Here is a 115,343-nt window from a genome sequence, read left to right on the forward strand (position 1 = left end):
CTGGAACGACATGTTCATCAGCCAGTAGATCGGCAACAGCACGAACAGCAGATACAACCCCAGCAGCAGCTTGGGCCGCAGGCGGCTCGGCACGGCGCGAGCCTTACGACGGCGCCGCTTGTCGTTGAGGGCCGCTCTGTTACGTACTTCGTCGGGAGTCGTGGGCTTTGACTGGCTCATCTCAGGCGCCCTCCTCTTTGTCTTTCTGCATGTTCATGATCGCCGTATAGAACACCCAGCTGACCAGCAGGATGATTAGGAAGTAGATCAGCGAGAAGGCGGCGGAGGGGCCGAGATCCTGTTGACCGATCGCCATGGTGGTCAACGACTGGCTGAGGAAGGTGGTCGAGCTGCCTGGCCCGCCACCGGTCAGCACGAAGGGCTCCGCGTAGATCATGAACGAATGCATGAAGCGTAGCAGTACCCCGATCACCAGCACGTTGGTCAGCTTGGGCAGCTGGATGAAGCGGAATACCGACCATTTTGATGCTCGGTCGATGCGCGCCGCCTGGTAATAGGCCTCGGGAATGGAGCGCAGGCCGCTGTAACACAGCAGCGCGATCAGCGGCGTCCAGTGCCAGACATCCATGATGATGATGGTGCCCCAGGCGTCCACGGCACTGCGGGTGATGTTGTACTCGTAGCCCAGCTCGCGCAGGCTCCAGCCCATCAGACCGATGTCGCCACGGGTGAAGATCTGCCAGATGCTGCCCACCACGTTCCAGGGAATCAGCAGTGGCAACGTCACCAGGATCAGCACCGCCGAGGCCTGCCAGCCCTTCTTGGGCATCAGCAGCGCGATGCCAATGCCCAGCGGCACCTGAATGGCGAGCACCGTCAGCGAGAAGGCGAACTGGCGCAGCAACGCCGACTGCAGGGTCGGATCATTGAGCATCTGCGCGAACCATTCCGTGCCGGTGAAGAAGCGGGTATTGGCATCGAAGACATCCTGCACCGAGTAGTTGACGACGGTCATCAACGGGATGATCGCCGAAAAGGCGACCAGCGCCAGCATCGGCAGGATCAGCAGCCAGGCCTTGTTGTCATAGACCTTATTCATGATCGGTCTCCACGCGGTATTCGTCGATATAGACGCCCAGACGCGCCGGGGGGAAGCGGACATGGGCCTTGCCCTGGGGCGTGACCTGATCCTCGTTGATGCGCGCCTTGAGGGTGATCTCCCCAAGCGCGAGGGTCAGAATCGAGTAGGTGCCCAGGTCCTGGGCATTCACGACCTCGACCGGAAGCGAATCCTCCTCGGGCGTCTCGAAGACCTCCACGAAATCGGGACGGATGCCGAGGCGGACGTTATCCGAGGAGCTGCGGGCGATGAGATCCCGCACCTGGGGCGCGACCGGGATCACCACCTCGCCGCTGTGTACCTGACCTTGGCGTACCGAGACGTCGAGCAGGTTCATGCCGGGGCTGCCGATGAAATAGCCCACGAAGGTATGGGCCGGGCGTTCATAGAGTTCGCGGGGCGTGCCGAACTGCACCACCTGCCCCTCATACATGACCGCGATCTTGTCGGCGAAGGTCGAGGCCTCCAGCTGATCGTGCGTCACATAGACCATGGTGATGTTGAAACGCCGGTGGATCTCCTTGAGCTTGCGGCGCAGCTTCCACTTGAGCTGCGGGTCGATCACGGTCAGCGGCTCATCGAACAGAATCGCCGAGACATCTTCCCGCACCAGGCCACGGCCCATGGAGACCTTCTGCTTCTCATCGGCGGTCAGGTTCTTGGCCTTGCGCTTGAGCTGGGGGGTCAGCTCCAGCACCTCGGCTACCTCGAGTACCTTCTCGCGGATCTGCGCTTCACTCATGCCGGCGTTGCGCAGCGGGAAGGCCAGGTTGTCGAAGACCGTCATGGTGTCGTACACCACGGGGAACTGAAAAACCTGAGCGATGTTGCGCTGCTCGGGAGGTAGCGAATTGACCCGCTCGCCATCGAACAGCACCTCGCCACTGGAGGGTTCCAGCAGCCCGGAGATGATGTTGAGCAGGGTCGACTTGCCGCAGCCCGATGGCCCCAGCAAGGCGTAGGCGCCGCCCTGATGCCAGACGTGATCCATCTCGCGAATCGCATAGTCTTCTGGCGCGGACGGCGACGGCAGATAGGAATGGGCAAGCTGCCGCAGGGTAATTTCCGCCATCTTATAGGCCTCCCAGGTGCGCCGGAATGTGTACCACGCCGCCCAGCCGATCGAAGGCATAGACCTTGTGCGTGGGCACGTAGAGGGTGACAGGGTCGTCGGGATCGTACTCGTGCACGCCTTCCAGCAGCACCGTCATCTGAAACTGCGCGTTATGTACGTGCAGGAAGGTTTCCGAGCCGCTGAGCTCGGCCAGATCGACGCGCATCTCCAGCGCCAGATCGTCCGCGGTCTGTGGGCTCAAGGCGATGTGCGAGGCACGAATACCGAATCGGTAATCCCCCGCGCCCAGCGGGCGGAGGTCATCATTGAGGGGGAAGCGGATGCCGCCCTCGAGCTGCACCTCGTTGCCGGCGATGCTGCCGTCGACGACATTGATCGGCGGCTCCGAGAACATCTCGGCGGCGAGAATATCCTTCGGGCGGTGATACACCTCCTCGGTGGGCCCGTACTGCAGCAGTCGTCCCTCATGCAATACGGCGGTGTTGCCGCCAAGGGCCAAGGCCTCGCCGGGCTCGGTGGTGGCATAGACCGCGATGCAATGGCGCTCGCTGAACAGGGTACGCAGCTCGTCACGCAGCTCCTCGCGCAGCTTGTAATCCAGGTTCACCAGCGGCTCATCGAAGAGGATGACATCGGCTTCCTTGACCAGTGCCCGCCCCATGGCGGTGCGCTGTTGCTGGCCGCCGGACAGCTCCAGCGGGAAGCGCTCCAGTAGATGATCGATGCGCAGCATCTCGGCGGTCTCACGCACGCGACGATCGATGTCGGCGCCGGCGACCTTGGCCAGCCTGAGTGGCGAGGCGATGTTTTCGTATACGCTCAGCGCCGGATAGTTGATGAACTGCTGGTACACCATCGAGACGTTGCGGCGCCGAACCGAGACGCCGGTCACGTCGCGACCATCCATCATGACGCGCCCACGGGTTGGCACCTCCAGCCCGGCCATCAAGCGCATCAGCGTCGTCTTGCCGGCCAGGGTGCGGCCCAGCAGCACATTGAACGACCCCGGGGCCAGCTCCATATTCACGCCATCGATATGGGTGGCGCCGTTGACCACGTGGTCGATGTTCTCGAGGATCAGGGACATGGCGTTCTCGCGGGCAGCAAGGATGAGACGGCACGGGACGTCAGGTAACCAGGCGTCACGCGGTATGGGAGTGGGGTGAGAATCAACACCAGGTGAGCTCCTGTTTAATTGTTGTAGGGAGCGAGTCAGAACACCAGGTTCGCGTCAGCGTCACATGATGTTCACTTACAAACAAACGAACATCACATGATGTTCGTTTCAGGGCTCAGACTAGTGCAGAGGGGGCCGGGCGACAATGCATTCCGAGCCTTTCCGACTTATACCTTGGTCTATAAAGCCAGTAAAATCAGCAGAATGCTTGATAGGTGGCGGCAAAAAGGGGTGTGAAAGCTAGCTTTCGTTTTCGATCACGCAGAGGCGCCATTAGCGAAGATCCGGCGGCACCGTGTCAGCACCGCCGATCGCCATGACCCGACAATCGACAGGGAAGGAGTAAGGCGGGGGGACTGGAGGACGCAAGGGGAAAACAGACGCCGATCGGGACAGAGAGAGAGCTAGCGCTTCCCGTCGTCGGTGGCGTCATCTTCGGCGCCTTTCTTGCCCTGGGCCGCCAACGCATCGCCATGCGCCCGGGGATCAATCTTCTGTTCGAGCTGCTCGGCGCCCTCGGCCAGAGACTCGTGATAACGCGACCAGTCTTCCCAATCATGCGGTGTGCCGCTGCGCGGGCGATGCTGTCCCGCCTCGAGCGCTCGGGACCAGGCCAGCTCCTCGAGGGTGTGCGGCTTCTCTTCTTCCTTGTCCAGCTCGATGCCTTTCTTGGCGAGATATTGACGTGCATCCATGGGGTTTCTCCTGTGTTGCTGTGAAGGACCGGTGCGGTAAAGGGCGGACGCTGAGAATGACGGTCGCCGGAAATGGTGACATTGGATGTGGCGACGGCCGAATCGAATGCTCCTACCCGGCAGACCCGGACCGACAGCGGGCGTTTCATCAGCGAAGGCTATCGAAAAGTTAAAATCAATTAAATTCCCCTCTTGCCGACGACCCCGGATACTCATTGGCGTTTTGCGGCCGGCAGCCTCCCTGGTCACACCCTCAAGCACAGGCGCGAGAGGGTCGGCTCAGGGCTCCGCCGCCGGCTTCATCCACCCTACAAGGATACCAGCCATGCAAGAACGTCAGGTCGATGTCGCCATCATCGGTGCCGGAACCGCCGGTCTCGGCGCCTACCGCGCCGCCAAGCAGCACACCGACGCCGTGGTCATGATCGAAGGCGGCCCCTACGGCACCACCTGTGCCCGGGTGGGTTGCATGCCCTCGAAGCTCCTGATTGCGGCGGCCGAGGCCGCGCATCAGGCCGCCGACACCGATGCCTTCGGCATCCGCGTCAAGGGCGACATCGAGGTCGATGGCGCCGCCGTGATGGATCGCGTCAAGCGTGAACGGGACCGCTTCGTGGGCTTCGTCCTGGAGTCGGTCGAGCGGATTCCCGACGCGGACCGGCTGCGCGGCTATGCCCGCTTCGAAGATGCCCATACGCTGCTGGTCGATGACCACACCCGCGTCCGCGCCAAGCGGATCGTCATCGCCAGCGGGTCCCGGCCCAGCTACCCCGGCGACTTCGAGGCCGCCGGCGATCGCCTGATCATCAACGACGACGTCTTCGAATGGGACACCCTGCCGGAATCGGTGGCGGTGTTCGGCCCCGGCGTCATCGGTCTCGAGCTCGGCCAGGCCCTGCATCGTCTCGGCGTGCGCCTGCGGGTATTCGGCGTCGGTGGCGCCCTTGGCCCGCTTCAGGACACGGCGGTGCGCCAGATGGCGGATAGCACCTTCAATCAGGAGTTCTACGTCGACCCCGATGCCCGGGTCGAGCGCATCGAACGCGACGGGGACAGCGTGGTCGTGACCTTCCTCGAGCGGGACAGCGGTGAGCGGCTGACCGAGCACTTCGACTACCTGCTGGCCGCCACCGGACGGCGCCCCAACGTCGATCGGCTCTCGATCGAGAATGCCGGCCTGACCCTCAACGAGCGCGGCGTGCCGACCTACAACAGTTTCACCCTGCAGTGTCGTAATGCCGACGGAGGCCCCAGCCATATCTTCATCGCCGGTGACGCCGACCAGGACCTCCCCCTGCTGCACGAAGCCAGCGACGAGGGCCGCATCGCAGGCGACAATGCCGGACGCTACCCGGAAATGCGCGCCGGCCAGCGCCGCACACCGTTGGCGGTGGTGTTTAGCGATCCGCAGATGGCAACGGTAGGCCTCAGCTATGCTGAACTGGAGAGGCGTTATGGCGGATGTGACTGCCTAGCCAGCGGCGAGGTGTGGTTCGAGGGCCAGGGACGCTCGAGGGTGATGCGGGTCAACAAGGGGCTGATGCGGGTCTATGCCGAACAGGGCAGCGGGCTCTTCCTGGGCGCCGAGATCTTCGGCCCTCGCGCCGAGCACCTGGCCCACCTGCTGGCCTGGGCACAGCAGCAGCGCATGACGGTTGGCCAGATGCTGGAGATGCCGTTCTATCACCCGGTCATCGAGGAAGGCTTGCGAACCGCCCTTCGCGACCTGAACGCCAATCTCAAGCTCGGCTCTCGGATCGTCGAGCGCTGCATGGAATGCGGACCGGGCGACTGACCCCACCCGGTGCCAAACGAAGTAATGGGTCACGGCGCTTGACGCAAGGAGACTGACGATGGCTCACACTGCTCCCAACATCGTGCGCGACATCATGTCCCGCGATTGCTACCGGGTGACCGGCAATACCTCGGTCACCAACCTGGTCAAGGGCCTGGCGTTACACCGCCTGCCCGGCGTGCCGGTGGTCGACGACCGGGATCACCTGATCGGTTTCATCTCGGAACAGGACGTCCTCGGCAAGCTGCTCGAGAGCGCCTACCTCAACGATGAGCCGCCGCTGGTCAGGGAACTGATGCGTCACGAGGTGCTGTCGGTGACGCCGGCCAAGAGCATCACCGACCTCGCCCAGGAGATGCTCGGCACCAAGCCCAAGGTCTACCCGGTGGTGGAGCAGGAACGTCTGGTGGGCATCGTCACCCGCCGCGACATCCTGAGCGCCATCCTGCAGATGCGCGGCGGGCGCCACTGACTCACATCGTTCACCCCCTGCCATGACTCGACGTTGCCCCTTCGCCGAACTGACGGCGAGGGGGCAACGTCGTTTGGCGGCTCACACCACCCGACAAGTCCGCTGCCCGACCTCCAGGCAAAAAAAACGCCATGTGCGGGCACATGGCGGTCAAGATCGAAACCAGAGTACGTACGCCTCATTGCGACTGCTATCGCCAAGGAATAGGTACTCAACCACTATGACCGCGCACACGCGAGAATTCTCCCTGGCAGCCGAAAAAAACTGCCCGACGATCATTTCTGGTCGTGGAGGCTAGACGCTATCTAACGCATTGGTTACAGTAACCTTTCGATCAGCGGGTGTAGCTCAATGGTAGAGCAGAAGCTTCCCAAGCTTAAGACGAGGGTTCGATTCCCTTCACCCGCTCCATCTTCGATCTCTTCCCGATCCCGCCTTTCCTTCGTCAGTGAGTCGCCTGCATGGCCATCTTCCTGCTGATCTTTGCCGTGTGCTTTCTGGTCATCGGCGGCATGGTCGGTGTCATGATGCTGACCCGCACGCCCCGCTATCGCACCGGCGCCCATGACCTGCTAACACTGTTTGACAAGGCGCTGGCCGGTACTCTCAGTGAAGCGGAGTGGCATACCGTCATCGGCTATCCAGTACGCCATGATGACTTCCTCGAGGGCGTCCGCCGACGAGCTCAGCATCTAATGGACGAACACGGTCGCCCCTGGCAGGCCGCTCAGGGCGGGTCGCTGTTTTCCCGCCGCGGCCGTGAAGATCTAAAGGCCCTGCGGGACCACCTCGCCTCGCGCACTGCGCTGCGCGAGACGCAAGAAGAGCACAGGTAAGGTTGCTATCTTTCACCTTACATCCGGGTACAATGTTCGCCTGACAGGCTTCATGTGCCGGGAGAGCCAAAGCGATGCCCAGCGCGATACATCTGGTCCCGCTCGATACCACCACCAAGCACCATGATCACGATCATCATCAGATCGTGATCGGGGTTGATGGTCATGCCGAGTTCGAGATCGAGGGCCTGGGAGGCTCCATTGCCCCGCTCTCGGGCTGTATCGTGCCAGCGAGCCATGTGCATTATTACGAAGGGGTAGGCGACAATCGCCACCTCATCCTGAACCTGCCGCCCACTTCCTTCCCCCTGGCAGGCGCGCAGCAGGAACTGTCCCGGCTGTTCGATGCCCCCCTCTTCTTCTCGCTAGACGAGGCCCTGACTCGCTACCTCGATTTCCTGGTCCAGGAACTTGCACGCCTGCAAGAGGGGGCGCCGCAACCCCTGATGCACCAGGACATGCTGGCGAGCACGTTTCTGTCCTGCCTGAACGTGCGCATGCAACCCTCACGACAGCACTCGAGCGGCCTTAAACGCATCGACCTCGATGCCCTGGATCGCTACATCCAGCGACACCTGTCGCAACGGCTCAACGTGGCTCACCTGGCGCGCCAGGCCTGCCTGAGCGAAGCCCATTTCAATGACTGCTTCCGTCGGCAAACAGGCATCACCCCCTACCAGTATCTGCTCACCAGACGCCTACGTGCCGCCCGACATCTGCTGCTTTCAACGCGTCTGCCATTATCAGAAATTGCTGATCAAACAGGCTTTTCTTCCCAAAGCGCCCTATCGCATGCCTTCCGCCGCAGCTTCGGCCACCCTCCCAGCGCCTTGCGCCGGCCAACACCCCCTACCATCCTGACTAGCGACGGCTAGTTAGCGGGGATTAGACAAAAGTCTAGGTGGCGACACCGGCAGGCCACGCTCCCCGCTTTTTGACAAATCAAGCCGGGGAATTCGCAAGACGCCGGCCGGCTGCAGCACTACATTCACTCAATCAAGAAACGCTCACGGGCAGTCTGCGCCTGCCCCATCGTTTCCTGGGCCACGCTTCACCAGCCGGGCGCCTGCTGTTCCTGCAGGACACCTGACGCTTGTCAGCCATCTCGCTCGGTCACGCATTGTCATGGGGTAGTCATAATGCTTAATGCTAACAACATGCTGGATAGCACCACTTGGAAGCAGGACCTGGATACGCTGTTTGCCCGCATCAGCGACCATTATGTCGTCGATGAAGAAACCTTCGTGGGTGAACTCGTCGACTTCCTGTCCGCCGACGAAGCCGACTTCAAGCGGACCGCCAATCAGGCGGCCGAGCTGGTGCGCGAAGTCCGGGAAATGGACACGGCCGTCGACTCCATCGATGAACTCCTCCAGCAATACAGCCTCGATACCAACGAGGGCCTGATGCTGATGTGCCTCGCCGAGGCCATGCTGCGCATCCCCGACAAGGAAACGGCCGACGCCCTGATCGAAGACAAGCTGGGGCCTGCTGACTGGAAGGCCCACGTCGGCAAGAGCGAGTCCTGGTTCGTCAATGCATCGACCTGGGGCCTGCTGATGACCGGCCGTGTCATCAATCTGGACAAGCCCAAGGAAGGTCGGCCCGCCCACTTCATCAACAAGCTCGTCAACCGCATGGGTGAGCCGGTGATTCGCCGCGCCATGTACGAAGCGATGAAGATCATGGGCAAGCAGTTCGTGCTCGGCCGCGACATCGAGGAGGCGCTCAAGCGCTCCAAGCCGCTGTTCGACAAGGGCTACACCTACTCCTACGACATGCTCGGCGAAGCGGCCCGCACCCGCGCCGACGCCAAGCGCTATTTCGATTCCTATGCCAACGCCATCAAGAGCGTCGGCAAGACCAGCAAGTCGCTGTCGTCCAAGACCCCCTCCCCGTCGATCTCCATCAAGCTCTCGGCGCTGCATCCCCGCTATGAGTTCGGTCGCCGCGAGCAGGTTCTCGAAGAGCTGGTCGGCACCGTGCGCGAGCTGGCCGCCATGGCTCGCGAGCGCGATGTCGCCATGACCATCGACGCCGAGGAGGTCGATCGCCTGGAGCTGTCGCTGGAAGTCTTCCGCGCGGTCTATGAGAGCGACACCTGCAAGGGCTGGGGCCACTTCGGGCTGGTCGTGCAGGCCTATTCCAAGCGGGCGCTGCCGGTGCTGCATTACCTCAACCGCCTGGCGGATGAGCAGGGCGACGAGATCCCGATGCGCCTGGTCAAGGGCGCCTACTGGGACACCGAGGTCAAGGAATGCCAACAGATCGGCGTCGATGGCTATCCGGTCTACACCCGCAAGGCCAGCACCGATGTGGCCTACCTGGTCTGCGCCAGCTTCCTGCTGTCGGAGAACACTCGCGGGCGCATCTTCCCGCAGTTCGCGACCCATAACGCGCACACCATCAGCACCATCCTGGAGCTGGCCAACGAGTCCAGTCGCCCCTTCGAGTTCCAGCGTCTGCACGGCATGGGCGAAGCCCTCTACGACGCCGCCCTCAAGCGTGCCCCGCAAGGCACCTACTGCCGCATCTACGCGCCGGTAGGCGCCCACAAGGACCTGCTGCCGTACCTGGTGCGTCGCCTGCTGGAAAACGGCGCCAACTCCTCCTTCGTGCACCAGCTGGTGGACCCGCGCGTGCCGGTGGAATCGCTTTGCGTGCACCCGGTGGAGACGCTCAAGCAGTACAAGACCTATGCCAATAACCGGATTCCTTTGCCCAAGGACATCTACGGCCCCAACCGCGTGAACTCGAAGGGAGTGAACTTGAACATCAATAGCCAGTACCAGCCCCTCATGGACGAGATGGCCAAATTCATGGATAAGGCGTACCACGCCAAGCCGCTCCTGGCCTTCGATGTCGCCGATGACAGCAGCGCGCGCCATGAGGTCCTGTGCCCGTTCGACCGCAAGGTCAAGGTCGGCAGCGTGCAGTGGACCAGCAAGGATCAGGCCTCCAAGGCCGTGGATGCCGCCTGGGCCGCCTTCCCGCGCTGGGAAAGCACCCCGGTCGCCGAGCGTGCCGCCATCATCCGTCGCCTGGGCGACCTGATGGAAGAGAACCTCGCCGAGCTGATGACCCTGTGCTCTCGCGAAGGCGGCAAGCTGCTGACCGACGGCGTCGACGAGATCCGCGAGGCGGTGGACTTCTGCCGCTACTACGCGACCCGTGCCGAAGAGCTGTTCGGTGGCGCCACTACCCTGCCGGGGCCGACCGGTGAGTCCAACGAGCTGATGCTGTCCGGCAAGGGCGTGTTCGCCGCCATCAGCCCCTGGAACTTCCCGATCGCCATCTTCTGCGGTCAGGTCGTCGCGGCGGCCGTTGCGGGCAACCCGGTACTGGCCAAGCCCGCCGAGCAGACCTCGCTGGCGGCCAACCGCGTCATCGAGCTGCTTCATGAGGCCGGCATGCCGCGTGACGTGGTTCAGCTGCTGCCCGGCGACGGCCCCACCGTGGGCAGCGTGCTCAGCGGCGACCCGCGCATCACCGGCGTGGTCTTCACCGGCGGCACCGACACCGCTCAGATCATCAACCGTGCCCTGGCGGCTCGCGAAGGCGCCGCCCTGCCGACGCTGATCGCCGAGACCGGCGGCATGAACGCCATGATCGTCGACTCCACCGCCCTGCCCGAGCAGGTCGTCGCCGACGTCGTGCAATCCGCCTTCCAGAGTGCCGGCCAGCGCTGCTCCGCTCTGCGCGTGCTCTACCTCCAGGAAGACGTCGCCGACCGGGTCATCGAGATCCTCAAGGGCGCCATGGATGAGCTGCACGTGGGCGATCCGCGCAACCTGGGCACCGACGTGGGCCCGGTGATCGACGAGGATGCCCGCAAGGGCCTGATGGCGCACATCGAGAAGCTCAAGGGCGAGGGCCGTCTGGTCGCCGAGACCCGTCTCGACCCGGCGCACACCGCCGAAGGCACCTTCGTCGCCCCGGTGGCCTTCGAGATCGATGGCATCGACGCCCTGGAGAGGGAACAGTTCGGCCCGATCCTGCACATCGTTCGCTACAAGGCCAGCGAGATCGACAAGGTCGTTCAGTCCATCAACGACCGTCGCTATGGCCTGACCTTCGGCGTGCACAGCCGCAATGAATCCTTCGCCGAGGAGATCGCGCAGAAAATTCGGGTAGGCAATGTATACGTAAATCGTAATATCATTGGCGCCGTCGTCGGCGTCCAGCCCTTCGGTGGTCAGGGTCTGTCGGGTACCGGCCCCAAGGCGGGTGGTCCGAACTATCTGTTGCGCTTCGCCACAGAGAAGACGCTGACCATCAATACGGCCGCGCTCGGCGGCAACGCGTCGCTGCTCGCGATGGGAGACGAATAACCCGGGCCGAGCAGCCTGCAGGACGGGGCAACCATGCCCCGTCCGGCGGGTGCGTACGAAAAGGCCTTGCTAGTCTGTCAGCGACAACGCAGGGCCCTTTCGGCGTTTGACAACAATAACTGCAGAAGGACGACTCAACATGGTTGAAAACAACCTGACCATCGGCTTTACCTTCGCGCTCTACCTGGTGGTGATGCTCGGCATCGGTGTTATCGCCTACAAGCGCACAACCAACCTTTCCGACTATATCCTCGGCGGTCGCTCCCTGGGTCCCTGGACCTCGGCCATCTCGGCCGGTGCCTCCGACATGTCCGGCTGGCTGCTGCTCGGCCTGCCCGGGGCGGCCTACGTCAGCGGCCTGTCGGCCGGCTGGATCGGTATCGGCCTGCTCATCGGCACCTGGTTGAACTGGCTGATCGTGGCCCGTCGCCTGCGCGTCTACAGCTTCAAGTCTGGCGACGCCCTGACCCTGCCGGAGTTCTTCGCCAACCGCTTCCGCGACAACACCCAGCTGCTGCGGGTGGTCTCGGCGATCTTCATCCTGATGTTCTTCATGTTCTACACGAGCTCAGGCCTGGTCGCCGGCGGCAAGCTGTTCGAGACCGTCTTCGGCTTCGACTACACCTTCGCGGTGACGGTCGGCACCCTGGCGATCATCTCCTACACCTTCTTCGGTGGCTTCCTGGCGGTCTCCTGGACCGACCTGATCCAGGGCCTGATGATGGCCGCGGCCCTGCTGATCGTGCCGGTGATCGCCCTGTCCGAGCTTGGCGGCTTCAGCGGCAGCAGCGCCCAGATCCTCGCCGAGAACGGCGACATGCTGAAGTGGTTCACCGATGCTTCCAACGGCGAGACCCTGACCGCTATCGGCATCGTCAGCTCCATGGCCTGGGGCCTCGGTTACTTCGGCCAGCCGCACATCCTCGCGCGCTTCGCCGCCATCCGCAGCCCGAACGACATCCCGGCCGCCCGCCGCATCGCCGTGTCCTGGTCCGCCCTCTGCCTGCTGTGCGCCATGGGCGTCGGCCTGCTGGGCACCGTCTACATGGCTCGCGATCTGGGTGACGGCGAGACCATCTTCATGGTCATGGTCAACGCCATCTTCCACCCGGTCATCGCCGGCGTGCTGCTGGCGGCGATTCTGGCAGCCGTGATGTCCACCGCCGACTCCCAGCTGCTGGTGTCGTCCTCCGCCCTGACCGATGACTTCTACAAGGCCATGCTGCGCAAGAACGCCTCGCAGAGCGAACTGGTCTGGGTGGGTCGCTTCGCGGTCATCGGCATCGCCGCCATCGCCTACCTGCTGGCCCTGAATCCGGACTCCACCGTACTCGGCCTGGTGTCCTACGCCTGGGCAGGCTTCGGTGCGGCCTTCGGTCCGGCGCTGATCATGGCCCTGTTCTGGCGTCGCATGAACACCTGGGGCGCCCTGGCCGGCATCGTGGTCGGTGGCGTCACCGTGGTGGCCTGGGCCCAGGCGTCCGGCGGCATCTTCGACCTCTACGAGATCGTGCCGGGCGTGATCTTCGCCTACATCGCCATCGTCGTGGTCTCTCTGGCCACCGGCGAGCCGACGTACGAGATCACCGAAGAGTTCGACTCCATGAAGGAAGAGTAAGTCTTCCGATCTCGCAAGACCCGCGGGGGCGCCACTTGGCGCCCCCGCTGCGTTTCGGCCCCACCCTGGCCAGGGCGCGAGGCCTGGACGCCTCTCCCTCACCAGGGCCTCACCCCAGTATCCAGCGCCCCGCCACGAACAGTGCAAAACCGGCGAGCCCCCACCAGCAAAGTGGCGCGGCCAACAGCCGACGTCCCCAGGGGCGAGTCACCACCAGTCCCAGCCCGTGCATGAAGCCTGCCCCCAGCGCCCAGCTACCCAGCACGACCAGAGGCAGACGCCAGCCCCAGGCCAAGTCGCTGAGCGTCTCCGGCCTCCACAGCAATGCGACCGCCAGAAGCGACGACAGCAGCAGGCCACCAAAGGGCAGCCAGACATCTTGGATCCGGTGCACAGTCATCTGTCCTCCCTGCCGGCGGCCGCCGGCCACGAATGCGAATCCTGCCAACGTTCTTCCTAGCATAGCCAGCCAAGGCCAGCTCACTCGCCCTGGCGTGCCGGCCACGGCCGCGCCCCGCCATTTCTTGACCATTACTTGTACACAAGATGCATGACAGGAGTGCCCGCTCACTCCAATACCACCATAAAAAGGGACAATCGTAACTATCAGCGTCATTGGAAAAATCATCAGGCAAAAAGAACACTGTTTTCTATAATGCTCTTGTCAAACTTGGAACTGACATCGGCCGCCGGCCGATCATCTCGATCCCCAGAAGCACTCAGGAGGCTTCCATGCGCAAGGCAACTCTCTTCTCCGCTGCCCTTATCGCCACCACCGGCCTGGCGGCCACGCAGACGGCCCTGGCCTATCAGGCCGGCGACGTCTTCGTCCGTGGCGGCATCGCCCAGGTGGAGCCCACCTCCGACAACGGCAATGTCGCCGGCAGCGAGCTGGATGTCTCCGACGAGAACGGCTTCACCTACGGGCTGGGCTACCTGTTCAGCGACAAGGTCGGCGTCGAGCTCAATGGCAGCGAAGCCTTCGAGCACGACCTGAGCCTCAATGGCTCGGGGATCGGCAGCGTCGATCGCATGCCGGTCAACCTCTATGCCAACTACTACCCGCTGGGCGGCACCGGCGGCAAGGTGCAGCCCTATGTCGGCGTCGGGGTCAACTACACCGACTACTCCAACGCCCCCAGCGGCCTCAGCATCGATGACTCCTGGGGGGCCACCGGTCAGATTGGTGTCGATCTCGCCCTCACCGACTACCTGCTGCTCAACGGCTCGGTGAGCTATGCCGATGTCGAGGCCGACGTGAGCTCAGGAAGCACAAGCCTGGGCACCGGTGACGTCGACCCCGTGACCATCGGGGGTGGCATCACCCTGCGCTTCTGATCACAGGCGATTGATCGGACGTGTCCAATCAGCCATAGCACGATGTCACGCCGGGCCTTGGGCCCGGCGTTTTTTTTGCTGCGAGCAGGCGGATCGACGATAATACCGCGCCGAAAACATCCCTATTCCGCCATCCGTTCCACCCTCAACTCGCAGGTATTCCCCGTGACAACGCGTCTTTCCGGTTTCGAGGTGCTCGCGCTGGGCTTCATGACCTTTGCCCTCTTCCTCGGGGCCGGCAACATCATCTTCCCGCCGCAGGTCGGCCAGGGCGCCGGCATGGCCTTCTGGCCCGCCGCTCTGGGCTTTCTGGCCACCGGTGTCGGCCTGCCACTGCTGGGTATCGTGGCCGTGGCCATGGTCGGCGGCGGCCTGGACCGGCTGACCTCCCCCCTGCCCAAGGCCGCCGCCATGCTCTTCGGCCTGGGGATCTATCTGTCGATCGGCCCGCTGTTCGCCCTGCCCCGCACCGGCACCGTGGCCTTCGAGATGGGCATGCGCCCCTTCATCGAGCTGACCGAGGGCACCGGCCTGGCCCTTCACTCGGTGCTGTTCTTCGGCCTCGCCACCCTGCTGGCACTGAGCCCCGGCCGCCTGGTCGACGTGATCGGCAAGTGGATCACACCCCTGCTGATCTTCCTGCTGATGGTCATCGCCGCCGCCACCCTGCTCTTTCCCCAAGGGCCGCTGGGCCCGGTCAGCGAGGCCTGGGTCGAGGCGCCCTTCGCCCAGGGCTTCGAGAACGGTTACCTGACCATGGATACCCTGGCCTCGCTGGTCTTCGGCATCCTGATCGTCAGTGCCATCCGCGAGCGCGGCATCGAGGATCGTGCTGCCTTGATGCGCTATACCCTGTTGACCGGAGTGATCGCCGCCACCTGCCTGGCCGCGGTCTACCTGCCGCTGGCCTACATGGGCGCCACCAGCCATGAGGTGGCCGCCGGGGCCGATAACGGCGCACTGATTCCGACCTATGTGCAGGCGCTGTTCGGCCCGACCGGCCCGGTGCTGCTGGCGGTGATCATTACCCTGGCCTGCCTGACCACGGCGGTAGGACTCCTGACGGCCTGCGGCGAGTACTTCCATCGCCTCTTCCCGCGCCTGCCCTACCGGTGGATGGTCATCATCATGGGCGCCTTCTCGGCGCTGGTGGCCAACCAGGGCCTGGACAGCCTGATCCGCGTGTCGGTGCCGGTACTGGTGGCGCTCTATCCGCCGGCCATCGCCCTGATCGCCCTGTCGATGCTGCGCCGCCGCCTGGCCGATGCGCCGCGAGTCTTCTCCTGCACCCTGGGCCTGACCTTCGCCGCCAGCCTGCTGGACGGCCTGGCCGCAAGCGGGGTCGAGGCCCTGGTCGCTCCGGCGAGTGCCCTGCAGGCCCTGCTGCCGCTGGGCGCGACCAGCTTCGGCTGGCTACTGCCCGCCGCCGCTGGCCTGCTGCTGGGCCTGGCGATCAGCCGGCGCAGCGAGGCCTCGCTGGACCCGGCTCTCGCCGACTGAGGCGGCCCTCGCGCCCTTTCACGCTGCCAGAACGCAAGACGCCCGCTTCCCAGGGGAAGCGGGCGTCTTGCACAGGAGCGGGCAGCATGGCGGCCGAAACAGACAGGCCGGGGGGCCTTGCCTCAGCGCGGGGTATGCCGATGCAGCCCCAGCGCCGCCAGGCTTTCGTCATCGAGTCCCTCGACGGCCTCGACCCGCGCCAGGGCCGCATGATACTCCGCCGACAGGAAGTCCTCTCCGGCCAGCAGATGGGCCAGGTATTCCCGCGCCGGTCTCAGCGCCTCGGCGATACGATCCGGCTGGGCGACATAGACCCAGGCCTCGATGCGGCCCTCGTCGGTATGCACCGACTCGCGCACCCGGCGGTAATCGTGCGGATGCCCCTCGAAGGGATCCATCAGCGTGATCTGGTCGGGATGCGTCAGCTCGAAGAGCGCCCCCTCGACCCGCTGCCCCCTGGCCCACTGGACGTTGGCATGGGCGATCCCGGGAACCCGGGACGCCTTGTCGAAACGCAGCCGATAATCGTTGAGCACGCCGGCCAGGGCACGCCGGGTCTCGCCGATCCGCGCATCGACTCGAGCCATGTTCATGTTGCTGCCGTAGGCAAAGTAGTAAGGCATGGGCAAACCTCGCCTTGCGTGAGCCTCAGGAGGCCTCGTTGATCACCTGATCGACTTCCTCGATGGCCTTGACCACCAGCAGCCGATCGCCGGCACGCGCCTGTTCCTGCTTGAGATACAGATCGGCCGCCGGTGCCACACTGCAGTTGGCAGGCAGTACCGCTTTTGCGGCAATCATGGCATCGAGGCGCGCGATGAAGACGAAGCGCAGCCACTGAGGCAGTGACATGGTATCGACACAGAACGGCTGCTGGCTGGCCAGCGCCTCGGCCGAGGGCTCTTCTACGCGCCACAGGTCCGAGGCCTTGAGGGTCGCTTCCAGACGGCGAACCGCCTCGTCGAGTTGCTGGTGAACGCTCATAGTCTCTCCCGGATCGAACCCAAAACTGCCCATTATCCCGACCAAGCCTCACCTTGGCCAGCCGTCGCTGGCTCAGTGCTCCAATGGCGGCTGATTCGCCAACACCTTGCGCAGGAAGTCCCGGGTGCGCGGGTCGCGAGGCGACGAGAACAGCTCGGAGGGTGGTCCCTGCTCGACGATGCGCCCGCCCTCCATGAAGATCACCCGGTCGGCCACATCCCGGGCGAAGGCCATCTCGTGGGTCACCACCAGCATGGTCTGTCTCTCGGCGGCCAGCTGCTTCATCAGCCCCAGCACCTCCTCGACCCACTCCGGGTCCAGCGACGAGGTCGGTTCATCGAACAGGATCACCTCGGCCTGAGCCGCCATGGCGCGCCCGATACCGACCCTCTGCTGCTGCCCTCCCGACAGCGAGGCCGGATAGGCATCGGCCTTGTCGGCAAGACCGATGCGCTCGAGGATCTCGCGGGCCCGGGCGTGCGCCTTGGCCTTGGGCCAGCGATTGACCACCACCAGGCCCTCGGCGATGTTCTCAAGCGCCGTCTTGTTGGCGAACAGCGCATAGTTCTGGAACACGAAGGCGGTGGCGCGACGCAGCGCCAGAATATCCGCCTTGCGAGGCCGGGTGACATCGACCTCGAGATCGCCGACGCGAATCCGCCCGGCATCCGGGCGCTCGAGGAAATTCAAACAGCGCAACAGTGTCGACTTGCCGGTCCCGGACGGGCCGATCACCACGATGATCTCGCCCCGTTCGATCTTCAGGTCGATGCCATCGAGCACCGCATTGCCCTGAAAGCGCTTGATCAGTCCTTCTACCGCGATCATCGTTGATAGGCCTCGTTGAATCTTGCCTCCAGGCGTCGCTGCAGCCAGGCCAGCAGCTCGACGATGCCCCAGTAAAGCACCGCGACCATGATGAAGGCCTCGAAGTAGAGGAAGCTGCCGGCGGCCTCCTTCTGGGTGGCCCCCATCAGCTCCGTGACGCCCAGGGTGAAGGCCAGCGACGTGGCCTTGATCATGTCGATGAAGTAGTTCATCAGGGTCGGCACCGCGACCCGGGTCGCCTGGGGCAGCACGATGCGGCGCATCAGCTGAGCGTTGGTCATGCCGATCGACAGCGCCGCCTCGGTCTGGCTGCGATCCACGCCGACGATGGCGGCGCGGATCGACTCCGCCATGTAGGCGGAGAAGTGCAGGGTCAGGCCGAGGATGGTGGCGGTGATGCCGTTGATCTCGGTCAGGGCACTGAACACCTGGGGCAGCCCGTAATAAAACAGGAACAGCTGCACCAGCAGCGGCGTGCCGCGGAAGAACGAGATGAACAGCACGGTGGCCGCATTCAGGCCTGGAATCGCCAGCACCCGGATCACGGCCAGCAGGCAGGCCAGCACCAGGGCCAGCGCCATGCCAGCCGCCGCCATCTCGAGCGTCAGGGGCAGATAGCGAAGCAGAACCGGCAGTAGCCCCAGCATGTAATCGAAATCGAGCACACTCATCATGGCCCCCGATTACGGGCGGGTGATGTCGTTGCCGAACCAGCGATTGGAGATCGCGCTCAGGGTGCCGTCTTCACGCAACGCCGCCAGCGCCGTGTCGACGCGGTCGCGCAGTTCGGCGTCGTCCTCGCGGAACGGCAGGGCATTACGGATCTGGGAGAAGGGCTGACCGGCCAGCTGAAGCGGCAGCGGCTTCTCCTTGATGACCTGGCTGGCACTGACCCGATCCATGACGAAGGCATCGACCCGGCCAAGCGCGGTGTCCTGCTCGATATTGCTCTCGTAGGTGCGAATATCGATCTCGTCGGCGTAGGGCAGCTCATTGATCAGCGATTCGTAATTGGAGCCCAGGTTGACCGCGACCGACTTGCCGCGCAGGTCCTCGACGCCCTGGATGCTGTCGTTGCCACGCTTGACCACCACCTGAGCGCCGTCATAGACATAGGGCTCGGTGAAGCGATACTTCGCCTCGCGCTCCTCGGTGATGGTGATCTGATTGGCGATGGTGTCGATGCGGCCGGACTCGAGCATGCCGAACAGGCCCGAGAAGTTGGCGGTGACGAACTTGACCTCGACCCCCATCTCGTCGGCGACGGCTTCCAGCACATCCACCTCGAAGCCCTGGAGCACATCCTGCTCGACGAAGGTGAAGGGGAAGTAGCCGCCGGACATGCCGACCTTGAGCGGCTCATCGGCCTGAGTCAGGCCCGTGGTGGCCAACGCGGCGGCGCCCAACAGGGACAGAGTGACGGAACGCAGCATGGTGCTCTCCTGAAATGGGTGAAAGAGATCATTAGGTAATAAGGCATTATAAAGCTTATTACCCTTTGGAACATAGGCTAACGATGCTGGGCCGCTGCGGCCAATCGAGCCTGACTATCTGCCTCACAACGCCCCTGCATCGCCATCGCTCCGCCCTGGCGAAAAAACGTCCATTTTTCTCACGACCGTCATGCACAGAAACACTGAAAAGAGCTGTGGATAACCACTGGACAAGCCTGGCTAACCGGGACGTCATGGGCGCTGACGATGACTGGGTGATTTTTACCCAACACCGGTCACCCCACCCGGCCGGGGCTGCCAAGGCAACCGGCAAAAGTGATACAGTGCCCGCTTGATTATGGGAAGGTGCCATGCAGCCAATTTTGACGCTTCACGACTTCTTCATGCGCAGCGGTGCTCGGGTGCGGCTCTATCACCTGGGCCGACGCCTGGCGCCCTGCTCGCTCGACGACCTGGCGGCCTTCGAGGCTCAGCGCCAGCCCTGGGCAGTGCCCTGGCAGGGGCAGGCGCGGCTGGCCTGCGTCTTCACCCTGGGCGATGTCGAGGAGCCGCTGATCTGGTTCCTGTCGCTGCCGCTGGACGAGCAGGGACACCTGGTGGCCGCCCCCCGGGATGCCTTCATCGAGCGCCTGCTCGAGACCCTGGGTCACAGCGTCGCGACGCTGGGCGAGGAGCACCGGGTCGACAACCTGATGAAGGACAACCCGCTGGCCTTCACGCCGCCCCTGCCGCTGCAGGCCATGCTGCATGCCCGCGCCAACCGGGATCTGGATCGTCCGGCCAGCGAGCACCTGGAGCTCGCCGAGGACTACCTGACCGGCGCCCAGGACGATCACCCGGCCAATCAGTGGCAGGCGCTGGGCCTGCAGGGCCTGGCGGACTTCGCGATTCGTCATGACACCGATCAGGCCCACGCCCTGGCCAAGCGGCTGCCCACGCTGCCCAACGAGGTGCTGCACTCGCTGTGCTACTGCCTCGAGCATGTGACCCTGGCACCGGCGCTGATTCAGGCCCTTCGGGCGCGCGGCGAACAGGCCGCCGGCGAGGGCGACATCGAAACCTTCTGCGCCTGCGTGAGGGCAGTGAGCGCAAGCCAGAAAGAGAGCGTCGCCACCTGGTACGGCGAGCTACTGGACGACCCAGCCGCCTGTGGTCCGGACCTGCTGGCCGCCATGGCCGCCCGCGGCTGGGAACACCTGGAAGACGCCCAGCGCCTGCCGCGCTATCTCGAGCGCCTGGCCGAGCAACCGTCGGTGGACTTCACCGCGGTGGTGCGCGACCTGGCGCTGATTCCGCGCCTGCGCCTGCCTCTGCTGATGCAGCTGCGCGATGCGCCGGCCGACTCCCCGGTCGGACAACGGCTCGCCCACCTCCACCGCTGACCCGGAGGGATCATGAAAGCACTGCCCTATCAGGCCAAGGCGGTCATCGGTCGCCGCGAGATGGTCACACTCCCCGAGCTGGGCCTGACCCTTTGCTGCAAGGCCGATACCGGTGCGCGCACCTCGGCCCTGCACGCCGAGGAGATCGAGACCTACGAGGAAGACGGCCATGTCTGGGTCAGCTTCGTGACCCGGGGAGGCGGGCCTGGCAGCCCGCCCCACCCGGTGCGCCTGCACCTGCATGACCGCCGACTGGTGACCAGCTCCAACGGCCAGTCCGAATGGCGCTTCGTGGTGCGCACCCGCCTGCAGATGGGTGAGCTCGACTTCCCGGCGGAGCTGAGCCTGACGCACCGGGGCGACATGCGTCACCCGATGCTGCTCGGCCGGCGCGCCATGCGCCGCCTACTGGTCGCGCCCGGCGCCGCCTTCCTTCACGGCGAGCCCTGACCCCCTTTACAAGGATCCGATGCATGCATATCGCCCTGCTTTCCCGCAATCGCCATCTCTATTCGACTCGCCGCCTGATCGAGGCGGCGGAGCAGCGCGGCCATAGCATCCGGGTCGTCGATACCCTGCGCTGCTACATGAACATCACCTCGCACCGGCCGTCGATCCACTACAAGGGCGAGGAGCTCGAGACCTTCGATGCGGTGATTCCCCGTATCGGTTCTTCGGTGACCTTCTACGGCTGTGCGGTACTGCGCCAGTTCGAGATGATGGGCACCTACGTGCTCAACGACAACGTGGCCATCACCCGTTCCCGGGACAAGCTGCGCTCCCTGCAGCTGTTGTCGCGCAAGGGCGTGGGGCTGCCGGTGACCGGCTTCGCCCACTCCCCCGACGACATCCCGGACCTGATCACCATGGTCAAGGGGGCGCCGCTGGTCATCAAGCTGCTGGAAGGCACCCAAGGCATCGGCGTCGTGCTGGCCGAGACCAACCAGGCGGCAGAGAGCGTGATCCAGGCCTTCATGGGCATGAAGGCCAACATCATGGTTCAGGAGTACATCAAGGAAGCCAAGGGCGCCGATATCCGCTGCCTGGTGATCGGTGACAAGGTGGTGGCCTCGATGAAGCGCCAGGCCGCCGAGGGCGAATTCCGCTCCAACCTGCATCGAGGCGGGAGCGCCAGCGTGATCCGCATCACCCCGGAGGAACGCTCCACCGCGATCCGCGCCGCCAAGGCCATGGGACTGCGGGTCGCCGGGGTCGACCTGTTGCGCTCGAACCATGGGCCGGTGATCATGGAGGTCAATTCATCGCCAGGGCTTCAGGGCATCGAGACCGCCACCGGCAAGGACATCGCCGGCCAGATCGTCGAGCACCTGGAAAAGTACGCCGCCCCGAAGTTCAAGGCCCCGCCGAAGCCCAAGGGCTGACGCGGCACTCCCGGGCCAGGAGCCCGGGAGTTTTTTCTCGCCCGGGGGTAGCAAAACACTGTTTCCCCACGCACAATCTGCGTCACCGGAGGAGGTGACTGCTCATGTTTCTCGATAATCGCCAAGTGGCGATGGACAGCCTGCTCGAAGCGCTGGCCGACAGCCTCGACTATTTCCAGGACAACATCGAACGCCTGCGTCCGTCGCTGCGCGAGGTGTTGAAGCCGCATTACGAAGCCCGCAACAAGGAAATGCAGACGTTGCAGACGCTGGCCAAGCGTCACCTCAAGCTGCTGCCCCGGGACGCGGATGTCGAGCGTGATGACTACATGTGGCTATGGAGCCGCCTGAAGAGCTTCGTCGGCAACGACAGCCTGGTGCTGATCGGCGAACTGCTGGAGCAGGAACGGGTGCTGATGCAGGCCCTGGCCACCCTGCATACCCATCCGCTCCCCGACTCCATCGAGCCAGTCATCGAGCGCTGCTGGAAGGGCTGCCGGACGCTGATTCGGGAACTGTATCGACTGCAGAAAGAGGCGCGCTGACCGCTTTCTTGCTGGCCGCCTTTTCACTGCCGGCGCCCGTCACGCCATCGCGTGCGCCCTTGGCACGCCCGCCGCGCACCTCCTGCCCTTCCCCCACCTCCTGCAGTCCAATGGCGGCCGCCACGGCACTCCTCGAGACCCGCGGCGGAGGCGCCACCTCCAACGGCTCCTCGGGGCCCAGGAAGTAGGCCTTCCGCCCCCAGAGATAGAGATCGCCCAGGGTCGCCAGTCGTGCGAGCCACTCCCGAGCCCGCAAGCGCCAGCCACCGTCCACCGCCTCGGGCTGTACCGCACAGCCCTCGACCTCGAGGCCCAGGGCATCGGCGATAAACATGGCCCGCGGCAAGTGCCAGTCCTGACTGATCAGCAGCGCCCGCTCGACGCCGAACACCGCCTGAGCCCGGACCAGAGTATCGAAGGTGCTGAAGCCGGCGTAATCCAGCGTCATGTCCACGTCCCGCACGCGACGGGCGCGCAGCTCACGCCACATGCTCACGGGCTCGTTGTAGTAGCGGGTGCGGTTGTCGCCGGACAGCAGGAGATGGTCGACGCGCCGCTCGCGCATCAGGGCGGCGGCGGCCTCGATACGCGCCGCGAAGTAGGGATTGCGCCCGCCCTGACGACTCCAGAGCGAGGTGCCGAAGACGATGCCGACCGGCGACTGGACACACTGCGAGAGCTGATGATCGATGCGCCCCCGGGTGCGCTCGACCATCCACAGGCTCGCCACCGCCCCGACCAGCGCCAGACATACCACCAGGGCACCCAGCAGCATCAGGACGACTCTCAGGGCCTTGGCCCATTTCAGGTACATGCGGCCTACCTTCTGCTATCAGGCACACCAGGGGGTGGGCGACGGGTGGCACGACGCCCGGCTCTTCGAAGAGAAAGCAACGGGCTCCCCACGGCCGGGCCAGCGGCTCAGAACATGCCCAGCTCGAGCCGGGCCTCCTCGCTCATCATCTCGCGACTCCAGGGCGGGTCGAAGACGATCTCGACATGCACCTTGCTGATCTGCGGGGCACCCAGGATCTTGTTGCGGGCATCGGCGGCGATCACGTCGCCCATGCCGCAGCCCGGCGCGGTAAGCGTCATGCGAATGGTCACGATACGCTCGCCGGTCAGCAGGCGCTCGACGCGACAGCCGTAGACCAGACCCAGCTCGACGATGTCTACCGGAATCTCCGGGTCGAAGCAGGTGCGCAACTGATCCCAGACGAACTGTTCGATCTGCTCCTCGCTGGCGCCCTCGGGCAGCGTCGGGCGCGGCAGCGCCTCGAGCCCCAAGGCGTCCAGGTTGGCGCCCTCGATCAGGAACAGGCGGCCCTCGAAGGCCACGCTGACGCTGCTGCCCTTGGCCTGCATCACCGAGACGAGGCTGTCCTCGGTGAGGGTCACCGTCTTGCCGAAGGGAATGGAGATGACCTCCACGTCCCGCTGCAGCGGCATTTCCTGGCCCTTGTAGAGCCCTTCGATTTGTTCCATGGCCGACATCTGGCTCCTCCGGGGGTTGGTTAACGCACCATGCCGATCACCCGCTCCAGGGACTCGACGAAGATGTCGATCTCCTCGGGGGTGTTGTAGGCGGCGAAGGAGGCGCGGCAGGTGGCATCGACGCCGAAGTGGGCGAGCAGCGGCTGCGCACAGTGATGGCCGGTGCGAATCGCCACGCCGAGCTGATCGATCAGCAGGCCGATGTCCTGACTGTGGGCTCCATCGACCACGAAGGACACCACGGCGGCCTTGCCCGGGGCGGTACCCAGGAGCCGCAAGCCGTCGATGCGCGAAAGCTCCTGAGTGGCATGCTCGGTGAGGCGCTGCTCCCAGGCGCGGATCAGCGGCAGGCCGATGCCGGACACCCAGTCCAGCGCCGCGCCCAGCGCGATCACCTCGGCGATCGCCGGGGTGCCGGCCTCGAACTTGTGGGGGATATCGGCGAAGGTGCTGCCGGCCTCGAAGGAGACCGTCTTGATCATCTCGCCCCCACCTTGCCAGGGCGGCATGGCCTCGAGCAACGCCGCCTTGCCATAGAGCACGCCGACGCCGGTGGGCCCGTAGACCTTGTGGCCGGAGAAGGCGTAGAAGTCGGCGTCCATGGCCACCACGTCGATCTGCTCGTGGGGCGCGGCCTGGGCGCCGTCGACCAGAATCAAGGCATCATGCTCGTGAGCCACCCGCGCCATCTCGGCGACCGGGTTGACGGTACCGAAGGCATTGGAGACGTGGTTCACCGCCACCAGACGCGTGCGCTCGGTGAAGAGATCACGGTAGGCGGCCTGATCCAGCACACCGCGCTCGTCGACCGGGATCACCTTGATGGTGAAGCCGATCTCGCCGGCCAGCAGCTGCCAGGGCACGATGTTGGAGTGATGCTCGAGCTGCGAGATCAGCACCTCGTCGCCGGCCTTGAGATTGGCACGTCCCCAGGCATTGGCCACCAGGTTGATGGCCTCGGTGGTACCCCGGGTGAAGATCACCTCGCGGATCTCGCGCGCATTGATGAAGGCTCGCACCTTGTCCCGACTGCGCTCGAAGGCCGCGGTGGCTTCATCGGACAGGGTATGCAGGCCGCGATGGATATTGGCGTTATAACGACGATAGTAGTCGTCGAAGACCTCAATCACCTGCCGCGGCGTCTGGCAGGTGGCGGCGTTGTCGAGATACACCAGCGGCTTGCCGTGGACCTCCCGATCGAGGATCGGGAAGTCGCTGCGGACCTTGGCCACGTCCAGCATCAGGTCACTGAAGTCGGTCATGCTCACTCCTCATCCAGGGCGGCGGCGACCTCGACCAGCCCGGCCAGATTGAAGCGCTCCGGCAGCTTGCCGGCCACCGTGCGCTCGACCCGCTCGGCCACGGCATCCAGCGCCACCCGATCCATCACCTCGCCGGCGAAGGCCAGGGTCAGCAGGCCGCGAGCCGTTTCCTCGTCGATGCCACGCGCCCGGAGGGCGAAGATCGCCTCTTCGTCGAGCTGGCCGGTGGTGGCCCCGTGGGAGCACTTGACGTCATCGGCGTAGATCTCGAGCTCGGGCTTGGTGTCGATCTCGGCCCGGTCGGAGAGCAGCAGGTTGGCGTTGTTCTGATGCGCCTCGATCTTCTGGCTATCGCGGCGCACCACAACCCGGCCGTTGAAGACGCCATGCGCCCGGTCGCCGAGGATGCCCTTGTAGTTCTCGTTGGAGAAGGTGTGGGGCGCATTGTGATGCACCAGGGTGTGGTTATCGACGTGCTGACGCCCCTGAGCGAAGAACAGGCCATAGTAATTGGCCTCGGCGCCCTGGGCATTGAGCTCGGCGACGATATCGTTGCGCACCAGGGCTCCGCCCAGGTTCAGGCTGAAGGAGGTGAAGCGGCTGTCGCGACCCTGATCGACATGCAGGCTCGAGACATGCAGGTCCTCGAGAGAGGCTTCCTGCAGCTTGTAGTGGGTAAGGATCGCCCCGCGCTCAAGCATCACCTCGGAGACCAGGTTAGAGAAGTTGGCGGCACCCGCCTCACCCACCTGATGCTCGATCACCGTGGCCTGACTGCGCGCACCGGCCTCGATCAGCACCCGTGGGTGGCTCATCACCGGCGCCTGGTTGGCGCGGGACAGGAACTGCACCAGGATCGGTGTCTTCACCACCGCGCCCGGCGCCAGGCGGATCACCGCGCCCTCCTCGGCGAAGGCGGTGTTGAGCGCCGTGAACGGCGAGAAATCGACGCCCGCGAGACGCCCGAGGGCGCCGCCCACGGCTTCGTGGTTGTCGGCCAGCGCCTGGGACAGCGGCTCGACGCTGATACCAGCCGGAAGGGCCGACAGGTCAGAGAGCTCCGGGGCGAAGAGGCCGTCGACGAAGGTCAGGCGCAGTGCCTCGATCGGCAGCGTCAGGGCCGCCGCGGTCGCCGGTGACAGCGGCGTCAGGTCCTTGGCGTCTTGGGCCAGGGTAAAGGTACCCCGGGCGATGGCGCGCACGTCGGTGTACTTGAAGGCCTCGTCACGGCGGGTCGGGAAGCCCAGTGCCTCGAAGCGTGCCGCCCCCGCCTGGCGACGGGCGGCGATCCAGGTCGGCTCGGCACCGCGGTTCGCGCCCCGCGCGCTCAGGGCATCGAGAAAGGTCTGTTCGTCGCTCATGCCGCGGATTCCTCCAGGACCCAGTCATAGCCGCGGGCCTCGAGTTCCAGCGCCAGCTCCTTGCCGCCGGTCTTGACGATTCGGCCATCGACCAGCACGTGCACCACGTCCGGCACGATGTGATCGAGCAGGCGCTGATAGTGGGTGACCATCAGGATGGCGCGGTTGGCATCGCGCAGGGAGTTGACGCCGTCGGCGACCACCTTCATGGCGTCGATGTCGAGGCCGGAGTCAATCTCGTCGAGCATCGCGAGCTTGGGCTGCAGTAAGAGCATCTGCAGGATCTCGTTGCGCTTCTTCTCGCCGCCGGAGAAGCCTTCGTTGACGGCGCGCTGCAGGAAGCTTGAGTCCATCTTCATGAACTGGATCTTCTCCCGCACCAGCTTCATGAACTCCGGCGCCGGGATCTCGTCCTCGCCTCGAGCCGCACGCTGGGCGTTCAGCGCCGCCTTGAGCAGATAGATGTTCTTCACCCCCGGGATCTCGACCGGATACTGGAAGCCCAGCAGCATGCCGGCGCAGGCACGCTCCTCGATGTCCATCTCCAGCACGTCCTTGCCTTCGAAGGTGATCGAGCCGCCGGTCACTTCATAGCCGTCCTTGCCGGCGATCACCGCCGACAGGGTCGATTTGCCGGCCCCGTTGGGGCCCATGATGGCATGCACCTCACCGGCATTGATCGTCAGCGAGAGGCCCTTGAGGATTTCCTTGCCTTCCACCGTGACGTGCAGGTCCTTGACTTCGAGCATGTTGACACCTTGATTCGGTTCGGGCCGCCGCGCGGCCTTGAAAGATTCGATGACTGATGACGTATACCAGGGCCGTGCGGGCTTAGCCGACGGCACCCTCCAATGTCACGTTCAGCAGCGCCTCGGCCTCGACGGCGAACTCCATCGGCAACTCCTGGAACACATCCTTGCAGAAGCCGTTGACGATCATGCTGACCGCATCCTCCTCGGAGATCCCGCGGCTCTGGCAGTAGAACAGCTGGTCTTCGCCGATCTTCGAGGTGGTCGCCTCGTGCTCGACGGTGGCGGTGCTGTTGCCGATCTCCTGATAGGGGAAGGTGTGAGCACCGCACTGATCGCCGATCAGCAGCGAGTCGCACTGGGTGAAGTTGCGTGCGCCCTTGGCCCGCGGGCCGATCTTGACCAGACCACGATAGGACTGGTTGCTGCGGCCGGCGGAGATGCCCTTGGAGATGATGCTGGAGCGGCTGCCCTCGCCAAGGTGGATCATCTTGGTGCCGGTATCGGCCTGTTGGCGACCGTTGGTCACCGCCACCGAATAGAACTCGCCGATGCTGTCCTTGCCGCGCAGGACGCAGGACGGGTACTTCCAGGTGATCGCCGAGCCGGTCTCGACCTGAGTCCAGCTGATCCGCGAGCGATCGCCGCGGCAGTCGCCGCGCTTGGTCACGAAGTTGTAGATGCCGCCCTTGCCATCCTCGTCGCCCGGGTACCAGTTCTGCACCGTGGAGTACTTGATGTAGGCATCCTCCAGTGCCACCAGCTCGACCACCGCCGCGTGCAGCTGGTTCTCGTCTCGCTGTGGCGCGGTGCAGCCCTCGAGGTAGGAGACCTGGGCCTGCTTCTCGCAGATGATCAGGGTCCGCTCGAACTGCCCGGTGTTGGCGGCGTTGATGCGGAAGTAGGTGGAGAGTTCCATCGGGCAGGTCACGCCCTCGGGGACGAAGACGAAGGAGCCGTCGGTGAACACCGCGGAATTCAGCGCCGCGAAATAGTTGTCGGCGGCCGGCACCACGGTGCCGAGATACTGCTTGATCAGCTCCGGGTAGTCGCGGATGGCCTCCGAGATCGAGCAGAAGATCACCCCGGCCTCGGCCAGCTTGTCCTTGAAGGTCGTGGTCACGGACACCGAATCGAAGACCGCGTCCACGGCGACGCCGGCCAGGGCCGCCCGCTCATGCAGCGGAATGCCGAGCTTCTCGTAGGTCTCGAGCAGCTTGGGGTCGACCTCATCGAGGCTCTGCGGACGATCCTCGTCCTTCTTCGGCGCGCTGTAGTAGGAGATCGCCTGATAGTCGATGGGCGGGTAATCGAGATGCGCCCAGGACGGTGAGGTCATCTTCAGCCACTGGTGGTAGGCCTTGAGGCGCCACTCGAGCATCCACTCCGGCTCGCCCTTCTTCTTCGAGATGAAGGCGATGGTGCTCTCGTCGAGGCCGGGCGGCATCGTGTCGCTTTCGATGTCAGTCACGAACCCTTGGGTATATTCGCGACGGACAAGCTGCTCCATTTCTTCACTTGCCATGATCTGTCTCCTCCCGGGCAATTGGAATCGAGGAATCCGGGCGTTGTACGTTAGCGACCGGCCTCGCTGGCCAGGGTCACGGATTGAATGGGAAGCCTGACCGGCAACTTGATCGGCGTGGTCTCGGCCAGATGCGCCAGGGTCACGCTGTCGAGCAGGGTGCGCACCGCAAGCGACACCCGTTGCCAGTTGTCGGACACCCCGCAGGTCGCGGCGAGATCGCAGTCGCCATCGTCCTGGCTGCACTCGGTCATGGCCACCGGGCCTTCGATGGCGGTGATGATGTCGATGGCGCTGATCTGGGAGGCCGGCCGCGCCAGGCGGTAGCCGCCCTGGGCCCCGCGCTGAGACAGCAAGAGCCCCGCCCGCACCAGCATCTTCAGCGTCTTGCTCACCGTAGGGTGCGGCAGCTGGACCGCTTCGGCCAGCTCGGCGGCGGCATGCGGCTGCTCCGGGTGACGGGCGATCTGCGCCATGACCACAGCGGCATAATCGGTCAAGCGGGACAGTTTCAGCATGGCGGCACTCCTAGAGCGCAAGGCGCGGTGGCGGTCTGCCTGGCGAGGTGGCCTCGGATTGGGGACCATTTTAGTCCTGTATAAGGACGATGTGAAGCCTTGCCCCTCGCCACCCGCCCGCCTGTCGCCAGAAAGCGGCACGATCGACGCCGATACCATCAATAATGACAACTATTATTATTTATAAATCCCATCCCCTACCCTTGCCTCAAGGCGCGAGTACCAACGCAAACACCCCCGCCGGGAAGCCCGGCGGGGGTGTTTGCGATCAGTCAGCGCGCGGTGGACGCGCCGGCTCAGGCGTCGAACGGGTTACGCAGCACGATGGTCTCGTTGCGATCCGGTCCGGTCGAGATGATATCAATGGGCGTGCCCACCTGCTCCTCGAGGAAGCTGATATAGCCCCGCGCATTGGCCGGCAGGTCTTCGACCCGCTTGACGCCGATGGTCGACTCGGTCCAGCCCGGCAGGTCGTGGTAGAGCGGCTCGATGGCCTCATAGCCCTCGGAGTCCACCGGGGTGTCCAGCACATCGCCATCCTTGCTGCGATAGCCGATGCAGACGCGGATGTTCTCCAGGCCATCGAGCACGTCGAGCTTGGTCAGGCACAGGCCGGAGACGGAGTTGATCTGCACCGCATGGCGCAGTGCCACGGCATCGAACCAACCGCAGCGACGGGCGCGGCCGGTGGTGGCGCCGAACTCGTGGCCCTTCTCGGCCAGGTGGCGACCGTGATCATCGAACAGCTCGGTGGGGAACGGGCCGGATCCGACGCGCGTGGTGTAGGCCTTGGTGATGCCCAGCACGTAGTCGAGATACAGCGGGCCGACACCGGAACCGGTGGCAGTGCCGCCTGCGGTAGTGTTGGAGCTGGTCACGAAGGGGTAGGTGCCGTGGTCGATGTCCAGAAGCGAACCCTGAGCGCCCTCGAAGAGGATGTTCTCGCCGGCCTTGCGGACATCGTGCACCAGACCCACGGTATCGCAGACCATCGGGCGCAGATCCTCGCCCATCTTCATGGCCTCGTCGAGCACCTGCTGGAAATCGACCGGCTCTTCGCCGTGATACTGGGTCAGCACGAAGTTGTGATAATCCAGCACCTCACCGAGCTTGGAGGCGAAGCGCTCACGGTGCTGCAGATCTCCAAGACGCAGGCCACGACGCGCGACCTTGTCTTCGTAGGCCGGGCCGATACCCCGACCGGTGGTGCCGATCTTGGCCACGCCGCGTGCCTTCTCGCGCGCCTGGTCCAAGCGTACGTGATAGGACAGGATCAGCGGACAGGCCGGCGACAGGCGCAGGCGCTCGCGGACCGGCACACCCTTGGCCTCCAGTTCGCGGATTTCCTTGATCAGCGCCTCCGGCGACAACACGACGCCATTGCCGATCACGCAGGTCTTGTCGTCCCGCAGAATGCCGGAAGGAATCAGGTGCAGGACGGTTTTTTCACCGTCGATGACCAGGGTATGGCCGGCATTGTGCCCGCCCTGAAAGCGCACCACTGCGGCGGCCGATTCGGTCAGCAGGTCGACGACCTTGCCCTTGCCTTCGTCACCCCATTGGGTGCCCAGTACGACTACGTTCTTGCCCATTGCTCTCGTCTCTTGATCAAAGAATCCGCCAATCGAAGCCTCATCGCCGGCCTCAGGCCAGGTGAGACACCTGCCAGTCATCACCCATGCGCACCAGCTTGCGATCGCAGCGGTGCTCGGCAGGCCCGGTGCGCTGGCCTGGCAGGGCCTGCACCACGCGTTCGCCGGCCTGACGCAGGCCTTGCACGACCTCGGCGAGGCCTGGGGCCTCATCGGCCGGGGCCCAGATGCCGTCGCAGGGAGGCTGCTGCTCCTCGAGGGTCGCCAGCAGCTTGAGGTCCATCGAGAACCCGGTGGCCGGGCGCGCGCGACCGAAGGCCCGCCCGGTATCGTCATAGCGTCCGCCCTTGGCCAGTGCCTGGCCGTAGCCCGGCACATAGGCGGCGAACATCATGCCGGTGTGATACTCATAACCACGCAGCTCGGCCAGATCGATATAGATATCGAGCTGCGGATCGGCAGCTGCCACACCCTCGCAGAGGGCGGCCAGCTGATCCAGGGCGGCGGCGACCGGGGCCGGCGCCTCGGCGAAGGCGTGACGCGCCTCGTCGAGCACCTCGAGGCCACCGTGCAGCTCGACCAGCGCAAGGAACATCTCGGCCAGGGCCGGGTCCTTGACGCTTGCCGCGACGCAGGCCGACAGCTCTCCCGGTGACTTGAGCTCCAGGGCCGCGAAGATGGCCCGCTCCTCGGCATGCCCCAGTTCGGCGGCCTGCACCAGGCTACGATAGAGGCCGATATGGCCCAGCGCCAGGTGAACCTCCTGGGCGCCGGCCGCCTTGACGCTGGACAGCGCCAGGCGAAGGATCTCCAGATCCGCCTCGAGGCCGGCATGGCCGAACAGCTCGACGCCGACCTGTACCGGGCTGCGACTGCCTTGATGCTGGTCGGACTTGGCTCGCAGCACATTGGTGCAGTAGCACAGTCTCACCGGTCCCTGACGCTTGAGGGAGTGAGCATCCATGCGCGCCACCTGCGGCGTGACGTCGGCACTGGCCCCCATCATGCGGCCAGTGAGCTGATCGGTAAGCTTGAAGGTCTGCAGGTCGAGGTCGGTACCGGTGCCGGTCAGCAGCGAGTCGAGAAACTCGAGGGGGGGCGGCATCACCTGATCGTACCCCCAGCGATGGTAGAGGTCGAGCAGCGCCCGACGCAGCTCTTCCATGCGCGCCGCCTGGGGCGGCAGCACTTCATCCATGCCGTCGGGGAGCAACCAGCGGTCAGCGATGGTCATGATCTGTCCTGCCAAGGTTGAATGGCCTATCCGGGCGCCGACCGGAATCACGAAATCTCTTAAAGGCCGCTATATCATCCACGGCCCCGAGTCGTCTGACTCACGGAAACGGTGTCGCCTGACTCGCGGCAACGCCCACAAAAAAACCGGGCAACGCCCGGTCTCAGGATTCTACCACGTTTGTGTCGGTGATGAACCCTGAGCGGGGCGCTCATCGCCCCGCTCAGCGTGCCCGGCATCGCCTGCCTAGGCGAGCACGGTCACTCGCCGCCCTGAGGCGACGGGCTCTTGAGGTAGCGGAAGAAGTCGCTCGACGGATCGAGCACCATCATGTTGCCGCCCCCGCCGAAGCTCTCGCGGTAGGCGTCGAGGCTACGCCAGAAGGAGTAGAACTCCTCATCCTGCTGATAGGCATCGGAATAGATCGCCGCGGCCTCGGCATCACCCTCACCGCGCAGCGTCTCGGAGCGGGACTGAGCCTGCGCCAGCAGCACCTGACGACGACGATCGGCATTGGCGCGGATACGCTCGGACTCTTCCTGGCCCTGCGCACGCCATTCCCGCGCCTGACGCTCACGTTCGGAGCGCATGCGCGAGTAGACCGCCGAGGAGACGTCTTCCGGCAGATCGATACGCTTGACGCGGATATCGCGGATCGCCACGCCAAGCTCGTCGCGCATCAGGCTGTCGAGCTCCTGGGTCGGACCGGTCATCAGGTCATCGCGTCGCTCGGAGATGATCTGCTGCAGGTTCAGGCGGCCGAACTGGTTACGCAGGCTCTCGTCGACGCGGGGCTGAATCAGGCGTACGGCCATCATCTCGTCTCCGGCGGTAGCCTCGTAGTAGCGGGTCGGGTTCACCACCTGCCACTTGACGTAGGAGTCGACGATCACCGCCTTCTGCTCGAGGGTCAGGTAGCGGCTGGCGTCGGTATCCAGCGTGAGCACACGGGTATCGAAGGTCCTCACCGTCTGGGTGATCGGAATCTTCACGTGCAGGCCAGGCTGAATGTTCTCCTCGATGACCTCACCGAAGCGCAGCTTAACCGCACGCTCGGTCTCATCGACGATGTACAGGCTGTTACTGGCCAACCAGGCGACGGCTGCGAGGCCGCCGACGATCAGCAGGGAGCGATTATTGATCATTACCGGCCCTCCCTCTGGATACCGCTGGTGCTATTGCTGGAACCTGAACTGCGACTGGACTGCTGGCCCTGGCCACGCAGGCGCTCCAGCAGCTGAGGGTCGATATCCTGAGCATTGGCATCCTGGTTGTTCTGACCGCTCTGCCCCGACTTGCTGCCCGAACGCAGCTGATCCAGCGGCAGGTACATCATCGGGCTGGACTCGGCATCGACCAGCACCTTGTCGGTACGGCCCAACACTTCGCTCATGGTGTCGAGGTAGAGGCGTTCACGCATCACACCCGGAGCGCCCTTGTACTGGGTCAGCAGCGAATTGAAGCGGTTGGCCTTACCCTGCGCCTCGGCCACCACCGATTCCCGATAGCCCTGGCCCTGTTCGATCAGACGCTGCGCCTGCCCCTGGGCGGCGGGAATGATCGCGTTGGCATAGGCCATGGCCTCGTTGATGGTGCGCTGGCGATCCTCGCGGGCACGAATCACATCATCGAAGGCGTCCTGCACAGCATCCGGCGGCGCGGTCGATTCGATGTTGATGGTCTGCAAGAGCAGCCCCGTGCCATAGCTGTCCAGATAGGACTGCAGGCGACTGCTCACCGCACTGCCGAGGATCTCACGACCGGAGGTCAGGATATCGATCATCTCGGTGCCGCCGACCACATGGCGAAGCGCGGAGTCCAGGGCATTCTCGAGACTCACCTCGGGATTGCGGACATTAAGCACGAAATCACGCGGATTGGAGACCTGATACTGAGCCGAGATCTCGACGGATACGATGTTCTCGTCTTCGGTCAGCATCGACTGTGTCTGGGTCAGGGAACGCACCCGGGTCACGTTGACCATGCGCACCTCATCCACCAGCGGCGGATTCCAGTGCAGGCCCGGCGTCACGATCTCCTGGAACTTGCCGAAGCGCAGCACCACCCCGCGCTCGGACTGATCGACCAGATAGAAGCCCGACGCGGCCCAGACGGCCAACGCGATCACGATCAAGAGGCCCGGCAAGGCGAAGGTATTGCGGCGACCGCCTCCCGGCTTGCCTCCGCCGCCGCCCCGCTTGCCGCGCCCACCCAGCAGACCATTGATCTTGTCCTGGAACTTCTTCAGGGCTTCGTCGAGGTCGGGAGGCCCCTGATTGTTGCCTCCACCCCCATTGCCGCCGCCGCTCCCGCCGCGCCGGCCGCCCCCGCTCCAGGGGTCGTGCTGGTTGCCTCCACCAGGCTCATTCCAAGCCATACGTACTCTCCACTCTGCGTTGACTGCGTCCTGCGCCGAGGCGAAACCTCGACGCGACATGCGATGCGATCGTCATGCCCTGTTCGGTTGCCCGGCCATACTGCCGGCAGCGGCAAAAACCATCTTGCCCTGTCGGGCGGGTATCAGAAAACCCTTATGGCTCCCAGACCGGCTTTTCCTGCTCCTCGGGCGGCAAATAGGCCTCGGCCCTTTCACCGAGGCGTGCCATCAGCTGCATGAACTCGCGCCTGGGCAGGCGAATGTCGAGCAGCGAGCGGCCCTGCTCATCGAAACGCTCCTCGCGCACCGCACCCAGCTCGTGCAGGCCGGCGCGCAGCTTGCCCTGCTCCGGCGCCAGCGCCAGAGAGGTATCGAGCACGTCCTCGGCGAGGCACTCGGACAGCGCCTGCTGGAGCAGATCGAGGCCCAGGCCCTGTTGCGCCGAGACCCATACCGACACCGGGCGGCCCTCGCCGTCGCGCTCGATACGCGGCGCGCTGTCGAACAGGTCGATCTTGTTCATCACCCGCAGGCACGGCACCTCATCGGCCCCGATCTCCTCGAGCACGCCTTCGACCTGGGCCACGTTGAGCTCACGATCCGGGTCGGCGGCATCGATCACGTGCACCAGCAGGCTGGCCTCGGCGGCTTCCTGCAGGGTGGCACGGAAGGCCTCGACCAGCTTGTGGGGCAGGTGGCGGATGAAGCCCACGGTATCGGCCAGCACCACCGGCCCCACGTCCTCGATCTCGAGCCGACGCAGGGTCGGGTCGAGGGTCGCGAACAGCTGGTCGGCGGCGTAGACGCTGGCCTCGGTCACGCTGTTGAACAGCGTCGACTTGCCGGCGTTGGTGTAGCCCACCAGCGAGACGCTGGGAATCTCCGCACGCGCCCGGGCGCGGCGATTCTGCTCGCGTTGGGAGCGGACCTTGTCGAGGCGCTTGTGAATCGCCTTGATGCGTCCGCGCAACAGGCGACGGTCGGTCTCGAGTTGCGTCTCGCCGGGGCCACGCAGGCCGATGCCGCCCTTCTGGCGCTCGAGGTGGGTCCAGCCACGCACCAGGCGCGTGGACATGTACTCGAGCTGCGCCAGTTCGACCTGCAGCTTGCCTTCATGGGTGCGCGCACGCTGGGCGAAGATGTCGAGGATCAGCCCGGTACGGTCGAGCACCCGGCACTTCAACGCCTGCTCGACGTTGCGCTGCTGGGAAGGACTCAGGGCATGATTGAAGATCACCAGCTCGGCATGGTGAATCTCGCGCAGCTCCTTGAGCTCCTCGAGCTTGCCACTGCCGATGAAGGTGCGGGAATCGGGCCGGCTCCGGCTGCCCTGCATCAGGGTAGCCGGCTCGGCACCGGCGGAGCGCACCAGCTCGAGGAATTCCCCCGGGTCTTCGCGCTCCTGCTCGTCCTGGAAGTCGACATGGACGAGGATCGCCGTCTCTCCGGCGTCGGGACGTTCAAAAAACAATCAGTACCTCGTGATCAGCTTTCCTGGGCCACCGCAGGGTCCTGGGCGGGCAGGCGCACGTTGCGCGACGGCACGACCGTCGAGATTGCGTGCTTGTACACCATCTGGCTGACGGTATTACGCAGCAGGATCACGAACTGGTCGAAGGACTCGATCTGTCCCTGCAGCTTGATACCGTTGACCAAGAAGATCGATACCGGAATGCGCTCCTTGCGCAGGATGTTCAGGTACGGGTCTTGGAGGGATTGCCCCTTGGACATTTTGCTCTCCCTAATCTGTCTCTTAGCTTGATGTCGTTTTTATCGGCCCCGGTGCAGGCTTGGCCCTTCCGTGGCACGGGTCGTGTGCGGTTCGAAAAGTGCGAACCAATCCAACCGCCTATCTTACGCTATGTCCCGCAGCGGCGCACGAGATTCAGGACCTCGTCGAGCAGGGCTGCGCCCTGGCTATCGAGCCAGTGCAGGTCAGGCCAGCGCCGCAGCCAGGTCAGCTGGCGCTTGGCCAGCTGCCGGGTCGCGATCACCCCGCGCTCGCGAAGCTCCTCCCGACCGTAGTGGCCCTCCAGATGCTCCCAAGCCTGACGATAACCGACGCTCTTCATCGAGGGCAGTCCCGGATGCAGGTCGGCTCGCTCGCGCAGGGCGGCGACTTCCTCGAGGAAGCCCTGGGCCAGCATGGCATCGAAGCGCCGGGCAATGCGGGCATGCAGCACGCTGCGATCCGCAGGGGACACGGCGATGGACAGCGTACGATAGGGAAAGGTTTCACGACGCTGCTCGCGCCACAGCGCCGTCATCGAACGACCAGTGATGCGCTGCACTTCCAGCGCCCGCATCAGCCGCTGGGGATCGTTGGCATGGATGCGCGCCGCCGAGTCCGGATCGACTTCGGCGAGCGCCTCATGCACCGCGGAAAGCCCCCGTTCGGCGGCCAGCGCCTCGATGCCGGCGCGCACCTCGGGGTCACTGCTCGGCAGGTTGGCCACCCCCTCGGTGAGGTGCTTGTAATACATCATGGTGCCGCCGACCAGCAGCGGAATGCCGCCGGCCTGGCTGATGGCGGCCATCTCGCCCAGCGCATCCTGGCGAAAGTCCTCCGCCGAGTAGGGCTCGGCGGGATCGCGAATATCGATCAGGCGATGCGGTGCCCGGGCCAGCTCCTCGGGGCTCGGTTTGGCGGTACCGATGTCCATGCCGCGATAGACCATCGCCGAGTCGACGCTGATCAGCTCACAGCCCAGGCGCTCGTGCAGCGCCATCGCCAGGTCGGTCTTGCCCGCCGCGGTGGGGCCCATCAGCAGGATCGCCAGCGGGCGATCATCCGCCTCACCGTTCGTTGTCATCGTGCTCATCATTGCCCCCGCAGGAAACGCTTGTCGAGCTCGTGCATCGACATCTCGAACCAGGTCGGACGGCCGTGATTGCACTGTCCGCTGCGCTCGGTGCGCTCCATGTCGCGCAGCAGGGCATTCATCTCGGCGATCGACAGCCGGCGGTTGGCGCGCACGCTGCCGTGGCAGGCCATGGTGGAAAGCAGCTCGTTGATTTGGGCCTCGAGGCGGTCCGAGCGGCCGTAGCGCTCGAGATCGCCGAGCATGTCACGAATCAGCGGCTCGACATCCGCATCGGCCAGCAGAGTCGGCACCTGACGCACCAGCAGCGTCTCGGGGCCGGCCACGTCGAGCTCGACCCCAAGGCGGGTGAAGGCCTCGCGCTCGGCCTCGGCGGTGGCCACCTCGGCAGGACTCGCCGCCAGCGACACCGGTACCAGCAGCGGCTGAGCCTCCAGGGCATCGCCGTGCACCTGCGTCTTCATGCGCTCGTAGGTGATCCGTTCGTGGGCGGCGTGCATGTCCACCACCACCATGCCCCGCTCGGTCTGGGCGAGAATATAGACCCCGTGCAGCTGGGCCACGGCGTAGCCCATGGGGGGCGCCTGGGTGGCATCGTCTTCGGCCATGGGCGGCACGGGCGTCCGGGCGGCCCTGGCCTCCTCCCGCTCGGCCAGCGCCGTGCCGGCGGCCACGCCTCCCGGCGGGCTGGCCTGGGGGGTCAGCAGGCTCTCTTCATGATCCGGGTGCAGGGCATGATAGCCCGCCATGAACTCGCGGACCTTGCTGGCGCCGGGGTGGCGCTCCTCACTTGCCGGACGCAGCGCCATCGGTTGCTGTTGCCAGCGACCGCCCTCACCCGCCTCGTTGGCTTCACTCGCCTGACCGGCAGCCGCCCCCATCCGGGGAGAGCCCTGCGCGTCAACCGCGGCCGCAGCGCTCGCCTCCTCCCCGCTGCCTTCCGAGCCGGGAGCGTCGCTGTTGGGGCGCACCTCGCCCAGTGCCCGATGCAGGCTCGAGAACAGGAAGTCGTGCACCAGCCGGCCATCGCGGAAGCGCACCTCGTGCTTGGTGGGGTGCACATTGACATCGACCACCGAGGGGTCGAGCTCCAGGTAGAGCACGAACACCGGGTGGCGGCCGTGGAAGAGCACGTCCCGATAGGCCTGACGGACCGCGTGCGCCACCAGACGGTCACGCACCACCCGGCCGTTGACGAAGAAATACTGCTGATCCGCCTGGGCTCGGGCATGGGTCGGCAGACCCACCCAGCCCGAGAGACGCAGGCCGCTGGCCTCGATATCCAGGTGCAGGGCGTTGTCCAGGAACTTGCGGCCGAGCAGTGCCCCGATACGCCGCTCCCGGGAGGCATCGTCATCGCCGGGGCGCAGCTGGTGGAGGGTCTTCTGGTTGTGGCGCAGGGTCCAGCCGATGTCGAAGCGCGACAGGGCCAGACGCCGGAAGGCCTCCTCGACGTGGCCGAACTCGGTCTTCTCGGTGCGCAGGAACTTGCGCCGCGCCGGGGTATTGAAGAACAGATCCCGCACGATCACCGAGGTGCCGCGAGGATGCGGGGCCGGGGTGACACGGGCTTCCATGCGCCGGCCCTCGGCCACTACCCGCCAGCCCTCGCGAGGATCATCGCTGACGTTCGAGGTCAGCTCCAGCCGCGAGACCGCACTGATGGAGGCCAGCGCCTCGCCACGAAAACCGAGGCTCGCCACCCCCTCGAGGTCGTCGAGGGAGGTGATCTTGCTGGTCGCGTGGCGAGCCAGCGCCAGCGGCAGGTCGCTTTCGCCGATGCCCGAGCCATCGTCACGCACCTTGATCAGCCGGGCACCGCCCGCCTCGAGCTCCAGTTCGATGCGCCGGCTGCCGGCATCGATGGCATTCTCGACGAGTTCCTTGATCACCGAGGCGGGGCGCTCGACCACCTCACCGGCGGAGATCTGGTTGGCCAGGCGCGGATCGAGCACCTGGATGGCATGCCTGTCTGTCATAGCATCTCTGATATTACTGAAAGGGAGCCGCCCGTGGCCGCCGCGCGACTGCACGGCACCTGCCCCGCGGGCGGCGCAGCTCAGGAGTTCGGAATGCGCAGCACCTGTCCCACCCGAATGGCATCCCCATTGATCTCGTTGGCCTGCTTGAGCATGGCCAGCGACACCTGATGGCGGGCGGCGATCTCGGAAAGCGTATCACCGGGCTGGATGCGGTACTCGTTGCTGGCTTGGCCGCGGCCCTGATCCCGCCGCCAGGCCAACAGGCTACCCGGCGGCGGATTGCGCGAGAAGTGCGCCTCGATACCCGAGAAGACCGCCTGCGCCAGCCCCCGCTGATGCGAGGGATCCCGCAGGCGACGCTCTTCCTGGGGGTTGGAGATGAAGCCGGTCTCGACCAGCAGCGAGGGAATGTCCGGCGACTTCAGGACCACGAAACCCGCCTGCTCGACTCGCGGCTTGTGCAGCGGATTGACCCGCTTGAGGCGATCGAGCACCTGCCCACCGATGGCCAGGGAATCATTGAGGGTCGCCGTCATGGTCAGGTCCAGGAGCACCCCCCGCAGCACCTCGTCCTTGTCACGGAGCGACAGGTTGCCGTCCACACCGCCGATCAGGTCGGCCCGGTTCTCGCTGTCGGCGAGCCACTTGGCGGTCTCCGAGGTAGCCCCCCGCTGCGACAGGGCGAACACCGAACTGCCCTTGGGCCGCGCGCTGGAGAAGGCATCGGCATGGATCGAGACGAAGAAGTCGGCCTTCTGTTCGCGGGCGATGCGGGTCCGCTCCCGCAGGCCGATATAGTAGTCGCCGTCACGAATCAGCACGCCGCGAAAGCCGGGCGCGTCGTCGATGATGCGCTTCAGCACGCGGGCGATGTCGAGCACCACGTCCTTCTCGCGGGTACCGCTGCCGCCGATGGCTCCCGGGTCCTCGCCGCCATGGCCGGCATCCACGGCGATGATGATGTCGCGCTTGGGATGCGGAGCGGCCTTGGCCTGACCGGTCGATGCCGCCGGCCGGGCATCCTGCTGCTGGGCACGGATCATGTCCTCGATGGGATCCTCGACCGGGCTCTCCCCCGGGTACTCGAGATCCACCACCAGACGGTGACCGTACTGATCGTTGGGGCTCAGGGAAAAGTGGCGGGGCTCGACGCGACGCGCGAGGTCCAGCACCACCCGAAGGTCGTCGCCATCGCGCACCCCGGTGCGCACGGCGGTGATGGCGCTGCCCTCCAGGTTCAGGGCCCCGCTGTCGGTCTCGAGTCGACTGTCGACGAGATCGATCACCAGCCGGTCGGGGCTGTCCAGGGTGAAGACGTCCGCCTCGACCGGCGAGGACAGATCGAACACCAGGCGCGCATGATCGGGTGCCGCCCACAGACGCAGGTTGTCCACGTCGGCGGCCATGACGGAGCCCCCGCCCAGCGCCGCCAGCAGGCCGGCCGCCGCGACCAGCGGCCTCAGGCCGCGATGCCCCCGACCGAGAAGGGTAGCGATCCAGTTCATGATGTCGTCGATACGTCCTTGGTGTCGGCCCAGTCGGCGAGCCGTGCCAGCACCGCCCGCCCCCAGTCGCTTCCGGCTTCGAGGATGGCCTCACGACCCTGTGTCAGGACCTCGAGCCGCACGCTGAGGTCGGGAGATGGTAGCCACCCCGCCCCCCGGCTCGGCCACTCGATCAGGCTCAGCTGATCGTCGCCCAACAGGTCGCGGGCGCCCATGAACTCGAGCTCCTCGGGATCGCCCAGCCGGTAGAGGTCGAAGTGCTGGAGATGGACATCGCCCAGCTCATAGGGCTCGACCAGCGTATAGGTCGGGCTCTTGACCGCCCCCTGATGCCCATAGGCGCGCAGCACGCCCCGGGTCAAGGTGGTCTTGCCCGCGCCCAGCTCGCCTTCCAGATGGACCTGACCGCGCCCCTTGAGGGCGCCCCCCAGCGCTTCGCCGAAGGCCACCTGCGTCTGTTCATCCGGAAGTATCACGTGCATCTGATGTCCTGCCATTGATCAATCGTCGCGCATAGGATGCCAGATCACCGGCCAGCAAACCACGCTCCCCGCTGGCCGCCGCGGCCTGATCCGCCGCACGTGCGTGCAGCACCACACCAAGCCGTGCCGCCGCGGGCAGGGAGAGCCCCTGAGCAATCAGCGCCCCCAGCAGGCCGGACAGCGCATCGCCCATGCCGCCGCTGGCCATGCCCGGGTTGCCGAAGGGGCAGACCGCCAGGCCCGCCTCGTCGGCGATCAGGCTGCCGGCGCCCTTGAGCACCGCCACGCCGCCACGCCGTTCGACCAGCTCTCGCACCGCCGCCGGGCGATCGGCCTGAATCGCCGCCCCGCTGCTGGCGAGCAGCCTCGCCGCCTCGCCCGGGTGCGGAGTCAGCAGCCAGTCATCGCGCTTGAGCGTGGGCCAACGACTGACCAGCAGGGTCAGGGCATCGGCATCCACCACCAGCGGCTTGCCGGCGCTCAGCGCTGCCTGCAGCATGGCCTGCCCCCAGGCACCGAGCCCCAGGCCCGGCCCGACCACCAGTACCGTCGCAGTGTCTAGCAGCACTCCGAGATCACTGGCGCCACGCACACCATGCACCATCACCTCCGGACAGCGCACAAGGCTCGCCGTGACATGCTCGGGGGCGGTGGCCAGGCTCACCTTGCCGGCACCGAGACGCGCCGCGGCCTGACTCGCCAGCAGCGCGGCCCCACCGAAGCCCGGCGCCCCGCCGATCACCAGCAAATGACCGAAGTTGCCCTTGTGGCTATCCCGCGGGCGCGGCGGCAGTGCCGTCTCGCCACCGAGCCGCCAGGCTGCCGGCACCAGATCCTCATGGCCGAGCGGCTCCACCCCCAGCGCCTCGAGCCGCACCTCGCCACTGAAGGCAGGCCCGGCGCCGGTATGCAGGCCGAGCTTGTCGGCGATAAAGGTGACCGTCAGGCTGGCTCGCACCGCCGAGCCCAGCATCGCGCCGGTATCCGCCGAGAGCCCCGAGGGAATATCCACGGCCAGCACCGGCCGTGCGCTTGCATTGATCGCCTCGATCGCGGCGGCAAAGGGCGCACGCACCTCGCCGGTCAGACCCGTGCCGAGCAGGGCATCGACGATCAGCTCGCCGTTAAGCTCGGCCTGGGGCGTCCAGGGACTGGCGGCGACGCCGGCCTGACGGGCCATCATCGCCGCCCGGGCGGCATCGCCCTCAAGCGACGCCGGATCGCGGAGGCTATAGAGCTGCACTTCGAGGCCGTCGAGGGCCGCCAGCGCGGCGATCACATAGCCATCACCGGCATTGTTGCCGGCGCCGCACAGCACGCTCAGGCGCTTGACCGCCGGCCAGCGCCCACGCAACGTCCCATAGGCCGCCATGGCGGCACGCTGCATCAGCGCAAAGCCCTCGATGCCTGCGGCGATGGTGCGTCGATCCAGCTCCCTGACCTGGGCGGCCCGATAGAGCGGGCGTCCTGCCTCTTCCTGCATGCTTGGCTCCTCGATGACGACATCCAGAGACTAGTGTAGGGTGTGGGCGCTTGTCGCCCACTCGACACTTCAGCCATTGTTTTCAGACGCAATCCCAGCCACTACCCCAGCCGTGACACTCTCGCCCATGTCGACCACCGCCCCTTCTACGCACAAGCTTTCCGACACGGATCTGGCCGCACTTGCCACGCGGATCAAGACCTGGGGCCGCGAACTGGGCTTCCAGGAGGTCGGCATCACCGACACGGATCTTGAAAGCCACGAGCGCTATCTCGAGCGCTGGCTCGCGGCGGGGCATCATGGCGAAATGGGATTCATGGCCAAGCACGGCACCAAGCGCACACGCCCGGAAGAGCTGGTGCCCGGCACCCTGCGGGTGATCAGCGTGCGCATGGACTACCTGCCCCCCGAGGTCGAGACCACCAAGGTGCTGGGAAAGCCCGACACCGCCTATGTGTCGCGCTATGCGCTGGGCCGGGACTATCACAAGCTGATACGGAAGCGCCTCGCTCACCTCGCCAAGCGCATCGAAGCCGAGGTAGGGCCCATCGGCTACCGGGCCTTCGTCGATTCGGCACCGGTGATGGAGCGTGCCCTGGCACAGAAGGCCGGTCTCGGCTGGTTCGGCAAGAACGCCATGCTGATTCACCCGCGTGCGGGCTCGCAGTTCTTCCTGGGCGAGCTCTACACCGACCTGCCGCTACCCACAGATGCGCCCTTCGACACCGAGCACTGCGGCAAGTGCTCGGCATGTCGCACCGCCTGCCCCACCGACGCCATCGTCGATGACAAGGTCATCGACTCGCGGCGCTGCATCTCCTACCTGACCATCGAGCTCGATGGCGCCATTCCCGAACAGTACCGGGAGGCGATGGGCAACCGGGTCTACGGCTGCGACGACTGCCAGCTGGTCTGCCCCTTCACTCGCTTCACCCGGGTAAGCCAGGAAGACGACTTCGCCCCGCGCCACGACCTGGACCGCATCGCGCTGACGCGGCTGTTTGCCTGGAGCGAGGAGGAGTTTCTGGACAAGACCGCGGGCAGTGCGATCCGGCGCATCGGCTACGTGCGCTGGCTGCGCAACCTGGCGGTTGGACTCGGCAACGCGCCCTGGAGCGAAGCCGTGGAAGCCGCCCTCAAGGCACGGCTGGCCTACCCCTCCGACCTGGTGCGCGAGCACGTGCGCTGGGCGCTCGCACGGCAGCGGGACAAGCGCGCTCAGCGCATTCTCTAAGCTCCAGCGCCAGAGCCCAACGCTAGACTCCTGACGCTGGGCACCTTGCCAACGAGGGACCTCCAAGCCCCTCGGCGAAGGTGGCGAGTACCCTCCTGCCCTATCTCAGGGCGTTACTCTTCCTCGTCACGCACCTGAGTCGGCGGCTGCAGGAAGGTCTGGCGGTAGTGAGCCAGCTCGGCGACGGACTCACGGATGTCATCCAGCGCCTGGTGAGTGCCCTTCTTTTCGAAGCCGGCCAGCGCACCCGGGTTCCAGCGTTTGGCCAGCTCCTTGAGGGTCGAGGGATCGATGTTGCGATAATGGAAGAACTCGAGCAGCGTGGGCATCTCACGCTCGAGGAAGCGCCGGTCCTGGTGCACGCTGTTGCCACACATCGGCGAACTGCCCGGCGCCACGTGGGCCGCCAGGAACTCGAGGGTCTGGCGCTCGGCCTCGGCGGTATCGATGGGGCTCTGCTTGACCCGCTCGATCAGCCCCGAGGCGCCATGAGTCTTCTGGTTCCAGTCATCCATGCCGGCCAGCAGAGCGTCAGGCTGATGGACGGCGAGCGCCGGGCCTTCGGCGATAAGGTTCAGCTCGCTGTCGGTGATCAGGGTGGCGATCTCGATGATGCGCTCGCGGTTCGGATCGAGACCGGTCATCTCCAGATCGATCCAGATCAACAGGTCATTACGCGGCGCGCCTTGCTCATCGGCCATGGTGGGGTGTCTCCTGGGTGGGTACAATGAACGCCATTGTACAGACCCATGGGCCCGCATGAGCAAACGCAAGTTGACCCGCCAGCAGCGCTGGCGCATCGAGAAGATCCAGGCCGAGCGCACCAAGCGCGCGAGCCGCCACGACGTCGATGACGACGCCGCCCTCGGCGCCGGCGAATACGGCCCCGAGCGCGAGGGCCGGGTGATCGCTCACTTCGGCCGCAGCCTCGACGTCGCCGCCGGCGAGGATGCCACCCACTACCGCTGCCATCTGCGCGCCAACCTCGAGAGTCTGGTCACCGGCGACCGGGTGATCTGGCGCCTGGGCGAGGAAGGCAGTGGCGTGGTGGTGGCGCGGCGCGAGCGGGACAACGTCCTCGAGCGCCCCGATGCCCGTGGCCAGCTCAAGCCGGTGGCGGCCAATATCGATCAGATCCTGATCGTCTTCGCCGTCGAGCCCGCGCCCCATGCCAACCTGATCGATCGCTACCTGGTAGCCGCCGAGGCCACCGGCATCGCCCCGGTGCTGGTGCTCAACAAGATCGACCTGCTGCCCGAGGGCGGCGGCGACCTCAAGGTGCTGCTCGAGCGCTATGCGGCCCTGGGCTATCCAGTGGTCGAGGCCAGCACCCAGCATGAGGACGGCCTCGAAGCCCTGCACGCCCGATTGACCGACCGCACCTCGGTGTTCGTCGGCCAGAGCGGGGTGGGCAAGTCCTCGCTTATCGATCGCCTGCTGCCCGATGAGGCACTGCGCATCGGCGCGCTCTCCGAGGATTCCCGCAAGGGTACCCACACCACCACGACCGCCCGCCTCTATCGGCTGCCCTCGGCCGACGACGCTGAGCTGATCGACTCGCCGGGCATCCGCGAGTTCGGCCTCGGTCACCTGACCGAGGACGAGGTCACTCAGGGCTTCATCGAGTTTCACGATCATCTCGGCCATTGCCGCTTTCGCGACTGCCGCCATCGCCAGGAACCGGGCTGTGCCCTGCTGGCCGCCGTGGAGCGCGGCGAGATCGACCCGACCCGCTTCGACAGCTACCGGCGCATCCTCGCAAGCCTCAACGACACAAGTCGCTGAGGCTTGCGTGTCGCGCCGTTAGAAACCAGCCCGGCGGCTGTGCCATTATCTTGGCATTCCCTGATACACCGTGAGGCGTGACCCATGAGCTCCGAAGACAACCTGCTTTCGCTGATCGTCGAGCCCGAGCAACTCGAGGCGAGCCTCGGCCACCCGGACCTGCTGATCATCGACGTCCCGGCGAAGGCCGACAGCTACCTCGAGGGCCATGTGCCCGGCGCGGTGTTTCTCGACCACCAACACCTGCTGTGCGGCAGCGGTGACGTGCCCAATGAGACGCCGAGCGTCGAGCAGCTCTCAGCGCTGTTCTCCTCACTGGGGCTTCATCGCGACACCCATGTGGTGGCCTACGACGACGAGGGCGGTGGCTGGGCCGGGCGCCTGCTGTGGACCCTAGAGCTGATCGGCCACACCCGCTACTCCTATCTCAACGGCGGCATCCATGCCTGGCGCCAGGCGGGGCTCGCCACTGAAACCACGCCCAACGAGACCACGCCCAGCCACTACGAGGCGGAAATCCTGCACCCGGACGTGAGCATCGACGCTGAGGCGATTCAGGAGCGCCTGGGCGACAAGGGCTTCGCCGTCTGGGATGCGCGCTCGCGGGCCGAATATGACGGCGAAAAGGGTCAGAACAAGCACCTCGGCCATATCCCCGGCGCGGTCAACCTGGACTGGCTGGACGTCATGGACCGCGACAACGCCCTGCGCCTGCGCGACTATGCCGAACTCGTCACCGAACTCGAGGCCCTGGGCCTGACTCCCGACATGGAGGTGGTCACCCACTGCCAGAGCCACCACCGCAGCGGCCTGACCTGGCTTGCCGGCAAGGCCTTGGGCTTTACCGAGATGCGCGCCTACCCCGGTTCCTGGAAGGACTGGGGCAACCGCGACGACACCCCGATCGAACACTGATCACCCCATGATCGACGACCTATCGAACACCAACGGACGCCCTACGTGACCCGCGACAAGCTGTTTGCCCTGATCCAGTACCCCCTGCCCCACCACCTGATTTCCCGGATGGTGGGTTGCCTTGCCGAGACCCGCCTGGGCTGGCTGAAGAATGTCCTGATTCGCGCCTTCATCAAGCGCTTCAAGGTCGACATGGAAGAAGCGGCCGAGCCGGACCCGACCGCCTATGCCTGCTTCAACGACTTCTTCACCCGGGCGCTGCGCAAGGGCGCGCGCCCCATCGCCGAGGGGATGGTATCGCCGGCCGATGGCACCCTCTCCCAGTTCGGGCGTACCCATCATGGCACCCTGATCCAGGCCAAGGGCCAGGCCTACTCGCTGACCAGCCTCCTGGGCGGCGACATGCACCGTGCTGCCCCCTTCCGCCAGGGCAGCTTCGCCACCGTCTACCTGTCGCCCAGCGATTACCACCGGGTGCACATGCCGCTGGCCGGCACCCTCAAGGAGATGGTCTATGTGCCGGGGCGCATCTTCTCGGTCAACCAGGCCACCGCCGACCATGTGCCGGGACTGTTCGCCCGCAACGAACGGCTGGTGTGCATCTTCGATACCGAGGAAGGGCCGCTGGCCATGGTGCTGGTGGGCGCGATGATCGTTGCCGCCATCGAGACGGTATGGGCCGGCCAGATCACCCCGCTGAGCGATCAGGTGCAGCGCATTCGCTTCGACGAACCGATTACCCTCGAGAAGGGGGCCGAGATGGGTCGCTTCAAGCTCGGCTCGACGGTCGTGATGTGCTTCGGCCACGAGGCCAGCTTCGATGCTGCCAGCCTCGATGCCAACGTGCGCATGGGCGAGCGCCTCGGCGAGATTCCGAAGCACGCACCTCAGACCTCCTGAGGAATCCTCCACAAGAGACCTCCTGACGGCGGCGCAACGATCCAGCTTTCGAGCACTACCTACCCCGAAGTCACAAGAAAACGCCCCCGCGGGCTCGGTATGCCCGAGCGCGCGGGGGCGCCTTGTCCTGGCTGTCGACGGCTTCGCTTGCCCCCTCAGCAGCGCGGCGTCGAGAAGGCCATCACCTCGGCGACGCTGCCCTTGCCAAGCGCCAGCTGGAAAAGCCGATCGAGGCCCAGGGCAACGCCGCTGCCCGCGGGCATGCCTGAACGAAGCGCCGCCACCAGACGCTCATCGACGTCCACTTCCGGCTTTCCAAGCGCCCGACGGTCGGCATTGTCCTCATGAAAACGCGCCTGCTGCTCGCAGGCGTCGGTCAGTTCGTCATAGCCGTTGGCGAGTTCCAGCCCATCGAGGTAGACCTCGAAACGCGAGGCCACCCAGGCGCCGTCCTCCGGATCCTGATGGCGCCGAGCCAGCGCCGCCTGGCTGGCCGGGTAGTCGGTCACCACCTCGAGGCCGTCAACGCCCAGCGTGGGCTCGATGGAAAGGCTCATCAGCAGATCCAGGCAATCGTCCCGGCCGGCGTCGGCCATATCGAGTCCGCCCTGCTCCGTCGCCAGCGCCTGCAGGGTCTCGAGCTCGACCGTGAAGGGGTCGATGGCGAGGCGCTCGCGGAAGAGGTCGCGATAGTGGTGCCGTCGCTGCGGGCCGGGATCATGGGGCAGCACGTCGCGGATCAGGGCATCGGTCTCGTCGATCAAGGCGGTCAGCGAGAAGCCCGGTCGATACCACTCGAGCATGGTGAACTCGAGGTTGTGGCGCCTACCCACTTCCCCGTCACGAAAGCTGCGGGCGAGCTGGAAGATGGGCCCGCTGCCGGCGGCCAGCAGGCGCTTCATGTGAAATTCCGGCGAGGTCTGCAGCCACAACCGCTCCCTACCCGCGGGGGTCGTCGCCTCGCAGGACAGGGAATCGAGGTGCACATCGGTGCTGCCGCCATGGCCAAGCATCGGCGTCTCGACCTCGAGCACGTCGCGCGCGGCGAAGAAGGCGCGCACCTGCCCCATCAGTCTCGCCCGATCGTGCAGGGTCTTAAGGCTTGCCGAGGGTTGCCAGTCGGTGGCCATACCGGTCTCCTTTATCGATGTTGCGAATCCCGAAACGACGACGCGACCACATCGGCGATGTGGTCGCGTCGAACAGACTCTGAGCTGGCGCCCTCTTCGAGCGATGCTCAGGCAAGGCGAAGCCTGGTGAGGCGGCGGCGTTTAGCAACGCTAATCGAGCACGCCGAGCCAGGATTCAACGCCGCATGAGTAAGCGCAGACAGGGCCCCTCGTCAGGCGCGAGAGACGTAATCGCCGGAACGGGTATCGATCTTGAGCACCTCGCCTTCATTGATGAACAGCGGCACGCGGACCACGGCACCGGAGGACAGGGTCGCCGGCTTGGAACCGCCCTGGGCGGTGTCGCCCTTGAGGCCGGGGTCGGTCTCGGTGACTTCAAGCTCGATGAAGTTCGGCGCCGTAACGGTGATGGCATTGTCGTTCCACAGCGTCACGGTGTAGGGCACCTGCTCCTTGAGCCACTTCTCGGTGTCAGCCAGGGCGCGCTTCTCGACCGCGTACTGCTCGAAGGAGCCGTCGGTCTTCATGAAGTACCACATGTCGCCGTCGTTGTAGAGATACTCCATCTCCAGTTCGAGGACATCGGCGGCCTCGAGGGAATCGCCAGACTTGAAGGTGCGCTCCCAGACACGGCCGGTCATCAGGTTGCGCAGCTTGACGCGGTTGAAGGCCTGCCCCTTGCCCGGCTTGACGAAGTCGTTCTCCACGATCGCGCAGGGGTCGCCATCGAGCATCACCTTCAGACCGCCCTTGAATTCGTTGGTAGAATAGCTCGCCATGATTCCTCACCGATAGTTGGTCACGCCGGCCAGTTGCCGGACGTGAATCGAAAATGTGACGCGGGCTCAGGCCCTCGCCCTCTGATAGTGTGTGCGCATGATAACCCGAAGCCCTGCCAATGTGCAGATTGCAACCGATCTCGCCTCCTCGCCCGCCTCTCAGCCCGCCTCGCCGGCCTGGCAGCGCCAGCTGGCCGAGGTGATACGCGACCCCGCCGAACTGTGCCGCCGCCTGGGGCTTGACGACGATGCCCTGCCCGGTGCTCGAGACGGCCATGCGCTGTTCGAGGTGCGCGTTCCCGAGGCCTACCTCTCCCGCATCCGGCCGGGCGACCCAGGCGACCCTCTGCTGCGTCAGGTCCTGCCGCTGGGCGCCGAGGCCGATACGGTGAACGGCTTCGTCGCCGATCCCCTCGAGGAGGCCGACCACACCCCGCGCCGTGGGCTGATCCACAAGTACGCCGGCCGCGTGCTGCTGATCGCGAGCCCCGCCTGTGCCATCAACTGCCGCTACTGTTTCCGCCGGCACTTCCCCTATCAGGAGAACTCGCCCTCCAGGGCGCAGTGGCAGGAGACCCTCGACTACCTTCACGGGGACCCGTCGATCCATGAGGTGATCCTCTCCGGCGGCGACCCGCTGGCGGCGAGCGATCGCCAGCTCGCCTGGCTGGTCGCACGCCTCGAGGAGATCCCCCACCTCAAGCGGTTACGCATTCATACGCGCCTGCCAGTGGTGATTCCGGCCCGCATCGACGAGGCGCTGCTCGGCTGGCTGGGCGGCACCCGGCTGCAGAAGGTGGTGGTGCTGCACGCCAACCACGCCCAGGAGATCGATGACGCCGTGGTGGCAGCCTGTGCGCGACTGAAGGCCGCCGGCGTTACCCTGCTGAATCAGAGCGTGCTGCTGCGCGGCGTCAACGACAGCGTGGAGGCCTTGGCCGCGCTGTCGGAGCGTCTCTTCGAGGCCGAGGTGCTGCCCTACTACCTCCATGTGCTCGACCCGGTAAGCGGAGCCGCCCACTTCGACGTGCCCGACGAGGAGGCGCGCGCCCTGGTTACCGCACTGCGAGACCACCTGCCGGGCTTCCTGATGCCGCGACTGGTCCGCGAGGTGCCCGGCGAGGCCAGCAAGACCCCGCTGTAGGCCTCGACAGCAGGCCTTGGCCTGCGACAGAGCCTCACCGTACCCGGGACCTCTGATCGATCTTGCACCACCACAAAGAAACGCCCCCGCGACCTGTCGGTCGCGGGGGCGATGTTTTCACACGGCTTGTCATGCAAGCCAGCGGCCTCGGCGCCAGTGCCACGCCGAGGCTTCAGTGATCACCTCTCAGTACTCACTTCACGACACTCACTTCACGACACTCACTTCACGCCGGCCAGGCTCTCGGCGGTGACGTTGGCGGCCGCCGGCTCGTCGGCCAGGTGGCGGTTGAGCGCGCCCATCACGCCTTTCATGGAGGCGGCGGTGATGCTCTCGTCGATGCCTACGCCGAAGATCGCCTCCTCGCCGACACGCACCTCGACGTAGGCGATGGCCTCGGCGTCGGCACCCTGCCCGCGGGAGTGCTCGTGGTAGTCGATGATCTCGGCATCCACGCCGTGCGCCACCAGCGCCTTGATGAAGGCGGCCAACGGTCCATTGCCCTCGCCACGGATGGTCTGACGCTCACCCTGCTGCTCGATCAGCGCCTCGAGATGCACCCGCGGGCTGTCCGGCTCCGAGGACAGGCGATGGTTGATCAGGCCATAGGGCGCGTCCTTTTCCAGGTATTCGTCGCGGAAGGCCTGATAGATCATCTGTGAGGTGATCTCGCGACCGGTGCGATCGGCGACCTCCTGGACCACCTGACTGAACTCGATGGACAGGCGGCGCGGCAGCTCGATGCCGTGCTCCTGCTCGAGCAGGTAGGAGATGCCGCCCTTGCCGGACTGGCTGTTGACGCGAATCACCGCCTCGTAGCTGCGGCCGACGTCCATCGGATCGATGGGCAGGTAGGGCACCTCCCACACCGCGTCCGGATTGTCACGGCGCAGGGCCATGCCCTTCTTGATGGCATCCTGGTGGGAACCGGAGAAGGCCGTGAACACCAGGTCACCAACGTAGGGATGGCGCGGGTGAACCGGCAGCTGGTTGCAGTGCTCGACCTCACGCATGATCGGGGTGATGTTGGAGAAGTCGAGCGCCGGGTGCACGCCCTGGGTATAGAGGTTCATGGCCAGGGTGACGATGTCGACGTTGCCGGTGCGCTCGCCGTTGCCGAACAGGGTGCCCTCGACACGATCGGCGCCCGCCATCACGGTCAGCTCGGCGGCGGCCACGCCGGTGCCGCGGTCATTATGCGGGTGCACGCTGACGATCAGGTGATCACGATGGCTGATGTGACGGCAGAACCACTCCACCTGATCGGCATAGTTGTTCGGGGTGGCGCATTCCACGGTCGCCGGCAGGTTGACGATCATCGGCTTCTCGGCGGTGGCGCCGTAGGTGGCCATGACCGCGTCGACGATCTCGACGGCGAAATCCATCTCGGTGGTGGTAAACAGCTCCGGCGAGTACTGGAAGGTCCAGTCGGTTTCCGGCGCCTCCTCCATGCGCTGGCGGATCAGGGCGGTGGCATCACAGGCGATCTTGATGCAGTCGCTCTTGTCGACATTGAACACCACGCGGCGGAACACCGGATCGGTGGCATTGTAGACGTGCACGATGGCCTTCTTCGCACCCTTGAGGGCCTCGAAGGTACGGTCGATCAGATGCGGACGCGCCTGAGTCAGCACCTGGATGGTCACATCGTCCGGCACCAGATCATCCTCGATCAGCTCGCGGGCAAAATCGAAGTCGATCTGGGAGGCAGACGGGAAGCCGATCTCGATCTGCTTGAAACCGACCTTGACCAGCAGATCGAAGAAACGCTTCTTGCGCTCGAGATCCATCGGATCGATCAGCGCCTGATTGCCGTCGCGCAGGTCCACGCTGCACCACAGCGGCGGCGTCTCGATACGCCGGCTGGGCCACTGGCGATCGGGCAGGTCGACGGCGACGAAGGGACGGTACTTGGTGGACGGGTCGGCGAGCATCATGGCGTGAACTCCTGGCGCGGGGCGAGTGATGGCGTGTACATACGACGACGCCCCGGCTGCGAAGAGCAGGCCGGGGCGTCGGTCGGGGAAAATCGGCAAATGGCGGATACGCGGCGATAGCCTCGAGGGTCGCAGACCCGGGACACCGCGGTGACGCATACGCTTGACGACATGTGACTGGTGGACATCTTGCTACCTCAACAACCTGAACGATCTCGACTCGAGAATGCGACGCACGGCGTCGCCCGGCGGGCTCAAAGGCCGGCTAGTAGTAGTCGTAGATCTAGGCGGAGTGCAGAAGAAGTCGTGTTCATAGGCATAGCAAATCAGCCCGGGGCGCCCTTGTCAACTAGCGCTCTCGGGACAGCCCCTCCTCGAGGCGGGCGATCTGCTCGCTCAGGGCCCTGACATCGTGGCGCAGGGCATGCAGCTCGCCCGCTTCGCCGGTCCCCGTCTCGATCTCCATCTGAACACTTTCTTTTTGCATCACGTCCAGCACGATGCCGATCATCATGTTGAGGAAGATAAAGGCGGTCAGGAAGATGAAGGTCAGGTAGTACAGCCAGCTCCAGGCGTGCAACTCCTGGGTGGCGTACATGACATCGGTCCAGTCCTCGAAGGTGGCGATGCGAAACAGCGTCAGCATGGCGACGGAGATGTTGTCCCACAGGAAGGGGTCGACCTCGTGAAAGAGGAAGCTACCGAGGGCCGCATAGATGTAGAAGATGATGAACATCAGCAGGGCCACGTAGCCCATGCGAGGGATCGACTTGATCAGCGCTGCCAGCAGAATGCGCAGTTCGGGAATCAGCGACACCAGGCGCAGCACCCGGAAGACCCGCAGCAGGCGCGCCAGCAACACCATTTCCGAGTCGTCCAGCGGGATCAGACTCGCCGCGACGATCAGGGTATCGAAGATGTTCCAGCCGCTGCGGAAGAAGTCTCTCACCGAGCGCTCGGCGGCCAGGCGGATCAGGATCTCGGCGAGGAAGAAGAGCGTCACTGCCCAGTCGAAGTAGTAGAGCGCCTGCTCGAAACGACTGGTCTGTTCCTCATAGGTCTTGGCGCCGATCAGCAGGGCCGAGACGATGATGATGGCGATCACGCAGGTCTCGAACAGCTTGTTGGCGCGCAGGCGCTCGAAGCGGGCCTGCCAGGTGTTGAAGGGCTCACTCATCGGGGGATTCCAGCTCAGGTCTCACGGGAGGCCGCCCGGTCGGACCCGAGCGGCAAGCGCCCGAGAGGATAGCACGACATGGCCGCTCACTAACGACGGCGACCAGGCATCTGCTATCGTCGAGCCATATCATACGGCAGTATGAAGATAGCGCGTCTGTCTGTTGCCTTCCCTCATGAGCGGGCACCGACGACGACCGAACATCACGACTCCGCGAGTTCGCCCATGACGCCCGATGCCTGGCTCGTTCACGCCGCCGCCCTCCACGACGATGTCTACCTGCTGCTCGACGAACGGCTGCAGGTCACCCGCCAGCTGGGCCACCTGCCCGAGGGCCCCGCCGAGCCGTTGCCCGAGACGGCACTCAGCGCCTGTGTCGCCCCCGAGAGCGCAGAGGCCCTGGAGACCACCCTGTCGAGCCTACTGGCCGAGCGCCAGTCCGGAGAGATCACGACCCGATGGCCTGATGGCAGCCAGACCCTCTGGCGCGCCGCCCCTGCCGCCACCGCGGGGGTGGTGTTGAGTCGGGTACGAAGCCAGCGGGCACCGTCGGAGGGTGGTGCCCTGATGTCGATGGTCGATGCGCTGCCGATGATGGTGGCGAGCGTCGATGCCGAGCTGCGCTACCGTTTCGTCAATGCCAGCTACGAGAACTTCTTCGGCCACTCCCGGGACGCCCTTCGGGGCCGGCATATCGAGACGATCCTCGGCGAGGCCGCCCTGAACCGGCTGATACCGATCTACGAGCGGGTCCTGGCCGGCGAGCAAATGCAATTCGAGGAGGCCCTGCCCCTGAGAGACGGCAGCACCATGGAATGCCGAATCCAGTACGTGCCGGACAGGGCGCCGGACGGCCGCGTGACGGGCTTCTTCGCGGCCATCGAGGACGTCAGCGAGTATGGAGCGACCATCCGGCTGCTTAAGCAGGTGCACCACATCGTTCACGACACCCCCATCGAGCATGAAGGCACCGTCGATGAACTCCTGACCCTGGCGCTGGACTACCTGGGCCTCGAGATCGGCATCATCAGCCAGGTCAGTGGTGACACCTACACGGTGCGCCATGTCGTCAGCCAGCACCCCGATCTCAAGGCCGGGACCCAGCTTCCTCTGGGAGACACCTTCTGCTGCCTGACGCTCCAGGCCGATGGCGTGCTGGGCACCGTTCGGGCCGGCGAGCACCCGCTGTTCCGGGGCCATCCCTGCTATCGCCACTTTCCGCTGGAAAGCTACATCGGCGTGCCCCTGATCATCGATGGCGGTGTCTGGGGCACCCTCAACTTCTCGAGCACCGAACCGCGCCGGGCTCCCTTCAACGAGCTGGAGAACGAGCTGGTGAGGCTGGTCGCCAGCGCCGCCGAACACCTGATTGCCGCCCAGCTGCAGGCCAGCCGCTGGGCGCACGAGCGGGAACACATCACCAGCCTGGCCTTCACCGATGCCCTGACGGGCCTGCCCAACCGGGCGGCGCTCGATGAGCAGCTCGACACAGTGGCGGCTCAGGGCACCATGCACGACCACCAGTCAAGCGTCGCCATCATCGACATCGACCACTTCAAACGGGTCAATGACAACCACGGTCACGACATCGGCGACCGGGTCCTGCGAGCCCTGGCCGGCCGGCTGGCGCAGACGGTACGCGACGGCGATGTCATCGGGCGACTCGGCGGCGAGGAGTTCATGGTCATCATGAGCGACACCTCTCTCGAGGCCGCCACGGACATTGCCGAACGCCTGAGGCAGGCTATCCAGACCATGCGCGTGCCCATGGGCGATCAGGCGCCGCTCGCCATCACGATCAGCCTGGGCGTCACCGTTACCCGCCCCGATGACACCCCGGAGCAGATTTACCGGCGCGCCGACCGCGCCCTCTATGCCGCCAAGCATCAAGGACGCAACCGGGTCGAGGTCCGATAATCATCCCCTCAACGACAAGGCCCCCGCTCGATTAGAGCGAGGGCCAAGTTGACCAGTCCGAGTGCCAGTGCAACTAACTAGTTGGTCAGCACGAGAAGGTCGCGTCAGCTGGCGAGCGTCTCCGTGGTGAGAATGGTCAGCAGGTCCTGGGCATGCTGAGCAGCATCGTGACCGAGGCTCGTCAGATAGCCCCCATCGTCCTGGGTGATCAGCCCCTTGTCGTGAAGCCGACGGGTCGCGGCGATGGCCTCGGGCGCGGCGTTCGAATGCACCTTGATGCCTTCCTGGGTCGTGGACAGGTTGAACAGACCAAGGATCTTCACTTCCTCGAACAGCTCCGGCGAAAAATGAGATGTCGGCATGGCGTCCTCGCGATTCTCGTTATGTGGGCAAAGCGCGCCTCAGGCGGGCAGGCCTCCTGACCCTAGCCCGCCTGGCCGTCATTCACCAGCGGTCGCGTCAACGGGGGCGTCCTCCAGGTCGCTCTGGCGATAGCCGATCAGATAGAGCACCGCATCGAGCCCCAGGGTCGAGATCGAGTGATTGGCCTGCTCACGCACCAGCGGCTTGGCCCGGAAGGCGATGCCGAGTCCCGCGGTGGCCAGCATCTTCAGATCATTGGCACCGTCGCCCACCGCGATGGTCTGCTCCAGCGAAAGCCCCTCGCGGCTGGCGATCTCGCGCAGCAGATACGCCTTGCGTTCGGCATCGAGGATCGGCTCACGCACCTCGCCGGTGACCTTGCCGTCCTCGATCAGGAGCTCGTTGGCATGCACCTCGTCGAAGCCGAGCTTCTGCTGCAGGTAGTGCGCGAAGTAGGTGAAGCCGCCGGAGAGGATGGCGGTGCGATAGCCGAGGCGCTTGAGGTGATGCATCAGCCGCTCGACGCCATCCATCAACGGAAGATTCTCGGCGATGTCGGCGAGCACCGACTCGTCGAGGCCCTTGAGCTTGCTCATGCGCTCACGAAAGCTCTGCTGGAAGTCCAGCTCCCCACGCATCGCCCGCTCGGTGACCGCGGCGACCTCATCGCCTACGCCGTGGCGGCGCGCCAGCTCGTCGATCACCTCAGTCTGGATCAGCGTCGAGTCCATATCGAAGCACACCAGGCGGCGATGGCGCCGCCATATCGAGTCCTCCTGGATGGCGATGTCGACGCCGTGCATGGCGCCCAGTGCCAGGGCCTTCTCGCGCAAGGCCGGCAGGTCGACCTCCTCGCCGCGCAGCCAGCACTCGACGCAGGCCCCCATGGGATGGCGATCATCGCCTTCCCCGGCCACGCCACCATCCAGCGGCTCGCGGCCGGAGAGCCGATGGATCAGCTCGACGGTCAGGCCATGCTCGGCGGTCAGCGCGCCGACCTCGGCGAGAATGCCCGCCGGCAGATGTGGCGCCAGCAGGGTCAGGATCAGCCGCGGCTGACTCTCCTGAGTGCTCCAGCGCTGATAGTCCTCGGCGCCGACCTGCACCGCCTGAACATCGAGCCCCAGGGCATCGCCCGCCTCACCGAGGATCGCCTCCAGGTCGCTGTCATGATCGAGCCCGACCAGCGCCTCCAGCGAGAGGATGTCGAAGGTCACGCTCTGGTTGATGTCCAGAAGGCGCGCCCCGGCCCGGGCCAGCGCGCGGCCGAGGCCCGAGAGCTGGCCGGGATGGGCCTGGCCCGTGGCGCGAATCAAGAGTCGTCGTGTCATGGGAGCCTTCCCTCAGTCATCGATGGCGAGGCGGTCGACCTTCTGGAAGCCGCGTGGCAGCTTGCTGCCGCGGCGACCGCGCTCGCCGGTATAGTAATCGAGATCGCTCGGCTTGAGCGTCAGCTTACGCTTGCCGGCATGCACCACCAGTGCGGCGTCCTGGGGCAGCAGCACCAGGTCGCGCAGGAACTCCTCGCGCCGGGCGGCCCGGGCACCGGGGATGTCGAGCATCTTGTTGCCCTTGCCCTTGGTCATCTCCGGAAGCTGCTCGAGGGCGAACACCAACAGGCGCCCCTCGTTGGAGACGGCGGCGACCCGCACGCCCTCACCGCTCGGCACCGGCTGGGGCGGAATCACCGCGCAGCCCTTGGGTACCGAGAGGATCGCCTTGCCGGCCTTGTTCTTGCCGGTCAGGTCCTCGAGGCGGGCAAGGAAGCCATAACCACCGTCGGACGCCAGCAGGTAGCGGGTGTCGGGGGGCGCCAGCATCAGCCCGGCCATGTGGGCCCCGGCCGCGGTATTGACTCGCCCGGTGATCGGCTCGCCCTGGCTTCTGGCGCTGGGCAGGTTGTGGGCGGCCAGGGTGTAGGCCCGCCCGGTGTCGTCGAGCAACACCAGCGGCTGATTGGTCTTGCCCCGGGCCGCCAGATGGAAACGGTCGCCGGACTTGTAGCTGAGTCCGGCGGGATCGATCTCGTGGCCCTTGGCCGAGCGAATCCAGCCCTTCTCGGAAAGCACCACGGTGACCGGATCGGCCCCCAGCAGCTCGACCTCGGACAGGGCCTTGGCCTCGCCTCGCTCGACCAGCGGCGCCCGGCGAGCATCGCCGTGCTCGCTGGCGGCCTCGCGAAGCTCCTCCTCGATCAGGTCGGTGAGCGCTTCTTCGCTTCCCAGCAGCGTCTTGAGGCGCTTGCGCTCGGCGGCCAGCGCATCCTGCTCGCCGCGGATCTTGACCTCTTCGAGCTTGGCCAGGTGGCGCAGGCGCAGCTCGAGGATCGCCTCGGCCTGGCGCTCGGAGAGATCGAAGGCGCTGATCAGCGCGGCCTTGGGCTCGTCCTCCTCACGGATGATGCGGATCACCTCATCGATGTTGAGGTAGGCGGCCAGCAGGCCCTCGAGGATGTGCAGGCGATCCTCGACCTTGCCCAGGCGATGCTCGAGGCGCCGGCGCACCGTGGCGCGGCGGAAGTTGAGCCATTCACCGAGCAGCTGTGGCAGCGGCATGACTCGCGGCCGACCGTCGAGGCCGATCACGTTCATGTTGACGCGGATGTTCTTCTCGAGGTCGCTGGTGGCGAACAGGTGCGCCATCAGGGCCTCGATATCGACCCGGTTGGAGCGCGGCTCGATGACCAGCCGGGTCGGTGTCTCGTGGGTCGACTCGTCGCGCAGATCGGCGACCATCGGCAGCTTCTTGGCCTGCATCTGGGCGGCGATCTGCTCGAGCACCTTGGCCCCGCTGACCTGGTAAGGCAGCGCGGTGATCACCACCTTGCCCTCTTCCAGGGTATAGCGGGCCCGCAGCTTGACCGAGCCCCGGCCACTCTCGTAGAGCTTACGCAGGTCCGACCGCGGGGTGATGATCTCGGCCGCGGAGGGGAAGTCCGGCGCCGGCAGGTACTTAAGCAGGTCGACGGTCGTCGCCTCGGGTTGGCGCAGCAGATGGCAGGTCGCCTCGACCACCTCCCCCACATTGTGCGGCGGGATATCGGTGGCCATGCCCACGGCAATGCCGGTGCCGCCGTTGAGCAGCACATGGGGCAGCTTGGCCGGCAGCACCACCGGCTCGTTCATGGTGCCATCGAAATTGGGGGTCCAGTCGACGGTACCCTGACCGAGCTCACTGAGCAGCACCTCGGAAAACTTCGACAGCCGTGCCTCGGTGTAGCGCATGGCGGCGAAGGACTTGGGATCGTCGGGGCTGCCCCAGTTGCCCTGGCCATCCACCAGCGGGTAGCGATAGCTGAACGGCTGAGCCATCAGCACCATCGCCTCGTAGCAGGCGCTGTCACCGTGGGGGTGGAACTTGCCGAGCACGTCGCCGACGGTACGCGCCGACTTCTTGTACTTGGCGTTGGCGTTCAGGGCCAGCTCGCGCATGGCGTAGACGATGCGTCGCTGCACCGGCTTCATGCCGTCGCCGATATGCGGCAATGCCCGGTCGAGAATCACGTACATCGAGTAGTCAAGGTACGCCTTTTCGGTGTACTCGCGAAGGGACAGACGCTCGACGTCCCCCTCCGCCACCTGGATATCCATGGTCATCGGGGAATCACACCTCTATGTCTGCCAGATTGCCGTAGTCCTCGAGCCAGCTCTTGCGATCGGAGGCGCGCTTGCGGGCGAGCAGCATGTCCATCATCTCGAGAGTGCCGTCACCCTCCTCGCGGGTCAGCTGCACCAGGCGCCGGGTGTCGGCCGCCATGGTGGTCTCGCGCAGCTGCAGCGGGCTCATCTCACCCAGGCCCTTGAAGCGCTGCACGTTGACGGTGCCGCGCTTGCCTTCCAGGCGCTTGAGGATCGCCGCCTTCTCGCTTTCGTCGAGGGCATAATGGACCTCCTTGCCCAGGTCGATGCGATACAGCGGCGGCATGGCGACGAAGACGTGGCCGGCCTCCACCAGCGCCGGGAAGTGGCGCACGAAGAGCGCGCACAGCAGGGTGGCGATGTGCAGGCCGTCGGAGTCGGCATCGGCGAGGATACAGATCTTGTGGTAGCGCAGCTTCGACAGGTCATCGCTGACCGGGTCGATGCCGATGGCCACGGCGATGTCGTGGACCTCCTGGGAGCCGTAGATGTCATGCGACTCCACCTCCCAGGTGTTGAGGATCTTGCCGCGCAGCGGCAGGATCGCCTGGCTCTCCCGGTCCCGGGCCTGCTTGGCACTGCCACCGGCGGAGTCGCCCTCGACCAGGAACAGCTCACTTGAGGCCGGGTCCTGGCCCGAGCAGTCAGCAAGCTTGCCCGGCAGCGCCGGGCCGGAGGTGACCTTTTTGCGGGCCACCTTCTTGGCGCTCTTCTGGCGGCGCTGGGCGGCGCTGATCACCAGCTCGGCCAGCGCCTCGGCCTGATCGACGTGGTGATTGAGCCACAGCGAGAAGGCGTCCTTGACCACCCCGGAAACGAAGCCCGCCACGGTGCGCGAAGACAGTCGCTCCTTGGTCTGGCCGGCGAACTGCGGGTCGAGCATCTTCACCGAGAACACATAGGAGACGCGCTCCCACAGGTCGTCGGCGGTCAGCTTGACGCCCCGGGGCAGAATGCTTCGGTACTCGCAGAACTCGCGCAGCGCCTCGAGCAGCCCCGAGCGCAGGCCATTGACGTGGGTGCCGCCGAGCGGCGTGGGGATCAGGTTGACGTAGGATTCCAGCAGCGGCTCGCCACCCTCCGGCAACCACTGCACTGCCCAGTCCACGCCCTGCTCGTCGTCGGCGAAGTGGCCCACGAACGGCGAGGCCGGCAGCACCTCGAAGCCATCGGTGGCCTGAGCCAGGTAGTCACGCAGGCCATCCTCGTACTGCCACTCGCTCTGGCTGCCATCGGTCTCGGTGAGGGTCACCTTGAGACCCGGGCAGAGCACCGCCTTGGCGCGCAAGAGATGTTTCAGCCGCGGTAGCGCCAGCTTGGGGCTGTCGAAATAGCTCTCGTCGGGCCAGAAACGCACCAGGGTGCCGGTGGCGCGCTTGGCGCAGCTGCCGATGACCGCCAGGTCCGAGACCTTCTCGCCGTGTTCGAAGGCGATGGCGTGGCGGCTGCCGTCGCGACAGACCTCGACCTCTAGACGCCGCGACAGGGCATTGACCACCGACACGCCGACCCCGTGCAGGCCGCCGGAGAAGCGATAGCTCGACTGGGAGAACTTGCCGCCGGCATGCAGCTTGGTGAGGATCAGCTCGATCCCCGAGACGCCGTGTTCGGGGTGGATGTCGATGGGCATGCCGCGGCCGTCATCGGCGACCTCGATGCCGCCGTCGGGCAGCAGGCGCAGCTGGATATGACGGGCATGCTCGGCCAGGGCCTCGTCGACGCTGTTGTCGATGACCTCCTGAGCCAGGTGATTGGGTCGCGAGGTGTCCGTGTACATGCCGGGGCGCTTGCGCACCGGCTCGAGTCCGGAGAGGACCTCGATGGAACTAGCACTGTATTGCGTCATGCGTTGTCCAGGTGTGTGGCAGTGAACGGAGCGGGCGGCACGCCGCCAGGCCATGTCTGAAAAGGAACTGCGCTCGCCGACTTTTCAGACGAAGCCTCGCGTCATGCATCTGGGATGATCGTGGCGACCCGGCCCGGCGCGAGGCGGCGTCCGCCATGGGCCAGCACCGCCGGCAGATAGTCGGCCAGGGCGCTGAAGCCGTGATCGCCGCCGGGGTGCAGGATGGTGGGGCATCCCGCATAGGCCGCGAAGGCATCGCGGCAATCCAGGGTCTCGTCGGCGGTGCCCAGCAGCAAGAGATAATGCGCAGCCGTCAGCCGGGCCGGCGTCAGGGCCTCAAGCGCCTCATGGTGACGGTGGTCGATGACGAAGCGCTCGCCGGTGTCGTCGTTGACGAAGGCGTCGCCGATCCAGCTCTGCATCAGCCGCGCCGGGCGCACCGCCGGGTTGATGACCACCGCCGGCAGCCCCAGCCGCTCGGCGAGGCAACTGACCAGAAAACCGCCCATGGAACTGCCCGCCAGCAAGGGACGCTGGCCCAGCGTCTCGAGCGCCGCCTCGGCGATGGCCAGGGCCTCGTCGGGACGATGCGAGAGCTGAGGGGCCGCACAGGGTAGAGGCGCACCCTCCACGGCGTCGCAGGCCGCACGCATCAGCCGCGACTTGGGCGAGCTGACGCCGCTGTTGAAGCCGTGCAGGTAGAGGACGCCGCTGGCCGGCGTCACCTCACGATCGATGCCGGGGCTCAGCATACCGCATTTCCTGTATGCGCATCCAGCATCAGTACTCCCCTGCCCGCGTCTCGTCGGCCTCGCGGCGCGCCTGGTCCTCGGCGGCCCACAGCGCCTCGATCAGGCCACGGCTGGAATCGTCCATGGTCTCCAGGCCTTCTCGGGAACCGAGGATGCGCTCGGTCTCGCCGGCGATCTGCTTGCCGAGCTCCACCCCCCACTGGTCGAAGGGATTGATGTCCCAGATCGTGGCCTGGACGAAGACCTTGTGTTCGTAGAGGGCAATCAGCGCGCCCAGGGTGTGCGGCGTCAGGCGGTCGAGCAGCACGGTGCTCGAGGGCTGGTTGCCGCGGTAGCGCTTGTGGTTGGGCCGTGGGCCGTCATCCTCGATGGCGTCGTCGCCGAGCATCAGCAGGCGCGACTGGGCGAAGCAGTTGGCCAGGGTCAGGCGGTGCTGGGCCTTGAGATGCGCACGGGTGGCCGCGTCCTCGACGCGATCATAGCGACGCAGCGGCGCGATGAAATCACACTCCACGGCCTGGGTGCCCTGATGCAACAGCTGATAGAAGGCGTGCTGGGCGTTGGGCCCGAGCTGTCCCCACAGCACCGGACAGGTGGAGTAAGCGGTCACCTCGCCCGCATTGGTCACCGACTTGCCATTGGATTCCATCTCGAGCTGCTCGAGATAGCTCGCGAAATACTCGAGCCGGCCGTCGTAGGGCAGGATCGAGTGGGCGCGGATATCCAGGAAGTTGACGTTCCAGATGCCAGCGAGCCCCAGCAGCACGGGCAGGTTGTCCTCCAGCGGCGCCTCCTGGAAATGGCGATCCATGGCATAGGCGCCGCCCAGCAGCGCACGGAAGTTGGCCATGCCCACCACCAGGGCGATGGGCAGACCGATGGCGCCCCACAGCGAGTAGCGCCCGCCGACCCACTCCCAGAACTCGAGCTGGTTGGCCGGCGCGATGCCCCACTCGGCCATCTTCTCGAGGCTCGCCGAGACGCCGATGAAGTGCTGGCGCATCACCAGGGCTCGATCGATGGCACGGGGTTCCTCGTGATCATCGTGGACCAGCCGGGTCAGCAGCCAGTCCCGCGCCGTGCGGGCGTTCGACAGGGTATCGATGGTGGTGAAGGACTTCGAGGACAGCACGAACAGGGTGGTCTCGGGGTTGAGCCTGCCCAGGTAATCGGCGAGCTGGGAGCCATCCATGGTCGAGGCGAAGTGCACGTTGATCTCGTGCACGCCGTCGGGCCGATAGTCGGCGAGCGCATGAGTGACCATCAGCGGGCCAAGATCCGAGCCGCCCACACCCAGGTTGACCACGTCGCTGATCGCCTTGCCGGTGGCGCCCCGCCACTGGCCGGCATGGAACTTGTCGACCATCGCCTCCATGCGGGCGAGCGTTTCGTGCACCGCAGGCACCAGGTCCTGGCCCTCGACCTCGAGATGGGCATCCGGTGGCAGGCGCAGGGCGGTGTGCAGCGCCGGGCGATCCTCCGAGCGATTGACTCGCTCGCCGGCCAGCAGCCGCGAAATGGCCTCCGGCACCTCAGCTTCCCGAGCCAGTGCCAGCAGCCCCTCGAAGGTCTCCTCGCTGAAGCGCTGCTTGGAGAGATCCAGCGTCAGGCCCGCCGCCCGGCGGCAGAAGCGCGAATGACGGGGCTCGCCCGCCGTCGCGGCCTCCCGAAACAGCGTCTTCAGATGGACCTCGCGCATCTCCCGGGCGTGGGCCTCCAATGCCTGCCAGGCGGGCCGCTGGTCGATGGGGGACGGGTGACTCATGAACTCTCTCTCCTTGACGAGCGCAGTGGCCGCCCCGGGGCAACTGGTGCAGCCGGGCGGCGCGGGGCGTAGAATGCCGGAAATTCCGCTGTGACCCTGACATGACGCCATGAGTGACGCATCTTACCGTGACGCGATCTTTTCGACACCCCTGGACCGGGTGGCGCGCTTTTCCTTCGACGAACAGGTGGTGGCCTGCTTCCCCGACATGATCCGTCGCTCGGTGCCGGGCTACGGCCAGATACTGGGCATGCTCGGGGTGATCGCCGAGCGCCACCTGCGCCATGGCGCCCACGTCTATGACCTCGGCTGCTCGCTGGGCGCGGTGGGCCTGGCACTGGCCGGACGCCTGCCGGCAGACGCCTTCCGCCTGACCGGCGTCGACCTCTCGCCGGCGATGGTCAGCCGCGCCGGCGAGACCTTCGCCACCGAGTGCCCCGAGCATGCCATCAAGGTCGTCGAGGGCGACATCCGCTCGCTGGACTACCGCCCCTCGGGCATGATCGTGCTCAACTTCACCCTGCAGTTCCTGCCCCCCGCGGATCGCGAGGCGGTGATCAAGGCCCTGTATGACGCCCTGGAACCCGGTGGCGTGCTGGTGCTCTCCGAGAAGGTCGTCGCCGAGGACGAACAGGAGAACGCCTGGCTGGTCGAGCGCTACCACGACTTCAAGCGCGCCAACGGCTACAGCGACATGGAAATCAGCCAGAAACGCACCGCGCTCGAGAATGTGCTGGTGCCGGACACCCTGGCCGCCCACCACGCGCGCCTGGCCCGGGCCGGCTTCCCGCGCAGCCAGACCTGGTTCCAGTACCTGAACTTCGCCTCGATCATCGCCTTCAAGGACGCCTGAGTGTTGTCACCGGATTCCCATCGCCACCTCTACCACGCCTTCGTCGACCAGGGCCTCGAGACCTGGCTAGCCCGCCTTCCTGAGCAGCTGGCTCGCGGCCTCGACCGCAAGCGCCACGGCGACCTGCCCGCCTGGGAGAAGGCGGTGGCCAAGCTGCCCGCGCTGCCCGAGCCGCGCCAGGTGCGCCTCGATCGCGACACCGTGACGGTCGAGGTGGCGCTGTCTGAGCCCCAGACGCGCCAGTGCCATAACCTCTTGAAGAAGCTCGCCCCCTGGCGCAAGGGCCCCTATGCACTCGGGGGCATCCAGATCGACACCGAATGGCGCTCGGACTGGAAATGGCAAAGAGTCGCCCCGCACCTCTCGCCGCTGGCCGGTCGTCGGGTTCTCGACGTGGGCGGCGGCAGCGGCTATCACGCCTGGCGCATGGCCGGTGCCGGGGCGGCCTTCGTGCTGGTGATCGACCCCTCGCCTCGCTTCTTCTACCAGTTCCAGGCGGTGCGTCACTTCGTCGGCGACGCCGATCACGGGCGCACCCACTTCCTGCCGGTGGGCATCGAGGACGTGCCCGAAAAGCTCGAGGCCTTCGACACCGTCTTCTCGATGGGCGTGCTCTACCATCGCCCCTCGCCCCTGGAGCACCTGAACCAGCTCAAGGACGCCCTGCGCCCCGGCGGCGAGCTGGTGCTAGAGACCCTGGTGGTGGAAGGCGACGCCACCACGGTGTTCATGCCCGGCGAGCGCTATGCGGCGATGCCCAATGTCTACTTCCTGCCCTCCTCCGCCGCCCTCGCCCACTGGCTCGAGCGCTGCGGCTTTCGTGACGTGCGGGTGGTCGACGAGGCCGAGACCAGCCTTGAAGAGCAACGCTCGACCGAATGGATGAGCTTCCAGTCCCTTGCTGACTTTCTCGACCCCGAGGATCGTCGCCGCACGATCGAGGGTCACCCGGCGCCGCGGCGTGCCGTGCTGATCGCCACCAAGCCGGCCTGACCGTCGACCGGGCTCATCGACCTGCCCCGGCGGCTCCGCAGAAGGAAGCCGCCGGCGCAGAAGCGCGGCTTTGTGCCGCCTCAGCCGCCGACTTCGTCGCTCTCTACCCCCAGCGCCTGACGGCGAATGCGCCAGTCTTCCAGTGCCAAGCGCGCCCGCGCCCTGAGCGCCTGCTCACGCAATGCCGCCGACGGCGTCTCGGTGGCGCCAAGCTCTCGACCGGACTGCCAGTCATAGAAGGTCGGTCGTGCCAGGTTCGTGGCCGCCCCCTCCGCGCTCACCAGCAGGCCAGCGCCCCCGTCCTGGCGATTGAAGGTCAGCGCCATCGGCTCCTCGGCCGAAGCGTAGAGATCTCGCCCCACCCAGGGCACCTCTGCCTGGGACAGCGAATGCGCCCACAGGGTGGGAAAGATGTCTCGATGACTGGTCCACTGTTCCGTCTTCGGCTTGGCTTCGCCGCGATAGTGCGGTGGCAGCCACATCAGGATCGGCACCCCGAACTGGTCGAACAGATCATGTGCCCCCGGATACTGAATGAGCGAGCGCGAATTGTGATCGCCGGTCGCAGCGAATAGGGTACGCTCGAGGAGCCCTTCCGATTCCAGACGGTTCAGGAAGCCGCCCATGGCATCGTTGGCGTATTGATAGGTCTCTAGAATCGAGGTGCCGAAGTCCGGTGACACCGCCAGGGCATCTCCCAATTGCGTCGCATCCAGCGGTGCCGGCGTATAATGATCGGGAATGCGATAAGGGGGATGATTCGAGATCGAGAGCATCACCAGCATGACCTTCTCGCCGCGGGCATCTGCCTCTTGCAACAGCTCGGCACCGGTGCGGAACATCCATTCGTCATCCAGCCCCCAGGTTCCGCCGGAGGCCTCCGGGAATCGCTCGCGAATCGCGCTGGCTCCCAGCACCTGATCGAAGCCCTGACGCCTGAGCGCACCGTCCAGGTCCCGCCACTGTACCGAGCCCGCGGTCAGGAACACCGTGCGATAGCCGGCGCGCCGGTACGGCAGCGCCGCCGACGTCGAGAAGGTGCGATAGCCGTAACGGCTCTGAGTCAACGGGCTGATCGGGGTATCGAACAACAATCCCTCGAGGCTCGGGTGTGTGCCGTTCTCGGCTGACATGGCATTGGGGAAATAGTCTCCCCGGCTCTCGAGCCAGGGTCGCAACCGGCCCAGCAGGTCGTTCTTCTCGGGATCGTCGAAATCCAGCGGACGGCGCCCCCAGCTCTCCATCAGGCTGACCACCACGTGAGGTGGTGCTTCCTCAAGCGCCGGTCGGTGAGGCGTGGTCAGGGTCATGCGCTCAAGCACCTCGTCGGCACCGTCGACCTCCGACCACCCCAGCGCCCGGGCCGCCTCCACCGGCGATGAAAAACCGTAGTGCGCAAGCCCCGCCAGCGGGTCATCGCCAATGTTCGAAAGCTCGCGCTCCTTCCAGGCCAGGTAGAGCGCCTGCGGCCCACTGGGCACCAGATCATTGACGAAGGCGTTGGCCGAGACGGACATGTGCATCTCGCGCAGCGGGAAGGTGCCCAGGCTGCCGCGCCCCAGGCCGACCAGGGCGAGAAGCGTCACCACCACCAGCAGAGTGCACCGCGGCCAAGTCAGCAGAGGCAACGCATGGCGCTGCCCGCGACGCATCCAGATCAGCTGAACGCCGGTCATGCCGACCAGCGCCACCAGCAGCGCCAGCAACGGGTAATCGCTCCAGACCGTGTCGATCACCGCCTGGGTATCGTCCTCGAACAGGCCGAAGATCAACGAATTGATCGGCCCCTGATAGAAGCTGAAGAAGAAGTGATTAGTCAGCGCCAGCAGATTGACCAGCAGCATGCCGATCAGCGCCCAGGGCAGCCACAGCCGCCGCCAGGCGGCGATGACCGGCCTAGGCAACGCCAGCAGCAACGTCGCCACCAAGAGCCATGGACCCAACAACACCGTCATGATCTTGGCGTCGAAGCGCAGGCCGATCCAGAACGCCTGCAGCAGGTCGGAGATCGGAGCCGTCAGCGGCGTCGGAGCATTCATCCATAACAGCAGGCCGCGCATCACTGTCAGTGTTGCCACACCGGCCAGCCCCAGGCGCCACAGCTGTCGATTGAGCTCACGCCAGTGCTCCCAGCGCGAGGCTCTCATCACCTCTTCCGTCATTTGTCATCCCAACGCGTATCAAGAAGCGCGTACTATAATGGCTCAGGCCACGACTGGCGATCCGCCAGGAGCGCGATAGAGACTCAGCAACGCACCCCTTGTGCGAAGGATGACGCTAGCGGTCCTCGAGGGGGCGCGAGGGTCCGAAGTGCTCGTAATGGCGATGATCCTCATCGACCCCAAGCGCCGCCAGTGCCTGATCCATCGCCGTCATGAAGCCCTGCGGCCCGACGAAGTAGCAATGTGGCTCCCCGACCGGCAGGTATCGGGCCAGCAGCTCGCGATCCAGACGCCCCGCATGATCGGCCTCGGAATCTCCCTCCTCAGCGCGCTCGTAGACGACGGCGCAGGTCAAACGCTCGGGATAGGCCGCCTTCAGCGCCGCCAGTTCCTCGGCGAAGGCATGCTGAGCGTGATCCTGGGCGGCATGCAGGTAGACCACCTCACGTCCCTGACTCAGCGCCTGTGCCGCCAGCGGCAGCATCGGCGTCTGACCGACGCCTCCACTGAGCAGCATCACCGGCGCGCCACCTTCCACGAGAGTCAGCTCCCCGGCCGGCGGCAGCAGCTCCAGGGTGTCGCCGACGCCAAGCACATCATGCAGATGTCGGCTGACCCATCCCTCGGGCTCGCGCTTGACCGACAGGCGATAGCTCTCCTGGTTGGGCGACGCCGAGAGGCTGTAGTGGCGATGGACCGCGGCGCCATCGATCGTTAAGCGCACCCCGATGTACTGCCCCGGCGCAAAATCTGCCGCGGCGCCGCCATCCTCGGGCACCAGCACGAAGGAGCGGATCACCGAACTCTCCTGACGCGTCTCGGCGATCCGGAAGGTTCGAGTGCCTCGCCAGCCGCCCTGGCGCGCGGCGAATTCGTGATAGCGATGGTCCTCGAGCTCGATCAGGAGCCCGGCCAGCTCCTCGTAGAGTCCACCCCAGGCATCAGCGATCTCGGGAGTCACGGCATCGCCCAGCACCTCGCCGATGGCCGCCATCAGGCACTCGCCGACGATCGGGTACTGGTCGGGACGAATGCCCAGCGAGACATGCTTGCTGACCACCGTGGCCAGGACCTGACGGGCACGGGCGGGATCGCGTCGCAGCTGCACATAGGCCAGCACCGCACCGGCGAGGGCCCGCGGTTGGGCCCCATCGGCCTGGTGCGCCGCGTTGAACAGCTCCGCGACCTCCGGGTAACGGGCAAACATCAACGGATAGAAGCGCGAGGTGATGGTATCGAGGTGCTCGGCCACCACCGGCGCGGTGGCATCGATCAGGCGTTCCTGGTCGTTCGTCAGCATGCAGGGACTCACTCTTGGTCATGACGCGGATAAAGGGGCGGACCGATAGGCGATCACGTCCCGTTCCACTGTCATTGCAACTGCCATGCCAGAACCGCTCGGCTCGATGCCCTCCCCGAAGCGCGCCAGGCGCCCCGGTCACTGCAGCGCCGCCCCGGCTGCAGAGGCGTGGCCCAAACCGGCTCATCACGACACCCGCATTGACAATATGACACGACAAGTGATGTCATTAAGACAATTAAGTGTAATTAAGACATTATCATGACCGCCTTCCTGACCTCCCTACGCGACCTGCTCGCCCGCCTCTCCGAGGCCGATACCGAAGGCTCCTACCCCGATGACTGGACCCGCCTGCTGAAGACGCTGATCGGTGGCACCCGAGCCGATGCCAGCACCCTGATGGTGATGGATCAGGGCGTGCTGCGCCCGGTAGCCGTGCTGGGCCTGCCCGACGACGTGCGCGGTCGCCCCTTCCGGCTGGAGGAGCATCCACGCCTGGCCGCCATCGCTGCACACCCAGGTGTCTGCCGCTTCCCGCCCGACAGCGAGCTGCCCGATCCCTTCGATGGCCTGCTCGACGAGGACCTTAGCCAGGTACACGACTGCCTGGGCGTCGCCCTCAGGGACGGTGATCGGCTGATCGGCCTGCTGACCCTCGACGCCCTGGCCGTGAACGGCCTGGCCGACCTCGACGAGGACGAGCTGCTGGCCGCCGCGCGTCTGCTCGGCACCTGCCTGAGAGTGGCCGAGCAGCTCAGCACCACTCGCCTTCGACTCAGCGAAGCGCTGGAGGACGAGCAGCGCAGCACCCCCCTGCAACACTGGCACAGCCCCGCCATGGCGCGACTGACGAATGCGCTGACCCTGGTGGCCCCCACCGACATGAGCGTGCTGCTGCATGGCGAGACCGGGGTCGGCAAGGAAGCGGTGGCGCGCGCCCTGCATGCCCGGTCACACCGCCACCGCGGCCCTCTGGTGCAGGTCAATTGCGCCGCCCTGCCCGAGCAGCTGATCGAATCCGAATTGTTCGGCCATCGGCGCGGCGCCTTCTCGGGGGCCGCGAGCGATCGCCGCGGCCATTTCGCCATGGCCGATGGCGGCACCCTGATGCTCGACGAGATCGGCGAGCTACCCCTGGCCCTGCAGCCCAAGCTGCTGCGGGCGCTGCAGGAAGGCGAGATACAGCCATTGGGCAGCGAACGCCCGCAACGCATCGATGTCCGCATCATCGCCGTCACCAATCGCGACCTGGCCGCCGAGGTCGAGGCGGGCCGCTTTCGGGAGGATCTCTATCACCGCCTGAGCGCCTTCCCCCTGGCCGTCCCGCCGCTGCGCGAACGCCCCGAAGACATGCTGCTGCTGGCCGGCCACTTCCTCGAGGACAACCGCATACGGTTAGGGGTCGCCAATCTGCGCCTCGACGCGCAGGCCATGGCCGCGCTGACGTCCTGGCAGTGGCCGGGCAACGTCCGTGAGCTCGAGCACACCCTGGCCCGGGCGGCGCTGAGAGCCTTGGGCGAGTTGGGTCCCGTCGGCCCACAGGCGCGACACCAGGCGATCCTGCGCCTGTCACTCCGCCACCTGGCGCTGCCCGATACCCCCACCAGCGCGACACCCGTCTTAGCCGAGGCATCCGCCAAGCCCACGGCAGTCGCCATCAGCGACGCTGTGGCCTTGCCCCTGCGGGAGGCCACCGACGATTTTCAGCGCCGCCACATCCAGGCCCACCTCGAGGCGAACGCCGGCAACTGGGCAGCCACCGCCCGAGCACTGGGCATCGACCCCGGCAACCTGCACCGCCTGGCCCGACGCCTGGGGCTGAAGGGCTAGCACAACAGAAAACGAGCAGACGTCCCGCCCTCCCCGGCGAACGATCTTTCCCTGCAGCCTAGTCCGCCGGGCGTCGACTCCCCAGAGAAAAGCCGCGACAGGCGAACAAAAAAACCCCGCCACCTAAGGGTGACGGGGCCTTTCAGTCTGCGGCTTGCTGGCCTCGGCGGCGTCTCAATGCCCCAGCAGCGCGCTCACATCCTTGGCTTCCCAGTGCGGGAAGTGCTTGCGCACCAGGGCGTTGAGTTCGACCTCGAAGGCCTGCCAGTCGACCTCGCCGGCGACCTGGCCGCTGCCCTTGGCGACGCCGCGGATCATGCCGGCGCCCACGGTAACGTTGGTCAGGCGGTCGACGACGATGAAGCTGCCGGTACCCGGGCTCTTGCGGTAGTCGTCCACCGGCACCTCGGCGGTCAGCTCCACCTGGCAGCGGCCGATGGCGTTGAGCTCCAGGCGCTCGGCGTCCTTGTGCTCGAGGGTATTGACGTCGACCTGGTAGTCGATGTGGCTCACCTGGCCGGTCAGGTCGCGGGTGGCGAGCTTGAGATCATATGGCCGGCCGGGCTCAAGCGCCGTTTCGTGCATCCAGACGATGTCGGCCTCGAAGGCGTTCGACATCGGCACCTCGGCGTCCGCGGCGACGAGCCAGTCGCCGCGTGAGATGTCGATCTCGTCTTCTAGCGTCACGGTGATCGCCTGGCCCGGGTAGGCGGCGTCCAGGTCCCCGTCGAAGGTGACGATGCGATCGACCTTGCTCGTCTTGTTCGACGGCAGCGCCTTGATGGCCTGGCCGGGGCGCAGGATGCCGGCGGCCAGGGTGCCGCAGTAGCCGCGGAAGTCGAGGTTCGGGCGGTTGACGTACTGCACCGGCAGGCGCAGGTCGGAAAGGTTCGAGTCGTGGGCGACCTCGACGGTCTCCAGCAGCGAGAGCAGCGGCTCGCCATCGAACCAGGCCATGTGGTCACTGCCGTTGACCACGTTGTCGCCGGTCAGCGCGGACAGCGGCACGAAGCGGATGTCCGGGGCGTCGAGGTTCTCGGCGAAGGCCTGGTACTCGGCGACGATCTCGTTGAAGCGCGCCTCGGAGTAGTCGACCAGGTCCATCTTGTTGACCGCGATCACCAGGTGCTGGATGCCCAGCAGGTCGGCGATGTAGCTGTGGCGGCGGGTCTGGGTCTGCACGCCGTGGCGAGCATCGATCAGGATCACCGCGAGGCTCGCGGTGGAGGCGCCGGTGGCCATGTTGCGGGTGTACTGCTCGTGACCCGGGGTGTCGGCGATGATGAACTTGCGCCGGTCGGTGGAGAAGAAGCGATAGGCGACATCGATGGTGATGCCCTGCTCCCGCTCGGACTGCAGGCCGTCGACCAGCAGAGCCAGGTCGACCTGGTCACCGGTGGTGCCGCTGGTCTTGGAGGCCTGGGTGATGGCCGCGAGCTGATCCTCGTAGATCATCTTGGAGTCGTGCAGCAGCCGCCCGATCAGGGTCGACTTGCCATCATCGACGCTGCCGCAGGTGATGAAGCGCAGCAGGTCCTTGTTCTCGTGCTCGTGCAGGTACTGCTCGATGTTGTCGGCGATCAGGGTTGATTGATGAGCCATGACGTATCCCGGAAAAGTCTGGCCGGTTGGCGTGAGGCGCCGTGCTGAAACACGACGGGCCAACCGACGGAAAAGGGCGAAAGAAGCCGTGAGGAGGCGCGGGCCTAGAAGTAACCTTCGCGCTTCTTCTTCTCCATCGAGCCGGCCTGGTCGTGGTCGATGGCGCGACCCGAGCGCTCGGAGGTGCGGGTCAAGAGCATCTCCTGGATGATCTCGGGCAGGGTGGTGGCCTTCGATTCCACGGCGCCGGTCAGCGGGTAGCAGCCCAGGGTACGGAAGCGGACCCACTTCTCCTCGGGCACCTCTCCTTCGGCAAGCGGCAGGCGGTCATCGTCGACCATGATGTCCATGCCATCGCGATGCACCACCGGACGCGGCGCAGAGAAGTACAGCGGCACGATGGAGATCGACTCCAGGTAGATGTACTGCCAGATGTCGAGCTCGGTCCAGTTGGAGAGCGGGAAGACGCGGATCGACTCGCCCTTGTTGACCTTGGCGTTGTAGATATTCCACAGCTCCGGACGCTGCTGCTTGGGGTCCCAGCGGTGGTACTTGTCGCGGAAGGAGTAGACGCGCTCCTTGGCGCGGCTGGCTTCCTCGTCGCGGCGCGCGCCGCCGAAGGCGGCATCGAAGCCATGCTTGTCGAGCGCCTGCTTGAGCGAGGCGGTCTTCATGATGTCGGTGTACTTGGAGCTGCCGTGATCGAACGGATTGATGTTCGCCTCGACGCCTTCCTGGTTGATGTGCTCGATCAGTTCCATGCCGGCCTCGGCGGCCATGCGGTCGCGGAACTCGATCATCTCGCGGAACTTCCAGGTGGTATTGACGTGCATCAGCGGAAACGGCGGCGTGCCCGGATAGAAGGCCTTGCGCGCCAGATGCAGCATCACCGAGGAGTCCTTGCCGATCGAGTAGAGCATCACCGGATTGGCGAACTCGGCGGCTACCTCGCGGATGATGTGGATCGACTCGGCTTCGAGCTGCTTCAGATGGGTCAGGCGTTCGGGGGTTAACTCGGTCATCGGCGTTTCGGGCTCTATTGATGGGAGGCGAACGGCCGGAAGGCCCCGCTTCTGGCGGACTCGCGGCAGCGTGATGGGGCTAGGGTAACGAGGCGACGCTGATAACGTCAAAGAATGAAGAACTATCTTTTTAGCTTCAAAGGATATAAAGAGGCCGGATCGGGCGATCCGGCCGCGGCTGATCGACTGGCGGTCACAGGTCGACCCGCTCGACCCAGGTGGTCAACGTCTCACCGTGGAAATCGACCACCCGATAGCCGGGGCGCGAGGCCTCATCGACGGCGAAGTGGGGCGAACCACCGAGGAATTGATCGGTGGTGGCCGGGCAGCCGAACACCGCCACCTCGCCCTCGGCCAGCGACTCACGGCTGGCGAAGGCCTGATGAATATGGCCACAGAGAATGGCCCTTACCTGGGCATAGGCGGCGAGGGTCTGCCACAGCGCCTCGCGATCATGAAGGCCGATGGCGTCCATCCACGCAGAGCCGATGGCCACCGGCGGATGGTGCATCACCAGCATGGTCGGACGATCGTCGCCCTCGAGCTGCTCGGCCAGCGCCTGCAGCCTGGCCTGGCCAAGCTCGCCATGGGGCTGACCGTTGACCCGGGTATCGAGCAGCAAGAGCCGCCAATGGCCCAGATCGACTTCGCCGTTGAGTTCACGATGCTCGACCATCAGGTCCGGCTGGTCATGATTGCCAGGCAGCCAGAACCAGGGGCAGCCCAGGGAAGCGAAGGCCTCCTGCGCATGGGCGTAGGAGGCCTGGGACTCATCCTGGCTGACATCACCGGTGACCAGCAGCACATCCGGGCGCTGGTCTTTCGCATGCTCCAGCACGGCGTGGAGCTGGCGCAGCGGGAAGCCGGTGCGCGAACGCGCCTCGGGGTCGGCATGCAGATGCGTATCGGTGACTTGAACCACACGCATCAGCGCAGCACCGGGGCGTCGAGGGAGTGGCCATGGGCCATGCCATGCTCGAGCCATTCGCCGAGGAAGCGATTGAGCTGGAGCTTTTCGTCAGGCTGGTGCATCCGAGCGTTGGGGTAGCGATAGCGGCCGTGGAAGTGGCGCTGACGCTGGAAGTCGGTGACCTCGGCCATGCGCACGTCGTGATAGAGGTGCACACGCATGCAGGGCGGATCGATGACCGCATCGAGCACCCCGGACTGGGTGACCCGCACGATGGTGGTATAGGGAGCACACTCGAGCACGTCGAGGTGCAGGGTGCCGAAGCGCTGCTCGCGGCCGGACAGGGCAACCTCACGGCGCTCCCCGGCGTCGAGCTCGCCCAAGAGGCGAGTGAGCCGCAGGTAGTTGGCGCTGCATTCGCCCTGCAGGGTCTTCAGGTCGGTGACGTAGGCGGTTCTGGCCACAGGATTACCTCCGTGCGCGCAGTGAGGCCCGCTCGCGCGCCAACCAATGGAAGGCGATCAGGCACATGGCATTGTCGAGTCGCCCGGCATCGAGGAGTTCCCAGGCCTTCAGATACGGTAGCACATGCACCTGAATGTCCTCGTGTTCCTCGTCGAGCCCGTGCACACCGCCGAGCCCGGCGCTGTCGACCAGGCCACAGAACAGGGTGACTCGCTCGCTGCAGGCGCCGGGACTCGGGTAGTAGCTGTGAAGCTCGATCAGTTCACCGATCGGGCAGTTGGCCTCTTCGATGGCCTCGCGCCTTGCCACCTCGGCCGGGGTCTCGCCGGGCTTGACCAGCCCCGCCACCGGCTCGAGCTTCCAGGGGCTGACGGCATCATCCAGGGCGCCGGCGCGGATCTGCTCGACCAGCACCACGGCATCGCGCTCGACGTCATAGAGCAAGACCCCCACGGCATCGAAGCGCACGTGCACCTCGCGAACCACCTCCTCGCTCCATCCTCCCTCGAAGCGCCGATGACGCAGGCGCCGGCGCTCCAGGCGGAAGAAGCCCTGATGCAGGCATTCGTCGTCCAGGCGCTCGACATCGGCCTGGCCGAAGCGCGGCGCAGCAAGCTCGGGGGTCGGGTCGTGGTGCTCGCCCATCGGGCCTCCGGGTCAGAATCAAAGAGGCCATTATCCCGACCCGACCGCCCGCTGCCAACCTCGGGCCACTCTGCCCCGCCGCAACTCAGCGCTCGTCACGCGGTGGATCGTCACGCGGTGGAAAGCGCACGTCGAAGCCACGCGCATCGAGCTGGCGCACCTCACGGGGACGCCCCCGATCATCCAGGCACACCAGGCCGATGCCGGCACCGTTCCATAGCCGTTCGCCGGCGCGGGCCCGATCCGGGTCACGGGGGCGGATGCGCAGGGCGCGACGCTGGGTAAGACGGTTGAGCGGCGAGCGCGGCGCATAGAGCCAGCGGTTCAGGCGATCGAACCAGTCGAGCAGGGTATCGGGGAAGGTGTTTTTCAGCCCGCTCGAGGTGATCTGCCAGAGCCGCGGGCCCTGGCGACGGTGGCGCACCTCGATGTCGTAGGCGAAGGAATAGTGCACGTCGCCGGAAAGGATCACGTAATTCCCAGGAGTGCGCGAATGACGAAAGATGTTGAGCATCACGCTGGCGGCCCCCCGATGGGCCATCCAGTTCTCGGCATCGACCAGCAGCGGCTTGCCGGCCAGGGCGAAGAGCTTCTGCACGGCTTCGATCAGCTTGACGCCGAACATCGGCGCCGGCGACACGATCAGCACCGAGGCCTCGTCGAGCAGTTCCTGCTGCAGCTCGCTCAAGGCCTCCCAATCCATCAGTCCGGAGGGGCGATGGCGTCGCACCTCGCTGCGCCAGCGCCGGGTACGGGTGTCGAGCATGATGAGCTTGGGCGTGCCGGGCACGATCACCTCCCAGCCCTCGAAGCGCAGCAGGCGGGCGATCGTCGCATCCTGCGCCTCGGCCTCCAGCCAGCCGCCGCCTGCGCTCGATGTCGCCTGCGGCACTTGGCTCGCCTGAGTCGTCTCGGTGAGCAGGCCGGCCAGCTCCTCGACGGGGACCGCGAGCCGGTCCGGGTCGTTGCCCCAGCCCTGGCAGAGCAGATAGGCCAGCAGCGCATTGCCGATGATGCGCCTCGAGAAGGGATGTCCGTAGGCGGTCTCTTCCCAGGCGGCGGTGAGGTTCCAGTCGTCGGTGACGTCATGATCATCGAAGATCATCAGGGTCGGCACATTGGCCATCACCCGAGCCGCCGCCGGCAAGCCGGTCACGAAGTCCTCGATCACCGTGGCTTCCTGGTCGTACTGGTCACGACAGTCGGCATCCAGCGGCGGTGCGGCTGGCGCGATCAGCCGCCAGGGCACCGGCGACCAGGCCAGTAGATACATGGCCAGCATCTCTGAGAAGGTGATCAGATGATTGCGCGCATTCGCGGTGGTGAAGATCGGCTTGCGCACCCCGCCGAAGAAGCGCTCGCGCAGCGCCTCGGAGTTATAGACATCGGGCAGCAGCGCCTCACGGGCATAGTAGCCCTTGGGCGAAGCATAAAGCTCGCCACTGTCCTTTACCTCGGCGCCTTCGAGCGTCTCATCGACGAGCCCGAGTCGCCCGATCAGCGCATGAATGGCGGCGAGCATCGGCCCGGCGACATCGTCCGCATAGATCTGGTCGCCGGTCATCAACAGCCAGGCCGGCCGCTCATGGGTCTCAGTCCAGCGCTCGCCGAGCCAGGCATCGGCACGCACCAGACCATCGCCCCCGGGGTGATGAGGCTTGCGACAGGAGCCGTGCAGCAGTTGACCGATCCGGGAGGCGATCACGAAGCCGGGCAGAGCGGCGCCGTCATAGCAGAGGTGAGAGGCCCAGTCGGCGATACCGCGGGCGCCTGCAGGTGCATCGCGTATCACCAGGTCGTAGTCGATGCGCACGTCTTCCGGCAGCGGCGTCTCGAGCGGGATATCGATGAGGTGCACCACCGCGTAGCGCCCCACTGGCAGGCAGCGACAGTGCGTCTCGTCCAGCACCAGGCGCCGCGCCTCGCTGCCGTCCGCCGGCGTCAACTCAAGCTCGAGAGGCAGCGCGCGGGTGCCCACCAGCCACAGCACCAGCCGCTCGGGGGCGACGCGACGCAGCAGCGGGCCGGCGAGCACGTCGGGTAAAGGCGCATCGGGACACGCCTCGGCAAAGGGAGAGGAATCGGTCGACATCATGGGCCCCAAGCCTACCCCAGCGCCCGGGATGGCGTCTTGCCTTAACGGACGGGTGCACCTTTTTTGTCGACATCTACGTCGTGTGGCGACGCACCGCGATGTCCTCGTCGCCGGCCTGTGACCTCGACACCGGCCTGGTTATCTCAGCACCGGCAGGCCCACGGCGAGACTTGGCGAAGTCACCTGCCTTGCGTAAGGTGCCCTCAACCATCGCAACGAGGGCCTTAGCATGAAGGGGCGCAACATGACGCGCTGGCGGGATCCGGCCAAGGACCCCCGCCAGGAACCCAAGAGCCACCTGATCACCGCCGAGGGCCATGCCCGGCTCAAGGGCATCCTCGATCACCTGTCCCGAGTCAAGCGCCCCGCCTTCTCGGCCAAGGTCGGTGAGGCGGCGGCCCTCGGCGATCGCAGCGAAAACGCCGACTACACCTACAACAAGAAGGAGCTGAACCGCGTCATCGCGCGCATCCGCTACCTGACCAAGCGGTTGGACGAACTTCAGGTGGTGGACCGCCTGCCCGCGGATACTGGCAAGGTCTATTTCGGCGCCTTCGTGACCCTGGAGGACGAGGACGGCGAGGAGCTCAAGATCCGCATCGTCGGCCACGACGAGACCCGCAGCGATCGCCACTGGATCAGCGTCGACGCGCCGCTGGCCAAGGCGCTGCTCGGCAAGGCGCTGGATGACGAGGCGACGGTGGCGGCCCCCGCCGGCGAGACCACCTATATCATCACCGACATCCAGTACCGCGATCCCCAGGCGGCCGATACCGGGCGGAACTGATCCCCTAGCGCCTGACGGCGCGGTAGACCCGGAAGCGTCGGTCGTCAGCGAGAACCTCGAAGCTACCGAAGGCGGCCTCGAGCAGGTCGGGATAGGGCAGGAAGGCGTTGGCCACCAGCACCAGCTGGCCGCCGGGGGCCAGATGCGCCGGCGCCTCGCGGATCAGCCGCGCCGCCGGGCCGAAATCGATGGCCCGCTCCTGATGAAACGGCGGGTTGCTGACGATGGCATCGAAGCGGCGCCCCTCTAGCCGGGAATAGACATCGCTCGCCAGCGCCTCACCGGGCAACGCATTGGCTGCCAGGGTGCGACGGGTGGCCTCCACCGCGAAGGCATTGACGTCTACCGCCGTCACGGCGGCGCCCCGGCGCGCCAGCCAGGCCGCCAGAATGCCGTCACCGCAGCCCACATCCAGCACCGCGTGTTGCGTCTCGCTCTCGCCCATGGCGGCGTCGCCCTCGGGCAGCAGCGCCGGCAGGCGCTCGAGCAGCAGCCGGGTGCCGTCATCGAGCTTGCCATGGCCGAAGACGCCCGGATGACTGGCGAGCGTCAGCCCCTCGGCCTCGAACCGGCTCCAGGCCAGATCCGGGTTCAGGCTCACCGGCTCGAGGCGGGTCTCGTAAAGGGTGCAGCGGCGCGCGCTATCGCGCTTGCGACAGCCGAGCCCCAGGGCCGCGAGCACCTTGAGGGCGCGCTTGATGCCGCCATTGTTTTCTCCCGCCACCTGCAGGGGCGTTCCGGCCGGCAGGGCCTGACAAAGCCGGAGCAGCCACCACTCCCCCAGCGCATGGCTCTTGGGCCAGAACAGCACGGCACCGGGCGGCGGGACCGGCTCATGGCAAGGATCATCCGCCAGGGCCGAGGACGCCAGCCTGCCCCGTGCGCGCCAGGCCTCCACCACGGCGTGGTCGGCGGAAAGCAAACGACCCTCGCCCTCCTCCAGCCAGGCATCCCGTGGCGGCGCGACCCATAGCCAGCCCCGGTAGTCCATGGCTTGGCGTTCCAGCAGCTGGCAAACGGCGGTCTCGGCGGGCATCGATCAGGCTCCGGTGGCGTGAGTGGTGGAAGAAACGCGGCCGGCAGCCTCGGCCGGTCGGCTCAGGGTGTACAGCAGGTAGCGGCCCAGCCGCCAGTGGGGCTCGACGTCGCAATAGCGCCGCTCGAGTTCGACCAGCTTGTCCATCGCTGCCGCATCGAGCTCGCGGGCCGTGAGGTAGTCGTGGAAGACGCGCACGCCGGCGCGGGCCTCGATGGTGAGCCCCGCCTCCTCGGCCCAGGCCGCGATCTGGCCATGGGTCAGCGGCGAGATCGGTGTCAGGCGCTGGCGCTGGCCGGTGCCCGCGAGGCGATCCTCGAGCACCTTGTCGAGGTTACCCTTGGCCACGTTCGACAGCCGCAAGGCATCGCGATTGAAGACCATCAGCGACAGCTGACCGCCGGGGGCGAGCCGGTCGGCCAGCCGCATCAGGGCGTCACGGGGATCGGCCAGCCACTCGAGCACCGCATGGCAGACGATCAGCGGCCAGGGTCCAGGCGCCTGCACGGCGAGTTGCTGTAGCGGCGCCTGAATCAGGCGCACCTCGGTGTCGGCCAAGGCGACCTCCGCTCGCGCCAGCATCTCGGCGGAGGGCTCGAGCAGGGTCACCGGATGGCCGCGCTCGGCGAACCAGTGCGCCATCTGGCCGAGTCCACCGCCCACGTCCAGCACCGGCTGGCCGGCCAGTGCCAGCTGACGCGGCAGCAGATGATCGAGCACCGCGAGGCGAATATCACCGCGCACACTGCCATAGAGCCCCGCGGCGAACTTGTCGGCCAGACCATCGAAGTGGCGATCACCATTTACGGAGAGATAAGAGGCCGGCGAGCCGGGCGGTGAAATGGCGGCCATCGAGGGCTCCGAACGAGAAGAAAGTCAGGCGCCTATTCTAGCCGGAAACTTGACATGACTCATGGCCCGAAACGGGATGCATGGCTGGCGTTTGAGGAATACGGTATGATCCAGCCCGTAACAAATAACAATGAAAAATCTAGTATTTTTTAATTAGCTAACAATTATTAATACCCACTTACCTCTGGTTTCAGGGCCAAGAGTGGTCATTTATTTCTCTTTCTTCGCCGGGAATGCCATCAGTGACGCAACTTGCCCCCCTGCCCCGACAACTCACTCGGCTACTTGAGATCCCCAGCCTGTCGATTTCCGTGGCGGACGGCGAAGCGCACGACGCCCCCCTGGTATATGTCAACGAGGCCTTCGAAGTCCTCACCGGGTACCGACGCGACGAGGTGATCGGCCGCTCCTGCCGCTTCCTGCAGGCCGACGATACCGATGCCGCGGACATCGATCGGCTACGCGAGGCCATCCGGAAAGGCGCGCCGATCACCCTGACGATGAAGAACCGACGCAAGGACGGCACCCTCTTCTGGAACGAGCTCAGCCTTTCGACCATCGTCACCGACGCCGGGCGCCGCTACCTGGTGGGGCTGCAGCGCGATGTCAGCGCACGCGAGCAGGCCTGGCAACACCTGGCGCTGACTCGGGCCGTGTTCCGCAACACCCATGACGGCATCCTGGTCACCGATGCCAGCAAGCGCATCATCGACACCAACCCCGCGTTCACCCGCCTGACCGGCTACCCCCAGGCCGAGGTGCTGGGCAAGCGTCCTAACCTGCTGTCATCGGGCAAGCATGATTCCGGCTTCTACCAGAGCATGTTCGCCGCGGTCGAGGCGCGGGGCTTCTGGACCGGCGATATCTGGAACACCCGCAAGGATGGCAGTCAGCTGATCGAGAACACCACCATCTCGGCCATTCGCGACGAGTACGGAGAAATCGTCAACTACATCGGGGTGTTTCGCGACATCACCCAGCGCCGCCTGAATCAGGCGCGACTGGAGCGCATCGCGAGCTACGACCCGCTGACCGGGCTGTTCAATCGTAGTCATTTCAACACCCTGCTGGAGCGCCAGCTCGAGAGCCTGGAATTCACCCAGACGGGCCTCGCCGTGCTGTTTCTGGATCTGGACGACTTCAAGCCGATCAACGACAGCTTCGGCCATGCCAGTGGCGATGCCCTGCTGGTCGAGATCAGCCGACGCCTGAAACGCCTGATGCGGGCCAACGATCTCACGGCGCGTTTCGGCGGCGACGAATTCGTGATCGCTCTCAACGGCCTGGGCACCGTCGAGAAGGCCCGCAAGGTCGCCCAGAAGGTACTCGACGACATTGTCCAGCCCTATGCGCTGGACAACGGCGAAAGGGTCACGGTCTCGGCATCGGTGGGTATCGCCTTCACCGCCGCCCACGACACCACCAGTAGCGCCCTGCTGGATGCCGCCGATGCGGCCATGTACGCGGCCAAGCAACAAGGCAAGAACCGCATCGCCCTCGCCGATCCGAAGATGCTCTGCCACCAGACGGAAGATGCCCTGGTCCGAGTCAAGGCCGCCTTCGAGGGCGGCGAGATCGAGCTTCATTTCCAGCCGGTATTGGATTTGGCCAACGACGAGATCATCGGCTTCGAGGCCTTGGCCCGCTGGCGACATCCCGAAAAAGGCGTGTTGGGGCCACAGCACTTCATCGACATCATCACCCACTCCTCGTTGAGCCTGCCCTTCGGTCGCTGGCTCATCGATCAGGCGGGCCAGGTGGTGAGCCTGCTGCGCCGCCATGGCCATCATGCCCTCATCGGCGTCAACCTGGCCCAGGACCAGATCGAGACCGGCGCCTTCATCGAGGCACTGTCGGCGACTCGCCATCGCCATGACCTCACCGCCCCCTTCCTGGTCGCCGAGGTGCTCGAATCCACGCACTTCCATGACCTGGACCTGGCCTGCAGCCTGCTCAACGAGGCCCGCCAGCACGGCGCCCTAGTCGCGCTGGATGACTTCGGCGCCGGCATCTCCTCGATCACCTATGCAAGCCAGCTGCCGCTCAACACGATCAAGGTCGACCGCAGTGCGGTCATGCATGTGGACAGCCGCGAGGATCAGCACCAGTTCATCAGCGGCATCATCGCCATGGGACACGCCATGCAGCGCCAGGTGCTAGCCGAAGGCATCGAGACCGAGACCCAGCTCGACAGCATTCGGAACATGGGATGCGACCTGGCCCAGGGCTACCTGATCGGCAGGCCAATGTCCTACGAGCAACTTCATGAACACTACCTGAGCGATGCGGCCGCGCCCCGCTACCCGCTGCGCCGCTTGTCATCGCCTGGAACATCAGGCGGCGACGAGGGTTTATCTCGTGCCATCAGCAGCTTATAATACTCGCCCTGCCACGCCCCCTTAGCTCAGCTGGATAGAGCAATCCCCTCCTAAGGGATAGGTCGAAGGTTCGAATCCTTCAGGGGGCGCCATCTCTTCCTGACACCACCCCACGCCTCCCGAACCACTTCCCGCCCATACGCCTGGTCGGTCTAGATATCGCAGCTGGCTAAACATCGCAGTAGTTGCCTCGCTCGCATTGCCGGCAATGGATCCACAGCTGGCCATTCTCGGCCTTGATCAGGAAGCGCGGCGTCTCGCCCCCGTCGATGTCGTGGACACGCTCGACGACCGGGTGACCGTGGTGATCGTTGCAACAGGTGATCCGGTAGCTGCCATCCGGCAGGGGCTCGATGCTGGTGTACTCATCGTGCGGCATGGCATGTCTCTCCTTTCCGACACCGTCATCGCTACAGTATGGCAGGCGCTCACGTGGACGCCCGCCTCCGCCGACGCTTACACGGCGGCTCATGCCGGTTCGGCAAACTCAATGGCTCGATTGCGCCCCTCTCGCTTGGCCTGATAGCTCGCCGCATCGGCGCGCGCTATCACCTCCTCGATGCCGAGATCCGCTTCGAGGAAGCAGGCCGCGCCCAGGCTCAGGGTGACGCGATAGCCCTTGCCCGCGGCGAAGACCTCCAGCGCCGCAACCGTTTCCAGCAGTTGCCGCGTCACCTCGCGGGCCTGACTCAGAGTGCAGCTCGGCATCAGGATCGCGAATTCGTCGCCACCCTGACGGGCGACGCAGTCGTTCCGGCGTACCAAGGGGGTAATGGCGTCGGCGATGGCCCGCAGCATGTCATCACCCAGGGCATGGCCGCCTTCGTCATTGATCGGCTTGAAATGGTCCAGGTCGAAGAGCATCAGCACCGACTGCTGGCGCGTCTGCTGCCATTCGGCGAAGGCCTCCTCCAGGCGCCGCTCGAAGCCGCGGCGATTGAGCAGGCTGGTCAGGGGGTCGTGCTCCGCCTCCCAGCGCTGGATGACCTCCTGCTCGCGGCGCTGGGTGATATCCTTGACCGTGCCCACATGGCCGAGCACTTCCTGCTGATGAATTACCTGACCGGCATGCACCTCCAGCCACAAAAGTGAGCCATCGGCATGGGTGCAACGGATCTGGCGCAGGAACGCCCGGCCACTTTTCATGGCCTCCCGCCACAGCTCGAGGAAGTCTTGCCGATCCTCCGGGTGAATGTATTCAGCCCATTGAACGGCCTGGCCGGCGGCGCCCTCGTGGCCCACCAGCTTCACCAGGGCGGGATTGACGTATTGCATCTCGCCCTCCGGGGTGGCCACGAACATGCCCACCGGCGAGGAGGCCAGCACCGCATCCAGGAAGGCCTGACGCTTGTGTAACCTGGCCGTGACCTCCTCCCGCTGCTGCTCGAGCCGATTGAAGGTCGCGCCCAGCTGGCGCAGCTCCCGCATCCGGGTGCTCAATTGCACTCGGGTGCGCTGGCCGCCGGCCACCTGACCGATCTGGCGCTCCAGGCGATGCAGCGAACCCAGGACCACTCTCAGCAACCACCATAGGAAGGGCAGCATCAGCAGGAAGGTGACCAGCCCCACCCACCAGAGCTTGCGCACCAATAGACCGATCGGGGCCTGCACCTGAGACATCGGCAGGGTCACGCTGACGATCCAGCCGGCATTCCAGACCTGAACGAAGGCCTCCAGGGCAGGCTCGCCGCCAGCCATAATGCCCTCGTCGGCCCCCTCCCAGCCCAGCAGGGCCAAGGAGACGGCATCATCGTTGACGCCGGTGCCGATGGTAGTCATCACCCGACTCCGATCGGGGTGAGAGAGCACGGTGCCTTCGGCACTGAACAAGGAAGCGAAGCCGTCATCGCCGATGCGAATGCGCCGCAGACTATCGAAGAAGCTGCTGGACTCGACGCTCACGGTGCCGACCACCTGACCGGCGTAGTCTCCCTCAGCATTGGTGATCGGCACGCTGACCACCACCAGCGGGCGACCGTTGACACGACTCTTGATGGGCTCGCCGACGTAGGGCTCGCCCAGGGCACGCACATCCCGGTAGTAGTCACGATCGGAGACATCCAGGTTGTGCAGGCTCTCCAGCCGCGGGTAGCTGGCAATGATGCGGCCCTCGTCAGAGACCAGGGCCAGGCGATCGAACAGGGCCAGCATCGGCTCGTGACGAATCACCGACTGGGACGATTGGGTGGGCAGGTCCTCGCTCACCTGGTCGGCGAGCCGCTCCAGGGCGATCACGCGCTGCTCGATGGAGCGCTCGACCTGCTGGGCAATCAGGTTGGCCTCGTAGGTCAGGTGACTGATGTTGGCCTGTCGAATCAGCTCGCTACCGCTCAGGTAGGCGAAGGCGAGTGTCGACACGATCAACACGACCCAGCCCATGCCGATCCATAGCATCAGACGGGAATGCAGCGTGCCCAGGAGTCGCATCATGCAGTTGGCATCCATTAGCTCACGAACTTTTCCCCACCTTATCATGATTCACTTGGCCGACTATCCTCCTTGAGGCCTCAGACTTTCGCCGATTTCAAGATGAAAGGCCTCATGATTTACTCGCGCCCCCGCCGGTTTCACCGCACGTATCCGGCAACGACTTAGCCGCCGAACTCGCCAGAACCTCCTTCTCGATTACCTCTGCCCTGCACCGGAATGAGCGCAGGACTCGGCTTCGCTGCCGCCGCCCAGATCACCGGACAGGCAGAGCCGATTTACACCTGCTGTGAGTGTAAGGCAGGAGGCACTTCGCGCACCAAGTCTCACGGCCCGCCATCGGGTCATGTTGCCGCAAAGGCCATCGAGAGGCTGTCGATGGGCCCCGGTTCTTAACCGCGCCACCCGACAGGGAAGCGCAACAGTGAGGTGAGCCATGAACACCGTCATCAACCTGAAGACCCTGACCGCGGGGCTCGCGGCATCGCTACTGATGGCCGGCTCGGCCTTGGCGATGGACTCTGAAGCCGTGGAGAAACACATGGCGATGATCAGCGAGGAAACCGCCAAGTCCGACCAGCCCCGGGTCGAGGCCCTCGAAAAACACGTTCAAGAACTTGAGGAGCTGATCCGCATGATGATCGAGGAAAAGGACGCCGGTTCCTGATCGATTCGGGCTGGCTGGTGGGCATGACGGGATAATAGGATGACAGGCAGGTCTGTAAGCCCGCCTCCCTCCTTGATCCCCATCCCCTAAAAAGCGAAGGGCCTGCCGTGTGGCAGGCCCTTCGCCTTGCGTATCCGCGTCCGGTGTCTTCCTCTAGTTAGGCGCACGGGAAAACGAATCGGAAGCCTCAGTCGAGTCGCTGCACGCGCAGCTCGTAGTTGTTGACGCCGCTCATCGCCGTACCGAACTTCTGGCCATTGACCCAGATGTCATACTGCCCGGGCTCGAGGCGCGCCTCGAGGTCTACATCACCATCGAAGCCTTCCCCGGCGTCACTGGCGACCACTCGGCCGGCGGCGTCCCGCACCTCAAGCACAATGCGATAGGTGTCTTCGTAGCCGGTCGGATAGGTCGCGGTGGTGATCGCCACCGTTCCCGCCTCCTGCATGCGGAACGACAGCACCTCGCCCCGGGCGCGGATCTTGACATCGGCGACGAGCTCCTGAAAGGCCTCGGCCTTAGCAGCAGTCGACTCGTCGGCGGCATCCGCAGCCTGTGGCGTCTCGGGCTCAGACGCATTGGGCTCCGGTGCATCGGGCGCGGCCAACCGCATCTCTTCCTTACCTGATACGTCTCCTGCTGCCTCGCCAGCCGACTGCGTACTGGAGGCGGCAGCGGCGGGCGCCGTCAGGGTAGCGACCGAGTCCTTGCTGCTGACGAAGGCGCTGCGCTTGCCGTCGGCGCCTTTACGGGCAAAGAGACCATCGCCATCATCCACGGCCGCGGTGCGATTGCCTTCGGCATCGAGGCCCGTCACCGTGATATAGAAGCTGTTGCCTCCCTTGCTGCGCGTGCCGAACTTCTGCCCCTGGACCCGCAGCACATAGTCACCGGGCTCAAGCGGCTCGCGCAGTGCCAGGCCACCGTTCTGACCTAGCCCCTCGCCACGGGCGAGCTCGTTGCCGTCGGCATCCAGCAGCACCGCCTCGACCCGGTAGTCCTCGGACTCTCCACCCGGCACCCGGCTCTCGAACAGGTATCCACCGGCCTCCTCTACACTGAAGGCATGCTCGTGTGTTCCGCCATAGCGAAAACTCTGGCTACGGGCATCGTTCTGGGGCTGGAAGAAGCCGGTCAGATCGAGCCCGCGCCCTTCCTCGCGGAAGCGCTCCTGCATGGTGCTGGCAGGTGCCGTGGCGCTGACAAGCGACAGGCCGAGGGCGACCAGGCCGGTGACAATGGGCTGTTTCATGAAACCTCGCATCAAGACGAAAAAAGCCGGCCCAAGGGCCGGCTTTCGTTATATAAGCCTGAGGCTACAGGGTCAAACCCTGCAGGCAAGCTTAGAAGACGTAGGTGATACCAGTGGCGAAGCCGTCGCCTTCGTCATTCTCAGCATCACGGGTAGCGACTTCGAGGTAGGTGTACATGGCATCGGAGATGTTGTAGGTGCCGCCGACGATCACTTCGGTGCGGTCATCACGAGCGTCATCGTAGCTGACTTCCTGAACGGCGCCGTAGACATCGCCCATGCCGTAGCCGGAGCGGGCACCCAGAGCGACGAATTCGGTATCGTTGTCGGTGCTGCCGTCTTCGAAGACCTCGTACTTGGCGGCCAGGCGCAGGGCACCGATGGTGTACTGAGCGGTCACACCATACTGGTCACCGAAATCACCTTCAGCTGCCGCAGCATCATCAAGAACGACGTCACCATAGGTGCTGCTATCCGGATCGTTGTCGATGACGTACTGGCCTGTACCACCAGCATTGGCGACATCGAGGGAATCGAGGTTGTCGTAGACAGCGGCGATGGAGAAAGCGCCCAGAGTGTACTTGGCACCACCGAAGAAGGAGGCCTCACCGGAATCGGTCACGTTCTCGCCTTCGTCGGAGCCCTTATATTGGGTACCCACGGCGAACTGCAGGCCGTTAAAAGACGGCGAGGTGTAGGTCAGCTTGTCGGTTTGCTGAGCGCCGCCCGCACCATGAGCAGAGGTGGAGTCGGACAGGTCAAAATATTCGTTGCTGGTAACCGGATCCTGGATCCAATCATCGATCAGCTGGTCGTAGGAACCAAAGCGAACGTCACCAAAGGAACCCCGGGCACCGACATAGGCGGTGTCACCGGAATCGCCGGTGTCATCGTAGGTCGCCATTTCGTCAGCGGCGAAATCATCGAGTTCCAGCTTCAGGTAGCCGGTCACGTCGCTGGTGATGACATGCTCTGCGGCGAAGCCGAAAGTGGTGCCGTTGTCGTCAACGCTGTCCTGGGAATCGCCGTTGTCATCCTTGACGCTGTTATACGCCATCTGGATGTTGCCGTAGATGTCCAGCTTGGTGCCGTCCTGGTTGTAGACGGTAGCAGCGGAAGCGGAGGCGGAAACCACCATGGCGCCGGCGATAGCAGTCGCTAAGAGTGTCTTTTTCATCGCGATAAGTCCTTTAATGTGACTAGCTTCAGGTTTCGATCGTAGTGCTGCTTGATGCAGCCGGCCTTTCGGTTTTATTTCGCCCGGGTGTACCGCTTATACCCGAAACGTCGATCCGATGTTGGCCTTGTTATAATCCAATGCTCGCAGGGAAACCATATACCGGGTTTTTCCGGAGTGCAACAAGAAAAAACACTGTTTTCAATCTCGATTCACTAGATTGATGGAACCCTGTCCCGCTGCCGCTGTCATGCCGCGGGGCATTCGCCCGGCCGAGAGTGCCATGGCCATATGACCGACACACGACAGGCGGCGGTCACCATCATCCATGGGGCGGAGCGTCGATACAAAGCCTACTGTATCAACGCTCTAGGGAGGCTCAGCGTGAACCGTGCTTGGCGAGCAGCGCCCCGAGCTTGCGCTCCATGCGCTCGCCGGGGGCTTCCTGGGAGGAGGGTTCTGAGGGGACTTTCGAGGAAGCATCCGACGCAGGGGCCTCGGGGGAGGAGGTTCCGGGCCTCGGAGACTTCTGGGAAGAAGCGTCAGGCGCAGAAGACTTCGCTGCCGCAGTCTTGCCCGCCGCACTCACCTTGCCGCCCTCGCGCTTCTTCCCGGCACGCCCCGCCTTGCGACGCTCGGCCTGCTGCTGGGCACGCAACTCATCGAGTTTCTTGCGGGCATAGCGGGCCTCGCCTTCGCTGACCGGACCGGCCGCCTCGCCGTCGAGCCCGACCCGCTCGGCTCCCTGACGCACCGCCTTCAAATAGCGCGGCAGATGCACGTAGCAGGCCAGCGCCCGGCGCACCAGCTTCTCGGGCCAGGGTTCGCGAGCCAGCAGGTCCTCGTGGATGCCCACCCGCAGCGGCCGCACATGGCCCTTGAAGAAGGCATCCGGGTAGCGGCGATACCACTGGTTCAGCAGCGCCTGGGGCGATGGCACCTCGCCGGTCGACGGGCTACCCTGCTCGCTCGCCAGCGCCCCTGAGGCGTCCGGCGCGGGCTCGGCCGAGGAATCGGTCGAGGGTGCCCGAGACTGGTTTTGGACTTGAGCGTTGGCTTGAGCTTGCCGAGCGCGAGCCTGAGACTCGGCTGACGCCGACGGCGCCCGGTCTGTGTGGGAGGAATCGGCCTCGGGCGAGGCCGCCGCCAGAGGCACCGCCCCGGATGCCTCTTGTGCTTCTGGACACGCCTCTGAACGCGAGGGCGCAGCGCGAGACGTGCTGGGCGGATGCGGTGTCGCCTGCGCGGCGGCCGACTCCGGCCGGGCCCGGTGAGAGAGCAGCGCGGCGAGCCCCTGACTGCGGGGATGGGCATGACCATCCGCGGTATGGGGCGCGCGGGCGAACTTTTCCTCGAGCTCGCGACAGGTCTCGCCCAGCGCCTGATGCTCGCGGGTGAGTGCATCGTGCTGCTGTTCGAGCTCACGGCTCTTGCTTTCAAGCCGACGGCGCTGTGTTTCGAGCTCATGGCTCCTGGTTTCCAGCTCACGGCTCTTTATCTCGAGCTCATGGCTGCGCGCCTCGAGCCGGCGATTCTGTTCGACCAGCGCCGCCACCCGGGCCCTGGCCTGGGCCAGCTCTTCAAGCCGTGCCTCGGCGCAGGCTTCCAGCGTCGCCAGCAAGGCCGCGGTGCGTTCGTTGTTCAAGGCATGCCCCTCCATGCGCGTCTTACGATAATCGGCCGGACCGTCTCGGCCAGATGACTCGACCAGATGACTCGGCCAGATGAATCGGCCCGACGGCACCTCACCCTCCGTCGCGGCCGCCATTCTGCCAAGTGTGTGTCAGCCACGGCTTCCTGACAAACGGTGCGGCCCTGGCCTGCGACACGGCCTGCTTTCAGCGACGCCGATACTCGCAGAAAGCGTAGGCCGGCTGCCCCTCGGCCGGCGAGCCGTCCACGACCTGCTCGCGGTGCCACTCGGCTTCCTCGAACTCGGGGAAGAAGGCATCACCCTCGAGGGTAATATCGACCTCGGTCAGGTAGAGCCGGCTGGCATGCGCCATGGCCTGAGCGTAGATCTGGGCGCCGCCCATCACCATGATCTCCTCGACCCCATCGATGATCGCCTGCTGATCGGCGAGGTCCAGGGCGCTGGCCAGGTCGTGGCAGACGCTCACCCCGGGATGCGCGAAGCTCACATCGCGGGTGATGACGATATTGCGCCGCCCCGGCAGCGGCCGGCCGATCGACTCGAAGGTCTTGCGACCCATGACCAGCGGCTTGCCCTGGGTCATGGCCTTGAAGAACTTGAGATCCTCGGGCAGGTACCAGGGCAGCTGATTGTCGACCCCGATCACCCGGTTACGGGACATGGCGGCGATCATCGCTACCGGCACCAGGGTGTCGATGACGCCGTGGGCTTCGTTTTGCTCGCTCATACCGCCACCTTGGCCTTGATATGGGGATGCGCCTCGTAGCCGTCGATGCGGATGTCCTCGAAGCGGAAGGCAAAGAGATCATCGATCTCGGGGTTCAGCCACAGGCTGGGCGCGGCCAGCGGCGCGCGGGAGAGCTGCAGCTCGGCCTGTTCCAGGTGGTTCGAGTAGAGGTGCGCATCGCCCAGGGTGTGAATGAACTCCCCCGGTGCCAGGCCGCAGACCTGGGCGATCATCTGGGTCAGCAGCGCGTAGCTGGCGATATTGAAGGGCACGCCGAGGAAGATATCGGCACTGCGCTGGTAGAGCTGGCAGGACAGGCGGCCGTCGCTGACGTAGAACTGAAAGAGCGCGTGGCAAGGCGGCAGGGCCATCTCGTCGACCAGCGCCGGGTTCCAGGCGGAGACGATCAGCCGACGCGAATCCGGGTTGTGCTTGATCTGTTCGATCAGTTTGGCGATCTGGTCGACATGCCCGCCCTCGGGATGCGGCCAGCTGCGCCACTGATAGCCATAGACCGGGCCCAGGTCGCCGTTCTCGTCCGCCCACTCGTCCCAGATCCGAACGCCGTTCTCCTTGAGGTAGGCGATATTGGTGTCGCCGGAGAGGAACCACAGCAGTTCATGGATGATGGAGCGCAGGTGCAGCTTCTTGGTGGTGAGCAGCGGGAATCCCCGCGCCAGGTCGAAGCGCATCTGGTGGCCGAACACGCTCCTGGTGCCGACGCCGGTGCGATCGTGCTTGGTGACGCCATGTTCGAGCACATGGCGCATCAGGTCCAGATAGGGCTGCTCGAGCGCCGGGGCGGCGCCGGTGGCGGTGTCGTGGGTGTCGTCTGGCATCAGGTCTGGCATCAGGGCATCGCCGAAGGTTGTGACAAAGCGCCTAGTGTACTGAGTCGGCGAATCGCCGGCCACCGCCCTGCCCGAGCCACCGATGGGGCTCGACGCTCAGGCACTCGCCGGGTCGACCGGCCGAGCGTCATCCACCGGGCAGCGACGCGACCACAGGATCAGCAGCACGCCGGCGAGGATCATGGGCAAGGACAGCAGCATGCCCATGGTCAGCCAGTTCCAGGCGATGAAACCGAGCTGGGGATCCGGCAGGCGCACGAATTCGATCAGGAAGCGGAAGCCGCCGTAGCAGGCGAGGAAGAGCCCGGAGACCAGGCCGCGACGCCGCGGGGTCGCCGACACCCACCACAGGATCGCGAACAGAACCGCGCCCTCGAGGATCGCCTCGTACAGCGACGAGGGATGCCGGGGGGCCGGCCCCATGCCGGGAAACGGCATGCCCCAGGGAAGCGACGTGACACGGCCGGGCAGCTCGGTATTGATGAAGTTGCCGATACGTCCGGCTCCCAGGCCGATAGGCACCAGCGGCGCCACGAAATCGGTCAGCTGGAAGAAGGCCAGGCGATGCTTGCGGGCGAAGAGCAGCATCGCCACCAGCACGCCGATCAGCCCGCCGTGGAAGCTCATGCCGCCATCCCAGACCTGGAACAGCCAGAGCGGGTCGGCCAGCAGCCGGTCGAGCCCGTAGAAGAAGGCGTAGCCCAGCCGCCCGCCGGCGACCACGCCGATGGCGGCATAGAAGATCAGATCGCCCACATCATCGCCCGAGAGCCCCACGCGGCTGGCGCGACGGCGGCCCAGCCACCAGGCGGCGACGAAGCCGATCACGTACATCAGGCCGTACCAGTGAATCTTGAAGGGGCCGAGGGCGATGGCCACCGGATCGATCGCGGGATAAGTCAGCATCTTGCATCCAGGTCGAAGGGTAAAAGGGGGTTGGTAAGACAGGCATCGAGCCATGAAGTGCCCAAGACTCGGGAGAGTGGTCCGAGCCTCAGCCAGAGACTCGCTCTCGCCCCGGCAGCCAGCGCCTGACCATCTTGACCAGGGCCTGGGGCCGGTAGGGCTTGGCCAGATAATCATCCATGCCGGCGGCCGCGAAGTGCTCCCGGTCGGCCTGGCTGGCATTGGCGGTCAGGGCGATCAGCACGCTGCGCCCGCGGCCATCGGCTTGCGCCTCTCGCTCGCGCCAGCGGCGACTGGTCTCCAGGCCATCCATCGAGGGCATGTAGATATCCATGAACACCAGGTCATAGAAACGTTCGGCGGCAAGCGCCAGTGCCCGATCGCCGCTGTCGGCCACATCCACATCGAAGCCCTCGGCCTCAAGCACATTGCGCGCCAGCATGCTGTTGACCGGGCCGTCATCGACGATCAACACCTTCGGCCAGGAGCAAGGCGCCTCCTCGGCACGGGACTCGGTCGACTGCCCCATCAGTTCGGGCACCGGTTCTGAGAGGCTGGCCACCAGCACGCCGACATCGGCCAGTCGCTCGCGCAGTCGTGCCTCGCCGGGGGCGCTGGCATGCTCGGAGATAAAGGCGTTGAGTTCCTGAATCACCGGTTCCAGCTCGCGCTGCAACAGGCTCATGTAGGTCGACTTGAGACGCGAGTCTTCCCGCGCCCGGTCGCGGGCCTGGGTCAGCTGGTCGACATAGCCGGGCGCGTCATCCAGCGGCTCGAGGATACCCAGCTCATGATCGTGGCGATCCCGCAGCGATAGCATCCGCAGCCCATGCCAGCCGCCGTGGCTGTCGTGCAGTCGCACCCGGGTCCATTCGGCCTCGGGGTCTTCGCAGCGCAGCAGACACTGGGTGCCCAACCCCTTGAGGTCGGCCTTCGGGCACCCCATCAGCTGCTCGAAGGCGGTGTTGGCATCCACCAGCACGTCATTACGCATGATGAAGGCCGGTGCCGAAAGGCCGGTGAGCATCTGGTCGAGATGGGGACGCTCGGCGAGCCGACTCAGGAGGTTATCGAGGCTGTCGAGCAGGGTCTCGAGACGCGTCACCGGGCCGCACGCCGGTCCGCCGTTCAGATGGGCCCGTTTGGGCTTGAGCCAGCTGGGCATCTCCTTGTGCACTTCGCGCAGCAGTCGCTCGAGACGCTCATAGGGCACCCCCAGATGCGTTTCCCAGCGCTGCAGTCGGTGGCGCACCATGACCAGGAAGATGCTGACGATCAGGCCGGTGCCGACCAATAGCACCAGCATGAGCAGTGCCTGAACGAGTGACAGGCTCTGCGCCGGGAGTGTCGCTCGCCAGATCATGCCCCAGGCGATGCCACACAGCAGGACCAGGCCCACCTCGGCCAGCAGCAAGGGCCAGAGCACCGGCCAGATCAGTCGCTGCCACAGGCTATCCGGACGCGTTTCCACTCGCATTGACTGCCTTCGGGTTCGTCGATGGAAGATGAAGAGAGTGTACGTGCCCGCGGGAGCCCTGTCATGACAGCCTTACACGCTAGCGGCGCCCTACCACCAACGGGCCGTGCCGCCGAGACGATCTCGCGCTTTGCAGCCACATCAGGGCGGGATAAGGTAGCGGCATGTGCCTGATCGCTTTCGACTACCGCCCCGACGCCCCCGCCTGGTTGCGCCTGATAGCGAACCGGGATGAATTCTTTTCACGGGCCACGGCGCCCCTGGACGCCTGGCCCGAGGCTCCGGAGATCGTCGGCGGCCGCGACCTGGTGGCCGGCGGCAGCTGGCTGGCGGTACACCGCAGGGGCCGGGTGGCCGCGGTGACCAACGTGCGCGACGCAGGTCTGGTGACGCCGCCCGACGCCCCCAGCCGCGGCCAGCTGGTCCCCGAGGCGCTCCGGGTCGATGATCTGGCGGGCTGGCTTGACTCCCTGGCAGAGGGAGACGCCTGGCGGTATGCGGGGTTCAACCTGCTGGTCGGCGACCACACGGGGTTATGGCATCTGCATCGCGGCCGTGCGGACTTGCGGCTGCAGCGCCTGCCCGCCGGCCTGCACGGGCTCTCCAACGCGAGTCTCAACACGCCCTGGCCCAAGGTCGCCCTGGCACGCCAGGGTCTGGCCGAGAGCCTCGTCGCCGACGATTGGCCGCAGGCGTCCCTGTCGGTGATGCATGATCCCGACTTCTCCCCCGCCCCCGACGAGCTTCCCGATACCGGGGTCGGTCTCGAGCTGGAGCGCCGGCTCGCGCCTCCCTTCATCCGGGGCGACACCTATGGCACCCGCGCCACCACCTGGCTGGAATGGCAGCGCAACGGCCGGCTCACCCTTGGCGAGCGCCGCTTCGGGCCGAACGCGCGTTGCCAGGGGGAATCGCGCCTGGCGCTCTCCCCGACGGACTGGGATGCCAGGCCGCGTGTCTAATCGTTGCGGCTGGAGGCGTTGCGGCTGAGGCGCTGGGGCTAGAGGCGCTGGGGCAAGGGAGGGGACGAGCGCTGCCGGCACCGCCCACTGCCACACATGGACTCAGTCCCTGGGCGGCAACAGGTGCGCCAGCTGCCATTCTGTCAGGCGCGCATCGAGGTGGGCACGCACCGCCGAGGGCGTCGTCAGCGACAGCGTCTCGGCGACCAGACCCTGAGCCGCCGGCAGGGACACACGCCGGATCGCGGCGCGCACCCTCGGCAGACTGGGGGCGTTCATCGACAGCACATCGAAGCCCATGCCCATCAACAGCAGGGCCCCGGCCGGGTCGCCGGCCAGTTCCCCACACACCGAGGTCGGCATGGACAGCGCCGACGCCTCGTCGGCGAGACGGGCCAGCGCCGACAGCACCCCCGGGTGACAGGGGTCGTAGAGGTCAGCGACTCGCGGGTTGTTGCGATCCACCGCCAACAGGTATTGCGTCAGGTCGTTACTGCCCACCGAGAAGAAGTCGACCCGATCGGCCAGTGCCTCAAGCTGATAGAGCGTCGCCGGCACCTCGATCATCACGCCGACACACGGTCGCTCCACCGTCACCCCCTCTTCTTCGAGTTCGGCCAGCGCTCGACCGATCAGGCGCTGGGCGGCATCGACCTCCTCGACGTTGGTGATCATCGGCAGCAGGATCTGCAGGTTGTCCAGGCCATGAGAGGCCCGCAGCATGGCGCGCAGCTGCACCATCAACACCTCGGGATGATCCAGGGTCACCCGGATGCCCCGCCAGCCGAGGAAGGGGTTGGCCTCCTCGATGGGAAAATAGGGCAGATCCTTGTCGCCGCCGATATCGAGGGTGCGCATCACCACCGGCAACGGCGAAAAGCTCTCGAGCTGGTCGCGGTAGAGCCGGGTCTGTTCCTGCTCACCGGGGAAGCGCTCGGTGATCATGAAGGGCACTTCGGTGCGATAGAGCCCCACCCCGCTGACCCGGGTCTTGAGCGAGGCCACCGCATCCACGGCCAGACCGGTATTGACCATCAGCGCCATGGCATGACCGTCGGAGGTCTCGCTGGGCAGGTCCTGCTCGTGCTCGAGCACCTCGGCCAGCGCCTCTTCCTCGGCGATCAGGCTCTGATAATGCCGCCCGAGCTCCTCACTCGGGCGCACGAACAGCCGTCCGCGATGCCCATCGAGGATCACCCGCGCGCCGGTGAGGCGCGTCAGCGGCAGGTCGACCATGCCGAGCACCGTCGGCACGCCCATGGCGCGGGCGAGGATCGCCACATGGGAGGTGCTGGAGCCGCGAATCGACACCAGGCCGGCAAGCTTACCGCGAGGCACCTCGCCGAGGGTGGCCACGCTGAGCTCGTCGCCCACCAGAATGGTACTGTCGGGATAGGTGGCAGGCGTCTCGGCGCTTTCTTCCTGTAGATGCGCGAGCACCCGCCGCCCCAGGTCCCTCACGTCGGCGGCCCGCTCGCGCAGGTAGTTGTCGTCGACGCGCTCCAGGTACTGGACGTGGCGGCGCACCACGTCGGCCAGGGCACCGGGCGCCCACTGCCCTTCGCGGATCCGCTTCTCGACCTCCTGACCCAGGGCGGCCTCGCTGAGCATCTGCTGGTAGACCTCGAACAGCGCCAGTTCCTGGGCACTGATGCGACTGGCCAGGCGCTCACCGGTGGCGCGCAGCTCATCACGAACCTTGAGGATCGCCTCCTTGAGCCTGGCGATCTCGAAATCGATATCGGTGGGGATCAGATCGGGGACGCTGTCCAGGTCGGCGGGCGGGGCGATCACCACGGCGTCGCCGATCGCCATGCCCGGCGAGGCGGCAACGCCGGTGAAGGTGGCCTGGCCGTCATTGCTCACCGGGCGACTCAGGACACCGGTGGCCAGCGCATGGGCCAGGACGCCTCCCAGCTGGGCGGCCATGGTCACCAGGAAGGCCTCATCGCCCTCGTCGTAGCGCCGCTTGTCCTGCTGTTGCACCACCAGCACGCCGAGCATGCGACGCTGGTGAATGATCGGTACGCCGAGGAAGCTCGAAAACCGCTCCTCGCCGGTCTCCTCGAAATAGCGAAAATGCGGGTGCGCCGGCGCATCTTCCAGATTGAGCGGCTCTTCCCGCTGGCCGACCAGCCCCACCAGGCCTTCGCCCAGTGACATGCTGACCTGCTTCACGGCGCGAGAGTGCAGGCCGATGGTCTCCATCAGCACCAGACGCTCCTGCTCGACGTCGTACAGATAGAAGGAACAGACGTCGGTGCGCATCGCCTTGCGGATGCGGCGGACCATGGTCGAGAGCGCGGCATCCAGGCTCCGCGCCTCGTTGACCTCCTGGACGATACGACGTAACACGTCGAGCATGAGCGTTCTTCTTGTCGTTGGCGGCTTGAATGACGGCGCCGGCCGAGGGTCAGTCCTCCCCCAGGGCCAGTCGCTGCGCACGGGGGGCGAGCTCACGCAGCGCGCGGCGATAGACCTCCCGCTTGAAGGGCACAACCTGCCCCAACGGATACCAGTAACTCACCCATCGCCAGCCATCGAACTCCGGCTTGGGGGTGGTATCCATGCAGACCCGGCTGTCGGTGCAGCGGATCCTCAGCAGAAACCACTTCTGCTTCTGGCCGATGCATACCGGCCGTGAATGGGTTCGTATCATGCGTCGTGGCAGACGGTAGCGCAGCCACCCTCGGGTACAGGCGAGCAGTTCGACATCGGCCTCGGTCAGGCCGATCTCTTCTTCCAGCTCCCGGTACAGGGCCTGTTGCGGTGTCTCGTTGGCCTGGATGCCTCCCTGGGGAAACTGCCACGCATTCTGTCCTACCCGACGCGCCCAAAGCAGCTGGCCCTCGTGGTTGGCAATGATGATGCCAACATTGGGGCGAAAGCCGTCAGCGTCGATCACGGACATCACCTTATGAATCCAATATTGAAGCCATTCTTCCACAAAGCTGGAAAGGGCATCAATACACTTCAGGGCGCCTGTTCCGGGCGGTGTTCAACATCGGAGCACTCTGCAATAATTCACGCCTTATTTACCTGCCTCCCGACGACCGTTATCTGCCCCGGTCGCAAGGCCCATCGTCCATCGCGAACATCACAAGGAGTGTGCCTTGAGCCTGGCCATCTTCGATCTCGACAATACCCTGATCGGCATCGACAGCGATCATGCCTGGGGAGAGTTCCTGCTTGAGCAGGGCGCGGTCGATCCGATCGCCTACCGGGAGGCGAACGAGCGCTTCATGCGCGATTATGAGAACGGCACCCTCGACATGCATGCCTTTCTCGAGGTCGCCCTCAAGCCCCTGGCCGACAACACCCCCGAGCAATTGGCGGCCTGGCACCAGCAGTTCATGGCCTCAAAGATCGAGCCGGCCATTCTGAGTCGCGGCGAGGAGCTGGTGGCGCGCCACCGCGCGCGGGGCGACACCCTGCTGATCATCACCGCCACCAACCGCTTCATCACCGCCCCCATCGCCGAACGGCTGGGCATCGACCACCTGATCGCCGTGGAGCCGGAGATTCATGAGGGGCGCTACACCGGCCGGGTGACCGGCACCCCGAGCTACCGCGAGGGCAAGGTCACGCGCCTGGAGCAGTGGCTCGAGGGCCGCGATGTGACGCTGGACGGCGCCTGGTTCTACAGCGACTCCCATAACGACCTACCGCTGCTGGAGCAGGTCGACCACCCGGTGGCCGTCGACCCGGACCCCACCCTGCGCCAGCATGCCCTGGACAGGGGCTGGCGACTCATCAGCCTGCGCTGATCGCCCCGCGCCCTGGCCACCCTCCTCGACCACGCCTCTAGACGGGCGAGGAGGGTCAGCCAACGGCCTCGTGGCCAGGCTTCGCGTCTCTCTACGGAACTCTCTACGGAACTCTCTACGGCCCCCTCTACAGCTCTCTCTTCGCCGCCACTCACGCTATCTTCCGCGCCGCCTCCCCTCCTCGATGTCATGGATCCGCATGGTGTCACGGCAATTCATGGCTATGATGGACTTTATCCATTGCTGCATTGCACCAAGGATCGACTCTCGCGGAACCAATGCAACATGCTGATTTTTAAAGACAAAAACATAACCCACCAACCCAAGGTATTCCTTATGAGGTTCTTCTTCAGCATAAAGTCGAGCTTTGGGATGGATTTTAATTGTCGGCGAAGTCGCTATAATGCCCCCCAGTTGCTTCATGTCGACCCTGTTGGCGAACGCGCCTCGCCCGCAGGCACAGGGCCTCCGAGACCGTCTCGGAGGGTTCGTCCCGCACCAAGACAAGCGAGAGACCCCATGACTACCCCGACCTACGATGTGCTGATTGTCGGTGGCGGCGTTTCCGGCACCGCCCTGCTCTATGAACTGGCCCGCTATACCGACCTCAAGGCCGTCGGTCTGGTCGAGAAGTACGATCATGTGGCGATCGTCAACTCCCATGGCCGCAACAACAGCCAGACCATTCACTGCGGCGATATCGAGACCAACTACACCCTCGAGAAGGCCAAGACGACCAAGCGCACCGCCGGCATGGTGATCAACTTTGCCACCAAGCTGACCCCCGTCCAGCGCGACAAGGTCGTCTACAAGTACCCGAAGATGGTGCTCGGCGTGGGCGACGACGAAGTCGACTTCCTGCGTAACCGCTTCACCAAGTTCTCCGCCCTGTTCCCCCACATGAAGCTGCTCGAGCGGGACGACATCGCCGAGCTCGAGCCCAAGCTGGTGGAAGGCCGCCGCCCGGAAGAGCCTATCGTGGCCATGGGCTCCACCGACGAATACACCGCGGTCAACTACACCACCCTCTCCGAGTCCTTCGTCGAGGAAGGCAAGAAGGCCGCCGACGAGAAGGGCATGGACTTCGATGTGCACCTCTCCACTGCCGTCCAGAAGATTCACCAGGAAGGCGACCTGTTCAAGGTCGAGACGCCCAACAAGGGCACCCTGACTGCGCGTTACGTGGTGGTCAGTGCGGGCGGCCACTCGCTGCTGTTCGCCCACCAGATGGGCTATGGCCTCGACAAGTCCTGCCTGCCGATGGCCGGCTCTTTCTACTTCACGCCCAAGGTGCTCAACGGCAAGGTCTACACCGTCCAGAACGAGAACCTGCCGTTCGCCGCCGTCCACGGTGATCCGGACGTACTGGTCGATGGCAAGACCCGCTTCGGCCCCACCGCCCTGATGCTGCCCCTGCTGGAGCGCTACAACGGCAAGACCTTCACGGAATTCCTGAAGGTGCTGCGCCTGGACAAGAACGTGGTCAAGGCCCTGTGGGACCTGCTCAAGGTGCGCGATATCCGCAACTACATCTTCAAGAACTTCATGTTCGAGGTGCCCTGGCTGCGCGAGCGCCTGTTCCTCAAGGACGTGCAGAAGATCGTGCCCAGCCTGACCGTCAAGGATGTCAGCTTTGCCAAGGGCTTCGGTGGCGTGCGTCCGCAGTTGATCGACAAGGACAAGCAGAAGCTGGTCATGGGCGAGGCCAAGATCAACCCCGGCACCGGCATCGTCTTCAACATGACGCCCTCCCCCGGCGGCACCAGCTGCCTGGGCAACGCCGAGAAGGACATGTACCTGGCGCAGCAGTTCCTCGGCTTCAACATCGACACCGAGGCCTTCGAGCGTGACCTGCTGACCGGTGAAGTACCGCTGACTGACCTGGAGCGGCCCGAGGCCTCATCGCTGATGTGATCTCGTCCTCCAGAACGCAAAATGCCCCGGCCATGCCGGGGCATTTTCGTTGGTGCCGCCTGTATCGAGTGCGGCGCCTGGTGGCGAGAGGGACTGCGCCGGAGGCCGCCTTGACCTCTCAGGTGCTGCTCAAGCGCTGATCAAGAGCTGGTCAGGCCGACCTTCGGCGCCTCTGGAGGCGGAGAATGCGCGGCATGCAGACGGCCGATTAGCTGATCCTCGAGCTCGAAGCGCGCCTCCAGCCCCCGAGCCAGGCGATCCAGCCAGGCAGGCAAGCGGTTCAGATAGAACTCGCAACGACTGGGGCTCGCATAGTCGTTGTCGAAGGACAACACCAGCTCCGTGGACATCTCCAGCCGCTCTAGCAGCTGATCGGCAATGGTCAGCGCCTCGTCGTCGCCGAAGGCCTTGGCTTCCTCGCGCAGCTGGGGATAGATCTCGAAATGACCGGCACTGATGTAGTCCATCAACAGCTCGCTGAAGCCATCGATCTGGGATTTCTCCACCGCCTCGAGCGCATCGTTACAATCCTTGCGCAGCGTCACGAAGCGGTCGAGCATCACCCGGCGCTCCTCGAGCCAGCGATCGATCAGGCGATGCACGCCGCCCCATCGCTCCAGTGCGGTCTTGCAGTCTTCCAGCATGATGGCCTCCCAAGCCTGGGCTCTATACCCCCGAACGGGTTTCCGTTGAGGGTCAGACTCCACCTCCCGCGAGGCCCTGTCAATGCCAAGATCGTGCTGCCCTTGATCCAGCGCAACCCTTTATCAACGCACGCGCGTTTCAAGCAACTGCTTGACGCGAGCGCGCCTTCAGGGAGGCATGCAGCAGACCAAGTGGCGCCAGCGCCAGCAGTAGAAAGCCGATCAGGGTCCAGCCCGGCAGCGACAGACCGAGCAACCGCGCACCGACCTCGGCGCATTCCCCGGAGCCCACCAGCACCATGTTCAGCACGTCCGCGAGCGGCAGGATCTCCAGCATGTAATCGAGCCCGGGACCACAGCTTGGCACCTCACTGGGCGGCAGCGACTGCAGCCACAGGTGCCGCCAGGCCAGCCCGATGCCGGCGGCCACCGTGACGAGCCCCAAGAGGCCATAGACGGCCCCGCCACGCCCCCGGGGTCCGTGCAGCGCGGCCAGGCCCAGCACCAGGGCGGTGGCCAGTACCGCCACCCGCTGGAAGATACAGAGCGGACAGGGCTCGAGGCCCATGACATGCTCCAGGAACAGGGCCACGCCCATCATCAGCACACAGAAACCGAGCCCCGCCAGGGCCCAGCGGCGCGGGGTCCACGCCTCGAGAAATCGAATCATGCGAAGAACATCCTTGAAGAGAACTGGAGACCAGGGGCCCCGCCCCGTCCGGCGAGGCCCATCGAGGGATCAGGCCTCGCCGACGGTGCGAGGTTCCAGGGCCCGGGCAAAATAGTGCGCCAGGAAGTCGTCGAAGCCTTCCGGCTCGGCGGCCTCGATATCGCCCTGCTGCTGCAGGGACGTCTCGCGAAGCTCTTCCAACAGGGCCTCGCGGGCACGATCCATGGGCTTGGCGCGCCAGGCCTCGGCCTGCTCCCGAGCCAATGACAGGGTCGCTTCGACGAAGTCCTCGTCGTGTTCCTGAAGGCGCGCCGCCAGCTGACCGGAAGGCGTCAGGCGGGGATCCTCGAGGCGCGGCGCCAGGGCGCTCAGCGCTTGTGCATGCCCCTCGCCGCCCTCGATGATATCGAGCAGCTCGGCCACCCCCGCAAGCTCCGAGAATATCGCGCGCCCCCGCTCGGCCAGACGCTGCGGCCGACCATCGACGATCAGCTCGAGGGCCGGATCCCGACCGCGCTCGACGACGAGCCGGCGATTGTCATCCAGCCGGTCGCATTCCTCGTCGGAGATCCAGGGACTGTCGGACAGCAGACACCACAAGAGGAAGGTGTCCAGGAAGCGCATCTGCGTCTCGTCGACGCCCAGCGCCAGGAAGGGATTGAGATCGAGACAGCGCACCTCGATATACTCGACACCCCGGGCCTCGAGCGCCTGGGTGGGCGTCTCGTCATGGCGCGCCACGCGCTTGGGACGAATGTCGCTGTAATACTCGTTCTCGATCTGCAGGATATTGGCATTGAGCTGGCGCCATTCGCCGTCCACCTTCACGCCTCGTTCCTCGTAGGCGGGCCAGGGAGTCGAAATGGCGTGGCGCAGGGTACCGACATAGTTCGACAGGGAGTTGAAGCAGATCTTGAGCTGCTCCTGCACCTTGTTCTGGTAGCCCAGATCCGACATGCGCAGCGTGGTGGCGTAGTCCGACAGCAGGGTATGGCGGCCATGGCGGCGCAGCTTGTCGGCGGGTGGCTTGCCATCCAGGAAGCTCTCGTCGATGGCCGGTGAGGCGCCGAACAGGTACATCAGCAGCCAGCTGTTGCGCCGGAAATGCCGGATCAGCCCGAAATAGCGCTGTGAGCGATAGTCGCCCTCGGTGTCGCGCCCTGCCTGGCGATCCAGCTCCTTGAGCAGCGGCCAGAGATTGTCCGGCAGCGAGACGTTGTAATGCAGCCCGGCGATGGCCTGCATGATGCGCCCGTAACGCACGTCCAGCCCCTTGCGATAGACATGCTTCATGGTGCCGACATTGGAGTCGCCATAATCGGCGATCGGCACGCTGTCGTTGCCTGCGAGCCTTGACGGCATGCTGGCCGGCCAGATCAGCTCATCGCCCAGGTAGCGATAGCTGTAGCGGTGCAGGTCGCCGAGGAAGGCCAACGCATCCGCGGGTCGGCAGTAGACCGGCGTGATGTATTCGAGCAGCGCCTCGGAGTAATCGGTGGTGATGTACGGATGGGTCAGCTTCGACCCCAGGCAGCGGGGATGCGAGGTCGCCGCGATCATGCCGTGGGCATCGGCGCGCAGGCCCTCCTTCTCGATACCGCGCCGCAGTCGGCCGATCACGCCTTGGCGGGCCGGCCCCTTGAGGCGCGAGAGGACGGTGGCGAGTTGCTCGGACAAGGTGAACACCCCATGTGATGGAAGGGCGGGGCCGCTGCCCCTCTCTTCGTGCTTGAAAACAAGGGCGAGCGCCATAGGCCTGACGCTCGCACGAAACCTGAAACTTGATCGACTGATTATGCGGCCTCGGCGACGGCTTTCAAGCCGCCGCCGGGGCTCACTTGCCCTTGCGCTTGGCCTGCAAGAGGGCGGCGCCGAGCGCCCCCACGGACGCATCACCCTTGGTCTTGGCCTGGGCCTCGGGCTGGCGGCTGGGCTTGCGCTCCCCGCGGCGACGGGACGTGCCGGCGCCCCCGCGCTCGGCGCCCTCGGCCTCGGGCTCGTCGTCCAGGCGCATCGAGAGGCCGATGCGCTTGCGCGGGATATCCACCGCCATCACCTTGACCCTAACGATGTCGCCGGCCTTGACCACGCTGCGCGGGTCCTCGACGAAGCTGTGCGACAGCGCCGAGATGTGCACCAGGCCGTCCTGATGGACGCCGATATCGACGAAGGCCCCGAAGTGGGTGACGTTGGTGACGCTGCCCTCGAGCACCATGCCGGGTTCGAGATCCTTGAGGGTCTCGACACCCTCCCGGAACTCGGCGGCCTTGAACTCCGGCCGCGGGTCACGGCCCGGCTTGTCGAGTTCCTTGAGGATGTCGGTGATGGTCGGCACGCCGAAACGCTCATCGGCATGCTCGGCGGGCTTGATTGCCTTGAGGGTGGCGCTGTCGCCGATCAGGCTCGCCACCTCGCGGCGGCCGGCCTTGGCGATACGCTCGACCAGCGGGTAGGCCTCCGGGTGCACGGCACTTGAATCCAGCGGATTGTCGCCGTTCATGATGCGCAAAAAGCCGGCGCACTGCTCGAAGGTCTTGGGACCCAGGCGGCTGACCTCGAGCAGCGCCTGGCGGCTGGTGAAGGCGCCTTCGGCGTTACGACGAGCGACGATGTTCTCGGCGAGCCCCGGGTTGAGGCCCGAGACCCGAGAGAGCAGCGCGCTAGAGGCCATGTTGAGATCCACCCCCACGGCGTTGACGCAGTCCTCGATCACCGCCTCGAGGCTTCTGGACAGCTGCACCTGAGAGACGTCGTGCTGGTACTGGCCGACGCCGATCGACTTGGGCTCGATCTTCACGAGCTCGGCCAGCGGATCCTGCAGGCGTCGGGCGATCGAGACGGCGCCGCGGATGGTGACGTCGAGATCCGGGAACTCCCGGGCCGCATACTCGGAGGCCGAGTACACCGAGGCTCCCGCCTCGCTGACCATCACCTTGCTGAGCTTGCCCCCGCCCAGACGGCCGATCAGCTCGCCGGCCAGCTTGTCGGTCTCGCGACTCGCCGTGCCGTTGCCCACCGCGATCAGCGCCACACCATGCTTCTCGACCAGCTTGCCGAGCACGGCAAGCGACTCGTCCCAGCGGTTCTGGGGCGCATGGGGATAGATGGTGGCGTGTTCGAGGAACTGGCCGGTGGCGTCGACCACCGCCACCTTGCAGCCGGTGCGAAGCCCCGGGTCGAGGGCCAGGGTGGCCTTGGGGCCCGCCGGGGCCGCCAGCAACAGATCCTTCAGGTTGGCGGCGAAGACGTTGATGGCCTCCAGCTCGGCACGCTCGCGAAGCCGGCCCATCAGCTCGGTTTCCAGGTGAGTGTAGAGCTTGACCCGCCAGGTCCAGCGCACCACCTCGCGCAGCCAGCGATCGGCCGGGCGGCCGTGATCCTGAATACCGGCCTGGCGGGCGATGGCCACCTCGGCCGGGTGCACCGGGGCCTCGTCCTCGCCGGGCAGCTTGAGGGCGAGCGCCAGCACCCCCTCGTTGCGGCCACGGAACATCGCCAGCGCCCGGTGCGATGGCGCCCTGAGCAGCCGCTCGTCATGCTCGAAGTAATCGGAGAACTTGGCGCCCTCCTCGCCCTTGCCCTCGATCAGGCGGGCGCTGAGCTCCCCCTCTTCCCAGAATCGCTCGCGCAGGCGCCCGACCAGCTCGGCATCCTCGGCGAAACGCTCCATGAGAATCTGCTTGGCGCCATCGAGGGCCGCCTTGGCATCCTCGATGGCCGGGGTGTCGCCCTCGGCGGCACGCAGGTAGCCCTGAGCCTCCTGCTGCGGGTCGAGAGAGGGGTCGGCGAGCAGCGCATCCGCCAGCGGCTCGAGGCCGGCCTCGCGAGCGATCTGTGCCTTGGTACGGCGCTTCTTGCGATACGGCAGGTAGAGATCTTCGAGGCGCTGCTTGGTGTCGGCGTCGCGAATCAGCCCGGCGAGCGTGGGCTCGAGCTTGCCCTGCTCGTCGATGGCGGCGAGCACCGCCTCGCGGCGCTCCTCCAGCTCGCGACAGTAGCGCAGTCGCTCGTCGAGTTGACGCAGCTGGGTGTCGTCCAGGCCGCCGGTGACTTCCTTGCGGTAGCGGGAGATGAAGGGCACGCTGGCCCCGCCGTCGAGCAGCTCCACCGTGGCCGCCACCTGCTGGGGGCGGACCGCGAGTTCTTCGGCGAGGCGAGCATTGATCTTGGCTTGTGCGTCCATGGAGTCCTTGACGTTCGACCGACGAAAGATCGCGACAAGGTATCATAAACGCCGGGGCGTCGCTGCCCGGCGCAGGGCCGCGCCGGGTCGGGCCTCAGGCCGCCACGAAGGTCAGCGCCAGGCCATTGTTGCACCAGCGAAGGCCGGTGGGCTCGGGCCCGTCCTCGAACACATGGCCCTGGTGGCCACCGCAGCGCGCGCAGTGATACTCGGTGCGCGGCCAGATCGCCTTGTAGTCGACCTGAGTCAGCAGATGGCCCTCCACATGGGTGAAGAAGCTCGGCCAACCGGTGCCGGAGTCGTACTTCATCTCGCTCCCGAACAGCACCAGGTCACAGCCCGCACAGCGAAACTCGCCTTGACGGGTTTCCTTGTCCAGCGGGCTCGAGTACGCAGGCTCGGTGCCTGCCTCACGCAGGATATGGAACTGCGCGTCGCTCAGACGCTCGCGCCATTGCGCCTCACCGAGCTCAAGCACCTCGATGCCTGCGGCGCGCTCGAGGGCGAGCTTTGGGCGGGCATTGGCCAGGGCGGGAAAGAGCCCCGCCAGGCCGCCGGCGCCGAGCAGACCGAGCACATGTCGACGTTGCATAACCACCTCCACAGATGAGACCTCTGGATACCTCGTCGCCACACACCAGATGCCATAGCAGCCGGCGACTCGCGCGACGCCCGGGCGCCTGAATGCGACCCGGGGAAGACACCCACAAAAAGGGGAAGCCGCGGCTTCCCCTCTTCGACCCATGATCGGCGCCGGGGTTCGTCCCGACGCCATGGGCGTCTTATGCCAGTCGCGGACCGGCCTGGACGATCGCCTCGTCGATGCCGGCAAACTTCTTGAAGTTGTCGACGAACTTGGCCACCAGGTCCTGCATCTGGCGATCGTAGGCGGCGCGATCTTCCCAGGTCTCGCGCGGATCGAGCAGGCTGGAATCGACGCCCGGCACGGAAAGCGGCACCTCGAGGTTCAGGCCCTCGACGGTGCGGGTCTCGACGTCGCGCAGCATGCCGGACTGGATGGCGCTGATGATGCCGCGAGTGGTGGGAATCGCGAAGCGCGAGCCGCCCTGGCCATAAGCGCCACCGGTCCAGCCGGTGTTGACCAGGTAGACGCGGGCGTCGTTCTCCTCGACGCGCTTGATCAGCAGATCGGCGTATTCGCGAGCCGGGCGCGGGAAGAAGGGCGCACCGAAACAGGTCGAGAAGGTCGCCTCCAGGCCTGCCGAGGAACCCATCTCGGTGGAACCGACCTTGGCGGTGTAACCGGACAGGAAGTGATAGGCCGCTGCCTCCTTGGACAGCACCGAGACCGGCGGCAGCACGCCAGACATGTCGCAGGTCAGGAAGATGATGGCATTGGGCTCGCCGGCCCGGTTCTCCGGCACCCGCTTCTCGATGTGCTCGAGCGGATAGGCGGCGCGGGAGTTCTGGGTCAGGCTGTCATCGGCGTAGTCCGGGCTGCGGCGGTCGTCGAGCACCACGTTCTCGAGCACCGCGCCGAACTGGATGGCCTGCCAGATCACCGGCTCGTTCTTCTCGGAGAGATCGATGCACTTGGCATAACAGCCGCCCTCGATGTTGAACACCGTGCCCTTGCCCCAGCCGTGCTCGTCGTCACCGATCAGGTAGCGGCCCGGATCGGCGGAGAGGGTGGTCTTGCCGGTGCCGGACAGGCCGAAGAACAGCGTGGTCTCGCCATCCTCGCCGACGTTGGCGCTGCAGTGCATCGGCAGCACGTCGTGAGCCGGCAGCAGGAAGTTCTGCACCGAGAACATGGCCTTCTTCATCTCGCCGGCATAGCGCATACCGGCGATCAGCACCCGGCGCCCGGCAAAGTCGATGATCACCGCCGCCTCGGAATTAGTACCGTCCCGAGCCGGGTCACAGGCGAAGTTGGCGGCGTTGAGGATGGTCCACTCGTCCTTGGTGGCCGGGTTGTAGGCCTCGGGGCGCACGAACATGGTCCGCCCGAAGAGGTTCTGCCAGGCCGTCTCGGTGGTCATGCGCACCGGCAGGTAATACTGGGGGTCGGCCCCCACGTGCAGCTCGGAGAAGAAGCTGTCGCGCTCGCCCAGGTAGGTCTCGACCCGCTCCCACAACGCCTCGAAGGCGGCCGCCTCGAAGGGACGGTTGACGCTGCCCCAGTCGATCTGGGCACTGGTCGAGGGCTCATCGACGATGAAGCGATCCGCCGGCGAGCGTCCGGTGCGCGCTCCGGTATTCACGACGAGGGCGCCGTTGTCGGCCAGTCGCCCTTCCCCCCGCAGCAGCGCATGCTCGATCAGCTCGGCACTGCTCAGGTTGGTGAACTGCTGCTGGCTTTCGGTCGCGTCTACGCGGGAGACGGCTTGGTTCATGGTCATGTCGGTGTCCTGGGCCCGAAGGCGCTTCTCTCTCGTTAGCCGGCGCGCGCTGACGCGCCTTCATATTTTTCGTGCCGGCACCGGTGACAGGTGGTCCTGTTCTATTAGAAAAACGGCGCCAGGCGGCTCGCATGGGCGAGCATTATGGCAAAAAGGGGCGCCAGGGAAAACGCCCCGTTTCGCCATCTTTCGTGTAGTTTTTCTACTACATAGAGACACTTATGCGACGATGACACATGGCGTTCAGTGCAGGGTCGGGGCGGGGGCGTCCGGTGACTCGATCAGCGCCTCGATCTCCGCGGCCCCAAAGTGGTAGCGGGTATGACAGAAGTGGCACTGGGTATCGACGGCCTGCTGCTCCTCGAGGATGCTGCGAAGCTCCGCTTCACCGAGGTTGTGCAGGGCACGGGCAATGCGCTCACGAGAGCAGCTGCAGGCGAAGTGCAGGGGCTTGGGGTCGAAGACCCGCACGGTTTCCTCATGGTAGAGCCGATGCAGCAGCTCATGCTGCTCGAGACCGAGCAGCTCATCGTCCTTGAGGGTACTGGCCAGGTGCACGGCACGGTCCCAGGCGTCCTGGTCCTGATTCTGGCTCTCGTCGGGCAGGCGCTGCAGCAGGAGGCCGCCGGCCCGGCGCCGGTCGGCATCCGCGGCCAGCCACAGCCGGGTCGGCAGCTGCTCGGAGCGGGCGAAGTACTCCTCCAGACAGCCCGCCAGGCTGTCCTCGGTCAGCTCGACGATGCCCTGGTAGCGATTGCCCTCCTTCGGGTCGAGGGTGATGACGATGCGCCCCTCGCCGAGCAAGTCACGAAAGTCCGCACCCTCGGCGGGCAGGGACTGATCCTCGGCCAGGCGAGCGATGCCGCGCAGCTCGCCGCCGGGGTTGGACTCGGCCATCAGCAGGCTCAAGGGCCCGTCGCCACGCACCTCGAGGCTCAGGGTGCCATCGAGCTTGACGGTCTCGGTGAGCAGTGCCGCGGCGCTGAGCAGCTCGCCCAGCAGGCGGGCGACCGGCGCGGGATAGGTCTGGGTATCGAGTACCGCCGCATAGGCGGCATCGAGGGTCATCAGCTCGCCGCGCACGTTGGTGTCGTCGAGCAGGAAGCGTTGAATCTGGTCGGTCATGTGAAGGGTTCCGGTAACTTCGAATCAGGAAAATGCGGAGCTGACTGTCGTGGACAACGCCTGAGCCCTCAGGCGACGGCTGAACACACGGATCGCTAGTCGCCCGAGTCGCGCATGAAGCGCTTGATCTCACGACGATCGCGGCGGTCGGGCCGCTTGAGGGGATGCTGCATGGCCTGGTTGGCCAGCCGGCGCTGCTCGGCTTCCTTGGCACGGCGCGCGGCGCTGTCGTCGGTCTCGCGGTAGAGAGTGCGCGCCTCGGGAGCCCCGCGGCGCTGCCCGGACAGCGCGAGCACCTCGACCTCATAGGTGTCCCACCCCTGGGGCGCACGGATCAGGGCGCCCACCTCCACGGTCTTGCTGGTCTTGGCGCGAGCGCCGTTGTAGTGCACCTTTCCGCCCTCGATCGCCTTCTTGGCGAGCTGACGGGTCTTGAAGAAACGCGCCGCCCACAGCCACTTGTCGAGTCGCACCTCGGCCATGCTCAGCGCTCCTCTGCCTGCGGCGCGGCGCCGGGGCGCCCGTCGGGCAGGATGCTGGCGAAACGGTCGAGCGCGATGAACTCCTCGAGGTCGCGCTCCGGCCGGCGGCTGTCGGGCTGCTTGATGCCCAGCAGATGGCGGATGCCGAACTCGCGGGCACTCTCCAGTACCGAGGGGTTGTCATCGATGAACAGGGTACGGGCGGGGTCGAAGGGCTCGATCTCCTGCAACGCGAACCAGAATGCCTGCGCCTCCTTGGGCTCGCCGACATCCGCCGACGAGACGATGGCATCGAGATAGTCCTCGAGCCCGGTCAGCGGCAGCTTCAGCGCCAGGCTCTCGCGGTCGGCATTGGTGGCCAGCACCACCCGCGGATGGGCCCGCTTGAGCCAGGAGAGAAAGTCCAGGGCATCACTGCGCAGGCCGATCAGGTGCTGCACCTCGCGCTTGAGGGCGACGATATCCACCCCCAGCTCGCGGCTCCAGTAGGCCAGGCTGTACCAGTTGAGGGTGCCCTGCTCCGAGATGATCCGCGAGCGAACCTCCTCCTGGCTGCTCTCATCCAGGCGGTGCAGCTCGACATAGCGCCTCGGCAGGTGCTCGAGCCAGAAGTGGCTGTCGAAATGCAGATCCAGCAGGGTACCGTCCATGTCCAGCAGCACGGTATCGATGGCGCGCCAGTCGATCATCGGCCAAGGGCTCCAGAGCAATGAATAGGGTGCTATTGTACCCCTTCATGCCACCGCTGCCCACGGAGCCTCCATGCAACACCATGCCGATTGGCCGCACAAGCCCCGCACCCTGGCTCGCCGCGAGGTGGCCAGGAGTCGCCTGTTCGCCATCGAGGAAATGGAGCTTAAGTTTTCCAACGGTGCCGAGCGTACCTTCGAGCGCCTGATGCCCCGGGGCACCGGAGTCGATGCGGTCATGATCGTGGCCATGCCCGATCCCGAGCATGTGCTGCTGATCCGCGAGTATGCCGCCGGCTTCGACGACTACGTGCTAACGCTGCCCAAGGGGATGGTTGATCCCGGCGAGGACATCATCGGCGCGGCCAATCGCGAGCTGATGGAAGAATGCGGCTTCGGCGCCCACCGCCTGGAACCGCTGGTCGAGCTGTCGCTGGCCCCCAACTACATGCATCACCGCATGCAGGTGATGCTGGCAAGCGAGCTCTATCCCCATCGCCTGCCCGGCGACGAGCCGGAGCCGCTGATCGTCGAGACCCACGCCATCGAGGAGCTGTCGGGCCTGCTGGCCCGGGAGGACTTCCACGAGGCCCGGGCCATCGCCGCGCTCTATATCGCCCGGGATCGTCTGCGCGAGAGCGAGATGTCGCCAGGGTTCTGGTAGCTTTCCCGCCGCTCACGGACACGACTACCGGCCTAGCGCCGGTGCATGCCTTTGCCCTCGCTCAGCTTGACCCAGCGCTGCTGGCGGTGGCTGTCGAGGCCGGCCTCCAGAAGCGTCATCACCTTGATCGCCGAGCCGACATCGACCGGGTTCGGTGCCGCCCCCGCCAGGGCTTCGGCAATGCCCTGATAGTAGGCCAGGTAGTCGCCGGGCAGGGTCGGATGCTCCCGGGCGACGAGTTCGCCCTCGGCCTCGTCCCAGGTGCGCAGGGTGCCGTGGTCCGTGTCGGTGCCCCACTCTGGCCCCGGCGTCTCACCCGCTTTGAGGCGAGCCTCCTGAGGATCGAGGCCATATTTCACGTAGCTGCCCTTCGCCCCGTGGGCGGCGAAACGCGGCGTCGGCTCGGCGATCAGAGCACTGGCCTTGAGCGTTACCCGGCGCTCGCCGTAGTCGAGCAGGGCCAGGAAGTCGTCATCCGTGGTGGCGCCGTCACGGCTGACCCTCAGGTCGAGGAGGATGCTCCGCGGCATGCCAAACAGCTCCAGCGCCTGGTCGATCAGATGCGGCCCCAGGTCGTACCAGATGCCCCCGCCGGGCTGGGCCTTTTCGCGCCAGCGATCACGCACCTCGGGGCGGAAGCGATCGAAGCGCGACTCAAGCGATACCAGTCGACCCAGCTCGCCTGAGGCCAGCAGCGCCTTGAGCGTCAGGTAATCGCTGTCCCAGCGACGGTTGTGGAACACCGACAGCAGCCGGTCGGCCTCCTCGGCCAGCCCACGCAGCACCTTCGCCTCGGACAGGGTCACGGTGAACGGCTTGTCGACCACCACGTGTTTACCGGCGGCGAGAGCCGCCTTGGCCAGCGGGAAGTGGGTCTGGTTAGGGGTCGGAATCACCACCAGGTCGATGTCCTTGCGCGCAAACAGCGCCTGGGGCTTGGCCTCCACCGCCACCTCGGGCAGGCTCGCGCGCACCTTGTCGGCGTCGCTCGAGGAGATCGCCACCAGCTCGAGGTTCGGCGTGGCCTGGATCAACGGCACGTGGAAGGTCTGACTGGCGAAGCCGAAGCCCACCACGCCGACCGTAAACTTCTGCTTCATCGGGGGTCCTTGAGGCATGTCGAACAGAAATGGCCATCATGGGCCTGAGACGCCGCGACGGCTTAGTGCCGCTACGCCCATGCATATCAACAAACGATCAGAAAAACGTCACATCGACCTTGGTCGTATCAACCATACTGAAGAGTGGTTGTTCTTTTCCACCGTCGTGGTCATTCATGATCGAGGGAGGTTGGTTTGATGTGTTATAGCGAGGCAAGTCTTGAGTTACTGGTGCTGTGGTTTGAACTGGAGTGTGAAATGCAGGCCCTGCTGGACGAAGACCAGCATTTCCCCCAGGCCGCCTAGGCAGACCCTGCCGGCAGGCTCGATGTGCTTGGCCGGCAGGAGACGGAGCTGCCACGACACGGATGAGTCGATCTTCATCGAGGCCCGCGTCGATCGCTAAGATCGGGGACGCGGGCCTCGTCATTGGTGGCTTGGCCGCGGCAGGTCTCAGTCGAGCTTATCGAGATCGCGCACCGCGCCCTTGTCGGCGGAGGTGGCCAGCAGCGCATAGGCCTTGAGCGCCGCCGAGACCTTACGGGTACGCTCGATGACGGGCTTCCAGGCCTGCTTGCCCCGCGCCTCCATGGCGTCACGGCGCGCCTGTAGCTCGGCATCGCTCAACTGCACATTGATGCTGCGATTGGGGATATCGATCAGGATGGTATCGCCCTGCTCCACGAGGCCGATGGCGCCACCGGCGGCCGCCTCCGGCGAGGCGTGACCGATGGAGAGCCCCGAGGTACCGCCGGAGAAACGCCCGTCGGTCAGCAGCGCACAGGCCTTGCCGAGGCCCTTGGACTTGAGATAGCTGGTCGGATAGAGCATCTCCTGCATGCCCGGCCCGCCCTTGGGCCCCTCGTAGCGGATGATGACCACGTCCCCCTCGCTGACCTTGTCGGCGAGGATGTCTTCCACCGCCTGATCCTGGGATTCGCACACGTAGGCACGACCCTCGAAGACCAGAATGGAGTCATCGACGCCGGCGGTCTTCACCACACAGCCATCGACGGCGATATTGCCCTTGAGCACGGCGAGTCCGCCCTCGGTGGAGAAGGCATGCGCGAGATCGCGAATGCAGCCGGTGGCGCGATCGCCATCCAGGCTCGGCCAGCGGGCACTCTGGGAAAACGCCGTCTGGGTGGGGATGCCGCCGGGGCCGGCCTTGAAGAACTCCACCACCTCGGGGCTCGGTGAGCGCATGATATCCCACTCCTCGAGCGCCGCGGCCAGGCTGTCGCCGTAGACGGTCGGCACTCGGGTATCGAGCACCCCGGCCCGGTCGAGCTCACCGAGGATCGCCATGATGCCGCCGGCCCGGTGCACGTCCTCGATGTGGTACTTCTGGGTATTGGGGGCGACCTTGCACAGCTGCGGCACTTCCCGGGACAGCCGGTCGATGTCGGTCATGGTGAAGTCGATCTCGGCCTCCTGAGCGGCGGCCAGCAGGTGCAGGATGGTGTTGGTGGAGCCGCCCATGGCGATATCCAGGGTCATGGCGTTCTTGAATGCCGCCTTGGAGCCGATGGCACGGGGCAGCAGGTGCGCCTCATCGCCCTCGTAGTAGCGCTTGGCCAGCTCGACGATACGGTGCCCGGCGGTCTCGAACAGGCGCCGGCGATCGGCGTGGGTCGCCAGCGCCGTGCCGTTGCCGGGCAGCGCCAGGCCCAGGGCCTCCATCAGGCAGTTCATCGAGTTGGCGGTGAACATGCCCGAGCAGCTACCGCAGGTCGGGCAGGCGCTGCGCTCGACTTCGTTCAGGGTCTCATCGTCGACGCTGTCGTCGGCGGCCATCACCATGGCATCCACCAGATCCAGGCCGTGATCCAGCAGCTTGGTCTTGCCGGCCTCCATGGGCCCGCCGGAGACGAAGATCACCGGTACGTTGAGGCGCATGGCAGCCATCAGCATTCCCGGGGTGATCTTGTCGCAGTTGGAGATGCACACCAGCGCATCGGCACAGTGAGCGTTCACCATGTATTCGACGCTGTCGGCGATGATATCGCGGCTCGGCAGCGAATAGAGCATGCCGTCATGGCCCATGGCGATGCCGTCGTCCACCGCGATGGTGTTGAACTCCTTGGCCACGCCCCCGGCCTTCTCGATCTGGCGAGCTACCAGCTGCCCCATGTCCTTGAGATGCACATGGCCCGGCACGAACTGGGTGAAGGAGTTGGCGACGGCGATGATCGGCTTGTGGAAGTCGTCGTCCTTCATTCCGGTGGCGCGCCACAGGGCCCGGGCGCCAGCCATGTTACGGCCGGCGGTGGTGGTGCGGGAGCGATATTCGGGCATGCGATCCTCTGTCTTCTTTGCGCGTCTCGTGTCTCGAGACGTCGGTGTCGTCTTGGCGCCGCGGTCGTCGCCGGGCGCTCGGTGTCCAGTCAGCGGTCGATTCTTACATGCACCCGGCCGCCATGGAAGCGCCCTGCCCGCCTCTCCCTTCCGGACGGGGTCGGGACTAGATCCGCAGCGGATCCCGAGGCTCAGGGAATCACATCAGCGGGTGCCAGGCAGACGTCAGGTGGGCGCTACAAAGCCACCAAAC

Annotated in this window: 101 protein-coding genes and 2 tRNA genes (2 of these 103 running past the window's edge); 30 read left to right on the top strand and 73 right to left on the bottom strand. The window is 65.6% G+C overall.

The features are described 5' to 3' along the window. The 5 genes from IEJ03_RS10195 to IEJ03_RS10215 all read right to left on the bottom strand — a co-directional run. A protein-coding gene (locus IEJ03_RS10195; protein WP_192034755.1) for a carbohydrate ABC transporter permease crosses the window boundary here: on the bottom strand, positions 1-180 show its start. It extends 714 nt beyond the left edge of the window; only the first 180 of its 894 coding nucleotides appear in the window; the start codon lies at positions 178-180; the stop codon falls past the left edge of the window. Between the two features lies 1 nt (position 181). Next, positions 182-1,060 (bottom strand): sugar ABC transporter permease, encoded by an 879-nt coding sequence (locus IEJ03_RS10200; RefSeq protein WP_192034756.1) that lies wholly within the window; start codon positions 1,058-1,060, stop codon positions 182-184. Next, entirely contained in the window at positions 1,053-2,153 is a 1,101-nt protein-coding gene (locus IEJ03_RS10205; RefSeq protein ID WP_192034757.1) for an ABC transporter ATP-binding protein, read from the bottom strand. Before IEJ03_RS10205 ends, IEJ03_RS10200 begins: the two co-directional genes overlap by 8 nt. A 1-nt stretch (position 2,154) precedes the next feature. Beyond that, a complete protein-coding gene (locus IEJ03_RS10210) occupies positions 2,155-3,243 on the bottom strand; it encodes an ABC transporter ATP-binding protein (protein WP_192034758.1) in 1,089 nt (362 codons plus the stop codon). Between the two features lie 494 nt (positions 3,244-3,737). Further along, positions 3,738-4,028: a hypothetical protein gene (locus IEJ03_RS10215; RefSeq protein WP_242457934.1), complete on the bottom strand. Its 291-nt coding sequence runs from the start codon at positions 4,026-4,028 to the stop codon at positions 3,738-3,740. A 325-nt stretch (positions 4,029-4,353) separates the two neighbouring features. On the opposite strand from IEJ03_RS10215, the gene IEJ03_RS10220 reads away from it, so the two are divergent. From IEJ03_RS10220 to putP, 7 genes are all read left to right on the top strand, one after another. Further along, entirely contained in the window at positions 4,354-5,823 is a 1,470-nt protein-coding gene (locus tag IEJ03_RS10220; RefSeq protein WP_192034759.1) for a dihydrolipoyl dehydrogenase, read from the top strand. A gap of 58 nt (positions 5,824-5,881) precedes the next feature. Then, a complete protein-coding gene (locus IEJ03_RS10225) occupies positions 5,882-6,295 on the top strand; it encodes a CBS domain-containing protein (protein WP_192034760.1) in 414 nt (137 codons plus the stop codon). 337 nt (positions 6,296-6,632) lie between these two features. After that, positions 6,633-6,706, top strand: a tRNA-Gly gene (locus IEJ03_RS10230). Positions 6,707-6,756: 50 nt separating this feature from the next. Then, positions 6,757-7,131, top strand: coding sequence for a hypothetical protein (locus IEJ03_RS10235; RefSeq protein WP_192034761.1), 375 nt, complete (start codon positions 6,757-6,759; stop codon positions 7,129-7,131). Positions 7,132-7,205: 74 nt separating this feature from the next. Beyond that, positions 7,206-8,006: an AraC family transcriptional regulator gene (locus IEJ03_RS10240; protein ID WP_192034762.1), complete on the top strand. Its 801-nt coding sequence runs from the start codon at positions 7,206-7,208 to the stop codon at positions 8,004-8,006. A 264-nt stretch (positions 8,007-8,270) separates the two neighbouring features. Further along, complete coding sequence (gene putA / locus IEJ03_RS10245; RefSeq protein WP_192034763.1) at positions 8,271-11,462, top strand: bifunctional proline dehydrogenase/L-glutamate gamma-semialdehyde dehydrogenase PutA; 3,192 nt, start codon at positions 8,271-8,273, stop codon at positions 11,460-11,462. Positions 11,463-11,601: 139 nt separating this feature from the next. Continuing rightward, the gene (gene putP / locus IEJ03_RS10250) at positions 11,602-13,080 is read left to right on the top strand and encodes a sodium/proline symporter PutP (protein ID WP_192034764.1); all 1,479 of its coding nucleotides are present in this window, start codon (positions 11,602-11,604) and stop codon (positions 13,078-13,080) included. 109 nt (positions 13,081-13,189) lie between these two features. Here the strand turns inward: putP and IEJ03_RS10255 are convergent, their stop codons facing one another. Next, positions 13,190-13,474 carry a cyd operon YbgE family protein gene (locus IEJ03_RS10255; protein WP_207116423.1) on the bottom strand — a complete coding sequence of 95 codons (285 nt, stop codon included), beginning with the start codon at positions 13,472-13,474 and terminating at the stop codon, positions 13,190-13,192. Between the two features lie 338 nt (positions 13,475-13,812). Here IEJ03_RS10255 and IEJ03_RS10260 point away from each other — a divergent pair, with 338 nt between their 5' ends. Both IEJ03_RS10260 and brnQ read left to right on the top strand, forming a co-directional pair. Further along, complete coding sequence (locus IEJ03_RS10260) at positions 13,813-14,418, top strand: OmpW family outer membrane protein (RefSeq protein WP_192034766.1); 606 nt, start codon at positions 13,813-13,815, stop codon at positions 14,416-14,418. Between the two features lie 165 nt (positions 14,419-14,583). Continuing rightward, on the top strand, positions 14,584-15,918 hold the full coding sequence (brnQ, locus tag IEJ03_RS10265; RefSeq protein ID WP_202884364.1) for a branched-chain amino acid transport system II carrier protein: 1,335 nt from the start codon (positions 14,584-14,586) through the stop codon (positions 15,916-15,918). A gap of 122 nt (positions 15,919-16,040) precedes the next feature. On the opposite strand, the gene IEJ03_RS10270 is transcribed toward brnQ, so the two are convergent. The 5 genes from IEJ03_RS10270 to IEJ03_RS10290 all read right to left on the bottom strand — a co-directional run bounded on the left by IEJ03_RS10270 (position 16,041) and on the right by IEJ03_RS10290 (position 19,163). After that, complete coding sequence (locus tag IEJ03_RS10270) at positions 16,041-16,541, bottom strand: gamma-glutamylcyclotransferase family protein (RefSeq protein WP_192034768.1); 501 nt, start codon at positions 16,539-16,541, stop codon at positions 16,041-16,043. A 25-nt stretch (positions 16,542-16,566) separates the two neighbouring features. Next, positions 16,567-16,902, bottom strand: coding sequence for a YqcC family protein (locus IEJ03_RS10275; RefSeq protein ID WP_192034769.1), 336 nt, complete (start codon positions 16,900-16,902; stop codon positions 16,567-16,569). A gap of 72 nt (positions 16,903-16,974) precedes the next feature. After that, positions 16,975-17,730, bottom strand: coding sequence for an amino acid ABC transporter ATP-binding protein (locus IEJ03_RS10280; protein ID WP_192034770.1), 756 nt, complete (start codon positions 17,728-17,730; stop codon positions 16,975-16,977). After that, complete coding sequence (locus tag IEJ03_RS10285) at positions 17,727-18,401, bottom strand: amino acid ABC transporter permease (protein ID WP_192034771.1); 675 nt, start codon at positions 18,399-18,401, stop codon at positions 17,727-17,729. The genes IEJ03_RS10280 and IEJ03_RS10285 overlap by 4 nt, the downstream gene beginning before the upstream one ends. Positions 18,402-18,413: 12 nt before the next feature. Beyond that, positions 18,414-19,163 (bottom strand): amino acid ABC transporter substrate-binding protein, encoded by a 750-nt coding sequence (locus IEJ03_RS10290; protein ID WP_192034772.1) that lies wholly within the window; start codon positions 19,161-19,163, stop codon positions 18,414-18,416. 371 nt (positions 19,164-19,534) lie between these two features. Between IEJ03_RS10290 and IEJ03_RS10295 the strand changes: the two genes are divergently transcribed. The 4 genes from IEJ03_RS10295 (at position 19,535) to IEJ03_RS10310 (ending at position 22,493) form a co-directional block, all read left to right on the top strand. After that, a complete protein-coding gene (locus IEJ03_RS10295; protein ID WP_192034773.1) occupies positions 19,535-20,566 on the top strand; it encodes a DUF3549 family protein in 1,032 nt (343 codons plus the stop codon). Between the two features lie 12 nt (positions 20,567-20,578). Then, positions 20,579-21,016, top strand: coding sequence for a RimK/LysX family protein (locus IEJ03_RS10300; protein WP_192034774.1), 438 nt, complete (start codon positions 20,579-20,581; stop codon positions 21,014-21,016). A 23-nt stretch (positions 21,017-21,039) separates the two neighbouring features. After that, positions 21,040-21,948, top strand: a complete 909-nt coding sequence (gene rimK / locus IEJ03_RS10305) for a 30S ribosomal protein S6--L-glutamate ligase (RefSeq protein WP_192034775.1) — start codon at positions 21,040-21,042, stop codon at positions 21,946-21,948. A 104-nt stretch (positions 21,949-22,052) separates the two neighbouring features. Then, complete coding sequence (locus IEJ03_RS10310) at positions 22,053-22,493, top strand: hypothetical protein (RefSeq protein ID WP_192034776.1); 441 nt, start codon at positions 22,053-22,055, stop codon at positions 22,491-22,493. Here the strand turns inward: IEJ03_RS10310 and IEJ03_RS10315 are convergent. The 18 genes from IEJ03_RS10315 to IEJ03_RS10400 form a co-directional block, all read right to left on the bottom strand. Further along, positions 22,420-23,307, bottom strand: coding sequence for an ElyC/SanA/YdcF family protein (locus IEJ03_RS10315; protein WP_242457935.1), 888 nt, complete (start codon positions 23,305-23,307; stop codon positions 22,420-22,422). The two genes, IEJ03_RS10310 and IEJ03_RS10315, sit on opposite strands and share 74 nt — an antisense overlap. Positions 23,308-23,414: 107 nt before the next feature. Further along, positions 23,415-23,987 carry a putative Fe-S cluster assembly protein SufT gene (sufT, locus tag IEJ03_RS10320; RefSeq protein ID WP_192034777.1) on the bottom strand — a complete coding sequence of 191 codons (573 nt, stop codon included), beginning with the start codon at positions 23,985-23,987 and terminating at the stop codon, positions 23,415-23,417. 20 nt (positions 23,988-24,007) lie between these two features. Then, positions 24,008-25,249 carry a cysteine desulfurase gene (locus IEJ03_RS10325; protein WP_277950325.1) on the bottom strand — a complete coding sequence of 414 codons (1,242 nt, stop codon included), beginning with the start codon at positions 25,247-25,249 and terminating at the stop codon, positions 24,008-24,010. 2 nt (positions 25,250-25,251) lie between these two features. Next, positions 25,252-26,610 carry a Fe-S cluster assembly protein SufD gene (gene sufD / locus IEJ03_RS10330; RefSeq protein WP_192034778.1) on the bottom strand — a complete coding sequence of 453 codons (1,359 nt, stop codon included), beginning with the start codon at positions 26,608-26,610 and terminating at the stop codon, positions 25,252-25,254. Then, the gene (gene sufC, locus IEJ03_RS10335) at positions 26,607-27,359 is read right to left on the bottom strand and encodes a Fe-S cluster assembly ATPase SufC (protein ID WP_192034779.1); all 753 of its coding nucleotides are present in this window, start codon (positions 27,357-27,359) and stop codon (positions 26,607-26,609) included. Before sufC ends, sufD begins: the two co-directional genes overlap by 4 nt. Before the next feature lie 82 nt (positions 27,360-27,441). Then, positions 27,442-28,884, bottom strand: a complete 1,443-nt coding sequence (gene sufB, locus IEJ03_RS10340; protein WP_192034780.1) for a Fe-S cluster assembly protein SufB — start codon at positions 28,882-28,884, stop codon at positions 27,442-27,444. A gap of 50 nt (positions 28,885-28,934) precedes the next feature. Next, entirely contained in the window at positions 28,935-29,402 is a 468-nt protein-coding gene (locus tag IEJ03_RS10345; protein WP_192034781.1) for an SUF system Fe-S cluster assembly regulator, read from the bottom strand. A gap of 296 nt (positions 29,403-29,698) precedes the next feature. Beyond that, a complete protein-coding gene (locus IEJ03_RS10350) occupies positions 29,699-30,994 on the bottom strand; it encodes an adenylosuccinate synthase (protein WP_192034782.1) in 1,296 nt (431 codons plus the stop codon). 52 nt (positions 30,995-31,046) lie between these two features. Next, on the bottom strand, positions 31,047-32,228 hold the full coding sequence (locus IEJ03_RS10355) for an ATP phosphoribosyltransferase regulatory subunit (RefSeq protein WP_192034783.1): 1,182 nt from the start codon (positions 32,226-32,228) through the stop codon (positions 31,047-31,049). A gap of 260 nt (positions 32,229-32,488) precedes the next feature. Beyond that, on the bottom strand, positions 32,489-33,373 hold the full coding sequence (gene hflC / locus IEJ03_RS10360; RefSeq protein ID WP_192034784.1) for a protease modulator HflC: 885 nt from the start codon (positions 33,371-33,373) through the stop codon (positions 32,489-32,491). Then, entirely contained in the window at positions 33,373-34,605 is a 1,233-nt protein-coding gene (hflK, locus tag IEJ03_RS10365) for an FtsH protease activity modulator HflK (RefSeq protein ID WP_192034785.1), read from the bottom strand. Before hflK ends, hflC begins: the two co-directional genes overlap by 1 nt. A 154-nt stretch (positions 34,606-34,759) precedes the next feature. Next, positions 34,760-36,076, bottom strand: coding sequence for a ribosome rescue GTPase HflX (hflX, locus tag IEJ03_RS10370; protein WP_192034786.1), 1,317 nt, complete (start codon positions 36,074-36,076; stop codon positions 34,760-34,762). A 14-nt stretch (positions 36,077-36,090) separates the two neighbouring features. After that, positions 36,091-36,336 carry an RNA chaperone Hfq gene (hfq, locus tag IEJ03_RS10375; RefSeq protein ID WP_192034787.1) on the bottom strand — a complete coding sequence of 82 codons (246 nt, stop codon included), beginning with the start codon at positions 36,334-36,336 and terminating at the stop codon, positions 36,091-36,093. 128 nt (positions 36,337-36,464) lie between these two features. After that, positions 36,465-37,418, bottom strand: a complete 954-nt coding sequence (gene miaA, locus IEJ03_RS10380; RefSeq protein ID WP_192034788.1) for a tRNA (adenosine(37)-N6)-dimethylallyltransferase MiaA — start codon at positions 37,416-37,418, stop codon at positions 36,465-36,467. A gap of 8 nt (positions 37,419-37,426) precedes the next feature. Then, entirely contained in the window at positions 37,427-39,406 is a 1,980-nt protein-coding gene (gene mutL / locus IEJ03_RS10385) for a DNA mismatch repair endonuclease MutL (protein ID WP_192034789.1), read from the bottom strand. Positions 39,407-39,486: 80 nt separating this feature from the next. After that, the gene (locus tag IEJ03_RS10390; RefSeq protein WP_242457936.1) at positions 39,487-40,914 is read right to left on the bottom strand and encodes an N-acetylmuramoyl-L-alanine amidase; all 1,428 of its coding nucleotides are present in this window, start codon (positions 40,912-40,914) and stop codon (positions 39,487-39,489) included. Then, a complete protein-coding gene (gene tsaE / locus IEJ03_RS10395; RefSeq protein ID WP_192034790.1) occupies positions 40,911-41,396 on the bottom strand; it encodes a tRNA (adenosine(37)-N6)-threonylcarbamoyltransferase complex ATPase subunit type 1 TsaE in 486 nt (161 codons plus the stop codon). The genes IEJ03_RS10390 and tsaE overlap by 4 nt, the downstream gene beginning before the upstream one ends. Further along, positions 41,374-42,879, bottom strand: coding sequence for an NAD(P)H-hydrate dehydratase (locus tag IEJ03_RS10400; protein WP_192034791.1), 1,506 nt, complete (start codon positions 42,877-42,879; stop codon positions 41,374-41,376). Before IEJ03_RS10400 ends, tsaE begins: the two co-directional genes overlap by 23 nt. Before the next feature lie 127 nt (positions 42,880-43,006). Here IEJ03_RS10400 and queG point away from each other — a divergent pair, with 127 nt between their 5' ends. After that, positions 43,007-44,113, top strand: a complete 1,107-nt coding sequence (gene queG / locus IEJ03_RS10405; protein ID WP_192034792.1) for a tRNA epoxyqueuosine(34) reductase QueG — start codon at positions 43,007-43,009, stop codon at positions 44,111-44,113. Between the two features lie 113 nt (positions 44,114-44,226). Here queG and orn read toward each other — a convergent pair whose 3' ends face one another. Next, positions 44,227-44,814 (bottom strand): oligoribonuclease, encoded by a 588-nt coding sequence (orn, locus tag IEJ03_RS10410; protein ID WP_192034793.1) that lies wholly within the window; start codon positions 44,812-44,814, stop codon positions 44,227-44,229. A gap of 58 nt (positions 44,815-44,872) precedes the next feature. Here orn and rsgA point away from each other — a divergent pair, with 58 nt between their 5' ends. The 3 genes from rsgA to asd all read left to right on the top strand — a co-directional run bounded on the left by rsgA (position 44,873) and on the right by asd (position 47,713). Further along, positions 44,873-45,898 (top strand): small ribosomal subunit biogenesis GTPase RsgA, encoded by a 1,026-nt coding sequence (gene rsgA, locus IEJ03_RS10415; protein WP_192034794.1) that lies wholly within the window; start codon positions 44,873-44,875, stop codon positions 45,896-45,898. Between the two features lie 84 nt (positions 45,899-45,982). Then, on the top strand, positions 45,983-46,813 hold the full coding sequence (locus tag IEJ03_RS10420; RefSeq protein ID WP_192034795.1) for a rhodanese-like domain-containing protein: 831 nt from the start codon (positions 45,983-45,985) through the stop codon (positions 46,811-46,813). Between the two features lie 45 nt (positions 46,814-46,858). Beyond that, entirely contained in the window at positions 46,859-47,713 is an 855-nt protein-coding gene (gene asd, locus IEJ03_RS10425; RefSeq protein ID WP_242457937.1) for an archaetidylserine decarboxylase, read from the top strand. A 155-nt stretch (positions 47,714-47,868) separates the two neighbouring features. On the opposite strand, the gene epmA is transcribed toward asd, so the two are convergent. Both epmA and efp read right to left on the bottom strand, forming a co-directional pair. Next, positions 47,869-48,843 (bottom strand): EF-P lysine aminoacylase EpmA, encoded by a 975-nt coding sequence (gene epmA, locus IEJ03_RS10430; protein WP_192034796.1) that lies wholly within the window; start codon positions 48,841-48,843, stop codon positions 47,869-47,871. A 212-nt stretch (positions 48,844-49,055) separates the two neighbouring features. Continuing rightward, on the bottom strand, positions 49,056-49,622 hold the full coding sequence (gene efp / locus IEJ03_RS10435) for an elongation factor P (RefSeq protein WP_192034797.1): 567 nt from the start codon (positions 49,620-49,622) through the stop codon (positions 49,056-49,058). 97 nt (positions 49,623-49,719) lie between these two features. Here efp and epmB point away from each other — a divergent pair, with 97 nt between their 5' ends. Beyond that, the gene (gene epmB, locus IEJ03_RS10440) at positions 49,720-50,766 is read left to right on the top strand and encodes an EF-P beta-lysylation protein EpmB (protein WP_192034798.1); all 1,047 of its coding nucleotides are present in this window, start codon (positions 49,720-49,722) and stop codon (positions 50,764-50,766) included. 221 nt (positions 50,767-50,987) lie between these two features. On the opposite strand, the gene leuA is transcribed toward epmB, so the two are convergent. Then, positions 50,988-52,703, bottom strand: a complete 1,716-nt coding sequence (gene leuA / locus IEJ03_RS10445; RefSeq protein ID WP_192034799.1) for a 2-isopropylmalate synthase — start codon at positions 52,701-52,703, stop codon at positions 50,988-50,990. A gap of 349 nt (positions 52,704-53,052) precedes the next feature. Further along, entirely contained in the window at positions 53,053-53,880 is an 828-nt protein-coding gene (locus IEJ03_RS10450; RefSeq protein ID WP_192034800.1) for an ion transporter, read from the bottom strand. A gap of 225 nt (positions 53,881-54,105) precedes the next feature. Between IEJ03_RS10450 and IEJ03_RS10455 the strand changes: the two genes are divergently transcribed. After that, the gene (locus IEJ03_RS10455) at positions 54,106-55,797 is read left to right on the top strand and encodes a diguanylate cyclase (protein ID WP_192034801.1); all 1,692 of its coding nucleotides are present in this window, start codon (positions 54,106-54,108) and stop codon (positions 55,795-55,797) included. Positions 55,798-55,901: 104 nt separating this feature from the next. On the opposite strand, the gene IEJ03_RS10460 is transcribed toward IEJ03_RS10455, so the two are convergent. The 6 genes from IEJ03_RS10460 to pgi form a co-directional block, all read right to left on the bottom strand. Beyond that, positions 55,902-56,159, bottom strand: coding sequence for a TIGR02647 family protein (locus IEJ03_RS10460; RefSeq protein ID WP_192034802.1), 258 nt, complete (start codon positions 56,157-56,159; stop codon positions 55,902-55,904). Positions 56,160-56,237: 78 nt separating this feature from the next. Further along, positions 56,238-57,491 (bottom strand): phosphoserine phosphatase SerB, encoded by a 1,254-nt coding sequence (gene serB, locus IEJ03_RS10465; protein ID WP_192034803.1) that lies wholly within the window; start codon positions 57,489-57,491, stop codon positions 56,238-56,240. A 12-nt stretch (positions 57,492-57,503) separates the two neighbouring features. Beyond that, on the bottom strand, positions 57,504-59,756 hold the full coding sequence (parC, locus tag IEJ03_RS10470) for a DNA topoisomerase IV subunit A (protein WP_192034804.1): 2,253 nt from the start codon (positions 59,754-59,756) through the stop codon (positions 57,504-57,506). Positions 59,757-59,763: 7 nt separating this feature from the next. After that, positions 59,764-61,644, bottom strand: coding sequence for a DNA topoisomerase IV subunit B (parE, locus tag IEJ03_RS10475; RefSeq protein ID WP_192034805.1), 1,881 nt, complete (start codon positions 61,642-61,644; stop codon positions 59,764-59,766). Between the two features lie 101 nt (positions 61,645-61,745). After that, positions 61,746-62,396, bottom strand: a complete 651-nt coding sequence (locus IEJ03_RS10480) for a YqiA/YcfP family alpha/beta fold hydrolase (protein WP_192034806.1) — start codon at positions 62,394-62,396, stop codon at positions 61,746-61,748. Between the two features lie 28 nt (positions 62,397-62,424). Next, positions 62,425-64,161: a glucose-6-phosphate isomerase gene (pgi, locus tag IEJ03_RS10485; protein WP_192034807.1), complete on the bottom strand. Its 1,737-nt coding sequence runs from the start codon at positions 64,159-64,161 to the stop codon at positions 62,425-62,427. Positions 64,162-64,270: 109 nt separating this feature from the next. On the opposite strand from pgi, the gene cmoA reads away from it, so the two are divergent. Beyond that, positions 64,271-65,014 carry a carboxy-S-adenosyl-L-methionine synthase CmoA gene (gene cmoA / locus IEJ03_RS10490; protein WP_192034808.1) on the top strand — a complete coding sequence of 248 codons (744 nt, stop codon included), beginning with the start codon at positions 64,271-64,273 and terminating at the stop codon, positions 65,012-65,014. Beyond that, a complete protein-coding gene (gene cmoB / locus IEJ03_RS10495; protein ID WP_192034809.1) occupies positions 65,015-66,007 on the top strand; it encodes a tRNA 5-methoxyuridine(34)/uridine 5-oxyacetic acid(34) synthase CmoB in 993 nt (330 codons plus the stop codon). A gap of 80 nt (positions 66,008-66,087) precedes the next feature. On the opposite strand, the gene IEJ03_RS10500 is transcribed toward cmoB, so the two are convergent. Further along, positions 66,088-68,154, bottom strand: coding sequence for an LTA synthase family protein (locus tag IEJ03_RS10500; protein ID WP_192034810.1), 2,067 nt, complete (start codon positions 68,152-68,154; stop codon positions 66,088-66,090). A 130-nt stretch (positions 68,155-68,284) separates the two neighbouring features. Then, entirely contained in the window at positions 68,285-69,469 is a 1,185-nt protein-coding gene (gene hmpA / locus IEJ03_RS10505) for an NO-inducible flavohemoprotein (protein ID WP_192034811.1), read from the bottom strand. Positions 69,470-69,730: 261 nt separating this feature from the next. Between hmpA and norR the strand changes: the two genes are divergently transcribed. Next, positions 69,731-71,299: a nitric oxide reductase transcriptional regulator NorR gene (norR, locus tag IEJ03_RS10510; RefSeq protein WP_192034812.1), complete on the top strand. Its 1,569-nt coding sequence runs from the start codon at positions 69,731-69,733 to the stop codon at positions 71,297-71,299. Between the two features lie 174 nt (positions 71,300-71,473). Here the strand turns inward: norR and cysN are convergent, their stop codons facing one another. The 6 genes from cysN to IEJ03_RS10540 form a co-directional block, all read right to left on the bottom strand. Beyond that, on the bottom strand, positions 71,474-72,901 hold the full coding sequence (gene cysN, locus IEJ03_RS10515) for a sulfate adenylyltransferase subunit CysN (protein ID WP_192034813.1): 1,428 nt from the start codon (positions 72,899-72,901) through the stop codon (positions 71,474-71,476). Between the two features lie 104 nt (positions 72,902-73,005). Further along, positions 73,006-73,923, bottom strand: a complete 918-nt coding sequence (gene cysD, locus IEJ03_RS10520) for a sulfate adenylyltransferase subunit CysD (RefSeq protein ID WP_192034814.1) — start codon at positions 73,921-73,923, stop codon at positions 73,006-73,008. A 193-nt stretch (positions 73,924-74,116) separates the two neighbouring features. Next, positions 74,117-74,851 (bottom strand): phosphodiesterase, encoded by a 735-nt coding sequence (locus tag IEJ03_RS10525; RefSeq protein WP_192034815.1) that lies wholly within the window; start codon positions 74,849-74,851, stop codon positions 74,117-74,119. Then, the gene (locus tag IEJ03_RS10530; RefSeq protein ID WP_192034816.1) at positions 74,851-75,297 is read right to left on the bottom strand and encodes a DUF1249 domain-containing protein; all 447 of its coding nucleotides are present in this window, start codon (positions 75,295-75,297) and stop codon (positions 74,851-74,853) included. The genes IEJ03_RS10525 and IEJ03_RS10530 overlap by 1 nt, the downstream gene beginning before the upstream one ends. A gap of 4 nt (positions 75,298-75,301) precedes the next feature. Further along, complete coding sequence (locus IEJ03_RS10535; protein WP_192034817.1) at positions 75,302-75,943, bottom strand: NUDIX domain-containing protein; 642 nt, start codon at positions 75,941-75,943, stop codon at positions 75,302-75,304. An 85-nt stretch (positions 75,944-76,028) separates the two neighbouring features. Further along, entirely contained in the window at positions 76,029-78,038 is a 2,010-nt protein-coding gene (locus IEJ03_RS10540) for an alkaline phosphatase D family protein (protein ID WP_242457938.1), read from the bottom strand. Positions 78,039-78,267: 229 nt separating this feature from the next. On the opposite strand from IEJ03_RS10540, the gene greB reads away from it, so the two are divergent. Continuing rightward, positions 78,268-78,825: a transcription elongation factor GreB gene (greB, locus tag IEJ03_RS10545; RefSeq protein ID WP_192034818.1), complete on the top strand. Its 558-nt coding sequence runs from the start codon at positions 78,268-78,270 to the stop codon at positions 78,823-78,825. Between the two features lie 4 nt (positions 78,826-78,829). On the opposite strand, the gene IEJ03_RS10550 is transcribed toward greB, so the two are convergent. After that, positions 78,830-79,861 carry a methyltransferase gene (locus IEJ03_RS10550; protein WP_192034819.1) on the bottom strand — a complete coding sequence of 344 codons (1,032 nt, stop codon included), beginning with the start codon at positions 79,859-79,861 and terminating at the stop codon, positions 78,830-78,832. 3 nt (positions 79,862-79,864) lie between these two features. Beyond that, positions 79,865-80,713 carry a methyltransferase domain-containing protein gene (locus IEJ03_RS10555; RefSeq protein WP_192034820.1) on the bottom strand — a complete coding sequence of 283 codons (849 nt, stop codon included), beginning with the start codon at positions 80,711-80,713 and terminating at the stop codon, positions 79,865-79,867. A gap of 242 nt (positions 80,714-80,955) precedes the next feature. On the opposite strand from IEJ03_RS10555, the gene IEJ03_RS10560 reads away from it, so the two are divergent. Next, positions 80,956-83,091, top strand: coding sequence for an EAL domain-containing protein (locus IEJ03_RS10560; protein WP_192034821.1), 2,136 nt, complete (start codon positions 80,956-80,958; stop codon positions 83,089-83,091). Positions 83,092-83,106: 15 nt separating this feature from the next. Continuing rightward, a tRNA-Arg gene (locus IEJ03_RS10565) sits at positions 83,107-83,183 on the top strand. Between the two features lie 77 nt (positions 83,184-83,260). Here the strand turns inward: IEJ03_RS10565 and IEJ03_RS10570 are convergent. Together IEJ03_RS10570 and IEJ03_RS10575 are read right to left on the bottom strand one after the other, a co-directional pair. Then, positions 83,261-83,470, bottom strand: coding sequence for a hypothetical protein (locus IEJ03_RS10570; RefSeq protein WP_192034822.1), 210 nt, complete (start codon positions 83,468-83,470; stop codon positions 83,261-83,263). Between the two features lie 89 nt (positions 83,471-83,559). Next, positions 83,560-85,521 (bottom strand): diguanylate cyclase, encoded by a 1,962-nt coding sequence (locus IEJ03_RS10575; RefSeq protein WP_192034823.1) that lies wholly within the window; start codon positions 85,519-85,521, stop codon positions 83,560-83,562. A 433-nt stretch (positions 85,522-85,954) separates the two neighbouring features. Between IEJ03_RS10575 and IEJ03_RS10580 the strand changes: the two genes are divergently transcribed. Further along, positions 85,955-86,185, top strand: a complete 231-nt coding sequence (locus IEJ03_RS10580) for a hypothetical protein (RefSeq protein ID WP_192034824.1) — start codon at positions 85,955-85,957, stop codon at positions 86,183-86,185. Between the two features lie 187 nt (positions 86,186-86,372). Here the strand turns inward: IEJ03_RS10580 and IEJ03_RS10585 are convergent, their stop codons facing one another. The 7 genes from IEJ03_RS10585 to IEJ03_RS10615 form a co-directional block, all read right to left on the bottom strand. After that, positions 86,373-87,437, bottom strand: a complete 1,065-nt coding sequence (locus IEJ03_RS10585; RefSeq protein WP_192034825.1) for a hypothetical protein — start codon at positions 87,435-87,437, stop codon at positions 86,373-86,375. Positions 87,438-87,528: 91 nt separating this feature from the next. Next, entirely contained in the window at positions 87,529-88,614 is a 1,086-nt protein-coding gene (locus IEJ03_RS10590) for a porin (RefSeq protein WP_192034826.1), read from the bottom strand. Positions 88,615-88,993: 379 nt separating this feature from the next. Next, the gene (locus IEJ03_RS10595) at positions 88,994-90,259 is read right to left on the bottom strand and encodes a ProQ/FINO family protein (RefSeq protein WP_242457939.1); all 1,266 of its coding nucleotides are present in this window, start codon (positions 90,257-90,259) and stop codon (positions 88,994-88,996) included. 193 nt (positions 90,260-90,452) lie between these two features. Further along, the gene (locus tag IEJ03_RS10600; protein ID WP_192034827.1) at positions 90,453-90,995 is read right to left on the bottom strand and encodes a dihydrofolate reductase; all 543 of its coding nucleotides are present in this window, start codon (positions 90,993-90,995) and stop codon (positions 90,453-90,455) included. Continuing rightward, a complete protein-coding gene (locus IEJ03_RS10605) occupies positions 90,992-91,834 on the bottom strand; it encodes a thymidylate synthase (protein WP_192037284.1) in 843 nt (280 codons plus the stop codon). The genes IEJ03_RS10600 and IEJ03_RS10605 overlap by 4 nt, the downstream gene beginning before the upstream one ends. A 108-nt stretch (positions 91,835-91,942) precedes the next feature. Continuing rightward, a complete protein-coding gene (gene lgt / locus IEJ03_RS10610) occupies positions 91,943-92,752 on the bottom strand; it encodes a prolipoprotein diacylglyceryl transferase (RefSeq protein ID WP_192034828.1) in 810 nt (269 codons plus the stop codon). Positions 92,753-92,840: 88 nt separating this feature from the next. Beyond that, complete coding sequence (locus tag IEJ03_RS10615) at positions 92,841-94,229, bottom strand: response regulator (protein WP_192034829.1); 1,389 nt, start codon at positions 94,227-94,229, stop codon at positions 92,841-92,843. 164 nt (positions 94,230-94,393) lie between these two features. Here IEJ03_RS10615 and IEJ03_RS10620 point away from each other — a divergent pair, with 164 nt between their 5' ends. Continuing rightward, on the top strand, positions 94,394-95,191 hold the full coding sequence (locus tag IEJ03_RS10620; protein ID WP_192034830.1) for an NRDE family protein: 798 nt from the start codon (positions 94,394-94,396) through the stop codon (positions 95,189-95,191). A gap of 102 nt (positions 95,192-95,293) precedes the next feature. On the opposite strand, the gene ptsP is transcribed toward IEJ03_RS10620, so the two are convergent. Together ptsP and IEJ03_RS10630 are read right to left on the bottom strand one after the other, a co-directional pair. Further along, entirely contained in the window at positions 95,294-97,555 is a 2,262-nt protein-coding gene (ptsP, locus tag IEJ03_RS10625; protein WP_192034831.1) for a phosphoenolpyruvate--protein phosphotransferase, read from the bottom strand. A 49-nt stretch (positions 97,556-97,604) separates the two neighbouring features. Then, the gene (locus tag IEJ03_RS10630) at positions 97,605-98,096 is read right to left on the bottom strand and encodes an RNA pyrophosphohydrolase (RefSeq protein ID WP_192034832.1); all 492 of its coding nucleotides are present in this window, start codon (positions 98,094-98,096) and stop codon (positions 97,605-97,607) included. A 208-nt stretch (positions 98,097-98,304) separates the two neighbouring features. On the opposite strand from IEJ03_RS10630, the gene IEJ03_RS10635 reads away from it, so the two are divergent. Next, complete coding sequence (locus tag IEJ03_RS10635; protein WP_192034833.1) at positions 98,305-98,958, top strand: HAD family hydrolase; 654 nt, start codon at positions 98,305-98,307, stop codon at positions 98,956-98,958. Positions 98,959-99,477: 519 nt separating this feature from the next. After that, positions 99,478-100,872, top strand: a complete 1,395-nt coding sequence (locus IEJ03_RS10640; protein ID WP_192034834.1) for an FAD-dependent oxidoreductase — start codon at positions 99,478-99,480, stop codon at positions 100,870-100,872. A gap of 140 nt (positions 100,873-101,012) precedes the next feature. Here IEJ03_RS10640 and rsd read toward each other — a convergent pair whose 3' ends face one another. The 9 genes from rsd to yrfG form a co-directional block, all read right to left on the bottom strand. After that, on the bottom strand, positions 101,013-101,516 hold the full coding sequence (rsd, locus tag IEJ03_RS10645) for a sigma D regulator (RefSeq protein WP_192034835.1): 504 nt from the start codon (positions 101,514-101,516) through the stop codon (positions 101,013-101,015). Positions 101,517-101,655: 139 nt separating this feature from the next. After that, positions 101,656-102,186 (bottom strand): disulfide bond formation protein B, encoded by a 531-nt coding sequence (locus IEJ03_RS10650; RefSeq protein WP_192034836.1) that lies wholly within the window; start codon positions 102,184-102,186, stop codon positions 101,656-101,658. 69 nt (positions 102,187-102,255) lie between these two features. Continuing rightward, entirely contained in the window at positions 102,256-103,863 is a 1,608-nt protein-coding gene (gshA, locus tag IEJ03_RS10655; RefSeq protein WP_242457940.1) for a glutamate--cysteine ligase, read from the bottom strand. Positions 103,864-104,020: 157 nt separating this feature from the next. Next, a complete protein-coding gene (locus tag IEJ03_RS10660; protein ID WP_192034838.1) occupies positions 104,021-106,369 on the bottom strand; it encodes a Tex family protein in 2,349 nt (782 codons plus the stop codon). A gap of 94 nt (positions 106,370-106,463) precedes the next feature. Beyond that, entirely contained in the window at positions 106,464-106,961 is a 498-nt protein-coding gene (msrB, locus tag IEJ03_RS10665) for a peptide-methionine (R)-S-oxide reductase MsrB (protein WP_192034839.1), read from the bottom strand. Positions 106,962-107,151: 190 nt separating this feature from the next. Further along, positions 107,152-108,732, bottom strand: coding sequence for a phosphoenolpyruvate carboxykinase (locus tag IEJ03_RS10670; RefSeq protein ID WP_192034840.1), 1,581 nt, complete (start codon positions 108,730-108,732; stop codon positions 107,152-107,154). Positions 108,733-108,975: 243 nt separating this feature from the next. Beyond that, the gene (gene hslO / locus IEJ03_RS10675) at positions 108,976-109,857 is read right to left on the bottom strand and encodes an Hsp33 family molecular chaperone HslO (protein WP_192034841.1); all 882 of its coding nucleotides are present in this window, start codon (positions 109,855-109,857) and stop codon (positions 108,976-108,978) included. 95 nt (positions 109,858-109,952) lie between these two features. Continuing rightward, positions 109,953-110,339 carry a S4 domain-containing protein gene (locus IEJ03_RS10680; RefSeq protein ID WP_192034842.1) on the bottom strand — a complete coding sequence of 129 codons (387 nt, stop codon included), beginning with the start codon at positions 110,337-110,339 and terminating at the stop codon, positions 109,953-109,955. Between the two features lie 2 nt (positions 110,340-110,341). Continuing rightward, positions 110,342-111,028 (bottom strand): GMP/IMP nucleotidase, encoded by a 687-nt coding sequence (yrfG, locus tag IEJ03_RS10685; RefSeq protein ID WP_192034843.1) that lies wholly within the window; start codon positions 111,026-111,028, stop codon positions 110,342-110,344. Positions 111,029-111,101: 73 nt separating this feature from the next. On the opposite strand from yrfG, the gene nudE reads away from it, so the two are divergent. Next, positions 111,102-111,692 (top strand): ADP compounds hydrolase NudE, encoded by a 591-nt coding sequence (gene nudE / locus IEJ03_RS10690; protein WP_192034844.1) that lies wholly within the window; start codon positions 111,102-111,104, stop codon positions 111,690-111,692. 32 nt (positions 111,693-111,724) lie between these two features. Here the strand turns inward: nudE and IEJ03_RS10695 are convergent, their stop codons facing one another. From IEJ03_RS10695 to IEJ03_RS10705, 3 genes are all read right to left on the bottom strand, one after another. Continuing rightward, the gene (locus IEJ03_RS10695) at positions 111,725-112,792 is read right to left on the bottom strand and encodes an oxidoreductase (protein ID WP_192034845.1); all 1,068 of its coding nucleotides are present in this window, start codon (positions 112,790-112,792) and stop codon (positions 111,725-111,727) included. 453 nt (positions 112,793-113,245) lie between these two features. Then, positions 113,246-115,090 (bottom strand): dihydroxy-acid dehydratase, encoded by a 1,845-nt coding sequence (gene ilvD, locus IEJ03_RS10700; protein ID WP_192034846.1) that lies wholly within the window; start codon positions 115,088-115,090, stop codon positions 113,246-113,248. Between the two features lie 236 nt (positions 115,091-115,326). Then, positions 115,327-115,343: the final stretch of an ATP-binding cassette domain-containing protein gene (locus tag IEJ03_RS10705; protein ID WP_192034847.1), read on the bottom strand. 670 nt of this gene lie beyond the right edge of the window; only the last 17 of its 687 coding nucleotides appear in the window; the start codon falls outside the window, past its right edge; its stop codon occupies positions 115,327-115,329.

Origin of the sequence: Halomonas sp. YLGW01 (genome assembly GCF_014840935.1) — a bacterium.
Taxonomy (GTDB): Bacteria; Pseudomonadota; Gammaproteobacteria; order Pseudomonadales; family Halomonadaceae; genus Onishia.

Coding starts and splice junctions, on each gene's coding strand:
- IEJ03_RS10350 (WP_192034782.1), bottom strand. CDS start 30,994: ATGGGCAAGAACGTAGTCGTACTGGGCACCCAATGGGGTGACGAAGGC.
- norR (WP_192034812.1), top strand. CDS start 69,731: ATGACCGCCTTCCTGACCTCCCTACGCGACCTGCTCGCCCGCCTCTCC.
- sufD (WP_192034778.1), bottom strand. CDS start 26,610: ATGAGCGACGAACAGACCTTTCTCGATGCCCTGAGCGCGCGGGGCGCG.
- efp (WP_192034797.1), bottom strand. CDS start 49,622: ATGGCGAGCTATTCTACCAACGAATTCAAGGGCGGTCTGAAGGTGATG.
- cmoA (WP_192034808.1), top strand. CDS start 64,271: ATGAGTGACGCATCTTACCGTGACGCGATCTTTTCGACACCCCTGGAC.
- IEJ03_RS10420 (WP_192034795.1), top strand. CDS start 45,983: ATGAGCTCCGAAGACAACCTGCTTTCGCTGATCGTCGAGCCCGAGCAA.
- mutL (WP_192034789.1), bottom strand. CDS start 39,406: ATGACAGACAGGCATGCCATCCAGGTGCTCGATCCGCGCCTGGCCAAC.
- IEJ03_RS10660 (WP_192034838.1), bottom strand. CDS start 106,369: ATGGACGCACAAGCCAAGATCAATGCTCGCCTCGCCGAAGAACTCGCG.
- lgt (WP_192034828.1), bottom strand. CDS start 92,752: ATGCTGACTTATCCCGCGATCGATCCGGTGGCCATCGCCCTCGGCCCC.
- IEJ03_RS10640 (WP_192034834.1), top strand. CDS start 99,478: ATGACTACCCCGACCTACGATGTGCTGATTGTCGGTGGCGGCGTTTCC.
- IEJ03_RS10695 (WP_192034845.1), bottom strand. CDS start 112,792: ATGAAGCAGAAGTTTACGGTCGGCGTGGTGGGCTTCGGCTTCGCCAGT.
- rsgA (WP_192034794.1), top strand. CDS start 44,873: ATGAGCAAACGCAAGTTGACCCGCCAGCAGCGCTGGCGCATCGAGAAG.
- cysD (WP_192034814.1), bottom strand. CDS start 73,923: ATGACCGAGTTAACCCCCGAACGCCTGACCCATCTGAAGCAGCTCGAA.
- IEJ03_RS10300 (WP_192034774.1), top strand. CDS start 20,579: ATGAAAGCACTGCCCTATCAGGCCAAGGCGGTCATCGGTCGCCGCGAG.
- queG (WP_192034792.1), top strand. CDS start 43,007: ATGTCGACCACCGCCCCTTCTACGCACAAGCTTTCCGACACGGATCTG.
- IEJ03_RS10575 (WP_192034823.1), bottom strand. CDS start 85,521: ATGATGCGACTCCTGGGCACGCTGCATTCCCGTCTGATGCTATGGATC.
- IEJ03_RS10535 (WP_192034817.1), bottom strand. CDS start 75,943: ATGGGCGAGCACCACGACCCGACCCCCGAGCTTGCTGCGCCGCGCTTC.
- pgi (WP_192034807.1), bottom strand. CDS start 64,161: ATGAGTCACCCGTCCCCCATCGACCAGCGGCCCGCCTGGCAGGCATTG.
- IEJ03_RS10450 (WP_192034800.1), bottom strand. CDS start 53,880: ATGAGTGAGCCCTTCAACACCTGGCAGGCCCGCTTCGAGCGCCTGCGC.
- IEJ03_RS10400 (WP_192034791.1), bottom strand. CDS start 42,879: ATGCAGGAAGAGGCAGGACGCCCGCTCTATCGGGCCGCCCAGGTCAGG.
- IEJ03_RS10480 (WP_192034806.1), bottom strand. CDS start 62,396: ATGCTGAGCCCCGGCATCGATCGTGAGGTGACGCCGGCCAGCGGCGTC.
- IEJ03_RS10270 (WP_192034768.1), bottom strand. CDS start 16,541: ATGCCTTACTACTTTGCCTACGGCAGCAACATGAACATGGCTCGAGTC.
- IEJ03_RS10275 (WP_192034769.1), bottom strand. CDS start 16,902: ATGAGCGTTCACCAGCAACTCGACGAGGCGGTTCGCCGTCTGGAAGCG.
- yrfG (WP_192034843.1), bottom strand. CDS start 111,028: ATGATCGACTGGCGCGCCATCGATACCGTGCTGCTGGACATGGACGGT.
- sufT (WP_192034777.1), bottom strand. CDS start 23,987: ATGTCGGCCATGGAACAAATCGAAGGGCTCTACAAGGGCCAGGAAATG.
- IEJ03_RS10670 (WP_192034840.1), bottom strand. CDS start 108,732: ATGACCATGAACCAAGCCGTCTCCCGCGTAGACGCGACCGAAAGCCAG.
- IEJ03_RS10210 (WP_192034758.1), bottom strand. CDS start 3,243: ATGTCCCTGATCCTCGAGAACATCGACCACGTGGTCAACGGCGCCACC.
- IEJ03_RS10280 (WP_192034770.1), bottom strand. CDS start 17,730: ATGATCGCGGTAGAAGGACTGATCAAGCGCTTTCAGGGCAATGCGGTG.
- IEJ03_RS10325 (WP_277950325.1), bottom strand. CDS start 25,249: ATGACCGACTTCAGTGACCTGATGCTGGACGTGGCCAAGGTCCGCAGC.
- sufB (WP_192034780.1), bottom strand. CDS start 28,884: ATGGCAAGTGAAGAAATGGAGCAGCTTGTCCGTCGCGAATATACCCAA.
- IEJ03_RS10315 (WP_242457935.1), bottom strand. CDS start 23,307: ATGTACCTGAAATGGGCCAAGGCCCTGAGAGTCGTCCTGATGCTGCTG.
- ptsP (WP_192034831.1), bottom strand. CDS start 97,555: ATGCTCGACGTGTTACGTCGTATCGTCCAGGAGGTCAACGAGGCGCGG.
- tsaE (WP_192034790.1), bottom strand. CDS start 41,396: ATGCACGTGATACTTCCGGATGAACAGACGCAGGTGGCCTTCGGCGAA.
- ilvD (WP_192034846.1), bottom strand. CDS start 115,090: ATGCCCGAATATCGCTCCCGCACCACCACCGCCGGCCGTAACATGGCT.
- IEJ03_RS10540 (WP_242457938.1), bottom strand. CDS start 78,038: ATGATGTCGACCGATTCCTCTCCCTTTGCCGAGGCGTGTCCCGATGCG.
- IEJ03_RS10200 (WP_192034756.1), bottom strand. CDS start 1,060: ATGAATAAGGTCTATGACAACAAGGCCTGGCTGCTGATCCTGCCGATG.
- parC (WP_192034804.1), bottom strand. CDS start 59,756: ATGACCATGGATATCCAGGTGGCGGAGGGGGACGTCGAGCGTCTGTCC.
- IEJ03_RS10605 (WP_192037284.1), bottom strand. CDS start 91,834: ATGCCAGACGACACCCACGACACCGCCACCGGCGCCGCCCCGGCGCTC.
- epmB (WP_192034798.1), top strand. CDS start 49,720: ATGATAACCCGAAGCCCTGCCAATGTGCAGATTGCAACCGATCTCGCC.
- IEJ03_RS10460 (WP_192034802.1), bottom strand. CDS start 56,159: ATGCCGACATCTCATTTTTCGCCGGAGCTGTTCGAGGAAGTGAAGATC.
- nudE (WP_192034844.1), top strand. CDS start 111,102: ATGCAACACCATGCCGATTGGCCGCACAAGCCCCGCACCCTGGCTCGC.
- IEJ03_RS10580 (WP_192034824.1), top strand. CDS start 85,955: ATGAACACCGTCATCAACCTGAAGACCCTGACCGCGGGGCTCGCGGCA.
- IEJ03_RS10525 (WP_192034815.1), bottom strand. CDS start 74,851: ATGCGTGTGGTTCAAGTCACCGATACGCATCTGCATGCCGACCCCGAG.
- orn (WP_192034793.1), bottom strand. CDS start 44,814: ATGGCCGATGAGCAAGGCGCGCCGCGTAATGACCTGTTGATCTGGATC.
- IEJ03_RS10290 (WP_192034772.1), bottom strand. CDS start 19,163: ATGCTGCGTTCCGTCACTCTGTCCCTGTTGGGCGCCGCCGCGTTGGCC.
- IEJ03_RS10285 (WP_192034771.1), bottom strand. CDS start 18,401: ATGAGTGTGCTCGATTTCGATTACATGCTGGGGCTACTGCCGGTTCTG.
- IEJ03_RS10310 (WP_192034776.1), top strand. CDS start 22,053: ATGTTTCTCGATAATCGCCAAGTGGCGATGGACAGCCTGCTCGAAGCG.
- IEJ03_RS10390 (WP_242457936.1), bottom strand. CDS start 40,914: ATGAACTGGATCGCTACCCTTCTCGGTCGGGGGCATCGCGGCCTGAGG.
- hflK (WP_192034785.1), bottom strand. CDS start 34,605: ATGGCTTGGAATGAGCCTGGTGGAGGCAACCAGCACGACCCCTGGAGC.
- IEJ03_RS10295 (WP_192034773.1), top strand. CDS start 19,535: ATGCAGCCAATTTTGACGCTTCACGACTTCTTCATGCGCAGCGGTGCT.
- putA (WP_192034763.1), top strand. CDS start 8,271: ATGCTTAATGCTAACAACATGCTGGATAGCACCACTTGGAAGCAGGAC.
- IEJ03_RS10240 (WP_192034762.1), top strand. CDS start 7,206: ATGCCCAGCGCGATACATCTGGTCCCGCTCGATACCACCACCAAGCAC.
- IEJ03_RS10455 (WP_192034801.1), top strand. CDS start 54,106: ATGACGCCCGATGCCTGGCTCGTTCACGCCGCCGCCCTCCACGACGAT.
- IEJ03_RS10260 (WP_192034766.1), top strand. CDS start 13,813: ATGCGCAAGGCAACTCTCTTCTCCGCTGCCCTTATCGCCACCACCGGC.
- sufC (WP_192034779.1), bottom strand. CDS start 27,359: ATGCTCGAAGTCAAGGACCTGCACGTCACGGTGGAAGGCAAGGAAATC.
- epmA (WP_192034796.1), bottom strand. CDS start 48,843: ATGGCCACCGACTGGCAACCCTCGGCAAGCCTTAAGACCCTGCACGAT.
- IEJ03_RS10205 (WP_192034757.1), bottom strand. CDS start 2,153: ATGGCGGAAATTACCCTGCGGCAGCTTGCCCATTCCTATCTGCCGTCG.
- greB (WP_192034818.1), top strand. CDS start 78,268: ATGAAGGGGCGCAACATGACGCGCTGGCGGGATCCGGCCAAGGACCCC.
- parE (WP_192034805.1), bottom strand. CDS start 61,644: ATGACGCAATACAGTGCTAGTTCCATCGAGGTCCTCTCCGGACTCGAG.
- IEJ03_RS10500 (WP_192034810.1), bottom strand. CDS start 68,154: ATGAGAGCCTCGCGCTGGGAGCACTGGCGTGAGCTCAATCGACAGCTG.
- IEJ03_RS10555 (WP_192034820.1), bottom strand. CDS start 80,713: ATGGCCGCCATTTCACCGCCCGGCTCGCCGGCCTCTTATCTCTCCGTA.
- IEJ03_RS10215 (WP_242457934.1), bottom strand. CDS start 4,028: ATGGATGCACGTCAATATCTCGCCAAGAAAGGCATCGAGCTGGACAAG.
- IEJ03_RS10345 (WP_192034781.1), bottom strand. CDS start 29,402: ATGCTGAAACTGTCCCGCTTGACCGATTATGCCGCTGTGGTCATGGCG.
- hmpA (WP_192034811.1), bottom strand. CDS start 69,469: ATGCTGACGAACGACCAGGAACGCCTGATCGATGCCACCGCGCCGGTG.
- rsd (WP_192034835.1), bottom strand. CDS start 101,516: ATGCTGGAAGACTGCAAGACCGCACTGGAGCGATGGGGCGGCGTGCAT.
- miaA (WP_192034788.1), bottom strand. CDS start 37,418: ATGACAACGAACGGTGAGGCGGATGATCGCCCGCTGGCGATCCTGCTG.
- msrB (WP_192034839.1), bottom strand. CDS start 106,961: ATGCAACGTCGACATGTGCTCGGTCTGCTCGGCGCCGGCGGCCTGGCG.
- putP (WP_192034764.1), top strand. CDS start 11,602: ATGGTTGAAAACAACCTGACCATCGGCTTTACCTTCGCGCTCTACCTG.
- IEJ03_RS10615 (WP_192034829.1), bottom strand. CDS start 94,229: ATGCGAGTGGAAACGCGTCCGGATAGCCTGTGGCAGCGACTGATCTGG.
- IEJ03_RS10220 (WP_192034759.1), top strand. CDS start 4,354: ATGCAAGAACGTCAGGTCGATGTCGCCATCATCGGTGCCGGAACCGCC.
- IEJ03_RS10590 (WP_192034826.1), bottom strand. CDS start 88,614: ATGAAAAAGACACTCTTAGCGACTGCTATCGCCGGCGCCATGGTGGTT.
- hflC (WP_192034784.1), bottom strand. CDS start 33,373: ATGATCAATAATCGCTCCCTGCTGATCGTCGGCGGCCTCGCAGCCGTC.
- rimK (WP_192034775.1), top strand. CDS start 21,040: ATGCATATCGCCCTGCTTTCCCGCAATCGCCATCTCTATTCGACTCGC.
- IEJ03_RS10235 (WP_192034761.1), top strand. CDS start 6,757: ATGGCCATCTTCCTGCTGATCTTTGCCGTGTGCTTTCTGGTCATCGGC.
- IEJ03_RS10680 (WP_192034842.1), bottom strand. CDS start 110,339: ATGGCCGAGGTGCGACTCGACAAGTGGCTGTGGGCGGCGCGTTTCTTC.
- cysN (WP_192034813.1), bottom strand. CDS start 72,901: ATGGCTCATCAATCAACCCTGATCGCCGACAACATCGAGCAGTACCTG.
- IEJ03_RS10550 (WP_192034819.1), bottom strand. CDS start 79,861: ATGCCCGCCGAGACCGCCGTTTGCCAGCTGCTGGAACGCCAAGCCATG.
- IEJ03_RS10225 (WP_192034760.1), top strand. CDS start 5,882: ATGGCTCACACTGCTCCCAACATCGTGCGCGACATCATGTCCCGCGAT.
- leuA (WP_192034799.1), bottom strand. CDS start 52,703: ATGATGCTCGCCGACCCGTCCACCAAGTACCGTCCCTTCGTCGCCGTC.
- IEJ03_RS10585 (WP_192034825.1), bottom strand. CDS start 87,437: ATGAAACAGCCCATTGTCACCGGCCTGGTCGCCCTCGGCCTGTCGCTT.
- IEJ03_RS10570 (WP_192034822.1), bottom strand. CDS start 83,470: ATGCCGCACGATGAGTACACCAGCATCGAGCCCCTGCCGGATGGCAGC.
- IEJ03_RS10600 (WP_192034827.1), bottom strand. CDS start 90,995: ATGAGCGAGCAAAACGAAGCCCACGGCGTCATCGACACCCTGGTGCCG.
- serB (WP_192034803.1), bottom strand. CDS start 57,491: ATGACACGACGACTCTTGATTCGCGCCACGGGCCAGGCCCATCCCGGC.
- IEJ03_RS10650 (WP_192034836.1), bottom strand. CDS start 102,186: ATGATTCGATTTCTCGAGGCGTGGACCCCGCGCCGCTGGGCCCTGGCG.
- IEJ03_RS10620 (WP_192034830.1), top strand. CDS start 94,394: ATGTGCCTGATCGCTTTCGACTACCGCCCCGACGCCCCCGCCTGGTTG.
- IEJ03_RS10355 (WP_192034783.1), bottom strand. CDS start 32,228: ATGACCATCGCTGACCGCTGGTTGCTCCCCGACGGCATGGATGAAGTG.
- hslO (WP_192034841.1), bottom strand. CDS start 109,857: ATGACCGACCAGATTCAACGCTTCCTGCTCGACGACACCAACGTGCGC.
- hfq (WP_192034787.1), bottom strand. CDS start 36,336: ATGTCCAAGGGGCAATCCCTCCAAGACCCGTACCTGAACATCCTGCGC.